Origin of the sequence: Azospirillum cavernae (assembly GCF_003590795.1) — a bacterium.
GTDB classification, from domain to species: domain Bacteria; phylum Pseudomonadota; class Alphaproteobacteria; order Azospirillales; family Azospirillaceae; genus Azospirillum; species Azospirillum cavernae.
Map to the genome: position 1 here is coordinate 841,163 of NZ_QYUL01000002.1, position 113,581 is coordinate 954,743.

Below are 113,581 nucleotides of genomic sequence, written 5' to 3' on the forward strand. Positions count from 1 at the left end.
TCTGAAACGGCCCATGAGCCTACGCAATGTCTCGTTCGCACGCTCTTCGTATCCGACGACGGAGCCACGCCCCGCAAAACGCGGGTGCGGCCGTCCTTGGGTCGCGTGCGAACGCCAAAGGCCACAGCGGGACCTGATCCCCACGGCCACCGGCGACGGCGCGACCCGCAGCAGAAGACCATTCTTCCCGCCGGGAGCCATCGCATGATTATTACGGTTGAACAGCCCAAGCACGCCTGCGTCATCGAAGCCCTGCTCGACGCCTCCTTTGGGCCTGACCGTTTCAAAAAAACCGCCTATCGGCTGCGGGACGGCATCGACTCGATCCCCGAGTTGAACCTCGTCGCCATCGACCATGACGAGCATGGTCATGAAGTCCTGCGGGGCACCATCCGCTATTGGCCGATCATGGTCGGCGCCACCCCGTCGATCATGCTTGGCCCCATCGCCGTGTCGGGCGATCTCCAGGGCGGCGGTTTGGGCAGCAAGATGATCCGCATGAGCCTGAACAAGGCGGTGGCCTTGGGCTACAAATCGGTGATCCTGGTCGGCGACGCCCCTTATTACGAGCGGTTCGGCTTCACGCGGGCGCTGACCATGGGCATGCAGATGCCCGGCCCGGTGGACATGAACCGGCTGTTGGGTCTGGAACTGGTCGACGGCGCGCTGGACGGCGTGGCGGGCATGATTGGTCGGGTCCCGCCGCAGGGCGTCACGCTGGTTCCCGAGATTGAAGAGGCGGCCCCGCTGTCTTTTCTCTTCTCCCGGACCTGGCGGGATCGGATGTGGTCGGACGCCGCCAGCGCGGCGTGAGGTTGTCGGCCCTGACCGGGACGGCGCAGGCTGATCCTGTTGGGACGGAAGAGTGTTGGGCCGAAGAACGCGGGGCGGACGGGCATTGACTCGCTTTGCCCCGCCCGTGCTACCATCTTGCTTCACAGCGACGCCGATTGAACGGCGACTCGCGCGCCACGCCATGCCGCGTGGCGCGCTGTTTGTTTTTGCGCCGGGCGTTTCGACGCCGGCTTTTGTGCGGAAGGGTGCGGGTTGAGCAAGAAGCTGTTCATCAAGACGTGGGGCTGCCAGATGAATGTCTACGACTCCGCCCGGATGGCGGATGTCCTGGCGCCGCTGGGTTATCGTCCGGTCGATGAGCCGGACGGCGCCGACATGGTGATCCTCAACACCTGCCACATCCGCGAAAAGGCGGCGGACAAGGTCTTTTCGGAATTGGGACGCTTGCGCATCCTAAAGGATGAAAAGGCCAGCGCCGACGATGGCAAGATGATCCTCGCCGTCGCCGGTTGCGTCGCCCAGGCCGAGGGTGAGGAAATCGTCGCCCGCGCGCCTTATGTGGACATGGTGTTCGGCCCGCAGACCTACCACACCCTGCCGGAAATGGTCGCCAAGGCCAGCCGCGCGGCGGGCAGCGTGCTGAACACGGATTTCCCGGCGGAGTCGAAGTTCGATTTCCTGCCGGAAGAGGCGACCAGCCAGGGCGTTTCCGCCTTTCTGGCGGTGCAGGAAGGGTGCGACAAGTTCTGCACCTTCTGCGTCGTGCCCTACACGCGCGGCTCCGAATTCTCCCGCCCGGCGGACCAGATTTTGGTCGAGGCCAAGCGGCTGGTGGCAAGCGGCACGCGGGAAATCAGCCTGCTTGGCCAGAACGTCAACGCCTGGCACGGCGACGGTCCCGACGGATCGACCTGGGGGCTGGGCCGTTTGATCCGCTCCTTGGCGGAGATCGACGGGCTGGCGCGCATCCGCTACACCACCTCGCACCCGCGCGACATGGACGACGAGCTGATCCGCGCCCACGCCGACGTGCCGCAACTGATGCCTTACCTGCATCTGCCGGTTCAGTCTGGGTCGGACCGCATTCTGGCGGCGATGAACCGCAAGCACAGCGCCGACGATTACCGCCGTCTGGTGGACCGGCTGCGCGGGGTCAACCCGGATCTGGCGCTGTCCAGCGACTTCATCGTCGGCTTCCCCGGCGAAAGCGACGCCGATTTCGCGGCGACGCTGAAGCTGGTGACGGAGGTCGGCTACGCTCAATCCTATTGCTTCAAATACAGCCCGCGTCCGGGAACCCCGGCGGCGCTGGAAAGCGCGCAGGTGCCCGAAGACGTGAAGGAGGCCCGCTTGCAGGCTCTCCAACAGCTCATCGGCGCGCAGCAGGTCGCCTTCAACCAGGGCTTCGTCGGGCGGACCATGCCGATTCTGTTCGACCGCAAGGGCCGCCGTCCCGGCCAATTGCTGGGCCGCAGCCCATGGATGCAGTCGGTCCACGCCGAGGCGAACGAGCGGCTGCTCAACAGCATCGTCGAGGTGCGGATCGACGACGCCCGGCCCAACAGTCTGGCGGGCAGCGTCGTCACCGGCGATTACGCCTCGACCGCGCACAACCCTGTCCATGCTCTGGAGGCACGCGCTTGAACGGCCAGCCTGATCGGCGGATCGACGTTCAGTTTGACGACAACCGGCTGCTGCCGATGCTGTACGGGGAGCATGACCGCCACCTCGCGCGGATCGAGGCGCTGTTGGGGGTGTCGCTGACCTCGCGCGGCAACACGCTGATCGTCTCCGGCCCGTCCGACGCCGCCGACGCGGCGCGCTCGGCCCTGAACGCGCTGTACGCCCGGCTGAGCCGGGGGTTGCCGGTGGGGGCCGGGGAAATCGACGCCGCCGTCCGCATGGCGACCTCCGACACCGATGAGGAAACCCGCTTGCAGACCTTGGCGACGGTGGCCTCGACCGAAATCACCCTGCGCACCCGGCGGCGCGGCTCGATCACCGCGCGCTCGCCGATGCAGGCGGCCTATCTCCAGGCGCTGGCGGAAAGCGAGCTGGTGTTTGGGTTGGGACCGGCGGGCACCGGCAAGACCTATCTGGCGGTGGCGCAGGCGGTGGCCCTGCTGACCACGGGTCAGGTGGACCGCATCATCCTGTCGCGCCCGGCGGTGGAGGCTGGGGAGCGGTTGGGCTTCCTGCCCGGCGATCTGAAGGACAAGGTCGATCCCTATCTGCGCCCGCTCTACGACGCGCTGCACGACATGCTGCCCACCGAACAGGTGAAGAAGCGGCTGGAATCGGGCGAGATCGAAATCGCTCCGCTGGCCTTCATGCGCGGGCGGACGCTGGGCAACGCCTTCGTCATTCTGGACGAGGCGCAGAACACCACGCCGATGCAGATGAAGATGTTCCTGACCCGTCTGGGCGAGGGCGGGCGGATGGCCGTGACCGGCGACATCACCCAGATCGACTTGCCCACCGGGGCCAGATCGGGCCTGCGCGACGCCATGGAGATCCTGAAGGGGGTCGAGGGCGTGCGCTTCGTCCAATTCACCGACGCCGACGTGGTCCGTCACCCGATGGTGGCGCGCATCATCCGCGCCTATGACCGGGCCGACGCGCAGCGCGCGACGACGGCGGCCCCCCGCGCCTGGGAGAACGCGCGATGACCGAGGCTGAGAACGGCATGGACACTCCTGACACGGCTGCCCCTGAGCTTGAGGTGTGCGTTTCACGTGAAGCGGGCGCCTGGCCGGACGGCGCCGAGGCGCTGGCCGAACGCGTCGCCTACGCCACGCTGGCCGCCAGCTACCCGCCCGACGACGGCCCCGCCGAATTGTCGGTGGTGCTGGCCGACGACGCGCTGGTCCAGCAGCTGAACCGCGACTATCGCGGCAAGGACAAGCCGACCAACGTGCTGTCCTTCGCCCTGACCGAAGCCGAAGAGCCGGAGCTGGAGGAGGGCGCGCCCGTCCTGCTGGGCGACGTCATTCTGGCCTATGAGACGGTTCAGCGCGAAGCCGCCGAGCAAAACAAAAACCCAGACGATCATTTGACCCATCTTGTCGTGCATGGTGTTTTGCATCTTCTGGGGTACGATCACGAAACGGACGACGAGGCCGAAGAGATGGAGGCGCTGGAAACCCGGTTGCTCGCCACCCTTGGCATCGCCGACCCCTACGCCGTCAACCATGAACCGCCGGACCAATGAGCGAAATTTCCGACAGTCGCACGCCCCGTGACGACGGGGCCGAAGACCATCATTCCCTGGGCCATCTGTTCAAGGGATGGCTCCGCACGGTCATGGGGGGGCGCGGCGATTCCTCGCTGCGCGCCACCATTGAGGAATTGATCGACGATTCCGACAGCGCGGAAGAATCCGTGGGGGCGGGCGAACGCGCGCTGCTCACCAACATTTTGAAGCTGCGCGGGCGCACGGTCGCCGACGTCATGGTGCCGCGCGCCGACATCGTCGCGCTCGACATTGAGACGCCCTTTCCCGCGCTGATTCAGAAGATCGCCGAAGAAGGCCATTCGCGGCTGCCGGTGTTCCGCGAGACGCTCGACGACGTGATCGGCGTCATCCACATCAAGGATGTGCTGACGATCATGGCGCGCCAAGCGCTGGGCGAAGGCGCCGACGCCGATTTGCAAAGCATCGTCCGCGAGGTGAAGATCGTCGCCCCGTCGATGCGGGTGCTCGACCTGCTGGTCGAGATGCGGCAGAGCCGCAGTCATCTGGCTCTGGTGGTGGACGAGTTTGGCGGCATCGACGGGCTTGTCACCATCGAGGATCTGGTCGAGGAAATCGTCGGCGAGATCGAGGACGAGCATGACGAGGCCGCCGCCCCCCGGCTGGACGAACGGCCCGACGGCAGCCTGATCGTCGACGCCCGCCTGCCCATCGAGGATTTCGAGGAGCGCGTCGGCCCGGTTCTGACCGACGAGGAGCGCGAGGACATCGACACGCTGGGCGGCTTGGTCGTCTCGCTGGCGGGCCGCGTGCCAGCCCGGGGCGAATTGCTGACCCATCCGTCGGGTCTGGAGTTCGAGATCATCGACGCGGATTCCCGGCGTCTGAAGCGGTTGCGCGTGCGCAACGCCCCGGCGAACATGTCGGCGCTGGCTGAAACCGCCTGACGATCCCGTTTTTGTCACACCCCCGCGCCGTCCATCCCGACCAGGATTTGACGGAGCGGGGTTGTGTTTGTCATGAGCGGCGCCATTTATGGACCGCATCGCATCCGCCGTTCCCGGAGTTCTTGTTGTGACCGTCCTTGATACGGCGCCCAATCCGTCGTGGCTGGGCCGCGCGCGCGCGTTCCTGCTGTCCTTGAGCGGATGGCGGCGCTGGGCGATGGCCGCCGCGCTGGGTGGGCTGGCGACCTTCGCTTTGCCCCCGGCCTACGCGCTGCCCGTTCTGTTGATCGCCTTTCCCGGCTTGATCTGGCTGCTGGACGGGGCGACGTCCGGTCGCCGGGCCTTCGCGGTCGGCTGGTTCTTTGGCTTTGGCCATCACCTGTTGGGGCTGTATTGGATCAGCGCGGCGCTGTTCACCGACATCGACCAATTCTGGTGGGCCTTGCCCTTTTCGGCGGTTGGGCTGCCGGTGCTGCTGGGGCTGTTCACCGGGACGGCGGGCTGGCTGTTTCACGTCTTGCGCGCGCGCGGCTGCGGCGGTGGGCTGGCCGGGCCGCTGCTGTTCGCCGGGTGCTGGGCGCTGCTGGAATGGCTGCGCGGCCATGTGTTCACCGGCTTTCCATGGAACCTAATCGGCTATGGCTGGGTTGACGTCTTGCCGGTTCTGCAAAGCGTGTCGCTGGTCGGAATTTACGGGCTGTCGCTGCTGACGGTGTTGGCGGCGTCCCTGCCCGCCGCGCTGGCCGATCCGACGGTAAGACCGACGCGGGCCTGGGCGGCGTTCGCCGCCGGGTTGGCGCTGTTCGTCGCGCTGGGCGGTTGGGGAAGCTGGCGGTTGGCCACGGCGTCCGACGCGGTGGTTCCGGGCGTGCGGCTGCGGCTGGTCCAGGCGGCCATCGACCAGAAGCTGAAATGGGCCAATGGCCAACGTGAAAAGAATGTTCAGGAGAATCTCGATCTTTCCGCCCTGCCCGCGTCCGAGCCGATCACCCACATCATCTGGCCGGAAACCACGGTTCCCTTCTTCATCGAGCGCGACGCCCGGATCCGGCAGGTGTTGGGATCGGTGACGCCGTCCGGCGGCTTGCTCATCACCGGGGCGCCGCGTTCGGAAACCGGCGCGGACGGGCAATGGCGCTATTACAACAGCTTGATCGCGGTGGACGGCAGCGGCGCCGTGGCGGGAAGCTACGACAAGGCCCATCTGGTGCCGTTTGGCGAATACATGCCGCTGCGGCGTTGGATGCCGGTCGGCGCCATCGCGGGCAACGGCGCCGAATTCTCGCCCGGTCCCGGCCCGAAGACGCTGCGCTTGGCCGGGTTGCCGCCCGTCAGCCCGCTGATCTGTTACGAGGGGATCTTCCCCGGCGCCGTCACCGACCCGACCGACCGGCCGCAATGGCTGCTGAATCTCACCAACGACGCTTGGTACGGCCACACCGCCGGTCCTCATCAGCATTTCGCCATCAATCAGGTGCGCGCCGTGGAAGAGGGTTTGCCGCTGGTTCGCGTCGCCAATACGGGTATTTCCGGGCTGGTGGACGCCTATGGCCGTGTGAGACAGTCACTCGGGTTGGGGGAACGCGGGATCATCGATACCACGTTGCCGAAAGCGCCGGACGGAACCACTCTTTATAGCCGTGCTGGGGATTGTCTCTTCGGCTTCGGGCTTGCCGCGTGTTTTCTTGTTTCCGCTTTCGCCCGACGCGATCCACGAGGCGCAGATCTGAGCAAATTTTCTCCTTTGACATAAGGGAAAGGGAGCGGTGGGCTTGACTGCATACGTGGATATGCCATATCAAAGTTGCACAACTGTTACAGGGATTAGCCAGATGCAAGCAGCAACAGGGGCGCCACGCGGGCGCCGTGCGGGTGCGGGTCGTCCGAAGACCGGAAAGCCGAACCCGATCGACGTTCATGTCGGATCGCGCGTCCGGTTGCGCCGGACTCTGCTGGGCATGAGCCAGGAAAAGCTGGGCGAGGCCATTGGCCTGACCTTCCAGCAGGTGCAGAAGTACGAACGCGGCGCCAACCGCATCGGCGCGTCGCGTCTGTTCGACCTCAGCCGCGTGCTGGATGTGCCGGTGTCTTTCTTCTTCGACGACATGCCGGCCGAAGCGGCTGCGGCGCGCATCGACGATGACGAGGACGCGGCGGGCGGCGAAGAGCGGGCGACCGGCGGTTACGAACCCGATCCGATGGCCAAGCGTGAAACGCTGGAGCTGGTGCGCGCCTATTACAAGATCAACGATCCGTCGGTGCGCAAGCGCCTGTTCGAGTTGACCAAGGCCGTCGCCAACGCCGCCGTCGCCGAAGCGGCGGAATAACGTCGGATCATGCCGATCATCGAAGGGGAATGCGATTTTTAGCCGCATTCCCCATTCGATGATGAAAAACAGCGTTCGCCGTCATTATTGACGACGTAAGTATGTTGATCGGGGAGATTGCTTGACCCCGGGGAAAATCCTTGTCAAATACGAAATTGGGTCGGTGTCCTGCGGGCGCTGTACCGATCTGTCGTATCGACTTGTGAAATAGCGCGCCGCCAAAAGCCGAGGTTCCCCGTGGCTAAGCTGAACTACGTCTTCACCAGCGAATCCGTGTCGGAAGGTCATCCCGACAAGGTCTGCGACCGCATTTCCGACGCCATCGTCGATCTCTATCTGTCGCACGACCCGCAGGCCCGCGTCGCCGTTGAGACTCTCGCCACCACCAACCAGGTCGTTCTGGCCGGTGAAGTCCGTGGGCCGGACAGCATCAAGGCCGACCATCTGGTCGAAGTCGCCCGCGCGGCGGTGAAGGACATCGGTTACGAGCAGGACGGTTTCCATTGGGAAAAGATGGACGTCAAGTGTCTGGTCCATTCCCAGTCCGCCGACATCGCCGTCGGCGTTGACGCCGCTGGCAACAAGGACGAAGGCGCCGGCGACCAGGGGATCATGTTCGGTTACGCCTGCCGCGAAACCCCGGCGCTGATGCCCGCGCCGATCTATTACTCCCACGCCATTCTCAAATCCTTGGCCGAGGCCCGTCATTCGGGCGCGGCCCCGCAGCTCGGTCCCGACGCCAAGAGCCAGGTGACGCTGCGTTACGTCGACGGCAAGCCGGTCGGCGCCACCGCCATCGTGCTCTCGACCCAGCACGCCGAAGGGCTGGATCAAGAGGCCGTGCGCGAGATCGTTCGCCCGCACATCCTCAACTGCCTGCCGGACGGTTGGATGTGCGACGAGGCGAGCCTGTACGTCAACCCGACCGGCCGCTTCGTCATCGGCGGCCCGGACGGCGACGCCGGTCTGACTGGCCGCAAGATCATCGTCGACACCTACGGCGGCGCCGCCCCGCACGGCGGCGGCGCTTTCTCGGGCAAGGATCCGACGAAGGTTGACCGTTCCGCCGCCTACGCCGCCCGCTACCTCGCCAAGAACGTCGTCGCGGCGGAATTGGCGGAGAAGTGCACGATCCAGGTCTCCTACGCCATCGGCGTGTCGAAGCCGTTGTCGGTCTATGTCGACACCCACGGCACCGGCGTGGTGGACGAGGATCGCCTGTCGCAGGTGTTGCAGCAGCTTGTCGATCTCAGCCCGCGCGGCATCCGCACGCATCTGGGTCTGAACAAGCCGATCTACGCCCGCACCTCCGCTTACGGTCATTTCGGGCGCAGCCCGGACGCCGATGGCGGCTTCTCGTGGGAAAAGACCGATCTGGTTGGCGATCTGCGCAGCGCGCTGCTCTAACGCGCGTCGCCCGTCATCGGATGTGACGAAACAGCAGGGGCCGTTCGCGGCCCCTGCCGTGTTTTTGAAGCCTGGATTTTTTGAAAAGCGTTCCGCCCCGCCATGACCGACTCGACCCTTTCCACCGACGCCGCCGCCGATTCCGAGACTGAGACCACGTCCGGCGATGTGAAAAACCGCGTGTATGGGCGCCGCAAGGGGCGGCCCCTGCACAAGCGCAAGACCAGCCTGTTGACCAGTTTGTTGCCGACGCTGGAAATCCCCACGCCCGCGCCCGGCGACCGACTCGATCCCCATGCTGTGTTCGGCGCGCCGGTCGAGGATGTCTGGCTGGAGGTGGGCTTTGGCGGCGGGCATCATCTGGCCCAGGTCGCGACCGACAACCCGACGGTTGGCGTGATTGGGGCGGAACCCTTCATCAACGGCGTGGCCAGCCTGCTGGCTCTGGTCGAGGATGCCGGGCTGGACAAACGGGTGCGGATTCTGCCTGACGACGCCCGTCCGCTCATCAACGCCCTGCCCGACGCATCGGTCGGTCGCGCCTTTGTTTTGTTCGCGGATCCCTGGCCGAAGACCCGCCATCACAGCCGCCGCTTCATCGGGCCGGAAAATCTCGCCCGCCTGTCGCGCGTGCTGAAGGACGGGGCCGAACTGCGCGTCGCCAGCGACGACATGGGGCTGGTCCGCTGGAGTCTGGAGCATCTGGTCAAGCACCCGGATTTCACCTGGACGGCGCGGGTCCCGTCGGACTGGCGCGTCCGCCCGTCCGATTGGCCGCCCACCCGTTACGAGGAAAAGGCCATCGAAGCCGGGCGCAAGCCGGTCTTCCTGCGCTTCGTCCGCAACCCGCGCGACTCCGCTTAAGTTTGGATCGGACTGGGCGCCGTCACCACTGGCTCGGCGAAATGCTCGACCAGCGGGAACGGGTCATAAAAATGGTGCAAAAGCGCCTTCCACCGCGCGTAACGGTCGGAGCCGCGAAAGCCCTCCGTGTGGTCCTCCAGCCGCTCCCACTGGACAAGCAGAAGGTAACGGTTGGCGACCTCCAGACAAGGCCGCAGCTCCAGACCACGAAAACCGGGCGTGGCGGCGATCAAGGGGCGGGCGTCCGACATCGCCCGTTCGAAATCCTGCTCCTGTCCTGGTCGGACCATCAACAAAGCCGCTTCCAAAATCATCGTCGCGCTCCCGCAAAATCATGACCCGACCCCAGCCTTGCTTGCCGCGCGGGACAAGGCGAGGGAAAAAGCTTGCGGGATCGAACGGAATGACTATAGTCAGCCTTCATGAACCCATACGGATCGGCGGCCCGGGAAACTGGACCGGCGAGACGCTTTGCGGGTGGGCCTTGGCCCACTTATTTTTTTATCAGCGTGCGGCGACGCACGGGTGAAACCTGGATCGGTTCAATCCCGGTCACAGGCTGTAGGTTGGTGGATATGGACGCATCAGGTCGCATCGAACAGATCATCACGCCGTCGGTCGAGGCCATGGGCTACGAGATCGTGCGTGTTCAGATTTCGGGCGGCCAGCGGTCGATCCTTCAGATCATGGCGGAACGCGCCGATGGCGCGGCCATGACGGTCGAAGATTGCGCCGACATCAGCCGTTCCGTGTCCGCCCTGCTGGATGTCGAAGATCCGATCCGCGAAGCCTACACGTTGGAAGTCAGCTCACCCGGCATCGACCGGCCATTGACCCGTTTGAAAGATTTCGCCCGGTTCGCCGGTTTCGAGGCCAAGCTGGACACCCGTCTGGCCTCAAGCGACGGACGCAAGCGCTTCCGAGGCATATTGAAGGGCGTCGAAGACGACCTCGTGTGCATCGACACCGAACAGGGAGCCGCCCGGCTGGAGTTCGACAACATCCTGCGCGCGAAGCTGGTTTTGACGGACGAATTGATCCGCGCCAGCCAAGAGCAGCAGGGTTGATCCCTCTGCCGCCTCACCCCTAAGACCACACGCCGACCCAGGAAGTGTAACGGATGGAACTGCTGCAAGTCGCTGACGCCGTCGCTCGCGAAAAGAACATCGACCGGGATGAAGTCCTGGAGGCGATGGAGCAGGCGATTCAGAAGGCCGGTCGGTCCAAATATGGCCACGAGCACGACATCCGCGCGCGCATCGACCGCAAGAGCGGCGACATCCATCTGACCCGCCATCTCGAGGTCGTCGAGGCGGTGGAGAATGAGGCGACGCAGATCACGCTCGCCTACGCCCAGCGTCGCAAGGCGGGCGCCAAGGTTGGCGACTTCCTGGTCGATCCGCTGCCGCCCATCGATTTTGGCCGCATCGCCGCGCAGACCGCCAAGCAGGTCATCGTGCAGAAGGTGCGCGACGCGGAACGCAAGCGCCAGTTCAACGAGTACAAGGACCGCAACGGCGAGATCGTCAACGGTCTGGTCAAGCGCGTCGAATACGGCAACGTCACCGTCGATCTGGGTCGCGCCGAAGCGATCCTGCGCCGCGACGAACTGCTGCCGCGCGAGCATTTCAAGAACGGCGACCGTGTGCGCGCCTACATCTACGACGTGCGCGAAGAGCCGCGCGGTCCGCAGATCTTCCTGTCGCGCACCCATCCGATGTTCATGGCGAAGCTGTTCGCCCAGGAAGTGCCGGAGATCTACGACAACATCATCGAGATCAAGGCGGTCGCCCGCGATCCCGGTTCGCGCGCCAAGATCGCCGTTCTCAGCCACGACAGCTCGATCGATCCGGTCGGCGCCTGCGTCGGCATGCGCGGCAGCCGCGTTCAGGCGGTGGTCGGCGAGCTTCAGGGCGAGAAGATCGACATCATTCCGTGGGCGAGCGAGGCGGCGACCTTCGTCGTCAACGCGCTGGCTCCGGCGGAAGTCGTCAAGGTCGTGCTGGACGATGAGAATCGCCGCATCGAGGTGGTGGTGTCGGATGACCAGCTTTCGCTGGCCATCGGTCGCCGTGGCCAGAATGTGCGTTTGGCCTCGATGCTGACCGGCTGGGACATCGACATTCTGACCGAGCAGGAAGAATCGGACCGTCGTTCCGACGAGATCCAGAACCGCTCGGGCGTCTTCATGCAGGCGTTGGACGTTGACGACGTCATCGCCCATCTGCTGGTCGCCGAAGGCTTCTCCTCGGTCGAGGAAATCGCCTATGTCGAGACCGACGAGCTGGCGGAAATCCAAGGCTTCGACGAGTCGGTCGCCGACGAGCTGAAGCAGCGCGCGCTGGCCTTCCTGGATGAGCAAGACAGCCAGGCGAACGAGCGCCGTTTGGAGCTGGGCGTCGAAGACGTCGTGGCCGAACTGACGGGCTGCACCGCCGCGCAACTGGTCAAGCTGGGTGAGAACGGCGTGAAGACGCTGGACGATCTGGCCGATCTGGCGGGCGACGAGCTGGTCGAGATTCTCGGCAAGGACGGCCCCTCGGAAGAGGAAGCCAACGAGATCATCATGGCGGCGCGCGCTCACTGGTTTGAGGGCGAAGGCGCGGCGGCTGGCGGCGACGCTGGCGAGCAGGGTCAGGGCGCGTCGGCCTGATTGGCTGGATGCGACGGACAGGCGTTGAGTTTTGAGGACCGCGAAAGGCGGATGACGAGCGGATGACCGAGCGGGAAGACCCACAGGCGCCGAACGCCACCGACGACGCGGCCCTGGAGGTGGTGGACCACCAACCGGCGGACGACGAGAAGGGGCCTTTGCGCCGCTGCATCGCGTCGGGAACGGTTGGGCCGAAGGATGGGATGATCCGTTTCGTGATCGCCCCCGACGGCGAGGTGGTTCCCGACCTGGAGGAATCGTTGCCCGGTCGTGGCCTGTGGGTCACGGCGGATCGGGCGGCTCTGGCGAAGGCCATGGGGAAGTCCGTCTTCGCCAAGGCCGCGCGTCGAGCGGTGAAGGTGCCGCCGGATCTGGCCGAAAGGCTGGAACGGCTGCTGGAACGGCGTTGCTTGAACGGTTTGGGCCTGGCCCGCCGGGCGGGCCACGTTCTGGCCGGGTATGAGAAGGTGCGTGAGGCGTTGAAGGTCAACCAGGTTGGTCGCGCGGGTCCCCCGCCGGCTCTTCTGGTCGAGGCCGTCGACGGCTCGCTCGACCAACGCGGCAAGGTGACGGCGCTCGCGCCGACGCTTCCCGTGATCGATCTCTTCGAGTCGGCCGCTCTGGCCGCCGCGTTGGGACGCGAACACGCGGTGCACGCGGTGGTGGCGCGCGGCAGGCTGGCCAAGGGGCTGGCGCGCGATGCGGCCCGCCTTAAGGGGCTTAGGGGGCAGGTGCCCCCGGTGTGTGATAAGGGCTTGGGAGTCGGCGATGGCGCCGACCGGCCTGCGATGTAACGTCTGACCATTCGGGAACCGATGACCGACAGCAACGACCAGGACCAGAAGAAAGTCTTGCACCTCTCCGGCTCCGGCAAAGGGAAGCTGGAGTCGAAGAAGCCGGTCGAGACCCAGGTCCGGCAGAGCTTCTCCCATGGCCGGTCTAAAGCGGTGACCGTGGAGGTCAAGCGCAAGCGTCACGTAGAAAAGGGCGCGGTCCCCGGCATCGCCGATGGCGGCGCCGCCGCTCGTCAGGCCGCTCAGGGCTTGCCCATCCGTGGCGCGGCCGGTCAACGACCGCGTGGCGGCGCCCCCACGGGCGGCCGCAAACTGACCAGCGAGGAGTTGGAATCCCGCATGCGCGCCCTGCGTGGCGCCGTGCAGGAGGAAGAGCAGCGCCGCATCGACGCCGAGGACGAAGCCGTCCGCGCCGAAGTGGCCGCCGCCGAAGCCGTTGAAGCGGCCGCCGCCGCCGAAGCCGCTCCGCCGCCCGCTCCTCCCGTCGAAGAAATTGCCCCGGTCATTCGGGACGCCGAAACCCTCCGCCAGCGCGAGCTGGAAGAGATGCGGGCGATCCAGGAAGACGAGCGCAAGGTCGCCGAGGAGGCCGAGCGCCGCCGCAAGGAAGAAGAAACCCGCCGCAAGGAAGCCGAAGAGGCCAAACGCCGCGAGGCCGAACCGGCCCCGCGCCGCGAAGCCGCTGGCGGTCGTGATGGTCGTGACGGCGGTGGCCGTGATGGCGGCGCGGGCGCTCGCCCCGCCGGTGTCGGTCCGTCCCGTTCGGGCGGCGACGCTCGTCCCGGTTCGTCCGCCGCTCCGGCCCGTCCCGGCGGCGCCGACAACGCCCGTCCCGCGCCCGGCGCGTCCGCCGTTCCGGTTCGCGCCGAGGAAGAGGACGACAACCGCCGCAAGGGTGGCCGCAGTGGTCCTGGTGGTCCGGCGAAGGCCGCGCCCGCCCGCCCCGCCGCGAAGGCTCCGGTCGGCGGCGACCGCCGCAAGGGGTCGAAGATGACCGTGTCGCAGGCGCTCAGCGACGATGGCAGCGACCGCACCCGGTCGCTGGCCGCCGTCCGCCGCGCCCGTGAACGCGAGCGTCTGCGTCTGATGAGCCGCCAGGAGACGGCGAAGGTGACGCGCGACGTCGTGTTGCCGGAAGTCATCACCGTGCAGGAACTCGCCAACCGTATGGCCGAGCGTGGCGCCGACGTCATCAAGGCGCTGATGCGCATGGGCGTCATGGCCACGATCAACCAGCCGATCGACGCGGACACCGCCGAACTGCTCATCACCGAATTCGGCCACCGTGTGCGCCGCGTGTCGGAATCGGACGTCGAAATCGGTCTGCGCGCCGACGAGGAGGCCGATGCCGTTCTGGTGTCGCGTCCCCCGGTCGTCACGATCATGGGTCACGTCGACCACGGCAAGACCTCGTTGCTCGACGCGCTGCGTCAGACCGACGTGGTGTCGGGCGAGGCCGGCGGCATCACCCAGCACATCGGCGCCTATCAGGTGACGTTGGAGTCGGGCGCCAAGATCACCTTCATCGACACCCCCGGTCACGCCGCCTTCACCGAGATGCGCGCCCGTGGCGCCAACGTCACGGACGTGGTGGTGCTGGTGGTGGCCGCGAACGACGGCGTCATGCCGCAGACCATCGAAGCCATCCGTCACGCCAAGGCGGCCAAGGTTCCGATCATCGTCGCCATCAACAAGTGCGATCTGCCCGACGCCAAGCCGGAACGGGTCCGTCAGGAGCTGCTCCAGCATGAGCTGGTGGTGGAAGAGATGGGCGGCGACGTGCTCGACGTCGAGGTCTCGGCCAAGGCCAAGCGGAACCTGAACAAGCTGGAAGAGGCGATCCTTCTTCAGGCTGAAATTCTGGAACTGCGCGCCAACGCCAACCGCAGCGCCGAAGGCGTCGTCATCGAGGCGAAGCTGGAGCGTGGCCGTGGTTCGGTCGCCACCGTGCTGGTTCAGCGCGGCACGCTGAAGGTCGGCGACGTGTTCGTGACCGGCGCCGAATGGGGCCGCGTCCGCGCCCTCATCAACGACCGTGGCCAGAACGTCGCCGAGGCCGGCCCCGCCGTCCCGGTCGAGGTGCTGGGCCTGAACGGCACGCCGATGGCGGGCGACGACTTCTCGGTCGTCGAAACCGAAGCCCGCGCCCGTGAAATCGCCGAATTCCGTCAGCGCAAGAAGCGTGACGCGGCGGTGGCGGCGACGGCGCGCGGCTCGTTGCAGGACATGTTCAGCCGCATCCAGGCGGGTGAAGCCAAGGAACTGCCGGTCGTCATCAAGGGCGACGTGCAGGGGTCGATCGAAGCCATCGCCAGCTCGCTGGAGAAGCTCACGGCCGAAAACACCGAGGTCAAGGTCCGCGTTCTGCACAACTCGGTCGGCGCGATCAACGAATCCGACATCACGCTCGCCAACGCGTCGAACGCGATGATCATCGGCTTCAACGTCCGCGCCAATCCGCAGGCCCGTGACATGGCCAAGCGGGATGGGGTGGAAATCCGCTACTACTCGATCATCTACAACGTGATCGACGATGTGAAGGCGGCGCTGACCGGCCTGTTGTCGCCGACGCTGCGGGAACGCTTCATCGGTTACGCGACGATCCGCGAGGTCTTCAACATCACCAAGGTCGGCAAGGTCGCCGGTTGTATGGTCACGCAAGGCACCGTCAAGCGCGGCGCCGGTGTCCGACTGCTGCGCGACAACGTCGTCATCCACGAAGGCACGCTCAAGACGCTCAAGCGTTTCAAGGACGAAGTCAAAGACGTCCGCGAGGGTTACGAGTGCGGCATGGCCTTCGAGAATTACGACAACATCTTGCCGGGCGATCAGATCGAAGCCTTCGAGATCGAGGAAATCGCCCGCGAGCTGTAAAGCCAAGCGGGTTTGGATCGCCCGCCCGCCCCTGGTTGTCTCAACCAGGAGCGGGCGGGTTTTCCGCATCCTTATCGGAAGGGCGTGACGCATGGACCGGGTGCCGCTGTCGGAAGCCGATGGCCACATGGCCGAGCTGGTCGGACGGGTGGAGAATGGCGAGGAAATCGTCATCCTGCGCGACGGCAAACCGGCGGCGCGGTTGGTTCCCATTGGTCAGGCGGGTGGCGACGTCGATGCGCCTCGTTCTCGGCGGCTTGGTCTTGCCAAGGGGAAAATCTGGGTCGCGGATGACTTTGACGAGACGCCGGACTGGATGATCGACGCGTTCCACGGAATTGACGCCGATCAGCCCTTTCCCGAACCCGAAGCCCATGACGTCGAGGCGATCAAGGCCCATCGGGCGAAGACAGGATCGTGAGGCTTCTTCTCGATTCCCATGTCCTGCTCTGGGCGCTGAATGATCCGGGTCGGTTGCCGCCCAGGGTGTCGGCGCTGCTGGTCGATCCGGCCCTTGCGGTTTTCGTCAGCATCGCCAGCCTGTGGGAATTGCGCATCAAGGCGGCCTCCGGGAAGCTGGATTTGCCCCCGAATCTGCCGGATTTGATACGAGCCAGCGGATTCGATTTTTTACCCATCGACCTTCGCCACATCGACCGTTTGAGCGGGTTGGCGACTCACCACCGGGATCCCTTCGACCGGATGTTGATCGCTCAGGCTCTGGCGGATGACCTGACCCTGGTCAGCGCCGACCGAATGGTCACACTTTATGACGCGCCGGTTCTCTGGTCCTGAACTCCGGTTCCGGTTCCGCGACCCACAGCCGTCCGACACGACACGACAGCGACGAAAGACGAACACCCCATGGCGAGCAAGAAGCGCAGCGCGGTCAACGCCGGAAAACCCCCGTCCCAGCGGCAATTGCGCGTCGGCGAAGAACTGCGCCACGCGTTGGCCGATCTGTTCCGCCGTGGGGATTTCTACGATCCGGAACTGTCCTCCTTCAACATCACCATCACCGAAGTGCGAATCAGCCCGGATCTGAGCAACGCCACGGTGTTTTTCGCCACGCTGGGCGGCGGTCAGATGGAAGAGGCGTCGGTGGCCCTGCGCCGGGCGGCGGCCTTCCTGCGCGGGCAAGTCGCCCGCATGGTCAATCTGCGCCACGCCCCGACCCTGTCCTTTGAGGGCGACACCTCGTTCGACTACGCCCACCACATCGACACCATCCTGCACAGCCCGGCGGTCGCCCGTGATCTGAGCCGCGTCAACGGCGACGATGACCACGACGACGAGGATGACGACGAGTCGTGGGATGACGAGGAGGAGGACGACGAGTCCCCCGACGCGGAGGAGGACGACCTCGACCGCGAGGGCGACGAAGACGCCGCCGCGCTGGACGACGAGGACAAGAGCGGCAAGGGCGAGCGTCGTGGCTCGTAAGCGCAAGGGCGAGCCGATCCATGGCTGGATCGTGCTCGACAAGCCCGAAGGCATCAGCTCGACTCAGGCGTTGTCCAAGGTGCGGCGCCTGTTGAACGCGGAAAAGGCCGGTCACGGCGGCACGCTCGACCCGCTGGCCACCGGCATTCTGCCCATCGCGCTGGGCGAGGCGACCAAAACCGTCTCCTACGCGATGGACGGGGCCAAGACCTACCGCTTTTCCGTGCGCTGGGGCGAACGCACCAGCACCGACGACCGCGAAGGCGAGGTGATCGACCGTTCGACCCTGCGCCCGACCGTCGCGGCGATCAACGCCGCCCTGCCCGCCTTTTTGGGCGAGATCGACCAGGTGCCGCCGCAATATTGCGCCATCAAGATCGACGGCGAGCGCGCCTATGACATCGCGCGCGAGGGCGACGTGGTGGATTTGGCGTCGCGCCGGGTGCGCATCGACCGCTTCGTTCTGGTCGAGATCATCGACGACGACCACGCGCTGTTCGAGGTCGATTGCGGCAAGGGCACCTATGTGCGCTCGCTGGCCCGCGATCTGGCCGAAGCCTTGGGCACGGTCGGCCATGTGGCGCTGTTGCGCCGTTTGCGCGTCGGCCCCTTCACCCTGGACAACGCGATTTCCCTGGACGAATTGGCGGGCTTGGAGCAAGGTGCCGCCGTCGAACGACTTCTGTTGCCGATCGAGACCGCGCTGGACGACATCCCGGCGCTGGCCCTGACCGAAGCGGAAGCGCACCGACTGAGACACGGCCAGACGGTGGCTCTCCTCACCCGACAAGACCGCGAACGCCTTGAGGCGCTTCGCGGGGCTGTTGGTGGGGATGGCGTCGTCATTGCGCTTTTCGGCGGAAAGCCGGTGGCGTTGGCGCGGGTCGAGGGGGCGGAGGTCCGTCCGGTGCGCGTGCTCAACCTCTGAAAATTTAGGAGACCCCGATGTCGATTACGCCCGAGCGCAAGCAAGAGCTGATCAAGGAATATTCGCGCGGTGAAGCCGACACCGGCTCGCCCGAGGTCCAGGTTTCGATCCTGACCGAGCGGATCAGCAACCTGACCGAACATTTGAAGGGCCACAAGAAGGACTTCCACTCCCGCCGTGGTCTTCTGGTGATGGTTGGTCAGCGTCGTCGTCTTCTTGATTATCTCAAGAAGAAGGACCAATCCCGTTACGCCACGCTCATCGAGCGTCTGGGCCTGCGTCGCTGATCGACGCGCCGTCCAGCCTGTGACCGGATACGACGCCCTGACCAGCCATCGCCTCGCCGCGCCTTCGGGTTCCGGCGGGCGCGGTGCGCCGGTTGGGGCGTCGCGCGTTTTGGGAAGCGTGCATTTTTTTGTGTCATTGGTGTTTAGAGCTTTGTGAGGAACAGGCCGGCCCGATGCCTCGGGAACCGGCCTTTTTCACGCCAATTCTCTGATGTTTCGACGATAATTTCTCTGCGGGGCCTTACGACTGGCGGCCCTGGCTCTGGGCGGCAATCCGGCCGTCTCGGGTGTCGGATGGAAGGAAAGACTCAATGTTTACTGTGCATCGTAAAGAAATCGAATGGGGCGGCCGCAAGCTGGTCATGGAGACGGGCAAGATCGCTCGTCAGGCCAATGGCGCCGTGCTGGTGACGTATGGCGACACCACCGTCCTGTGCACCGCCGTCGCCGCCAAGGCGCCGAAGCCGGGCATCGATTTCTTCCCGCTGACGGTCAATTATCAGGAAAAGGCGTTTGCCGCTGGCAAGATCCCCGGTGGGTTCTTCAAGCGCGAAGGCCGTCCGACGGAAAAGGAAACGCTGGTCAGCCGTCTGATCGACCGGCCGATTCGTCCGCTGTTCGCCGAGGGTTTCCGCAACGAAACCCAGGTGGTTTGCACCGTTCTCAGCCATGATCTGGAAAATGATCCCGACATCGTCGCGATGGTCGGCGCGTCCGCCGCGCTGACGATTTCGGGCATTCCGTTCCTCGGCCCGATTGGCGCGGCGCGCGTTGGTTACAAGAATGGCCAGTACATTCTGAACCCGACCGCCGACGAGATCGCCGACACCGACCTGAACCTCGTCGTCGCCGGCACCACCGAAGGCGTGCTGATGGTCGAGTCGGAAGCCAAGGAGCTGACCGAAGAGGTCATGCTCGGCGCCGTCATGTTCGGCCACAGCCATTTCCAGCCGATCATCGAGGCGATCATCGACCTCGCCGAGTTGGCGGCGAAGGAGCCGTGGGATCTGCCCGCGTCGGCCTATGACCGCAAGGCGCTGAAAGCCCGTCTGCGCGACACCGTCGGCGCCGCCGTCGAGGCCGCCTACACGGAAACGGTCAAGCAGTCGCGCTATGAAAAGGTCGGCGCCGCCAAGGCGAAGGCCCTGGAGACGCTGGCGGGCGAGTATGAAGCCCAGCAGATCGGCGTCGAGTTCAAGGAGCTTGAGGCCGACATCCTGCGCGGCGCGGTTCTGAAGACCGGCCGCCGCATCGATGGCCGCGACACCAAGACCGTCCGCCCGATCGTCTCGGAAGTCGGCGTTCTGCCGCGCGCCCATGGCTCGGCCCTGTTCACCCGTGGCGAAACCCAGGCGCTGGTCGTGACCACGCTCGGCACCAGCCAGGACGAGCAGATCATCGACGCGCTGGAAGGCGAATACCGCGAACATTTCATGCTGCACTACAACTTCCCTCCGTATTCGGTGGGTGAAGCGGGCCGCATGGGATCGCCGGGTCGTCGTGAAATCGGTCACGGCAAGCTGGCGTGGCGCGCCATCCATCCCCTGCTGCCGAAGAAGGAAGATTTCCCCTACACCCTGCGTGTGGTGTCGGAAGTCACCGAGTCGAACGGCTCCTCCTCGATGGCCACCGTTTGCGGCACCTCGCTGTCGCTGATGGACGCGGGCGCGCCGCTGCTGCGTCCGGTGGCGGGCATCGCCATGGGCCTCATCAAGGAAGACCACGCCTTCGCGGTTCTGTCGGACATTCTGGGTGACGAAGATCACCTGGGCGACATGGACTTCAAGGTGGCGGGCACCGAGGTCGGCATCACCGCGTTGCAGATGGACATCAAGATCACCTCGATCACCGAGGAGATCATGAAGATCGCTCTGGGGCAGGCCAAGGACGGCCGCCTGCACATTCTCGACGAAATGTCCAAGGCGCTGACCGGCGCCCGCGACGGCGTCAACGAGAACGCCCCGCGCATCACCGTCATCAACATCCCCAAGGAAAAGATCCGCGACGTGATCGGTTCCGGCGGCAAGGTGATCCGCGAGATCGTCGAGCAGACCGGCGCCAAGATCGACATCGACGATGACGGCACCGTCAAGGTGTCGGCGGTTGACCAGAAGAAGGCCGAAGCGGCCATCGAATGGATCAAGGGCATCGTCGCTGAGCCGGAAATGAACGTCGTCTACATCGGCAAGGTCGTGAAGGTCGTCGATTTCGGCGCCTTCGTGAACTTCCTGGGTTCGCGCGACGGCCTCGTCCACATCTCGGAACTGTCGCCGCAGCGCGTCGCCAAGGTGTCGGACGTCGTGTCGCAGGGCGACGCGGTGAAGGTCAAGGTCATCGGCTTCGACGATCGCGGCAAGGTCAAGCTGTCGATGAAGCAGGTCGATCAAGTCACCGGCGAAGACCTGACCAAGAAGGCGGAGTGATCCGCTGACGGGTCTGGGCCTGGGGGCTTCGGCCCCCGCGCTCACGGGTTTTGGAAAGGGCGCCTCCCTCGCGGGAGGCGCCCTTTTCCGTTTGGCCGCTTGGCGTTAATCAGTGTTTCACAGTGCCGAACATAGATTTGACTGGGTGTTTCGGCGCCATGTGATCGGGGTATTTTTTCGGGGCGGGCGGGCTGATGATGATCCGAATCCTGGTGATCCTGCTGCTGTCCCTGTGCGTGGTGACAAGCGGCTCCGCCGGAACGCTGGACCGGGTGCGTCAGGCGGGCGTCTTGCGCTGTGGCGTGGCGTCCAGCGGCTTGGGCTTGTCGACGATGGACGAGTCTGGGGTGTGGCGGGGCTTTTTCCCCGACATGTGCCGCGCCGTGGCCGTCGCCACGCTGGGCAAGGCCGAGGCCGTGGCCTTTGTCGAGGTTGGCGCGGAGAATCGCTTCGCAGTCTTGCGCGACCTTGCCGTCGATGTGGTGATGGACGCGACCACCTGGACCCAGGAACGCGAGCGCGGCCAGGGAGTCGCCTTTCCCGTCGTCTATCTGTTCGATGGTCAGGCCCTGATGGTTCACCGCTCGCTGAAAATCGCGACGCTGGCCCAAGCCGGGGCGGCGAGCGTGTGCGTGGTCGATGGGACCATGGCGGCGAGCAGCCTGGAAAGCTGGATCAGCCGCAACGGCGCCCGGCTGGTCGTCAAGCGGGCGCGCTCCACCGAAGGGGCGCTGGGCGCCTTCTTCAACCATCATTGCGACCTTTACAGCGGCCATCGCCTCGCCCTGCACGGCCAGCGGGCGCAAAACGCGCCGAACGCCGGGGATTACCTGATTTTGCCCGACGTCATCGCGCGGGAACCGCTGGCCCCCATGGTGCGGAGCGATGATCCGGGATGGGAGGGCGTCGTGCGCTGGACGGTTCTGGCGCTGCTGGTGGCCGAGGAAAAGGGCGTCACCAGCGCCAACGCCGCCGCCCAAAAAAGCATTGGCGACGCCGAAACCCGCCGTCTGTTGGGAAGCAGCCCGGGATTCGGTCAGGATCTTGGGCTGGACAATGATTGGGCGCTGCGGGTGATTGGAAAAATCGGCAATTACGGCGAGATTTTCGAGCAGAATTTGGGCCGCCGCTCGGGGCTGCGGATCGAGCGCGGGGCCAACGCCCTGTGGAACGCCGGTGGCCTGCTCTACGCGCCGCCATTGGGTGGGTGAAAGTTGGGTGGATGAATTGGGCGGCTGACGCGCCGCCCGCCGCCCCGGTTCACGCCGTCCTGGTTCAGGCGATTCCCGTGGAGCCGAACCCGCCGACGCCGCGTTCGGTTGCGTCAAGTGTGGCCACCTCGACCAGCCGCGCCTGGGGCGCGCGGGCGATCACGCCCTGGGCGACGCGGTCGCCATGGGCGATGGCGAAGGCTTCGTGTCCCAGATTGACCAGACAGACGCCGACCGGGCCGCGATAGTCGCTGTCCACCGTGCCGGGGCTGTTCAGCACGGTGACGCCGTTCTTCACCGCCAGCCCGGAGCGCGGGCGGATCTGCATCTCCCACCCCGGCGGAACGGCGACGGCGAAGCCGGTCTGCACCAAAAGCCGCTGACCGGGATCCAGCCGCAGGCTTTCCCCCGGCGGCACGGCGGCCCGCAGATCGAACCCCGCCGCCCCGGCGGTGGCGTAGGCGGGGACGGGCAGATCGTCGTTGCCGGGAAGGCGCAGGAAGGCGATCACAGGAGTGTCGGCGGTCATTGGCGAAAGGTCTCCAGTCAGGGCGCGGCGGATCAGGGCGTGGGTGTTTGAAAATGGGCGGCGATGGCTTCGGCCAGACGGGCGCCGACGGCGTCCTTGCCCATGGTCGGCCACGCCTCCGCCCCGTCGGCGCGAATGACGTGGACCGTGTTGTCGGCCCCGCCAAAGGTGGTGGTGCCGAGCGAGACGTCGTTGGCGACGATCCAGTCGCAGCCCTTGCGGGCGCGCTTGGCCGTGGCGTAAGCGACGACGTCGCCGGTTTCCGCCGCGAAGCCGATCACCAGCGCCGGGCGGCGCGGCCCGGCTTGCGACAGGGTGGCGAGGATGTCGGGATTTTCGGTCAGGGACAGGCTGGGCGGGCCGCCGCCGTCCTTTTTCAGTTTGCGGTCGGACGTCCCGGCGACCCGCCAATCGGCGACCGCCGCCGCGCAGACGGCGATGTCCACCGGCAGGGCGGCCTCGCAGGCGGCCAGCATCTCGCGCGCTGTTTCGATGGCGACCACGGCGCAGCCCGGCGGGTCGGGCAGCCGGGTCGGGCCACTGACCAGGGTGACGGCGGCCCCCAGCCGGGCCAGCGCCTCGGCGATGGCGTGGCCCTGTTTGCCGGACGAGCGGTTGGCGATGTAGCGCACCGGGTCGATGGGTTCATGCGTCGGGCCGCTCGTCACCAGGGCGCGCTTGCCCGACAATGGCGTGTGGGCTTGGGGCTTGTCCGCTTGGGGCTTGTGCGCGGCTTCGGCGAAATGGGCGGCGATGGCGTCGATGATTTCCATCGGTTCGGCCATGCGGCCCGGCCCGAACTCGTTGCAGGCCATCACCCCGTCGTTGGGACCGACGCGCCGGACGCCGCGACGCTCCAGCCGGGTCATGTTGTCCTGCGTCGCCGGGTGTTCCCACATGCGGACGTTCATCGCCGGGGCGACCAACACCGGCTTGTCGGTGGCGAGCAGGACGGTTGCGGCCAGATCGTCGGCCATGCCCGCCGCCATGCGGGCCAGCAGATTGGCGGTGGCGGGGGCGACGACGATCAGGTCGGCCTCGCGCGACAGGCGGATGTGGCCCATCTCCGACTCGTCGGTCAGCGACCACAGATCGCGGTAAACGGTGTCCTCGGTCAACGCCTGGACCGACAGCGGGGTGACGAAGCGGGCGCCCGCCTCCGTCAACACCGCGCGGACGCGGACGCCGCGCTCGCGCAGGCGGCGGATCAGGTCGAGCGACTTGTAGGCGGCGATGCCGCCCGCGATCACCAGCAGGACGCGCTTGCCGGACAGACTGGCGTGATCGACCATGGCCCTACCCCATCTTCCCTGTTGGTTCGCGGGCTGCCCCGACCCGTTGCAGATATTCCATCGCGCCGACCACGACAAGCGCCCTGCGGCGTTGACTCCCTTCCGCGCCATTTCCCATAGGTCAACCCGGCGCAGCAATCTTGCCGATCACGATTGCGTCTGTTTCATCAGCGTTGGCGATTGTGCAGGGTGGGTTTTCGCAAAAGATCTGCTAGACATAGAACGCGAACCATTTCCCCCTCCACCACCGCGTGCCGATTCCGCATGCCCATTGGCTCCATTCCCGTCCTGCTCATCGAAGACACGCCGTCGCTGGCGCGTGTCTACGCGGAATTCCTGAAGAAGGAAGCCTACACCGTCGTCGCGGTGGAAACGGGCGCCGCCGCCATCGACCAACTGGCCGATGGCGCGCCGAAGGTGGTTCTGCTCGACCTTCAGCTTCCCGACATGAACGGGATGGAGGTGCTGAAGCGGATCAACGCCCAGGCCCTGCCCTGCGCCGTCATCGTCATCACCGCCCATGGGTCGGTGAACGCGGCGGTCGAGGCGATGCGGTACGGCGCCTATGACTTCCTGGTCAAACCCTTCTCGGCGGATCGGCTGGTCGTCACCGTGCGCAACGCGGTGGAGCGGCTGCGGCTGGCCCAGATCGTCGACACTTTTGAACAGGATCTCGGGCGGGCGCGTTATCACGGCTTCATCGGCTCGTCGCTGGCGATGCAGGCGGTCTATCGGATCGTCGACAGCGCCGCCTCCTCGCGCGCCACCGTCTTCATCACCGGCGAATCGGGCACCGGCAAAGAGGTCTGCGCCGAAGCCATCCACCGGCAGAGCCAGCGGTCGGGCCGCCCCTTCATCGCCATCAATTGCGGCGCGATCCCCAAAGATCTCATGGAAAGCGAGATCTTCGGCCATGTGAAAGGCTCCTTCACCGGGGCGGTGGCCGACCGCGAAGGCGCGGCGGCGCGGGCCGACGGCGGCACCCTGTTCCTGGACGAAATCTGCGAACTGGCGCCGGACCTGCAAACCAAGCTGCTGCGCTTCATCCAGACCGGCACCTACACCCCGGTTGGCGGGTCGCGCTTGGAAAAGGTCGATCTGCGCATCGTCTGCGCCACCAACCGCGACCCCCTGCACGAGGTCGAGGAAGGCCGCTTCCGCGAGGATCTCTATTACCGCCTGCACGTCATCCCGATCCACCTGCCGCCCCTGCGCGAGCGGGAGGACGACGTGCTGGAGATCGCCCGCCATTATCTGGCCGAATTCACGGCGGAAGAGAAAAAGGGCTTCACCCATTTCTCGCCGGAAACCGAACAGGCGCTGCGCCATTACCATTGGCCGGGCAATGTCCGGCAGTTGCAGAACGTCGTGCGCATCGTCTCCGTTTTGCACGATGGCGACACGGTTCTGCCGCAGATGCTGCCCGCGCCGCTGGGCGCGCCGGGGCTGATTCCGCTGACGCCGATGCCGCCGACCGCGTTCGAGGCGGCCGCCGCCCCGGTTCCGCGCGCGCCGCAGCCCTTGACGCCCGACGCGATCAAGCCGCTGTGGGAGGTCGAAAAGGACGCCATCGAGGACGCGATCACCGCGTGCGACGGCAACATCCCGCGAGCCGCCGCGCTGCTGCAAATCAGCGCGTCCACCATCTACCGCAAGCGTCTGGCCTGGCAGGCCGAAGGCAAGCTGTAAGGGCTTCGCCGGGGCTGTCCGTCGCCGTTTCCGCTGCGCTTGCCCCCTCCCCGACCCTCCCCCGCTTATGCGGGAGAGGGAGCCTGGAACCTTGTCGACGCGCGGCGGAGTTCCCTCTCCCGCCAAAGGCGGGGGAGGGTTAGGGAGGGGGAAAACCGTGTCGATGGTGGCGCTGGCGACCGCTCAGGGCAGGTAGCCGGCGGCGCGGTAGGCGGCGATGGCCTCCTCGGCCAAGCGGGGGATGTCGAAGCGCAGCGCCCGCACCTCGGCTTCGGCCTTGGCGTGGCAGGACATTTCCAGGGCGCGGGCGGCGACGCACAGCGCGTGCGCGCCAAAGGTTCCCGCCGTGCTTTTCAGCGTGTGCGCCTCGCGCGTCAGGGCGTTGAGGTCGGGTTCCTGGATGATGCGGACGATGCGGTCCTGCGTTTCGGCCAGAAACTGTTGCAGCACTTCGGCCAGAACATCCTCGTCCAGATCCTCGGCCAACTGGCGCAGCACGTCGAGATCCAGAACCGCGTCGGCGGTTCGGTCCAGGGCGGGCGCGCAGGGGGCCGACGGGCCGCGCTGGTCCGCCGGTCGCAGCCAGCAGGCGACGACGCTCAACAGTTGGGCGCGCTCAACCGGCTTGGCGACATGGTCGTTCATCCCGGCCTCCCGGCAGCGCAGCCGGTCGGCCTCGTCGGTGTCGGCGGTCATGGCGATCACCGGCACCTGTCCGGCGGGTCCGGGCAAATCGCGCAGCAGCCGGGTGGCGGTCAAGCCGTCCATCTCCGGCATCGACAGATCCATCAGGATCAGATCGAAGCCGCCGGCCTGCGCCGCCATCACCGCCTCAAGCCCGTTGTTGGCCATCTCCACTCGATAGCCGACGGAGGTCAGAACCGCGTTGACGATCATTTGGTTCAGCGGGCTGTCCTCCACCACCAGGATGCGGCGCGGCGCGGTCGGTTCCGGTTCCGTGGGGGAGAGGGGGACAGGCATGGGCGGCGCTCTCCGAAAACAACCGTGGGCGTGGGGAAACACTGTAAGCGCCCGGCCCATGGGCGGCAACGCCGCTTGTCGAGACCGTGCGCCGCTCCATCTCCTGATGCGGCGCCGCGCAACGGTCTGATTTGCGGGATTGATTTCCCCGATGATTGGCCGGACGCTTCAAATCGGCGCGCGTCACCGCTATGGTGACGCCTTTGACGGCGCGTCAACCTCGCTTCAGGCAGTTCCCCAGACGATGACCAGACCCAACACCTACCGCTCCGGTCCCGATGAACAGGGGCATTTCGGCATTTATGGCGGGCGCTACGTCGCCGAAACGCTGATGCCGTTGATCCTCGACGTGGAAAAGGCCTACCGCGAGGCCCGCGCCGACCCCGCCTTTGAAGGCGAGATGCGCCAACAGCTCAAACAGTATGTCGGGCGCCCCAACCCGCTCTATTACGCGGAACGCCTGACGGAGATGCTCGGCGGCGCCAAGATCTATTTCAAGCGCGAGGAGCTGAACCACACCGGCGCGCACAAGATCAACAACTGCATCGGGCAAATCCTGTTGGCCCGGCGCATGGGCAAGACCCGCATCATCGCCGAAACCGGGGCCGGTCAGCACGGCGTGGCGACGGCGACCGTCTGCGCGCTCTACAACATGCCCTGCGTCATCTACATGGGCGAAACCGACATCGCCCGTCAGGCGCCGAACGTCTTCCGCATGAAGCTGTTGGGGGCGGAGGTTCGCGCCGTCACCTCCGGCGCGAAGACGCTGAAGGACGCGATGAACGAGGCGCTGCGCGATTGGGTGACGAACGTCGCCGACACCTTCTACATCATCGGCACCGCCGCCGGTCCCCACCCCTACCCCAGCATCGTCCGCGATTTCCAATCGGTCATCGGCGACGAGGTGAAGACCCAGATGCAGGAGCAGGAAGGCCGCCTGCCCGATTCGCTGATCGCCTGCGTCGGCGGGGGATCGAACGCCATCGGGCTGTTCCACCCCTTCCTTGACGATTCCTCGGTCAAAATGATCGCGGTCGAGGCCGCCGGGCGCGGCATCGAGAAAGGCCCGCTGGACCACGCCGCCTCGATCAACGGCGGGCGTCCGGGCGTGCTGCACGGCAACCGCACCTATCTGTTGCAGGACGAGGACGGCCAGATCCTGGAAGGCCATTCGATTTCCGCCGGTCTGGATTACCCCGGCGTCGGCCCGGAACACGCGTGGCTGCACGATGTTGGCCGCGTGGAATATTCCTCGGCCACCGACGCCGAGGCGTTGGAGGCGTTCCAGCTCTGCGCCAAGACCGAAGGCATCATTCCGGCGCTGGAATCCGCCCACGCCATCGCCGAAATCATCAAGCGCGCCCCGACCCTGCCGAAAGACCATCTGATGGTCCTGTGCCTGTCGGGCCGTGGCGACAAGGACATCTTCTCCGTCGCCCAGCATCTGGGAGTCAGCCTGTGAACGCCGTTGCCGAAAGCCGCCCGCCTGAATCGCGAATCGACCGCCGCTTCCAGGCGCTGAAGGCCGAGGGCCGCGCCGGTCTCATCACCTTCATCACGGCGGGCGACCCCGATCCGGCCTCTTGCCAGGCGTTGCTCGACGGGCTGCCCGCCGCCGGCGCCGATCTGATCGAGCTGGGCGTGCCCTTCACCGACCCGATGGCCGACGGCCCGGCGATTCAGGCGTCGTCCCTGCGGGCGCTGGCCGCCGGGATGAGCGTGCGCAAGACGCTGGAGCTGGTGCGGAATTTCCGCAAAAAGGACGCGGACACCCCGATCATCCTGATGGGCTATTACAACCCGATCTACGCCTATGGCGTGGACCGCTTCCTGGTGGACGCCAAGGCCGACGGGGTGGACGGCCTCATCATCGTCGATCTGCCGCCCGAAGAGGATGGCGAGCTGTGCGTCCCGGCGGTCAAGGCCGGGGTGAACTTCATCCGCCTGACGACGCCGACCACCGATGAGAAGCGCCTGCCCGCCGTTTTGCAAAACAACTCGGGCTTCATCTATTACGTGTCCATCGCCGGAATCACCGGCACGGCCAGCGCCGCCAACACCGCCGTGGACGCGGCGGTGGCCCGGTTGAAGCGTCACACCGATCTGCCCATCGCCGTCGGCTTCGGCATCAAGACGCCCGCCCAAGCCGCCGAGATCGCGCGCGTCGCCGACGCCGCCGTCGTCGGCTCCGCCATCGTCACCCGTCTGGCCGACGGGCTGGACGAGAGCGGGGCTTTGCGTCCCGGCGTGGTCGAGGATGTGCTGGGCTTCGTCCGCGAACTGGCCGCAGGCGTGCGCGGGGCGCGGGGGTAAGATCAAGGCCGCCCGCCGTCCTCCGACGCAGGGGGGACGGCGGGCGCTTTTTTGCGCGGAGCGCGCGGGCCGCCCTTTGGCGGAACGGTTTACAAGCGCGCAAATCCGCATTACCACACCGGCAGCAAAAACCGCTCACGGCAACCATCAGACCGAATCGCTTGATGTGGTCCAGTCGGCTGCCAACATCCAGCGCGTCGCCGTGCCGTTGAAAGGCGTTCCATGAACTGGCTTACCAATTACGTCCGCCCCAAGATCCGCGCCCTCTACGCCCGCAAGGAGGTTCCCGACAACCTCTGGCACAAATGCCCGAGCTGCGAGGCGATGCTGTTCCATCGCGAGCTGGAAGAGAATCTGCATGTCTGCCAGCATTGCGGCTTCCACATGCGGCTCGACCCGATCAAGCGGCTGCAATCGATTTTCGATGACGGCGCTTATGACGGGGTGGAACTGCCCAAGTCGGTCGCCGATCCGCTGAAATTCCGCGATCAAAAGCGCTACACCGACCGCCTGAAAGAGGCGCAGGTCAAGACCGGGCGCACCGACGCCATCGTCGTCGGCAACGGGCTGATCGGCGGGTTGTCCGCCGTGGTCGCCGTGTTTGATTTTGGCTTCATGGGCGGCTCGATGGGCATCGCCGTTGGCGAAGGGCTGCTGACCGCCGCCAAGCTGGCGGTGGCGAAGAAGGCCCCGCTGATCGTCGTCCCGGCCTCGGGCGGGGCGCGGATGCAGGAAGGCATTCTGTCGTTGATGCAGATGCCGCGCACCACCATCGCGGTGGAGATGGTCAAGGAAGCCGGGCTGCCCTACATCGTCGTGCTGACCGACCCGACGACCGGCGGCGTCACCGCGTCTTTCGCCATGCTGGGCGACATCCACATCGCCGAAAAGGGCGCGCAGATCGGTTTCGCCGGCGCACGCGTCATCGAAGGCACGATTCGCGAGACCCTGCCCGAGGGCTTTCAGCGGTCGGAATATCTGCTGGAACACGGCATGGTCGACATGGTCGTCCACCGCCGCGACCTGCGCGACACTCTGGTTCGGGTGATCGACCTGTTGACGCAACCCGTCCGCAGCGAGATCGAGGTGGTGGACGCCGATTTTGAAGAGGCTCCGGTCAGCAACGCCGTGGTTGTGACGACGGCGTCGGCGTCCCAGCCGGGGGCGGGCGACGACTGACAGCGTCCAAAACAGCGGACGCGACGGGCAAGAGGGCGCAAGGGACAGCGGGCGCAAGGGACAGGCGGCGATGACCGACACACACCGTTCCGATCCGGTTCTGGATCGTTTGAAGGGGCTTCATCCGAAGGTCATCGACCTGTCGTTGGACCGGGTGCACCGGCTGCTGGCGGCGTTGGACCATCCCGAGCGGCGTTTGCCGCCGGTGGTCCATGTCGCCGGAACCAACGGCAAGGGATCGACCGTCGCCTTCCTGCGCGCCATCCTGGAAGCCGCCGGTTATCGGGTCCATGTCTACACCTCGCCCCATCTGGTGCGCTTTCACGAGCGCATTCGGTTGGCGGGAACCTTGATCGACGACGACCACCTCGCCGCCCTGCTGCAAGAGTGCGAGACGGCGAACGCGGGCGGCCCGATCACCTTTTTCGAGGTGACGACGGTCGCCGCCTTCCTCGCCTTTTCCCGCGTTCCGGCGGACGTCGTGCTGCTGGAAACCGGCTTGGGGGGGCGGCTGGACGCCACCAACGTCATCGACCAGCCCGCCGTGACGGCGATCACCCGCATTTCTTACGATCACCGCCAGTTTCTGGGCGACTCGCTGATGGAAATCGCCAGCGAGAAGGCCGGAATCTTCAAGCCCGGCGTTCCGGTGGTGATGGCTGAGCAACCGGCGGCGGACGCGCGCAAGGCGCTGAGCCTGCGCGCCAACGCCATCCACGCGCCGATCCACGCCTGGACCGCCACGCCGCAGCCGGGCGGCTTCCGCTTTGACAGCGCGGCGCGGACGCTCGACCTGCCGATGCCCGGCCTGCCCGGCGCGCACCAGATCGGCAACGCCGGTCTGGCGCTGGCCTGTCTGGATCATCTGCCGCTGGCGGTGGACGAGGCGGCGATTCGTCGGGGGCTGGCCTCGGTCGAATGGCCCGCCCGGCTGCAACGGCTGACGCGCGGTCCGTTGGCCGAGTCCCTGCCGTCGGGGTGGGAACTGTGGCTGGACGGCGGCCACAATGATTCGGCGGGCGAGGTGTTGGCCCGGCAGGCGGTGGATTGGTCGGAAGCGGATGGCGCCGGTCCTGACGGCGCCCGCCCGCTGCTGCTGATCTACGGCATGTTGGCCAGCAAGGATCCCTACGAGTTCCTGGCCCCGCTGGCCCCCTTCGCCCACGCCATGCGCACTGTGGTGATTCCCGGCGAGGAAGCCTCGCTGACCGCCGAGGAATCGGCGGAGGCCGGTCGGACTTGCGGCATCGCCGACACGGCGGCAACGGAGAGCGTGGCGACGGCGCTGGCCGCGTTGGTCGCCGGGCGCGACGACCCGGCCCGCGTGCTGATTTGCGGCTCGCTCTATCTGGCCGGGTCGGTTTTGGCGGAGAATGGCTGACCGGCGACGCCGTCAGCGCTTTTTCCGCCCGTCCAATTCCAGCATCCCGCGCAAGGTCGCGATGGTCTTGCTGAGCGGGCTGCCGTCCTTGGTCGGCTGAGGCGGCGGCGGAGGTTTGGCGCTGGGCGGCTCGTCGTCCATGGCGCGCCGGGATGGCGCGCGCGCTGGCGGAGCGTCGTCGTCCTCATCCCATGCAGGCCGCCGGGGGGCCTTCGCGGATTCGCGCGGCGGGGCGGCGCTTTCGGGCGGGACGTCGTCCTCGTCCTCATCCTCGACCAGATCGCGCAGGGCCTTCATCGCCTCTTCAATCTCGCGCTCCTGGGCCGATTGCTTGGCGTTGCCGCCCTTGCTGGCCGACGGCTTGCCAACGGGTTTGCGCGGCGGCGGAGGCGCGTCGTCATCCGCGATGGCGAAGGGCGGGGCGGACCCGTCGTCCGAATCACCCTCGTCCACCACCGGCGGCGGGGCCGCTTTGGCTTTGCGGCGCGGCGCGGCCTTCGGCTCGGTCGCCGCGTCTTCGATCATCGAGCGCAGGGCCGCGATGGTCTTGTCGAGTCCGCCATCCTCCTCGCCGTTGGCCGCGCTGGCGGCGGCGCGCTTGGCCGGGCGTTCGGCCTTGGCCCGAACCGGCGGCGGGGGAGGTGGCGGCGGTGGCGGCGGGGCGGGGGCGAGCTTTTCCGGGTCGCGGATGGCGAAGGCGAGGATCTCCTCGTCCGTCGGCTCCTCATCGTCCAGGATGTCGGCCCAACCGCGCCCGTCCGCTTTGGCCGCGATCTCGTCGTCTGAATCGCCGTCCGCGAAATCCTCCTCGGACAAAGTGTCGTCGTCGTCGATATCCTCGTCGAAATCGCGGCGGACCAGGGCCTTGTGCGAGAAGGCCGACTCCGAATCCTCCGTGGCGCGCGCCCCGTCTTCGGTCGGTTCGGCGTCTGGCGTGGCGTCGCGGTCGTCCATCCACGCGGGCATGGGGCGGGGCTTGGCCGCTGGAGCTGGGGCGTCCTCCTCCTCCTCAAGATCGGCTTGGGCGAAGAAACGGCGCATGGCGTCCAGCGTTTCGTCGGCGGGGACATCGTCGATGGCGGCGGCGCGGGGCGCGGGCTTGCGGGGGGCGGGGGTCCAGTCCTCCGCCACCTCGTCCTCATCCTCAACCACGGGCGGCGGCGCGCCGTGGCGGTCGGCCATCTCGGCCAGCGACACGGGTTCCCACAACGGATCGGCGTCGTCCGCCGGGCCGTCGGCGACCAACTCTTCAAGCGGGCGGGCAGGCGGGGAACGGTCGGGCTTGCGCGGGGGATCCTCGATGCGGTCGGCCAGAGTCCGGCGCCAATCGGCCCAATCGGGCAGACCGTCGGCCTCGTCGTCGTCGGTGTCGGCAAGGCCGCCGCGCGCTGGCGGATGATCGTCCAACGGGTCGGGCGGATCGTCCTCCGGCGGCAGGGCGTCCAGCGGGGCGCTGCTGTCCAGGTTCCAGTCGGGCATCGAGTCGGGCGGCGGGCCGTTCGCCCGTCTCGGCGCGTCCTCCGCCTCATCGGACCCGCGTATCGAGGCCAACAGGCCGTTCAGCGCCGCCAGAGAGGCGTCGAACGACGGATCGGGCGCGTCCTCATGCTCCAGCACCGTTGGCAAAACCAGCGCCGGGCGGCTTTCCGTGTCGCGGGAATCGCAGCGCGAGCAGCGGTAATGCGGCGCGATGGACAGAACCGGATAGCTCTCGCCGAAGCGGCGCACCAGCATGGAACGCGGCAACAGGCCGCTGTGCCCACAGGCGCAGCAACGCAGTTGCACGTCGGAATCGATGTCGCGAAGGAACAGCATGCGGGCCATGATGGCCGCAGTATACGCGCGCGATCCCGGCTTTCCCAACCGTTTCCGACGGTTGGCGGCGCGTGCGTCCGGCTTGCGGCGCGGCGGCGGCTGGCCTCATAGTGCAGAGTCGGAACAACCGAATCAAGACCATGGCCCCACTTCCCGACGACGCGATCCCCGACGACGATCAGCCCGTTCCCTCGCCCTGCGTGCGTCACTGCACGCTGGACAACGCCGACGTCTGTCTGGGCTGTTTCCGCAGCCTGGACGAGATCCGCGATTGGAGCCGGTTGGACGGCGCCGGTCGCCGCGCCGTGCTGGAGAACGCCGAACGTCGGCGGGCGGCCTCGCCAACGCCGTCCTGGTGGCGGTCGAGGGTTACGCGGCGCGGGTGATGGTCAGCCCCAGACGGGTCAGGCTGGCGTTCAGGTCCTGGAACTTGCGCAGGTAACGCTGCTTGTAATCGTTGAAGTCGGCGGCGATGGCGGCGTCGGCGTTCGGCGATTTGGCGAATTCCGTGATGCGGTGCTGGTTTTCCGCCTGATACAGGGCAAAGGCGCCTTGGGTGATGAGATCGTCGGCGGCCATCGGTTGCGTCCTCGAAACGATGAAGGAAAGGGGTCGGCGTCACCGCCGCATCCAACGTTACGCCCCCGGAATGCTGCGGCGCAACACCGACCCGCCTTCATCCATCGCTTATTCCGCCGCCAAACCGCCGCCCAACTCGATCCGCACCTCGACCACGCCCGGCTCGTCCATGTTCTCTTTGCGGACGAAGCCCAGGGCGCGGCACATGCCCAGCATGTTGGTGTTCTCGCGCAGAACCTCGCCATAGACCTCTTTGATGCCGCGCGAGCGGGCGTAATCCAGGATCTTGTTCATCAGGATGTAGCCCAACCCTTGGCCCTTCATGTCCGACCGCACCATCACGGCGTATTCGGCGCGCAGATTGTCGGGGTCGGCGTTGATGCGAACGACGCCGAACATGATGGTGTTGCCGGTGTCGGGATCGGGGCCGATGGCGATCAACCCCATTTCGCGGTCGTAATCAATCTGGGTCAGCCGCGCCGCCGCCTGATGCGACAGCCGTTTCAGCGGAGCGAAGAAGCGCAGGCGCAGATCCTCCGCCGTCTGGTTTTCCACCAGTTGATGCACCAGCGGTTCGTCTTCCGGCAGGATCGGGCGGACGACGAATTGGCGGCCATCCTTGATGGTGATGCGGTCTTCCAGCGCCTTGGGGTAGGGGCGGATCGCCAGCCGCTTGGCCCCCGACAAAGCGGGAACCCCGACCTTGATGCGGGCGTCGAGCGCCAACACGCCCTCGGAATCGGCCAGCAGCGGGTTGATGTCCAACTCGGCGATTTCCGGGAAATCGACGATCAGTTGCGACACCTTGTTCAGCGTCAGCGCCACCGCGTCGAGATCGACGGCGGCGCGCGAGCGGTAGCCCTGCAACTGCTTCCAGATGCGGGTGCGGCTCATCAGATCGCTGGCCAGCCGCATGTTCAGCGGCGGCAGGGCCAGCGCATAATCGTCCACCACCTCCACGCCGATGCCGCCCTCGCCGAACAGCAGGACCGGGCCGAACAGCTCATTCTCGGTCATGCCGACGATCAGCTCATAGGCGTCGGGGCGCACTGCCATTTCCTGAACGGTGAAGCCCTCAATCCGGGCGTCGGGGGCGTGCTCGCGCACCCGCTCCAGCATCGCTTCGGCGGCGGCGCGCACCTCCTCCGGGCTGGTCAGGCCCAGAGCGACGCCGCCGACGTCGGATTTGTGGGTGATGTCGTGCGACAGGATTTTCAGGGCGATGGGGCCGCCGATGATCTTGGCGGCGGTGGCGGCCTCCTCCGGCGTTTCGGCGACGCGGGTGTCCACCACCGGAATGCCGTAGGCGGCCAGCACGCGCTTGGCCTCATACTCGCTGAGCCAATCGCGCTTTTCGGCGATGGCGCGCGAGATCACCCGGTTGACGGCGATGCCGTCGGGCTGGAACTCGTCGGCGACCGAGGGCGGCGTCTGCATCAGCAAATCCTGGCTGCGCCGGTAGCGCACCAGATGCAGGAAGGCGCGCACCGCGTTGGACGGGCCATCATAGGTCGGGATGCGGTTCGCCGAGAACAGCTTGCGGGCGTCCGCCGCCGACCCGTCGCCGATCCAACTGGTCAGCACCGGGTGGCGGCGCGACTTGTTGGCGACGACGGTGTCCGTCACGGCTTGCGCGATGGCGGCGCTGTCGGTCAGGGCGGATGGGCAGTGCAGAACCAGCACCGCGTCGTTGCTGGTGTCCTGCATCAGCGCGTTCAGCGCGTCGGCGTAGCGTTTGGGCGAGGCGTCGGCCCCGACCAACAGCGGGTTGCCGCGTGGGCCGCCGCCGGGAACGGCGCCCAGCGCCGCCGTGATCGCCTCTTGGGCGTCCGATGACAGGCCGGCGAGTCGACCGCCGGCGTGGATCAGCTTGTCGGTCGCCATCACCCCCATGCCGCCGCCGTTGGTCAGGATGGCCAGCCGGTCGCCGGTGATCGGCACGCCGGTGCCCAGCGTCCCGGCGGCGTCGAACAGCTCGGCCAGATCATTCACCCGCAGGATGCCCGCGCGGCGGAACACGGCGTCATAGACGGCGTCTGACACCGCCAGCGCCCCGGTGTGGGAGGCGGCGGCCTCTTGCGCCTCGTCCGACCGTCCGGCCTTGATGACGATGATCGGCTTTTGCCGGGCGGCGGAGCGCGCCGCCGACATGAATTTGCGGGCGTGGCTGATGCTCTCGATGTAAAGCAGGATGGCGCGGACGGTGACGTCCGACGCCAGATAATCCAGCAGATCGCCGAAATCGACGTCGCCCCGGTCGCCCAGCGACACCAGATGCGAAAAGCCGATCCCGCGCGAGGTCGCCCAATCGGCGATCGAGGTCACGACCATCGACGATTGCGCCACCAGGGCCACGTCGCCCTTTTTCGGGGCCACCGGGCCGAAGCTGGCGTTCATGCCGCGTCCGGGAACCATCGCCCCCAGGCTGTTCGGCCCCAGAACCCGCATCAAATAAGGCTTGGCGGCGTCGAGCATCGCCTGGGTTTGTTCAGCGGTCATGCCGCTGGTCATGACGATGGCGGCCTTGGTGCCGCGCTTGCCCAGCGCGTCGATGGTCGCCGCCACGCTGGCGGGGGGCGTGCAGATCACCGCCAGATCGGGGGTGATCGGCAGGCTGTCCACCGTTTTGTAGGTCAGAACGCCTTCGACCGAGCGTTCGGTGGCGTTGACCGGCATCACCGGCCCGTCGAACCCGGCCTGGAACAGGTTGCGGGCGACCACCGCCCCCACCGTGCCCGGCTTGCGGCTGGCCCCGATCAACGCGATGGAGGCGGGCTTGAACAGCTTGTCGAGGTTGCGAACGGTCATGACCGGATCCGGTGCGAGGGTAGCCGCGTCAACGCAGAATACCCCGCGTCGGCGACGGTTTTTGTGACGAACAGCGCAGGCTGGCGATTTCATCCATTTTGCTGCGCCGCAACATTACGGGTTGGTATGACCATTGGACAAGGGGACGTTTCGTCGCGCCCTGCGGAAAGTTCGGTGGTGAAAGATCCGTGGCACGGTGTGTGCGCTTGCGCGCCGCCGCCGTCGGTCGCAGGCTGGGGGCGCAGGCTGGACGGGCGCGCGTCAGAAAAACAGGCATGGGAGGAAGCGGACATGAAGGTTGGCATCGTTGGGGCGGGCTTCGTCGGCAGCACCGCCGCCTTCGCCATGGTGACGACCGGCGCGGCGAGCGAGATCGTCCTGGTGGACGCCAACGCCGCGTTGGCCAAATCCCAGGCGCAGGACATCGCGCACGCGATTCCCTTCACCCACGCGGTCGCCGTCCACGCCGGTCCTTACGCCGCGCTGGAGGGGGCCGGGGTGGTCGTGCTGTCGGCGGGGGTCGGGCAAAAGCCGGGAGAGACTCGACTCGATCTTTTGGAACGCAACGCGCGGGTCTTCGCCGAGGTGATTCCCGCCGTGCTGGCCGCCGCCCCCGACGCGGTGTTGCTGGTCGCCACCAACCCGGTGGACGTGATGACCCAGATCGCCACCCGCATCAGCGGCCTGCCGCCACACCGGGTCATCGGTTCCGGCACGGTCCTGGACACCGCGCGCTTCCGCGCTTTGCTGGGCGCGCGTCTGGGGGTGACGCCGAAATCGGTTCACGCCCACGTCGTTGGCGAGCATGGCGATTCGGAGGTTCTGCTGTGGTCGGGCGCGACCGTCGCTGGGGTTCCAGTCTACCGCGCCGCCGCCCAGCTTGGCCGCCCCCTGACCGCCGAGGACCGCACGGCGATTGACGAGGGGGTGCGCCGCGCCGCCTACCACATCATCGCGGGCAAGGGTCACACCGCGTTCGGCATTGGCGGCGGGTTGGCCCGTCTGGTTGCCGCCATCGCCGGGGATGAAAAGCTGGTGACGACCTGCGCCTTGCTGAACGAGCTGGTGGTCGGCGTCCCCGACGTGGTGCTGTCGCTGCCCCGCGTCATCGGCGCGCGCGGGGTGATCGACACCATCCTGCCCGATTTTGCCCCTGATGAAGAAGCCGCGCTCCGCCACAGCGCCGCCATTTTGAAGGAGGCCGCCGACGGGGTGGAACAGCGCATGGGGTGGGGGGCTTAAGCGGGGAACTCCTTGCCCCCTCCCTAACCCTCCCCCGCTTCGCGGGAGAGGGAACTCCGCTTCAGGTCGACAAGGTTCCTGTCTCCCTCTCCCGCGTGAGCGGGGGAGGGTCGGGGAGGGGGCGAGGCGCCGCCGAACCATCAGGTTGCAACCGACTCAAGCGCCAGCGGGCGGAACCTCCGCCACATAGGCGCTCAACCCCTGGACCAGCCCGTCGAACACGGCGCGGCAGCGGGGGGTTGAGCGCAAATCCTCGTGCATGGCGACCCAGACGCCCATCGACAGCTCCAGCGAGTCGGGCAGCAGCCGGACTAGGCCTGAGTTGCGGCGGGCCAAGGGGATTTGGCAGATGCCGACGCCGAATCCGGCCTCGATGGCGGCGAGCTGGGCCAGATCGCTGTCGGTGCGCAGGGCGAAGGGCGTTTCCAGAAAACCCGGAACCCGTTGGGCCATGGCGCGGATCGCCGGGCTTGGCCGGTCAAAACCGATCACGCTGTGGCGGGCCAGATCGGCCAGTTCCTCCGGCGCGCCCTGGCGCTCCAGATACTCCCGATGGGCGTGCAGCCCCAAGGCGATGGAGCCGATCTTGCGGACGACCAGCGCCTGTTGGTCCGGCTCCACCATGCGGACGGCGACGTCGGCGTCGCGTTGCAGCAGATTGTCCAGGCTGTTGGACAGGACCAGCTCGATCACCAGCTCCGGATGACGGGCGCGCAAGTGGGCGAGGATGGGCGGCAGGACGCGGGCGCCGACGATCTCGCTGGCCGTCACCCGCACCGGGCCGCGCACGGCGTCGCCCAGACCCGAGGCGGTTCGCCACAGCGCCGCCGCCGTGGCCTCCAGCGACTCGGCCTGCGGTTTCAACGCCAGCGCCGCGTCGGTCGGCTCCAACCCGCGCGGGGAGCGGACGAACAGCGCGCCGCCAACCGCCTCTTCCAAGGCGGCGACGTGCCGGGCCAGAGTCGGTTGCGTCAAGCCAAGCGACCGCGCCGCCGCCGACAGCGAGCCGTCGCGCAACACCGCCAGAAAGCTGCGGTAGAGATCCCAACTGGGCGGTTCCGGGTTCATCGATTTCAGTATAGCGACTCCACTCCGTTCGACAATTTCCTTCATCCCCCATCCTGTCATCCTGAGGGCCGATCACAGCACGACAGACGGAGCGGCAGGATGACCACGGATCAAAAGACGGCGCTGGTTTTGGGGGCGAGCGGCGGGATTGGCGGGGAAATGGCGCGGCGGTTGGTTGCGGCGGGCTGGCGGGTGCGCGCCCTGCACCGCGACCCGGCCCGGCAGCGCGCGTCGGACGACGGGTTCACATGGATCAATGGCGACGCCATGCGCGCCGCCGATGTGATCGCCGCCGCAGACGGGGCCTCGCTGATCGTTCACGCGGTCAATCCGCCGGGCTATCGCAACTGGGGGCAACTGGTGTTGCCGATGGTGGAGTCCAGCATCGCCGCCGCTACGGCGCAGGGCGCGCGGATTGTCCTGCCCGGCACCGTCTACAATTACGGCCCCGACGCCTTTCCGCTGGTGGGGGAGGACGCGCCGCAAAACCCCGTCACCCGCAAGGGCGCGATCCGGGTGGAGATGGAACGCCGCCTGCGCAAGGCGGTGGAGCGGGGGGCCAAGCTGTTGATCCTGCGCGCGGGCGATTTCTTCGGCCCACGCTCCGGCAACACCTGGTTTGCGCAAGGGCTGGTCACGCCGGGCCGTCCGGTCCGGCGCGTGGTCAATCCAGGCCGTCCCGGCATCGGCCATCAATGGGCCTATCTGCCCGACGTGGCGGAGACGGCGGTCCGCTTGTTGGAGCGGGCCGATCAATTGGACGACGCGGCCACCTTCCATTTTCAAGGCTTTTGGGACGCCGATGGCGCCGCCATGGCGGCGGCCATCGCGCGGGCGGTCGGCGACTCGGCGCTGCCGATTCGGCGTTTTCCCTGGCCGCTGCTGCGGCTGGCCGCGCCCTTTGTGCCGCTGTTCCGCGAATTGGCGGAGATGCGCTATCTGTGGGAACAGCCGGTGCGGTTGGACAACCGCCGACTGGTCGCGTTTCTCGGCGAAGAACCCCACACCGGGCTGGACGAGGCGGTGCGGCGGACCCTGGTCGGGCTGGGCTGTCTGCCGGGCGCGTGAGGCTGGGCGTTACGAGCCGGGGCGCCGCCAGGGAAACAGGGTCGGCGCGGCGGTCGGTTCCTTGGGCTTCGGCAGGGCCGACATGGGCAGCCGCCCGGTCGCGACCATCGCCAACAGCAACGCGGGGTGGATGGTGGCGGCGGATTCTTCGGTCGCGGGGGTGTCCGCGTCGGCGTTCAACGCCTCATTGATGCGGGCGAACGCCTCGATGTCTTTGATGTGCAGCATGATCCGGTCCCTCGGCTCGACATTGTGCGTCGCAGCAAACGCGAAGGTAACAGCGTTGGACCGGAAAATCTCTCAGTTTGCGGCGTTCTGACGCGGCAGGGCCGGTTCACGCACCCTCAGCATAAGCCCGAAACCGATGACAAAGAAAGCGAGAACGGTGCCCATGCCCGCGCGCTGGCTGGCGAAGGCCTCCGTCGCCAGCCCGAACAGCAGCGGGCCGAAGAAGCCGACAAAGCGCCCGGTCAACCCATAGAGGCCGAACATCTCGCCGGTCATGCCGGGCGGCGACAGCCGCGCCATCATCGACCGCCCCGCCGCCTGGGCCGGGCCGAAAAAGGCCCCAAGCCCCAGCGCCAACAGCCAAAACCACAGCTTGTCCGACACCAGCAGCAGCGGCAGGCCAAACAGAAGCATCCCCGCCAGCGCGGCGAGAATCACCGGCTTGGCCCCCGCCCGGTCGTCCATCCAGGCGAATCCGATGGCCCCGAATCCGGCCACGACGTTCAAAGCGATGGCGAAGAGGACGATTTCCTCAAAGCTCATGCCGAAGGTTCCGGCGGCGAACAGCCCGCCAAAGGCGGTGATGGTGTTGATGCCGTCGCGGTAAAAGGCGCTGGCGATCAGGAAGCGCACCGCCTGCCGGTGTTGTCCGGCGTGTCGCAGAGTGCGGCCCAGCATCGCCACCCCCTCCCGCGTCGCCTGGGCCAGAGAGCGGCCATTCGGCGGCTCGTCGGGAACCCACAGGAAATAGGGCAGGGCGAACAGCCCGTACCACAGGGCGACCAGCAGCGCCGTGGCGCGGATGTTGGCCTGCGGCCCCCATTGCTCCCAACTCAGCCCAAACAATCCAAACAGCGGCGCTTCGGCCTTCACGAAGCCGAACAGCGCGACGACCAGACAGACCAGCCCGCCGAAATAGCCGACGCCCCAGCCCCAGCCCGACACCCGCCCCAACAGGCGCGGCGGGACCAGAGCGGGCAGGCTGGCGTTGTAGAAGACGTTCGCCAGTTCAAAAGACACGGTGGCGACGACGACGCAGACCAGGGCGAACAGCGCGTCCGCCGGATCGGGCCGCACCCACCACAGCGCGGCGCTGAGCGCCACGGTGATCCCGGTGAACAGCGCCATCCAGGGCTTGCGCCGCCCATGCCGGTCGGCGATGGCCCCCAACAGCGGGCTGAGCAGGGCGATGGCGATCCCGGCGATGGTCATCGCCGCGCTCCACCGCGCGGTTCCGGCGACCGGATCGCCAACCACGCCACGGGCGAAATAGACGGAAAAGACGAAGGTGGTGATGATGGTGTTGTAGGCGGAGTTCGCCCAATCATACAGGCACCAGGACGCGACGGCGCGGCGGTCCACCGCCGTCGGGTGGGACGGCTGGGGCGTGGGCGGCGTCATTCCGCCGCAGGCGGAACCGCAGCGATCCGGGTGGGGATCAGGGCGTTGATGGTGGCCCGCTGCTCGTCCATCCGCCCGTCGATGCGGGCCATGAGTTGTTGGATTTGGGACATCACGCCTTTGACCTCGGCCATGCTTTGCTTCAACCCGCCGACATCGTTTTTCAGACCGGAGACGTCGGTTTTCAGCGCGGCGATGTCATGCTCCATGCGGTCGAGGCGGGAATCGATGCCCATTTTGAACACTCCAGAATGCATTCGACCACTCTACTCAAATCCAGCGCCGAATCCAATCACAGGATGTGGACGTGCGGGGGTTCGGCGCCCGCCGTGCTCAGCCCCCGATGCCGAACGAAATCTGGTTGTTGTCGTAACGGGCGATCACGGTCAGACGGTCGCCGGGGCGGACCTTGATCGGCGATTCCAGGAAGGTCATCGCCTGTTTCCAGTGGTTGGTCCGCGCCAGGCTTTCCGATTTGTAGACCACCTCCTCGTCCATGACGAGGTCGAACCAGAAGGCGACGCCGTGGCAGGTTCCCTCCTTCGTCACCGTGACTTCGATCTCCCGCTCGCCCTCTTCGGGCATGTTGCGGGTGAAGTCGAAATCCAGCGCGGTGAAGGAGTCCGACAGCGCGCTGTGCGCGTCGGCGGCCAGATCAAGCTGTTGATAGCCGGGGGAGCGGAAGACGTCGAAGCTGGACATGTCGAAACCGTCGATCCGGTTCACCGGGTTGATGCGGGCCAACTCCGGCGTTTCGATCAGCATGGCGTAAACGGTGGAGGCGCGCGGGATGATGGCCCCGCCCGGCTTCACCAGATGGGTGCGGGCGTGTTGCAGCACCGACAGCATGCGCGGGGCCAGCATGCCGATGTTGATGAGTTCCGACACGAAGACGTCGGCCTTTTCCGGCAAATCGCCGCCCTCGCCCACCGTCAATTGCGTGGACAGGAGGGGCACCACGGTGACGCGGTCGGCGTAGCCGTTGTTGGCGACGGTTTCCTTGGCGACGCGGGCCAGGATCGGGTTGACCTCGCAGGTGACGACCTGTTTGGCCCCGGCGCGGGCGGCCATCATGGCGACGATGCCCGATCCGGTGCCGATCTCCAACACCAGCGAGTCGGGCTTCACCGCGCGTTCCAGCGATTGTTTGTAGGCGTCGTTGCGCTCAAAATCATTGATCATCGGCAGATGCCAGCCCGGCACCGCGCTCGAATAGATCAGGCGGCGGGTGAACTGGATCATCGGATGATCGGGGGCCTGTTCCCGCGCCGCCTCGATGGCGTCGATGGCCTCCGACGCGCGATCCAGGCTTTGCAGCGCGTGGGCCAGACCGACCTGGGCCGGGACGAAGCGCGGCGCGGCGGCCAGCACGGTGCGGAAGGAGGCTTCGGCCTTTTCCAGCCGCCCTTGGGTGGAGAGCAGTTCGGCCAGGCTGTAATGCACGTCCAGATAATCGGGGGCGAGTTCCAGCGCCTTGCCGAAATGCTCCTCCGCCGCCTCCAACTGGCCCAGTTCGCGCAGGGCGATGGCCAGGAAATGATGCATTTCCGGGGCGTTGTCCTTCAGCGCCAGCGCGGCGCGGAAACTCTCCACCGCCTCCTCCAGCCGCCCCAGGACTTTCAGCGCGTTGCCAAGATTGCCATGCAGTTCCGGGTGTTTGGCGTTGACCGCCAACCCGGCGCGAAAGGATTCCTCGGCTTCCGCCGTCCGGCCAAGCTGAAACAGCAGGCTGCCCCGGCTGTTGTGGAACGAGGCGTCGCTGTCCAACTCGGCGATGGCCTCGCCAAACAGGACCAGCGCGTCGTCCGGGTGGCCAGTGTGGGCGGCGACCAGCCCCAGCAGATGCACGGCTTGCGCGTTGTGCGGGTCGATGGCGAGCAGCGCGCGGCACATCGCCTCGGCGCCCGGCAGGTCGTTGGCCCGAAACAGGCGGGCCGCGTCGAGCAGGGTGGGGGCGGGCGTGTCGGTCATCGCGGCGGCTCCGGTCGTCGGGAACACGAAAAGATGACGGCACCATAGCGGGAAACGCGTGGTCGCTACAGTGTTTCGATGCAACCCGCCGCAACCGTCAAGCCCTTGGTATTTTGCACAATTGCCGTCGATTCGCGGTCGCCGATTGCGTCAGGGCGATTATGTGGGTCAGGATTCGCGCAATGGATGATTGCGGGAGGACAAACCCATGACACGCGTGTTTTCGACGCTGGCCGCTCCGGCGCTGGCGGCGTTGCTGTTGGCTGGTTGCGCCACGATGGCGCCCGGCCCCACCACCGGCCCCACCACCGGCGCTGTCGGCGACGCTCAGCCCGCCGTCGCCGCCGACTCGGCGGCGGCCCGGCGGTTCGAGGCGGTGCGCAACAGCCCGCCGGAGCTGCGCGCCTTCCTGTACCGGATGCCCAAGGGGGCCGATCTGCACAGCCACCTGACCGGGGCGGTCTATGCGGAAACCTATCTGCGGTTGGCCCAGGCGGCGAATCTGTGCTTTGACCGCGCCGCCAAGGCGCTGGTCGCCCCGACCACGAACAAGCCCTGCGGCACGACCAAGGACAGCCCGCAGCCGGCGGCCAGCGTGGTCATCGCCGACAGCGTTCTCTACCCCGTCGCGCTGGACGCGCTGTCCACCCGCGACGCGCTGCCGATCTCCGGCTACAGCCTGCACGATCAGTTTTTCGCCACCTTCGGGCGTTTCAGCCCGGCGACCGGCTCGACCGGCGATCTGTTGGCCGAGGTGGTGGACCGCGCCGGACGCCAGGGCGAACAGCATGTCGAACTGATGGTCTCCTTCCAGACCTGGGCCGCCGCCAACATCGGTAAGGCGACGCCCTGGACCGGCGACCTGCCCCAGATGGCCGAAAGGCTGACCGCCGCCGGTCTGCCCGCCCTGATTCCGCAGGCGAAAAAGGACATCGACGCGGCGGAAGCGCGGATGCGCGCGCTGCTGGGCTGCGGCACGTCGGCGGCCAAACCCGGCTGCGGCGTGTCGGTGCGCTACCTCCAGCAGGTGTCCCGCACGCAGGCGCCAAGCCCGGCCTTCGCCGTCACCCTGTTCAACGCCATGCTGGCGGCGCAGGAGCCGCGCGTCGTCGGCCTGAATTTCGTCGCGCCGGAGGACAACCCGGTGGCGCTGGCCGATTACGACCTGCACATGCGGATGATCGCCGAAACGCGCCGCCGCTTCCCCGACACCAACGTCGCCCTGCACGCGGGCGAGCTGACGCTGGGTCTGGTGCCGCCGGAAGAGCTGCGCAACCACATCCGCAAGGCGGTCGAGGTCGCCGGGGCCAAACGCATTGGCCATGGCGTCGATCTGATGTTTGAGGATGACCCGCAGGGCCTGCTGCGCCAGATGGCGGCGCGCAAGGTGGCGGTGGAAATCAACCTGACCAGCAACGACGTGATTCTGGGCGTGGTGGGCAAGAACCACCCCTTCCCGATCTACCGCGCGGCGGGCGTGCCGACGGTGATCTCAACCGACGACGAGGGCGTGAGCCGCATCGACCTGACCAACGAGCTGGAACGCGGCGTGACCGAGTTCGGTCTGGGCTATGGCGATCTGGTGCGTTTGGCCCGCGCCAGCCTGGAGCACAGCTTCCTGCCCGGCGACAGCCTGTGGACGGCGAACGGCTGCGTGGTCGGGGAAAGCGCGTCGGCGGCGTGCCAGACGCTGTTGGACCGCAGCGAAAAGGCGCGGCTGCAATGGAGGCTGGAAGACGCCTTCCGGCGTTTCGACCGCGAGGTCGCGGACGGAAAACTCTAAAACTCTGACGCGGAGAACCGGGGGCCACGAGTTGTGGCCCCCTGTTCCATCACATGGCCAGGATCAAACGATGACGCCCGGCTTGCCCTTGTTGGCTTCGGCGGCGCGGGCCAAGCCATCTTCGATCTTCTTGGCGGCGGCTTCGGCGTCGCCCCAGCCCAGAATCTTCACCCACTTGTTCTTTTCGAGATCCTTGTAATGCTCGAAGAAGTGGGCGATCTGCTCGGTGAGGATCGACGGCAGGTCGGTGTAGTTCTTCACGTCGGTGTAGAATGGGTGCAGCTTGTCGACCGGAACGGCCAACAGCTTCTCGTCCTCGCCGCCCTCGTCTTCCATGTACAGGACGCCGATGGGGCGCGAACGCAGGATCGCGCCGGGGATGACCGGAACGCGGCCAACGACGCAGACGTCCACGGGATCGCCGTCGCCCGACAGGGTGTGCGGGATGAAGCCGTAGTTGCAGGGGTAATACATCGCGGTGTGCAGGAAACGGTCGACGAACATCGCGCCCGATTCCTTGTCGACCTCGTACTTCACCGGATCACCGCCGACGGGAATTTCGATGACGACGTTGACATCCCAGGGCGGGTTCTTGCCCACGGCAACCTTGCTCAGATCCATCTTCTCTCGTCCTTCGACTGGCGTAACAGGGCACGTTTTTATTGGGCGCCGATGCTGCACCGACGCCGCCGGGGGCGGAGTTTAGGCGCAAGCGCGCCCAAGGCCAAGGCACTCTTGCGCGGGTGCGGCAAAGGGGCAACCCTGTCGGCATGATTCGCCCCCTCCTCATCGCGCTGGCCCTGCTGGTCGGTCCAATGGCCCAGGCGCAGACCCTTCCGGCTCCGCCCGATACGGCGACCCACGGCGTCGCCATGCACGGCGATTTGCGGCTGCCGCCGGATTTCTCCGCGCTGCCCTACGTCAACCCTGACGCGCCCAAGGGCGGGACCATTCGGCAGGCCGTGACCGGCAGTTTCGACACGCTGAACCCGCACATCGTCAAGGGCGTTCCGGCCCAAGGGTTGGGATACACGTTCGAGACGCTGCTGACCCGCTCGTGGGACGAACCCTTTTCGCTCTATGGCCTGCTGGCGGATCGGCTGGCGGTGGCGGCGGACCGTTCCGCCGTGACCTTCCACATCAACTCAGCAGCGCGCTGGCACGACGGATCCCCGGTGACGGCGGACGACGTCTTGTTTTCGCTGGAGACCCAGCGCGTCCACGGCACGCCCAACCGGCGGCTGTTCTACGCCAAAGTGACCAAGGCCGAGGCGTTGGACCCGCGCAGTGTTCGCTTCGCCTTCGCGCCCAACGCGGATGGCGGGATCGACCGGGAAATGCCGCTGCTGATGGGGCTGATGCCGATCCACAGCAAGGCGTGGTGGGCCGACAAACCGTTCGACCGCACGACTTTGGAGCCGATCCTGGGCAGCGGCCCCTACCGGGTGGCGAGCGTCGACGCGGGCCGCCGAGTCACGTACGAGCGCGTTCCCGATTATTGGGGCCGGGATTTGCCGATTCGCCGGGGCCTATTCAACGCGGATCGGCTGGATTTCGTCTATTACCGCGACGATTCGGTGGCGTTGGAGGCGTTCAAGGCCGGGGACGGCGACGTGCGCCGCGAAAGCGACCCGGCGAAATGGGCGACCGGCTATGACAGCCCGGCCCTGCGCGACGGACGGATCGAGCGGGAGGAGTTGGCGCACCAGCGCCCCGACGCGGCGCGCGGCCTGATCTTCAACACCCGCCGCCCGCTGTTCGCCGACGTCCGGGTGCGGCAGGCTCTGGGCATGGCCACCGATTTCGTCTGGATCGGGCGAACCCTGTTCCACGGCGCGCTGACCCGCACCGCCAGCTATTACCCCAATTCCGAACTGGCCGCCCAAGGGCTGCCGCAGGGGGCGGAGTTGGCCGCGCTGGCCCCCTTCCGCGACCGGCTGCCGCCCGCCCTCTTCACCCAGCCCTTCGCCTTGCCCGTGACCGACGGCAACGGCCCGGCGGGCGGGCGGGCCAACCGGCGCGCCGCGCTGGGCCTGCTGGCCGAGGCCGGATGGACGATCCGCGACGGCCGTTTAACCGACGCGGCGGGCCGGCCCTTCGCCTTTGAAATTCTGTTGGCCGATCCGGCGGAGGAGCGGGTGGCGCTGGAGTTCGCCCGCTCGCTCGACGGGTTGGGAATCGCCGCCCGCGTCCGCGCGGTGGACAGCGCCCAATTTCAGGCCCGGTTGGACCGTTTCGATTTCGACATGGTGATGCGCTGGTGGGCGTCCAGCCTGTCGCCGGGCAACGAGCAGCTTTATTATTACGGATCCGATGCGGCGGAGCAGGAGGGCAGCCGCAATCTGGCGGGCATCCGCGATCCGGTGGTGGATTCCATCGCCCATTCCATCGCCGAAGCGACGACGCGCGCCGATTTGGTGGCGCGGGCGCGGGCGCTCGACCGGGTGCTGCTGTGGGGGCACTATATGGTCCCGCTGTTTTACAGCCCGGTGGACCGTCTGGCCCATTGGTCCCGCCTGCGCCGCCCCGCCGTCACCCCGCTCTACGGCCCATTGATCGAAAGCTGGTGGGTTGTGGATCCGCGTTAGGGTTTGGGGGGCGGCGCAGGGCGGCGAAATAAGGTTAGTGTGGCAGCATCTCAAGACCGCAAAATGATATCCAACACGGATAAACACGGATGCCGACTGCGTCGGCTCACGGATGAACACGGATCAAGTAAATTTTTTTATCCGTGTTCATCCGTGGGTATTCGTGTTCATCCGTGTTTCAAATTTGTCTTCCACGTCAGTAACGTTAGGTTAGCCTAGCTTCGTTGCCCTGGGAGGGGGCAAAGCCTCACGCCGGGCGCAGCGTCACCTTGACGTCGGCGGGCGGGCCGAAGAAGGGGGCGGACGTCACCAGCAAGCGGCATCCGGCGGCGGCGTAGGCGGCGGCGTTGGCTTCGGTGACGCCGCCCGCCGGGGCGACCATCGGCGGAGGGGTCAAGGCGCGGGTGGCGGCGATCACGGCGGCGGCGGCCTCGGGCGGCAGCTTTTCCAACTGGATGACGTCGGCCCCGGCCTTGGCCAGCGCGACGGCCTCCTCGACCGATCCGGCCTCCACCACGATCTTCTTTTCCGGGGCCTTGCGGCGCAGGGCGGCGATCCAATCCTCGGGCGGGCCGGGCAGGAAGGCGCGGTGTTCGGGGAAGACCAGCAGGGTTTCCGACAGGCCCAGCCGGTGCATCACCGCGCCCCCGGCGATCACCGCCTTGACGCTGAGATCCTTGGCGCCGGGGAAATTCTTGCGGGTGCAGGCCACGGTCACGCCGGGGGCGGCGTCCACGATCCGCCGGGCGCGGCTGGCGATGCCCGACGCGTATTCGGTCAGCGTCTGCGCCACCTTCCACGCCCGGTGCAAGGCGCCGGCGGGGCCGTCGGCCTCCAGAAAGACAGCCCCAGCCTCCAGACGGGTTCCGCTGGGGCTGACCCGCGTCACCCGCCCGCCCGCCTTTTCCACCAGACGGGCGGCTTCCTCGCTCCCCGCCAGCACCATGGCGGCGCGCGCGGCGAAACTCATCCGGGCGGGTTGATCGGCGATTCCCAGGGAGTCGGTGGTGAGGTCGCCGTAAGGAACATCCTGGGCCAGCAGCGCGTCGAGCGCGGAATCGGACAGGACGATCATCGGCGGTTTCCTTTTCAGAGTCGGCGAAATCCCGTCACAGCCAGCCGCGCCGCCGGAAATACCAAAGCGGCACCACCGCCGACAGAACCATCAGCAGAATGGCCATGGGATAGCCATAGTCCCAATTCAATTCCGGCATGTGTTTGAAATTCATGCCATAGGCCGACGCGATCAGCGTCGGCGGCATCAGGGCCACGGCGACGACCGAGAAAATCTTGATGATGGCGTTCTGTTCGATGTTGATGAGGCCCAGCGTGGCGTCGAGCAGGAAATTCGCCTCATGCGCCAGAAACCCGGCGTGCTCGTTCAGCGAACGCAAATCGCGGGTCATCGTTTTCAGCGCGGTTTTCTGCTCTTTGGTCAAACGCCCGCCGCTGACCGAGGTCAAAAACACCACCAGACGGTCCAGACCGGCCAGACTGTCGCGCACCTTGTGGGTCAGATCGCCCGCCCGCCCGATGCCGCGCAGCACGTCCTGCAACTCGTCGGGCTTCTTGGCCGCCTTGCCGAAGCCGCCGCTGTCCAGAGAATCGTCGAAAATCCGGGCCGACAATTCGTCGATGCGCCCGCCGACCAGCTCCAGCACGTCGGCCACCCGGTCGATCACGGCGTCGAGCAGGCCGAACAGCGCGGTTTCGCCGGTGGTCAGCAATTCGGGCTGGCGCACGCAGCGGGCGGCGAAGGTGATGACCGGCAGCGGTTCGGTGTAGCGCAGGGTGATGAGGTGGCGCGGCGTCAGGACGAAGGTCAACTCGCCCTGTTCGGGGTGCGGCGAGGTGGCGCGCGAGATGATCGAGGAGGTCATGTAGACGCCCTCGCCCTCGGTGTAGAGCTGGCTCGACGCCTCGATCTCTTTCATCTCGGCGCGGGTCGGCAGGTCGCAGCCGGTCAGCGCGCCGACATGGGCGCGCTCCGCCTCGTCCGGGCGCAGCAGGTCGATCCACACCGCGTCGGGGGGCAGCGGTTCGTCCAGCGCCAAAGGCTGGCGGACGACGCGGCCCTCGACGCGGGCGTGGACGGTTATCACAGCGCCGCCTCGGCGGGGATTGGGGCGCCCGCCGCGCGGCAGGCGGCGGCCAGCGTGTTCAGCATCAGGCAGGCGATGGTCATCGGCCCGACGCCGCCCGGCACCGGGGTGATGGCGCCCGCGACCTTCACCGCTTCGGCGAAAGCGACGTCGCCGACCAGCCGGGTCTTGCCCGGCCCGGCGGCGGGATCGGCGGCGGGAACCCGGTTGATGCCGACGTCGATGACGGTGGCGCCCGGCTTGATCCAATCGCCGCGCACCATTTCGGGCCGCCCGACGGCGGCGACCAGAATGTCGGCGCGGCGGCATTCCTCGGCCAGATCGACGGTGCGCGAATGGGCCAGAGTGACCGTGCAGTCGGCCTGAAGCAGCAGATGCGCCATCGGCTTGCCGACGATGTTGGACCGGCCCAGCACCAGCGCCCGCTTGCCCTTCAGGTCGTGGCCCAGCGTGTCGCGGATCAGCAGCAGGCTGCCCAGCGGCGTGCAGGGCACGATGGCCCCCGGCTGCCCGGTGGCGAGCAGACCGGCGTTGACGACGTGGAAGCCGTCGGCGTCCTTTTCCGGGGCGATGCGGGCCAGAATCTTTTGCGTGTCGATGTGCTTGGGCAGCGGCAGTTGCACCAGAATCCCATGCACCGCCGGATCGGCGTTCAGCCGGTCGATCAGGGCCAGCAGGTCGGCTTCGGCCATGTCGGCGGCTTCGTGATGGTCGAAGGAGTTCATCCCCAGCTCGACCAGCGCCCGTTCCTTGGACTTCACATAGACCTGGCTGGCGGGATCCTCGCCGACCAGCACCACGGCCAGACCGGGGGTGACGCCGTGGCTGGCCTTCAGCGCGGCGACGCCGTCGGCCACCCGCGCCCTGAGACCGGCCGCGAAAGCCTTGCCGTCGATGATCTTTGCGTCCGCCATGGTCGCCTCCACACTCACTCTGAAACGCTGTCAATCAAGGCCGTCAGGCGGGGCGTCAACGCCGCCGGATCGCCGGCCACATGGATGATCTTGTTGCGGTCGGTCGCCCCGGCCACCACCGTCAGGCTGGTTTTCGGCAGTTTCCACGCCTTGGCCAGCAGCTTGACGACCGCCTCGTTCGCCTTGCCGTTTTCCGGCACGGTCGTGACCGTCACCTTCAAAACGCGCCCGCCGTCGGCGACGTCAACCAGCCCGACGATGGCGTTGCGGGACGCTTTGGGCGTCACCCGCAAGGTCAAACGCAGGCCGTCGGCCACCGGCTCCAGCGGGCCAGCCATCAGAAGCGCGGCCAGTATTGCGCCATCAGGTTCTGAACGAAGGAAATCCCCAGCAGAACGACGATGGGCGACAGATCCAACCCGCCCATGTTGGGCAGAACGTTGCGGATCGGGCGCAGCACCGGCTCGGTCACGCGGTAGAGGAAATCGCCGATGACGTAGACCGCGCGGTTGCGGGTGTTGATGACGTTGAACGTCACCAGCCAGCTCAGCACCGCCGAGAGGATCAGGACCCAGAAGAAGAGGTCGAGGATGGTGTTGATGAGCACATACAGCGCGATCATGCCCGGCCTGCTCCGTATCGGTTTTTCGGGCGGCGGTCCCAACGCGGGCGCCAACGTTTGGCCGCACCCTAACCACGGGGCGCAAAGCTGTCCAGCGCCATGCCCACGCCGGGCCTGGACGAACGCGATTGGTCATAGGCCGCCGCCAGGGCGCGACATTTTTCTTGAATCAATCGCTTGACAGCCCCCCCCGGAATGGACAATAACCGCGCCACGCCGGACGCAAGACAGCGTTCGTGCCGTGTGTGGGGCCGTAGCTCAGCTGGGAGAGCGACGCGTTCGCAATGCGTAGGTCGGGAGTTCGATCCTCCTCGGCTCCACCAATTTTCCCTCAGAACATGTCTGGTTCGGAACGCAGCGCCCTTTTGGGCGCTTTTTGCGTTTCAGCGGCCTTGCGCCCCCATCGCCCCGCCCGTCTTACACCTCCTGCGGGATGACGAGAGTCACGCTGGTTCCGGCGCCGGGGCGGCTGTCGATGGACAGGCGGCCACCCATCGGGCCGGTGACGGTGTTGAACACCACGGCCAGACCCAGCCCCTTGTGGCCGCGCCCGCGCGCGGTGGTGAAAAAGGCGTCGGTCAGCACCGGCAGATGCGGCGCGGCGACGCCAACCCCCTCGTCGCGCAGGATCAGGCGCCAAGCCGCCTTGCCGTCCAGCAGGGCGGGGGCGAGCGTGATCGACGCGTCCGCCGCCGCTGTTGCCGTCGCGTCGGCGGGGTAGGCGTGGGCGCGGACATTGTCGAGCAGAAGGTGCAGCACGCGTTCCAGATGCGCGGCGTGGCCAAGCCAGGGGCAGGGCGGGCCGGGGGTGATTTGAACCGACGGCGCGGTCTGTGGATGCTGCGCGGCGTAGAGGGCGACGGCCTGTTCGGCGACCTCGCGGGCGTCCAGCGCCTCCAACGGCCCGGTGTGCTGGCAGGCGGCGATCGCGGTGAAGGCCTCCACCAGATCGACGGCGCGGGCGAGGTTCGATTGCAGCAGCGCCGCCGGTTCCTGCACATCCTCGATTCCCTGACCGGCCAAATCCTGAAGATGGCTGGCGGCGGTGACGCAGACGCCCAAGGGGGTGTTCAGTTCATGCGCCAGCCCGGTGACGGCCTGGGTGATGGCGCGGTGGCGGGCCAGCGCGGATTCGGCGATGCGGGCGCGGCGCTCCAGATCCTCGCGCACCACCCGCTCCGACACGTCGCGGATCATCCGGCTCAATTCGCGCAGCAGCTTGGCCAACAGATCGGGCGAGGGCGAAATCAGGGACAGGAACAGATCCCGTTCCAACTCGAACACCGTCACCGGCGTGGCGGCGATGATCGAGGCCGAGCGCGTGCCGCCATCGACCAGGGCCATTTCGCCGAAACACTCCCCAGCCTGCCGGAATCCGACCTCCACCTGACCGCCCATGCCGTCGTTGCGCACCACGCGGACGGTTCCCGACAGCAGGACATAGAGGGATTGCGCCTCCGTCCCCTCGCTCATCAGCGCGTGGCCTTGGGGGGCGTCGAACACCCGGCCCTGGGCTTCGACCGCCGCGCGTTCGTCGCGCGTGAAGGAATCGAAGAGGGCTATCCCGTCGAGAACGCCGTTGGCGGTGGGCATGATCGTCGAAGGCTCCGGGGGCTGAATCCTTTCTTTATAAACCATTGGCGGGGGCGGCGGCGAGACGCTATCGGTCCCAGCCGATCAATGAAAGTTACCGATCCGGGCGAACGCGGGCCAGCAGCCCGGCGGCCCCCTGTTCGCACAGGTCGAAAACCCGCTCGAATCCGCGCGCGTCCCCGTAATAGGGGTCGGGCGTCTCGCGGACGCCGACGTCCGGCGCGTCGTCCAGAAACAGCGTGACCGCCGCCCGGGCGTCCGCCGGGGCCATGCGCCGCAGATGCGCCAGATGGCCGTCGTCCATCGCCAGGATGTGGTCGAACTCGTAAAAATCCTCCGGCGTCACCTTGCGGGCGCGCAAGCCCGACAGATCGACGCCGCGCGCCTTGGCGGCCTGCTGGCTGCGCGGGTCGGGCGGCTCGCCGATGTGGTAGCCGTGGGTTCCGGCGGAATCGACGCCGATCCGCCCGTCCAACCCGGCTTGGACGACCCGATGGCGGAACACCCCCTCGGCGGTGGGCGAACGGCAGATGTTGCCGGTGCAGACGAACAGAACCTTCACCATCGCCAACGGCCTCCGCCTGTCGAACCAGGGCGCAAGGCTAAAGCGGATCGCGCAAAAGCGGAATCGGTTTGACGGGCGAATCCGCTCGACACAGCAAGGCTTGGCGTCGTGGGCGTTTGGCGACAGGCAGGCCACGCCCGGCGTCTCCGGTTTCCCAGAGACGCGAGCGCGGCTCTGCGGCGACGTCAGCTTTCCGTGAGGCGGTCGGCGGACAGGCGCTGGCGACGGAATTCGGCGACGGGCAGACCGCCGACGCCCCAATCCTCAAGCGCCACCTCGTCGATGACGACGAAGGTGGTCGCCGGATCCTTGTTCAGAACCTCGACCAGCAGATCGGTGACGCCCCGGATCAGCGCGGCCTTTTGATCGGGCGTGGCGTCTTCACGGGTGATCTTGATGTTCACATAGGGCATGGCGGCGTGTCCTCATCCAATCGACGGGGCGTCGACCGGCTCGCTGTGGAAAATTTTGGCGATGATTTGCCAACGCCCGTCGAGGAAGACGAGGGTCAGCAGATCGGTGAAGCGCTTTGGCCCGATGGCGCAAGCGACGCGGGCGAAGCCGGTGACGGGTCCGGCGAACTCGATCGCCAAAATTCGGTCGGCCCGCTCCTCGTTCCGGCTGGCGGGCGACGGGCGTTGATCGACGACGGGGAAATACTCCTCCATCGTCCGGTGCAGCAAAACGCCGTCGCTGGCGGTGGCGTAGATCGCCTGGGGATGGAACACGGCGCGCAGCCGCTGGGTGTCGCTGTGGTGCAGACCGTCGAAATACTGCCCCAGCAGGGCGATCACCGCGCCAAAACGCGGGTCGCCCGCAAACGCCGCCGCGCTCACGCCGCCAACCCTTCGGCCCGCAGCGCCGCCTGAACGGCGGGCCGCTCCGCCACCCGCGCCGCCAAGGCCGACAGCTTCGGCCAACGCTTCAGGTCAACGCCGGTCGGGCCGGTCCAGGTCGTCATGACGAAAAAGTAAGCGTCGGCCGCCGAAAAGCCGTCGCCCAGCAGATGCGGGCGGCCATCGGCCAGCGCGCCTTCCAGAAAATCCAGGCGGACGCCAACCTTCGCCCGCGCCGCCTCTTTCGCCTCCGCCGTGCTTGACGGGGTGAACAGCGGAACGAACGCCTTGTGAAGTTCGGAGGACAGGTAGTTCAGCAGCTCTTGCAAGCGGACGCGGGCGCGCGTGCCGTTGGCCGGAGCCAACCCGGAATCGGGATGCTGGTCAGCGATGAACTGGACGATGGCGACGCCTTCGGTCAGCAGGTCGCCATCGTCGAGCCGCAGGGCCGGGACATAGCCTTTGGGGTTGACGCTGTAATAATCGACGCCGGTCTCCGTGCGGTGGGTCGCGGTGTCGACCCGCTCCAGGGTGAAGGCGGCCCCCGCCTCGCGCAGGCAGATGTGGGGCGACAGCGAGCAGGCTCCGGGGGCGTAATAGAGCTTCATGGGATGATCTCCGGTGCGTGTTGGGATGACGCGCCGACGTTAACCAGAGGAGTTACCTTTGTATATCTGGTAACTTTCCGTTATCTTCTTTCCCAGTAACCGGGCCGTAACCGGAATGTTCGCATCCTCCTGACATGGCGGTGTTTATGGTCTTGAAAGTGCGGAAAAGCCGAGCCGAGCGTCTGCCGCCGACCTGCGAGGTGGGCGAATGCATGGGCCTGTTGGGCGGAGCCTGGACCCCCAACGTGATCTGGCATCTCAGCGGCGGCCCCCGGCGCTTTGGCGAGTTGCGGATCGACATGCCGGGGATTTCCGCCAAGATGCTGAGCGCCCGGTTGAAGGATTTGGAGGAAAAAGGCGTGATACGGCGCACGGTGGCCGCCACCTCTCCCCCGTCGGTCGAATACGCGCTGTCCGATCTGGGGCGGGAACTCGTTCCCGCCATCACCGCGATCGCCGCCGTCGGGGCGCGGTTGAAGGCCCGACGCTTGGCGGTCGCGGCTGCCGACGCGCCGACGGGTCAAGAAGCCACGGTTCAACACAAGGATGAAGACTGATGCCCGCGCTGGATTCCGTGCGCCTGAACCCGACCGATTCCATCGTCATTCTGACTGGGGCCGGGATTTCCCAGGAATCCGGGCTGGACACCTTCCGCTGCGCCGGGGGCATCTGGTCGAAGGTTGATCTGGAGGATGTGGCGACGCCGCAGGGCTTCGCCCGCGATCCCGATCTGGTCCACCGTTTTTACAACGACCGCCGTCGCGGCCTGCTGGATCCGGCGATCCAGCCCAACGCGGCGCACGCGGCCTTGGCGGCGTTGGAGCGGGGTTGGCGCGGCAATCTCCTGCTGGTGACGCAGAACATCGACGATCTGCACGAGCGCGCCGGATCCACGGCGCCGCTGCACATGCATGGCGAGCTTTTGAAGGCGGTGTGTCTGCGTTGCGGGACGGTGTCCGACTGCCGCGACGATCTGTCGGTCCATGATCTGTGCCTGAGCTGCGGGCGCAAGGGCGGGATGCGGCCCGACGTCGTGTGGTTCGGCGAAATGCCCCACCATATGGACCGCATCCAGGCGGCGCTGGAGGATTGCGACCTGTTCCTGTCGATCGGCACCTCGGGCCACGTCTACCCCGCCGCCGGTTTCGTGGCCGAGGCGCGGGCGGGCGGCGCCCACACGGTGGAGCTGAATTTGGAGCCGTCGGAGGGCGTCAGCCGTTTCGACGCGGCGATCCACGGCCCGGCGACCGCGCTGGTCCCCGCCTTCGTCGCCGAATTGCTGGCGCTTTGAGAAACTTTCGGGTGAGCGGCGCGTCATGAGTGATTTGGCCGCCCTGTTCGCCGAGGTCCGCGCCTGCGCGCGTTGCGCCGGGGCGTTGCCGCATGGTTGCCGCCCGGTGCTGCGCGGCGCGGCGTCGGCCCGGCTGCTGATCGTCGGGCAAGCGCCGGGCGCGCGGGTTCACGCCAGCGGGATTCCGTGGAACGACCCGTCGGGCGACCGGCTGCGCGCGTGGCTGGCGCTGGGGCGCGAGGGTTTTTACGACGAATCGCGGATCGCCATCGTGCCGATGGGGCTTTGCTATCCCGGAACCTCTCCCAAAGGCGGCGACTATCCGCCGCGCCCGGAATGCGCGCCGCTGTGGCACCCGCCGCTGTTGGCGGCCTTGACCGGGGTTCGGTTGACGCTGCTGGTCGGGCAATACGCCCAGGCGCGCTATCTGGGCGCCCGGCGCAAGGCGACGATGACCGACACGGTGGCGGCGTGGCGCGACTATGGCCCGGAGTTTTTGCCCCTGCCGCACCCGAGTTGGCGCAACAGCGGTTGGCTGGCGAAAAACCCGTGGTTCGAGGCCGAACTGGTCCCCGTCCTGCGCGCGCGGGTGGCGGCGGTGCTGGAGGGGGCTGGTTGACCGCCCCTCACTCCATCGCTTCGATCCGCTCCATGTCCTCGTCGGAATGGCCGAAATGGTGGCCGATCTCGTGGATCAGCACATGGCGGACGATGGCCGCCAAATCCTCCCCCGTCTCGCACCAGTAATCAAGGATCGGGCGGCGGTAGAGAAAGATCATGTCCGGCCCGCCGCGTACGTCGGCGACGCTCTGCCGGGTCAGATCCACCCCGCGATACAGCCCTAGCAGGTCGAAGGGGCTTTCCAGCTCCATCTCCTGCTCCGTCTCCTCGTCGGGGAAATCCTCGACATGGATCACGAGGTTGCTGATTGGGGCCAGCAGTTCCGCCGGGATGGTGTCGAGGGCGGCTTCGGCCATGCGCTCCAGGTCTGCGACCGAGGGCGGGACCGTGTGGGGGATGGGGCGTGTCATCGCCTGTAGATAGGGGAAGTCCCGCCCCGCGCCAAGCCCGACGGTTCAATGCGGAGGCTGTTCTGGAGCTGAGGGACGGTCATTTTTTTGAAACAAATCATCGCAATGTTGCGCTGTTGAAACATCAGAATTTTCGGATTCTCGGTTGCGGAACGACAAAAGATTGCATAAAATCGAACTCAACATACGGATAATAACAATTCAATACAACGCGATCTCTTATGCGTGTTGACTATATTGGAGTATGCATCTCTTCGTAAGCGTACGATCAAGTTTCACCCACCGGCCATGGAGATTGTGCGTCTGACGCGCCGTCCTGCGACGCCCCGCCCCTCGAACGTTGTTCGACGCCGGGCTGGGCGCGCGCGGGCGTCGTCGGCCTCACGACTCCTTTCGCGATCATCACCCCACCGTTCAACCGTTCGGCGTGGCTGTTCTGGGGATCGGCGATGTTTCACATCGGATCGACCGTTCCAGCGGCTTGCGCGACGGACCCAACGGGGGAACCCACCCACCAAGGACGATTCGATGCGCATTCCGTTCCAAACCGCCTCCCTGAAGAGCGTCCCTCTCTCGCTCGCCGTCGGCGTGGCCTCGCTCGCCGCTCTGTCTTCTGTCGCTCTGCCTTCGGCGGCGCTGGCCGACCCGCTGCGGGTGGCGGTGATCGAAAGCCTGTCGGGCATGCAGGCGTCCACCGGGCGCCCCTATCTGATCGCCGCGCATTATGTGCTGGACGCGCTGAACGCCAAGGGCGGCTTCAACGGCGAGAAGGTTATCCTCACCGAATACAATTCGGGCGGCAAACCGTCGGGCGCGTCGGAAAAATTCCTGCAAGCCGCCGCCGAGGGCGCGAACATCGTGATTCAGGGATCCTCCTCCCTGATCGCCGCGCAATTGTCCGACGACATCCGGGAGTACAACAAGAAGAACCCCGGCAAGGAGGTCATCTACTTCAACGTCGGCGCCGAGGCGATGGAGCTGACCGGCGAGAAATGCCACTTCCACGCCTTCCGCTACACCGCGACCGCGCCGATGCGCATCGGCGCGCTGGTCAGCGTGATGAAGCAGGAAGGGGTGCTGGGCAAGCGCGTCTATTCGATCAACCAGAACTATTCCTGGGGCCAGGACGTCGAGGCCAGCATCAAGGCCAACGCCGCGCCGGGCGGGTATGAGGTGGTGGAAAGCGTCCTGCACGACGTCGCCCGCATTCAGGATTTCTCGCCCTTCATCGCCAAAATCAAGGCCGCGAATCCCGACACCGTGCTGACCGGCAATTGGTCGAACGACCTGCTGCTGCTGATGAAGGCGGCGGGCGACGCCGGGTTGAAGGTCCGGTTCGGCACCACCTTCCTCGATCAGGTCGGCAACATCAGCAACGCGGGCGAGGGGGCGTTGGGCCATTACGTCGCCCACCCCTTCAACATCGAACTGACCGATGGAGCCTTCGCCCAGGATTACCTGAAGGTGACGGGGCATCTGCCGGTTTATGTCGAGCCGAACGCGGTCAACGCCCTGAAGGGGCTGGTCAAGGCGCTGGAAACGATCAAGCCCAGCGGCGGGGCGATCAAGGGCAACGACATCGCCCTGGCGCTGGAAAACACCACGATCCAGACGGACATCGGCCCCATCGCCATGCGCAAAGAGGACCATCAGGCCTTGCTGCCCATCGTGGTGTCGCGCGTTGAAAAGGGCGTGAAATACCCGGTGGACGGCACCGACATCGGTTTCAAGCCGGTCAAGGTCATCGCCCCGGACGCGGTGGTTTATCCGGTCCAGGCCAAATGCGTCATGCAGCGCCCCTGATCCAAGCGACGGCGGGGCGCCCGGCGTGACCGGGCGCTCCGCATCCGGGGGCTGAGGAACATGTGGAATCCAATGTGATGATGAGCCGAATTGCAAACGGCGCGAGAAGCCTGACCGGCAAGCTCATTCTGTGGGTCGTGGTCATGCTCGCGATCATTTTCGCCGGTGGCGTGGCCGCGCTGTCGACCGTCAACAGCGGCGTCATCGGCGATCTCGCGCTCAAGCACAGCAGCGAGGTGGGGGAACACCACGCCGCCGGGGTGCAGGGGGATTTGAACCGCGCGATGGCGACGGTGGAGGCTCTGGCCAACGCCTTTGGCATGATGCGCCGCAGTTGGGTGACGGACCGCACCGCCTACAACGAAGTCATGCGGGCGATGTTCGAAAGCGATCCCGACCTGTTCAGCCTGTGGGCCGGGTTCGAACCGAACGCCATCGATCCCGACGCCGACCATCTGGACGACATCGGCTGCAACGGCAAGGGCCGCTTCCTGGCCCAATGGTTCCGCGAAAACGGCCAACTCGACGTCCGCGCCTTCGACGAGCCGAAGGCGGGGGATCCGGGTTCGGCTTTCTATTTCCGGCCCAAGGATTTGCGCAAACCCGTCGTCACCGAACCCTATGAGTACATGGTCGGCAGCCGCAAGGTGCAGATGGTCTCCCTGGTCGCCCCGGTGATCGTGGACCGCCGGGTCATCGGCGTGGTCGGCCTCAGCCTGCCGCTCGACCGCTTTTCCGAATCCTTGGGGCGGGTGCGCCCCTTTGAAACCGGACGAATCAGCCTTGTTTCGTACCAGGGGAGCTGGGCGGCCTATCACCAGCCCGACGCGCTGGGCAAGCCGGTGACGGCGTCCGACCCGGAATTGGCGGGCATCCTTGACGCGGTGAAGGAGGGGCGGCGCAGCGACTTCATCACCCAGGATCCGGTGATCGGCGGGCCGGTGCAGAATTTCCTGATTCCGATCACCATCGGCGCCACCGGCACCCCGTGGGGGATGCTGACCACCATTCCGTTGGACAAGGTCAACGAACCCGCCCGGATGATCCAGAACTGGACGTTGGCGGGCAGCGTGGTGACGCTGGTCATTCTCGCCTCGATCCTCAGCCTGGTCGGCATGATGGTGATCGGGCGGCCTTTGGCTCGCACCGTCGCCGTCATCGGGCGGCTGGCGGGCGGCGAATACGCCTTCGCGATCAGCGGGGTGGAGCGCAAGGACGAGATCGGGCAGGTCAATCGGGCGCTTCAGATCTTCCAGAAAAACATCGTCCGCGTCGCCGAGATGGAAAAGGAGCGGCGCGATCAGGAAGAGCGCGCCGTGGCCGTCCGCGCCGAGGAGATGGGGCGGTTGGCCGACAGCTTTGAAGCGGCGCTGTCGGGCATCGCCGGGGCGGTGTCGTCGGGCGCCGGCGAGCTGGAGGAGAGCGCGGTCTCCCTGACCGGCATCGCCGAGGAAACCAGCCGCCAGAGCATCGCCGTGGCCGCCGCCTCGGAACAGGCGACGACCAACGTGCAGACGGTGGCGGGGGCGGCGGACGAGCTGGTTTTCTCCATCAACGAGATCACCCGGCAAATCACCCTGTCCGCCGACACCGCTCGGGCGGCGGTCGGCCACATCGACCGCACCAACGAAACGGTGGAGGGGCTGGTCGCCGCCGCCCAGCGGATCGGCGACGTCACCGGCTTCATTCAGCAGATCGCCAGCCAAACCAATTTGCTGGCGCTGAACGCCACCATCGAGGCGGCGCGGGCGGGCGAAGCGGGCAAGGGCTTCGTCGTCGTGGCGTCGGAGGTCAAGAATCTGGCCAACCAGACCGCCAAGGCGACCGACGACATCCGCGTGCAGATCCAGCAGATGCAGGAAGTCACCGGCGCGGCGGTGGAGGCGATCCGCGAGATCGCGCGGATGATAACCACCGTCAACGACAATATTTTGGCCGTCACCAGCACGGCGGAGCGGCAAGGCGCCGTGACCGCCGAAATTTCCGAAAACATCCGTCAGGCCGCCGACGGCACCCGCGACGTCACCACCAACATTGGCGGCGTCACGATGGCGTCGGGCGAAACCGGGCGGATGGCGCAAAATGTCCTGGACGCGTCGCGCAGCTTGACCGAGCAGTCGGTCCATCTGCGCAATGAAGTCCAGGCCTTCGTGGCTAAAATCCGCGCCGCCTGATCGCGGCGGCGGTCCTTGATTGGACCGCCGCCCATCCCACACACAGTCTTGCCATGGGGCCGATGCGTGGCGACGCTGAGGTGTGGACGCCCAGCGTCACCACAGCGTGGGTCAATCCAAGACGCGATTGCCGGTTCCGCTGTTGATGAAGGGGGAAGCGCACTGCGCATAGGCATTTGGGCCTAGGACGATTTTGCTGGTGTTGTTCTGAAGCCAAATTCCGGTGTTCTTGATTTTTTCCACGGTGTTTCCAAGAATCGTCATGCCGCGATCCGCGTTGTTCGCGTTTTGAATGACGATGCCATTTTCATACGACGAGGTGGCCGCAGACCCGCAACCACGAATGATGTTTCCGGTGATGGTGGTTGAGCCGGTGCGGTTCATGTCGATGGCGATCCAATCCTCCGAACCATTGCTGTTCCCGGCTGTGCTGTTGAAGTTGTAGAACAGAGAGTTCGAGATGCTGCTGTCATAAACGCCCCGGGTGAGGATGTTGCGGACGGCGGCGTTGATGTGGCAGTTGTTCATGGCCAACAGGCTTTCGGCGCCATTTTCACCGCAATCCCAATAGACCCCATATTTCACACCAACAATTGAACAATTTGTCATGTAGATGCCTTCGCAGTACTGCGTCGCCAACACAGCCGTATGGCCATAGACAAAATTGCAGGCTGTGATGGTGTGGTCCGTGGCGTCTTTCCCACTGGCGCTGGTCCAATAGACGATGGATCGACCTTTGAATTTACCCTCCCCGCAGACAATGAACTCGCAATCTGTGACGTGACTGTTCGACGCGTCCTGGATGACAAGGCCGGTCCACCACCCCTCCTCCATCGTGGTGGCGCCACGGAAGGCGACTCGGGAAATGGTCGGCGACGGCATCGGTCGTCCGACAAGACTGCCGCCGTCGAACCACAGGGCATGCCGGGTGTTGCTGGTCGATGTGGTGGACAAGGTCAGATCGGACGCATGAAACGCGGCGAATTGCTGACCGCCAGCGCGCAGCCAGTAATTGCCAGCCCCGGCGGTCGCCTTGAAACCGTCCACGTCGGTGAAACGGATTTCAGAAACCTCCATGCCATCGCCTTTGATCGACACCGCCTTTTGGCCGGTCATGTCGATCGTGATGCTCTGGCTCAGGATGTAGATGCCCGCCGGAAAATACAGAACGCCGCCGCCAGCGGCCACCAGCGCGTTCCGCGCCGCGTTCACAGCGCCGGTGTCATCGGTCGAACCATTTCCCGTGGCGCCATAGGATTTGACGTTGAAGACATCCATGTGAGTGCTCCGTCGTTTGGTGAGAACGGGGAGAATGTAAATTTAAGGAATTTAAACCTCAATAGAAAAAGAAAAATATCCTATTTCACGACAGTCAGCCTACGCCAGGCGCCTTGGCGGCGCGACGCCGCTCGGAGCGTCCAAGATGGCGGTCGCCGTCCGATGACGCTATCCTAACCGCCCATTGGCGAAGCGAGCGATGAATGAGGGGATCAAGGGCTAAAGAAGCGCCTAAGGAGATCCTTCCTCCGTTCAGCCTTCAGGTGGATCCGAACGCCATCGTCGAACAGGATCACGACCAAGCTTTCATGGACTACAAAGCGGGTCAGACGCTGTCGCCCCTGCTGCTGCTGGGCGACGCCAAGGAGGTGCTGCGGGCGCTGCCCGACGATTGCCTCGATTGCGTCATGACCTCGCCGCCCTATTGGGGCAAGCGGGAGTATGAGGCGGGCGGCCTGGGGCTGGAGGCCGATCATCGGGAGTATGTGACGGCGCTGGCCGCGATCATCGCCGAGGTGAAACGGGCGCTCAAGCCCGAGGGATCCTTCTGGCTTAATTTGGGCGACAGCTACCAGGGCAAGGGGCTGGTCGGCGTGCCGTGGCGCGTCGCCTTCACCTTGATCGACCATCAAGGCTGGATTCTGCGCAACGAGGTGGTGTGGAACAAGCTGAAGGGCGGGATGGACACCAGCAAGGACCGTCTGGCCAACCTGCACGAAAGCCTGTTCCACTTCGTCAAACAGCCAAAGGGCTATTACTACGACGCCGACGCCATCCGCTCGAAACCGCGCACGGCCAAGATCGTCAACGGCGCGGTGGTGTCGGCCACGGGCGTGTCCGGGGTTCGCTACAAAAGACAGATCGAACTGTCGACATCGCTTCAGCCCTTGGAAAAAGAGGCGGCCTTTGCGGCCCTGGAGACAATCTTGACCGATGTGGCGGAAGGGCGGCTGTCCGATTTCCGCATGGTCATCCGTGGGCAGCAGCGGACAACCCACTCCGACAACGTCAAGCTCTCCGGCCGCGCCAAGGAACTGCTCGACAAAGGATTCTACCTCCTCAAATACCACCCAAAAGGCAGCAAGCCGGGCGACGTTTGGGACATCATCCCCGAGGACACGCAGGGCCGCGCGGCGCATTTCGCCGCCTACCCCATCGACCTGTGCCGCCTCCCGCTGCTGGCGACCTGCCCGCCGGGCGGAATCGTCCTGGATCCCTTCTGCGGAACCGGCACCACCCTGGTCGCCGCGCGCTTGCTGGGTCGGAAGTCGGTCGGCGTCGATCTGTCCCGACGCTACCTGGAACTCACGCAGGAACGGCTGCGCGCCACCCGGTGAACGTCGGCGTCCGCCGCTACAAACGGATCAGCACGACGCCCACAATCAGAGACGCGGCGCCGACCAACCGGGTGAGGCTCAACGGGTGGTGGGAAAGCCCGAACAGGCCGAAATGCTCGAAGGCGAGCGAGCCGACCATCTGGCCGACGACGATCAAGGCGAGAACCGTCGCCGGACCAAGGCGAGGGACCATCAGAATGGCGACGCTGATGAACAGCGCGCCGAAAAGCCCCCCGCTCCAGGACGGCCAGGACGTGGATCCCACGAGCGGGATGGACAATGGCGGCCCTGGGGCGGTCAGCGCCACCGCCAACATCGCCAGCATGCCGACGCAATAACTCACGAAGCCCGCCCACCAGGGCGACCCCAGTTCCGTGCGCAGATTTGCGTTCAAGACCTGTTGCAACGCGACGCTCGCCCCGGCGCCGACCACCAAAAGATAGGAAAACACCGACACAGCGGACGTCATGCCGCGATCTCCCCAGCTACGCGCCGATTCGCAGCGGAACCATTCCCTGCGGCGCTTCTGGGCGGATGGATAGCAAGCTTGGGCGATGGCGGTCTGGAACGGATGTGACCTACCCCGCCCGATACCGCCCCGGGGTCACGCCGAAGGCGCGTCGAAAGCAGCGGCCCAGATGGCTTTGGTCGGCGAAGCCGGTTTCGGCGGCGACCCCGGCGATGGAGTCCCCCGCCCGGAGCAGCCGACGCGCGTCGTTCAGTTTCTCCAACAGCCAGAAGGCGTGCGGCGGCAGGCCGCAATCCCGTTTGAAGCGACGGGTGTAGCCCTCGCGGCTCAGGCCGACCCGTTGCGCCGCTTGCCGGACGCTTTCCCAGGCCTCGCCGCCCAGCCGTTCGGTCGTTGTGCGTTCGGTCGTCGGGCGCGGGCTGCGCGCCGCAACACACCGATGGTCTTCGACCATGGCTCTCAGATCGCGCCAGTCGAAACGCCCCTTGCCGCGCCAATGACGAGCCATGCTGTCCATCAAATCCGGCGCGGCGTGCGCGCCCGGCGGCAGATACAGATTGACGCAAGCGACGTCGTACGGTTCGGACAGCGAGCGGTGGGGCGTTCCCGCAGGGATGCGCGCGCCCTGACCGGAAGACAGCGTGACCACCTCATCGCGGATGACAAAGCGGCGGCGTCCCGACAAGACGAACGTCACCTGATCGTCGTCATGAAAGTGGGGCGGCAAGGCCACATCGCAGCCGCGCACCGTTCCAAACTCGACGATGTCGCTGCCCGTTTGGCGCGAATACTCCCAGGTTCCGTTTCGATTTTGAACGGGTCTTGGGATCGTCGAAAGCAGAAGCGACGGCATCGCGGCAGTCCCCCGTCTCGGCTGGCGCCCTGTCGCGCCAACGTCTGTGCGAAAGAGTTTTCAACCCGCCCATTGGACGGGGAGCCGCCAACGCCCACAATGCTTTTTGATGTTTGGCGTCACCCAATCGCCGACACTGTGCCAAAACTGTGACAAACAGCGTGATTCGGACGATTTCGGGACGGTCGCGGCACTCTTCACTGCGGGACAAACGACTGATTTTGCAGCGGTGCGCGCGTTGGAGCGGGTGAAGGGAATCGAACCCTCGTCGTAAGCTTGGGAAGCTTCTGCTCTACCATTGAGCTACACCCGCGCGCCCGGTGTTTATAGGCGAGCGTCGCGCCGGATTCAAGCGTTCCTGCAACGGAAACGCAACGCCGCCGCACAATCGCCGCCGCACAATCGCCGCCGCACATTCAGGGCGCGACGGGGGCCGGGGTGGTTGCGGCGGCGGCGGCGGTGGGGGCCGGGCGGCCCGACACGGCGCGGGCGACGCCTTCGGAGATCACCCGTTGGCAATGCTCGGCCAGCGCCTTGCGGCTGGAGAAGTCGTCGATGGTGACGGGCGGGTGAAAGTCTATTTCCACCGTCATGCCGCCCAACTGGAAGACCTGCCACAGGTGCGGGGCGAGGTCCATGTCGCCGTACCAAGCGTAAAAGGGGCGGAAGGCGATGCCCATCGGGATGCCGTCCAGCCGCGTCGGCGTGACGCTGACCGGCTGCACGGTCAAGGGCCGGTCGCCGATCCGGCGGGCGGCGACGGCGAACAAGGCGGTCTTGAAGGGCAGGGTGCGGTTGCCGTCGCTCGACGTGCCTTCGGGGAACAGGATCAGGCTGTCGCCCGCGTCCAGGCGGGCGCCGATGTCGTCGCGCTGCTTGCCAACCTCCGACCGCGCCTTGCGCTCGACGAAGACGGTGCGTTGCAGCTTGGCCAGCAGCCCGAAAAAGGGCCAGCCCGCCACCTCGGTCTTGGCGATGAAGGAGCCGGGGATCAGCGCGCCCAGCACGGTGATGTCGAGGTAGGAGGAATGGTTGGAGACGAACAGCACCGGCCCTGCCGCCGCTCCCGCCGCCTGTTGGCCGCGCACCACCAGATCCAGACCCAGCAGACGGGCGCATTGGCGGTGGTAGAAGACCGGCAGGCGATGGCGCAACGGCCAGCGCAGGGCCACCGCCAACGCCTGAACCGGAATCAGCAACAGCGTCCACAAAAGATAAACCGTCAGACGGAGCGCGCCGCGCCCGACCGATCCCAACGCGCGTGCGGTGTCCGTCATGGTTCCTGTCAGCCGGGTTGGCTGTCGCGGCTGCGACGCTCGTAATGTTTGAAATATTTGTCGGTGATGAGGTCGGTCTTCACCACGATGCAGACGTCGGTGGTGTTGAACTGGTGGTCGATCACCACCCCGTCGCCGATGAAACCACCCAGCCGCAGATAACCCTTGATGAGCGGCGGCAGCACGTTCAGGGCGCGGCGCGGGTCGATCTGATCCTTCTCCATCAAATTCATCGAGACGTAACGGTCGGGCAGCGCGGTGGCGCGAAGCTCCGGCGGGGCCAGATGATGGTGATGGAGATAGGCCAGCGGCTCGGCCAGCGCGGCGGGGTCGGTGCCGGGCAGGCTGGCGCAGCCGAACATCAGGGCGATGTTGTGCTGGAACACATAGGCGGCGATGCCGCGCCACAGCAATTGCATGCTGCCGCGCGTGCGGTATCCGGCGTCCACGCAGGAGCGCCCCAACTCCAGGACTTCGCCGGGGTAGTTGAGCAGCGGGCTGATGTCGTATTCGTCGCTGGAATAGAAGCAACCGGCCTTTTCGGCGACGGGGCGGCGGATCAGCCGGTAGGTGCCGACCACCATGTCGGGGCCGTTGCCGCGCGCGTGGTCGATCACCAGCAAATGGTCGCACAGCGCGTCGAAAGCGTCGAAGTCGCGCAACTGCGCCTTCATCGCGTCCGTCGGGATGGCCGCCATTTCATCGTAAAAGACCCGGTAACGCAGCGCCTGCGCCCAGTCGATCTCAGCGGCGGTCTCGGCCAGCCGCACTTCCAGGGATCCCATCCGAAGCTCGGACGACTCGCCCTGGTCCACGCTCGTATCAGCCATATCGAGGGTTCGCTGCCGTGGTTCGCGACGATGCCGCGCGCCGCAACCCACCGTCACCGGGAGCAAGAGACCGGATGCGAGGGGCAGAGCGCGCACGCATCGCAAGGCATAACACAGAGCGACGGGCGACGGTCAACCGACATTGTCCAAAACGGCAGCGTCGATGTGACCGTCGAGGCCCATCAGGTCCCAGTGGGACAGGCTCAGACCGCGCCGCGACGGGCGCGCGTGCCCAAACCGATCTGCTTGGCCAGCGAGCTGCGCTGGCGGGCGTAGTTCGGCGCGACCATCGGGTAATCGGCCGGCAAACCCCAGCGGTCGCGGTATTCTTCCGGCGACATGTTGTAGGCGGTCTTCAGATGGCGCTTGAGCATTTTCAGCTTCTTGCCGTCTTCCAGACACACGATGTAATCGGGCGTCACCGACTTCTTGATGGGAACGGCGGGCTGCGGGCGCTCTTCCGTCACCACCGGCTCGTTGCCGACGTTGGCCAGCGACTTGTAGACCTGTTCGATCAAGGTCGGAAGATCGCTCAGAGCCACTGTATTGTTGGAGACATGCGCCGCAACGATCTCTGTGGTCAGAGACAACAGCGCGTTGGAAGGGGACCCGGTGGTCATGTAAGCTTGCTCCACAGCATTCGTTCCTCTCCATATAAAGAGGTTTTTCCCAAGGTGCAATATCCATCCTTTGCTCATAAAGAGGAAGCAGTGAGCCAAAAAATCTCCACCGACTTGTTTATCGACATCACCAGCGAGGTCTGTCCATTGACCTTCGTCAAAACCAAGTTGATGGTGGAGCGGATGGCGGTTGGCCAGACCCTTGAAGTCCGCCTGAACGCTGGCGAACCCTTGGAAAATGTTCCCCGTTCCTTGGCGGAACTGGGGCACAGCATTCTGTCTCTGGATTTGGAGCCGACGGAGGGTGACGGGAGCGTTCACCGTCTGCGGGTGCGCAAAAATTAGCCATTACACCTTGCGGATGGTGTGGCGCAGGACCAGCGCGGCGACCGGGCCGCTTGGTCTTTTGTAGTAGCCGGGGCGTCGGCCAACCGAAAAAAAGTCGTTGGCCATGTAGAGAGTCCGCGCCGCCCCGTTGTCTTCGGCGACTTCAAGAAACAACGCCTCGGCGTCGAGTTGTCGCGCGTGGGCCAACGTCGCTTCGACCAGCCGTCGGCCAACGCCCGAACGCCGTTCGGCGGGCAGCACGCCGATGACCAGAATCTCCCCCTCGCCCGCCGCCGCGCGGGCCAGGACGAAGCCGACCGGCTCGTCCCCGCGCAGGGCCAGCAGGGCGAAGCCCTCCGGCGGGGCGCACAGGCTGGCGATGGACCCGGCGTCCCACGGCTCTTCGGGGAAGCAGGCGCTTTGCAGGGCGGCGAGAATTTCGGCGTCCAGAGGGCCGGCGGTTTGCAGATGGACACCGCCGCGTTCCTCGCCGGGCCTCTCGTCGCGGTCCGACGCGGTCACGCTTTGGCCTTCGGCAGGCTGACGTCGGGGGGACGCAGGTAAAAGGGATCGACCGGGCCGCCCACCGGGCGCGTCGCCCCCAGCCGGGCGACCACGGCGGCGTCGGGGATGCCGTCGCCGTTGGCGAAGGTCAGATCCGCCCGTCGGTCCAGCGGCGCGCGCAGCAGCCCAGCCCCGTCGCCCGCGACCAGCAGCGGGCCGGAGGGCCACAGACCATCCAGCCAAGCCGCGATCGCGGTCGGTTCCAGCATCGCCGGATCGCCGATGGGCGTCAGATCGGGGGCGAAGAGCTGCAAAAAGGGTTCGGCCCGACGGCTGTCCACCGCGACCAGCACGGCCCGCCCGGCGCGCTCCGCCTCGGGCAGGCCGTGGGCGATGGCCTCGAAGCTGGTGACGCCGACCACCGGCGTGTCATGGGCCAGGGCGAAGCCGCGCGCCGCCGCCAGCGCGATGCGCAGGCCGGTGAAAGCCCCCGGCCCGACCGTCACCGCGATCCGGTCCAACGCGGCGAAGGCGACGCCCGCCTCGGCCAGCACCGCTTGCGCCATTGGCGCCAGAACCTCGGCCTGACCGCGCGCCATGGGCGCGCTGCGTTGGACGATCACGCGCCCGCCCGGCACGCCGTCATCCCGCGTGTCGTCATCCCACAGCGCCGCTGAGCAGCCCGACGTCGCCGTGTCCAGTCCCAGAATCTTCATCGCCGGGCCACGCCCGTGCTAGACAGCACTCTTCCGCCCTCCCATTCGCACTCAAACGGTTTTACGCACCATGCTGATCGAGATCGCGCCACCGGCGTACGACGTCGACTTGGACCTTCTTTACGCCACGGCGGACAATTTGTCCGGCGCGCCGATCTACCGCGCCCCGGTGTGCCTGCTGCACCCCGACGCCGCCGCCCGTTTGCGCCCCGCCATCGCGCTGGCGCGCGGCGTCGGCTGCCGGTTCCGGGTCTACGATGCCTTCCGCCCCGCCGAGGCGCAATGGCGGCTTTGGCACGCCTTTCCCGATCCCGCCTACATCGCCGATCCCCGGTTGGGATCCAACCACACGCGCGGCGTCGCCATCGATCTGACGCTGGTGGATTCGTCGGGCCAGCCGCTGGACATGGGGACCGGCTTCGACGCGATGACCGAACGCTCCCACCATGGCCGCACCGATCTGACCACCGACCAGCAGCGCAACCGCGCCCTGCTGTTGGGGGTGATGAGCGCGGCGGGCTGGGACCATTACGCCACGGAATGGTGGCATTACCAGTTGCCAGACCCGGAACGCTACCCGCTGCTGACCGACGCCGCCATCGGCGGTCGGATGATGTGAGGCGCTGGGGACCGAGGATTTGGATTGGGGTGAAGCGCGGACGGATTGTTGCACGCGCGCATCGCAATCCAGCCCTTTGCGGGAAACCGCCGTTGTTAACTTGTTTGGACGGCGGGGATTATGGCACATCTCTTGCCTTGATCCGGGCTTCAATCCGGGCGTCCTCTGCCATGGGCCGTCATGCCGTTCCGCCGCGCCGTTCGGGTGCTCGTCACCGCCGCCTTGACCGTTTGGGCCTCTGTGGTCCCGACGTCGCGCATGGCTGCGGCGGCGGAGGCGCCGACCGGCAACAGCGCGGTGGTCTTCGCCTATGACCGCTTCGGCGAGGATCAAAACCCGTCGCTCAGCATCCGCCTCGACCAGTTCGAGTCGCACCTCGACGAGTTGACCGACGGCGATTACGAGGTTCTGCCGCTTCCCCGGATTTTGGAGGCGCTGCGCACCGGCAAGCCATTGCCCGACCGCGCCGTCGCCATCACCATCGACGAGGCCAGCCGCTCCGCCTACACCGAAGCGTGGCCCCGGCTGAAGGCCGCCGGTCTGCCCTTCACCCTGTTCGTCGCCACCGACGCGGTGGATCGCGGGTCGCCCGCCCACATGACCTGGTCGGAAATCCGCCAGATGGCGGCGGCGGGCGTCACCATCGGCGGTCTGGGCGGCTCCACCCAATCGCTGGTGCCGCGCACGGCGGCGGAGGTCGCGGCGGAGCTGCGCCGCATGTCCGACCGTTTCCAGGCCGAATTGGGCCAGCGCCCAACCATCTTGGCCTACCCGCAGGGGGAATATTCGCTGGCGGTGCGCAAGGTGGTGGCCGAACAGGGCTTCGTCGCCGCTTTCGGCCAGCAATCGGGCGTGCTGCACCCCCAGGCCGACCCGTTTGGCCTGCCGCGTTTCCTGATGAACGAGACCTATGGCAGCGTTGACCGCTTCCAATTGGCGGCGAACGCGCTGCCGTTGCCGGTGTCGGATCTGACGCCGGACGATCCGCTGTTGACCGTCAACCCGCCGCCCTTGGGCTTCACCATCAGCGACAGCGTCGGCGACAGCAGCAAGCTGGCCTGTTTCGCGGCGGGCCAGGGCCGCACCGCGTTGGAGCGGATTTCCGACGACCGGGTCGAGGTCCGCATCAAGGACGCCTTCCCGCCGGGCCGCGCGCGGGTCAATTGCACGCTGCCCGCCCCGGATGGGCGCTGGCGCTGGTTGGGCGTGCAGTTCCTGATTCCAGAATAAGGTCGAACCAGGGACGCGACGCCGCGCCCCCAGTTCCGGCGACGGTCCTTACTGAACCGCGCGAACCTCGAGCACCTCGGGGATGTAGTGGCGCAGCATGTTTTCGATGCCGTGCTTCAGCGTCGCGGTCGAGCTGGGGCAGCCGGAGCAGGATCCCTTCATCGCCAGATAGACCACGCCCTTCTCGAACCCCTGGAAGGTGATGTCGCCGCCATCCTGCGCCACCGACGGGCGGACGCGGGTGTCGAGCAACTCCTTGATCTGTTCGACGATCTCGTCGTCGTCGCCGTTGGCGCTGGCGGCGTGGCCGTCCCCGGCGTCGCTCAGAAGAACCGGGCGGTCGGCGGTAAAATGCTCCATGATGACGCCGAGGATCGACGGCTTCAGCAGGAACCATTCCTTGGCGTCGGTCTTGGTGATGGTGACGAAATCGGCGCCCAGGAAGATGCCGACCACGCCGTCGATCTCGAACAGGCGCTGGGCCAGCGGCGACCGGGCGGCGTCCGCCGCGTCGGTGAAATCGGCGGTGCCGCGTCCGAGCACGTCACGCCCCGGCAGAAACTTGAGAGTCGCCGGGTTGGGCGTCTGCTCGGTTTGAATGAACATGGTGCTATCCTCCATCGACGCCGAACTGGACCTAGCGGCGTTTCCGAAATTTGGGCAGAATCCCCGCCGGGATCAAGCACCAGATTGGTCCGATTTCGTCTTTGTCGCTCTGACCGCCCGTGGTGCCGATGACTTTCGACCAAGCGCTCCCCCCCGCCGCCTTGCCGAACGCTCCCGTTGCGGAGACGCACAACTGCGGGGCGGTGGTCGATTGGCTGTTGCAGGAGGGGCGTCAAGCCCCCGACGCCGAAACGCTGGTCGATGAGTTCGGGCGCCGCTTGAACGCCATCGGCTTGCCGCTGGCGCGCAGCGTGCTGGTTCTGCAACTGCTGCACCCGCAAATCCGCTCGATGATCTATTTTTGGCGCGACAACGGCGACCCGGTGCGGACGGTGATCGCCAACCATGGCGACGAGCAGAGCGAAACCTATTTGAAAAGCCCCTTCGCCACGCTGGTCGAGGATGGCGCGCAAGGGCTGCGCTATCGGCTGGAACGGATGAGCGCGCCGTGGCCCTATCCGGTTCTGGGTGATTTGGCCCGGCAGGGGGCCACCGATTACGCGGCGATGGCGGTGCTGTTCGCTGGCGGGCGGCGCAACGCCATCAGCTTTTCCACCGAACGGCGGGGCGGTTTTTCCGTCGCCGATCTGGCGCTGCTCGACGGGTTGCTGCCCGCCTTGGGCGCGGTTCTGGAAACGCTGGCGCTGCGGCGGCTGGCGGCGACCGTGCTCGACACCTATGTCGGGCGCAAGACCGGGGAGCGGATTTTGTCGGGCGACATCCGGCGCGGCACCGGGGAGAACGTCCGCGCCGTGCTGTGGTACTGCGACCTGCGCGGCTTCACCCCGCTGGCCGACCGTCTGCCGCGCGAGGAGTTGATCGCCCTGCTGAACGGCTATTTCGAGTCGATGGGCGACGCGGTGGAGCGCCATGGCGGCGAAATCTTGAAATTCATCGGCGACGCCATGCTGGCGATCTTCCCGCTGACGCCGGAGGATGAAACCGGGTCCGCCGCCGCGATCAAGGCGCTGTCGGCGGCGACCGACGCCCTGACGACGATGAGCGGTCAGAACGCCGAGCGCGCCGCCTGGGGGCAGCCGACCCTGCGTTGCGGCGTCGCCCTGCACATTGGCGAGGTGATGTACGGCAACATCGGCTCGACCGAGCGGCTGGACTTCACCGTGATCGGCCCGGCGGTCAATCTGGTCAGTCGGATCGAGGGGTTGTGCGGGCGGCTTGACCGCACCGTGTTGACCTCCGCCGACTTCGCGGCGCTGGTTCCCCCCGGCGGGCGTCACCGGCTGGACAGCATCGGCCCGCATGTGGTCAAGGGGCTGGTCGAGCCGCTGGAGGTCTTTGAGCTTCAGCTCCGCCCGCCGACCGCCGCCGCCGCGCCGATCCTTACGTGATCGCGTCCAGCGCCTCGCTGCTCAGGCCGCCGGGCACGATGGTCAGCGGGATGCGCAGGCGCGACAGGCCGCGCCCGGTGTAATAGGAGATCAACGGCCCCGGCCCTTCCGGGTCGGTGTCGGCGGCCAGCACCAGGATGGAGATGCTCGGCTCCTCGGCGATCAGGGCCAGCACCTCTTCGTGGCGGTTGCCCTCGCGGACGTAGAGCGCGGGCAGGGAGCCGGTCAGTTGGATGACCTCGCGCGCCAGCTTTTGGAGCTTGCGTTCCGCCTCGTCGCGCTTTTCCTCACGGATCAGGTTTTCCACCGCCAGCCAATGCTGCATCTCTTCCTTTTCAATGACGGTCAGCAGGGCGACCTTGCCGCCCGATTTGCGGGCGCGCAGGCAGGCGTAACGCAGGGCCACCTTCAATTCCGGGCTGTCGTCGGCGACGACCAGGAAGATGCGCACCGGCTTGGCGGCGGCGTCCGGCGGCGTGGATTCGGTTGCTTCGGTCATCGGTTCTCTCCTCCCTGGCAGCCTGTTCTACACCCGGCGGAAGGCGGCGCCCGCCGCCCAACCCGCCGCCACCGCGCCCAGCACCGCCAGCACGCCATAGGTGATCGGGCGGTAGCGGGCCATGTCGTAGACCTCGGCGCTGAAGCCGACCTTCGACACCACCAGCGGCGTGGTTTGGGCGCTGACCACCTCGCCGTCGCGGATCAGCAGCGCTTCGACATTGTACAGCCCGGTCGGGACGTTGGCCGGGAAATAAATGTTGGTGCGGAACAGCCGCTCGCCCAGAAAAGACACGGCGCCGACGTTGGTCCCATACAGCCCCGCCCGCTGCTTGTTGCGGATCAGCGCGGCGCGGAACGCCGCCAACTCCTGCGGATCCAGATTTTCCTGCGGGTCAAGCTGAAGCTGCGGCGCGCCGATCTGCTGGCGCTCCAACGCCGTCTTGGCGACGATCTGGTCGAGCGGGCGGCTGGCGGCCACGCTGTGATAGCTGGGGGCTTGGGAAAACCGGACGCTGTCCGTGTTCATCCACATGCCGAGCACCCGCTCCTTGCGGCGGACGATGGCGGGCAGGCGTGGGCCGTTGACGATGATGGCGACGTCGCCCACCCCATCGGTGGCGCCGAACAGCACGACCTCGGTGCCGGTGAAGCCGGTGGTGATGGCGATCAAATGGCTCGACAGGTCGGCGACCATCTGTTGCGCCCAGACCGTCGCCGCGAAGGTCACGCCCAACCCCAGCCCGGCCAACGCCGCCAGCCCCTGGACGACGCCCCGGACGACGCCCCTGCGCGTTGGCCAACGCATCAGGCGATTCCCATGCTGAGGGTGTAGATGTCCAGCGGCGGGGCGAACAAATCCCAGGCCAGCTTCAGCGCCACCCCGACGACGATGGTGGCCAGCATCAGGCGGGCCTGTTCGCCGGGAATGCGGCTGCCGACCTTGGTGCCGAACTGCGCGCCGACGACCCCGCCGACCAGCAGCAGCAGCGCCAGCATGGCGTCCACCGTGTGGTTGGTCGCCGCTTGCAGCAGCGTGGCCGCCGCCGTGGTGAAGATGATTTGGAACAGCGAGGTTCCGGCGACCAGACCGGCGGGCATGTTCAGCAGATAGATCATCGCCGGGACCAGCAGAAAGCCGCCGCCGATGCCCATGATCGCCACCAGAATCCCGCCGACCACCCCGATGCCCGCCGGAAGCAGGGCGGAGATGTAAAGTTTTGAGCGATGGAACCGCATCTTGAAGGGCAGGCCGTGCAGCCAGATGTGGCGGTGCAGCTTGCCGCGTTTGGCGGTGGGGGAGCGGCGGCGGATGATGGCCCGGCTGCTTTCCAGCATCATCATCCCGCCGATGGTGCCCAGGAAAAACACGTAGGACAGGGTGATGGCGATGTCGATCTGGCCCAAGCGCTGAAGAACGCCGAAGATCCACACGCCGATGCCGGTGCCGATGACGCCGCCAATCAGCATCACCACCCCCAGCTTCACGTCGACGTTGCCGCGCCGCCAATGGGCCAGAACGCCCGACAGGCTGGCGGCGACCAACTGATTGGCCTGGGTGCCGACGGCGACGGCGGGGGGAACGCCGATGAAAATCAGCAACGGCGTCATCAGAAAACCGCCGCCCACCCCGAACATGCCGGACAGAAAGCCGATCAGCCCCCCCATGCCCAGCACAAGGAGCGCGTTGACCGACATTTCGGCGATCGGCAGATACACTTGCATGGTGGGGAGCGACCGCGACGGAGGGAAGGCCAGCTTACCCGACCCGCTCCACCGGCGAAAGGCTTGGTCGTCGCCAAACGGCTCAGTGAACGGCGGCGGCGCGAACCGTGCCCGTCGACAGGCTGCGGGTGTAGCCGGCCTTTTCCGGGAAAACCCGCTCCACCTCGCGCCGGGCGGAATCGATGTCGGAGGCGTAGACCACCAGTTGGTTGGCGTAGTGCCAGGCCGGGCTGACCGCCCGCCCGGCGGCGCGGGCGGCCAGACTGTCGAACATCACCTCGCCATGGAAGGGGCGCACGCTGGAGCCGGGTTGGCCCAGCGTGTGGACGAAGATCGGCGGGGTCCGTTCCAACTTGGAGATGTCGCGCCCGATCTGCACCAGCCGGTCGTCCAGCACGCCGATTTGGTGGTGCGTCTCTTCGATTCGACCGCGCAAATCCTTGTAGATTTCGTTTTCCGCGACCCACTGGTCGTGCAGCGGCGTCAGGTCCCGGCGCAGGCGGTTGATGCCGATCAGGCCGGTCCAACCGCGCCGCACGCCCCAAAAAGCCAGTTGCGCCACCACGCCCAACGCGGCGGCGGCGGGCAGAAACGACGTCAATGCGGTGGTCATCCCGAGCCTCCTTGTTCTGAGCCTTCGTGTCCGAAGCGATGCGCCCTCCTGGCACAGCGCTTGCTGTGTTTCTGGAAAGCCAGGAAAGAGCAGCAAGGATCATGCCGACCGCGATCCTGAAAGAGGCCCTCGCCGTTGTCGGCGGGGCCGATGAAATGTTGGAGGAGCCGTTGCACGGCGCGGCGCTGGATTTCGGCGCGCTGCCGCCGTTGACCCGTGGCGAGCGCTGGTCGCTGGGGCTGATGCGGTTTGGCCTGTCGCGGGGCAACCCGCTGTTGCAGGAAAAGCTGCGCGTGCGCCGGAGTCTGGCGGAACTGCCGACCCGTTTCGGCGCGGAGGGGCCGGGTTTGACCCATCCCAGCCAACTCGCCCCGTATCTGGAGCGTCTCACCGATCTGCCCGACGCGCTGTCGGATGAGGAGATCATGCTGGAATCGGCGCTGGCCGCCCTGCTGATTGAATATCGTTTCAAGCATTCCGTCCAGCGCGGTCTGATGTGCTATTATTCGAAACTGGCAAAAAGCGCATTTTCCGAAGGTTACAAGAAGCAAAAAATCGTTGGTAAAATCGACAGCGCCGATGAAATGGCGCAAATTCTCGGCGGAATACGGGAAAAATACCTGCTTTTCATCCGGGATTATCTCTACGCGATTTTGACGCGGGAGGATGTTCTAAAAGGAAAGCCTTTGTTCACAGATCTTTTGACCGCCGTTTTGTTTCTCAGCCGCATCGGCGAGGGCGGCGTTTTGGGCAAGGAGCCGGACGAGCGTCGCTTGCCCGGGCGGTCCAGCCTGCTGTTCGTCGCCCTGCGCGATCCGGTCCTGCTGAAGGCGGCGCAGGACAGCGGGTTTCAACGGAGCTTGTCCCGATCAATCAAGGAATTTCCAATCAAGGAGGTGGTGGCGTGATGACGGGCTTCTCAGGAGGCGCGAACGCGGCGAACGAGGTGATGGCGTTGGGCGTGGTCGGCGTGTTGCTGCTGGCCTGCCTGATGTGGATCGGCGCGTCGGTTTTGCGCGCCGCCCGCCATATTTTGGGGGTGCGGCGGCGCTATTCCTGGCTGATCAAGAAGCACGCGACCCTGGAACGCGATCTGACCACCGTCCGCCACTCGATTCGCCAGGAGGAAATCGCGCTGAGCAAGGCTGAAGAGGTTCTGCGCGCCCGGCGGGAGGAGATCGCGGCGGCGGAGGAGCGGTTGCGGACCACCCGAACCACCTGCGTCCGGGTCTATGACGTGCTGATCGAACGTTACGCCGACAAGGATCGGCTGTGGCTGCTGGCGGACGGGAAAAACGGAGCGACGGGCCGCTGGGCGGTGGCCGCGCCCGACGTCAAAACCGCGACGGAGATGGTGATGAAAAAGAACTCCGGCGTCGGAAAGCTGGCGCAGGAAGGCCAGATGTGACCGACGGGCCGGGCGCCGACGGGGCGTCGGCCTGTGTCAAAATGCAAAGACCCGGCGGGCGCGTTGCATTTTGACACGCAAGACGCATGGGCGCGCCCACTGGCGGGCTTTTGCATCTTTTTGGAAGAGGAAAACAACGAGGTGGTGTCCGCGGCGGGATTCGAACCCACGGCCCCAGGATTCATCCCACTTCGGCTTTCGCCGCCGCCCTTGTGGGGCGTTCGTGGTCTGGACTGTCCCTTCGCCCTAGGCCCGAAGGCCCGTAGGCGCCGCCCGTCCAGTCTCTACACCTTCCCCCTCGCAGGGGCTTGGCTCGGGATCGGCATGACGCAAGCGCGCCGCAGCGTTCCCCGACTTTGAGCGGATCCACTGCGTCGTTTCCGAACGCAGCGCCCAATTCATACTTAGGAATCCTGTGCTCTATCCTGCTGAGCTACGCGGACCTAACCTCGTTGTTCCCCACTCTCTACCCTGAACCGGATGATCCGGCAACACCCGTCGCCACAGAAAGCGGGGCGAGGCGCGTCAATCGGAGTAGCGTTCCTCGGTCCAAGGGTCGGCGTGGTTGTGATAGCCGCGAACCTCCCAAAAGCCGGGATGGTCGTCGGCCAGCAGCTCAACGCGCTTCACCCATTTGGCGCTTTTCCAGAAATACAGCTTGGGCAGGACGATGCGCACCGGCCCGCCATGGTCGAGGCTGATCGGTTGGCCCTGCCAATGGGTGGCCAGAAGCACGCCGTCCTCGGCGAAATCGGCCAGCGCCACGTTGGTGGTGTAACCGTCGAAGGAGTGGAAGACGACGAAGCGCGCCTCGGGCCGTGGCCGGGCCAGAGCCAGCAGATCGCGGGCGCTCACCCCCCGCCATTGGTTGTCGTAGCGTGACCAGGTGGTGACGCAATGAATGTCCGATTGGGCGGTGGTCTGCGGCTGCGCCTGGAGATCGGCCCAGCGCCAGGACAGCGGCTGTTCGACCAGCCCATCGACGGCCAGCGACCAATTGTCCGCGCTGACCTTGGGCGTGATGCCGAGGTCGAGCACCGGCCAATCCTCCACCAGCCGTTGGCCGGGGGGCAGGCGGTCGCGCGGGGTTGTCTCGCTTGAGGCGCCGGTCAGCCCGCGCCCGTCGCGCGCCCATTGCTCCTTGGTCGCGATCAGCTTGGGGCGGATGGCCCCGTCCTGCTCCAGGTCGGGGGCGTCGTCGGGCGTGTCGGCCATGGCGTGTCCTTAAGACAAAGGGGCGCGGGGACAAAGATGCGGCGGGCGATCTGAAAAGCGATTGGATCATAAAAAGGATCCGCCCGGCGGGTTGGCAAGCGGGAACAGGGCGACTACCTTCGGCGGATTCCGTTTTGGCAGTTTTGAGTGATGGTTTGATGGATCGGTTCGCAACGCCCGCAACGTGTCGGCGCGGGTTGGCCCGCCTGTTCGGCGCGCTGGCTTTTCTGACGCTGGCTTTGGCTGGCCCCGTCACCGCCGCCGCTCCGGCGGCGGGCGGCGGCGCTGCGGTGGCCCCGGTCCCGGCGGCTCCCGCCGCGACCGCCCCCGCTGGCGCGGTCGCGGCGGGGGAGCCGACGATCCAACAGTTGGAGGCGATGGCCTCCACCCTGGAAAACCCCGAGGCGCGGGCCAAGCTGGTCGAGCAGCTCCGCGCCCTGGTCGCCGCGCAAAAGGGCCTGACCCCGGCCAAGCCGCCGGAACCGGAAGCCTCGCTGCCGCAAACGCTGGGCGCCCGCGCGTTGGGCTTTCTGGCCGATCATATGGATGTGGTCAGCCGCCAACTGGTCCAGGTGGGCGACATCTTCGCCGATCTGCCGGGCACGGTCGCCTGGATCAACCGGCAGATGGAGGATTCCTCGGCCCGTGACCGCTGGTCGCAGATCGGCTATGAGCTGCTGCTGATCCTTGGCGTCGGCGGGACGACGGCCTGGGGGATCTGGTGGCTGCTGGGTCGTCCGCATCGGGCGCTGGCGGCGCGGGTCGTGCCCTCGCCGTTGATGCGGATTCCAAGGCTGTTGGCGCGGGCCGCGCTGGAGCTGGTTCCCATCGTCGCCTTCATCGTCATCGCCTACACCGTGCTGTCGGTGACGGAGCCGGGGACGCGGGTGCGGCTGGTGGTGCTGGCCGTCATCAACGCCTCGGTCATCGTGCAGGCGCTGTTGATCGTGGTTGGCATGCTGGTGGCGCCGGGCGCGCCGCATCTGCGGTTGATCCGCGCGGGCGAGGCGGGCGCGCGCCGGGCCTATGTCTGGATCCGCCGTCTGATCGCCGCCGCCGTCTATGGCTATTTCCTCGCCGAAGGGGCCTATGTGCTGGGGCTGCCGCTGGGCGCTTATGGCGCGTTGCTGAAGCTGTTGGGCGTCTTGATCGCCGGGATGTTGATCGTCCTGATCCTGCAAAACCGCGCCAGCGTCGCCGCCTGGATGCACGGCAACCCGCTGTCGGGCGACGGCGACCCCGACGCGACGGCGGAGCGCGAGTCCGAGGGGCAGGGCGCGGTCCTGCGTTCCGCCCGGCGGCGCTTCGCCGACATTTGGCATGTGCTGGCCATCGCCTATGTCAGCGTGACGTTGGGCGTCTGGGTGCTGAACGTCTATGGCGGGTTCGAGTATCTGGCCCGCGCCACCGCCATCACCATTGTGTCGGTGGTCGCCGCCCGTCTGTTGGTGACGGCGCTGAACCGGGGGCTGCGCCGCAGCCTGACCGCCAACCGCGACCTGCGCGGCAGCCTGCCGCAGCTTTACGAACGCACCTTTTTCTACCTGCCGATCCTGCAACGGGTTGGCAAGACGCTGATCTGGCTGGTGGCGTTGGGCGTGGTGCTGGATGGCTGGGGCATTGATTCGCTGGCCTGGACCGAGTCGGCGCTGGGCCGCCACATCGTCGGCAGCGTGCTGTCCATCAGCCTGCTGCTGTCCGGCGCGGTCGTGGCGTGGGAGGTGGTCAGCGCCTTGATCGAGCATTTCCTGACCTCCACCGACCATGACGGCACGCGCATCGAACGCAGCGCGCGGGTGCGCACCCTGCTGCCGCTGCTGCGCAACGCCTTCCTGATCCTGCTGGTGACGATGGTGTCGCTCATCACCCTGTCGGAGTTGGGCGTCAACATCGCGCCGCTGCTGGCCGGCGCCGGCGTCGTCGGCTTGGCCATCGGTTTTGGCTCGCAAAGTCTGGTCAAGGACATCATCACCGGCCTGTTCATTCTGTTTGAAGACACGGTGTCGGTCGGCGATTCGGTGGATGTCGGCGGCGGTCATTCCGGGACGGTGGAGGCCATCTCCATCCGCTCGATCCGGCTGCGCGACGGCGCCGGGGCGGTGCATTCCGTGCCCTTCAGCGCCGTCACCACGGTGAAGAACATGAGCAAGGATTTCTCCATCGCTCTCTTCAACGTGTCGGTGTCCAACCGCGAGGATCCCGACCGCGTCATCGCCGTGCTGAAGGAGGTGGGGGCCGAGGTTCAGGAGGACCGGAGGTTGGGTATGGACATCCTGACCCCGCTGGAGGTGATGGGGGTGGACAAGCTGTCCGACACCGGCATCAACATTCTGGCCCAATTCAAAACCCGCCCGACCAAGCAGGCCGGGGTGGCCCGCGCCTTCAATCTGAGCATGAAGAAGCGGTTCGACGAGCTGGGCATCGCCATGCCGAGCCAGTCGATGCAGTTGGTCGTCGGCCAAGGCGCCCACGACCGCGCGATGGCCGAGGCGTTGAGCCAAGGCTCGTAACGGCGGGTCAGGCGGGCGGCGGCGGTTCTGTCATCGCCGCCGCCCGTTCCCGCTTCCCCTGCTCCCAGGCCAGCAGGGCGCGTTTGCAGGGAACGCCGTAGCGGTAGCGGTGGATGATCCCCGATTTCTGGATCGCCCGATGGCAGGGAACCAGCAGACACAGCGGATTCCGCCCGCCCGCCGCTCCCACCGCCCGCAGCGCTGCCGGGTTGCCGACCGCTTGGGCGAGCGACTCGTAGGACGCCACCGCCCCGATGGGGATGCGCATCAGCGCCCGCCACACCGCGATCTGAAAATCGGTTCCCTTCAGCAACAGGCGGATCGGTTCGTTGGCGCTTTGGACAGCGTTTTTCCCCCTCCCTAGCCCTCCCCCGCTGGCGCGGGAGAGGGAACGGTTTTCGCGCGTTACCAAAGATCCTGTCTCCCTCTCCCGCGCAGCGGGGGAGGGGCGGGGAGGGGGCCGGAGCGCTCCCTCCTCCGGCAGCGGGGTGAGGCCGAACACCCGATCCGCCAACGGGCGGGTGGCCCCATCGTCGGCGACCCGTTGGGCGTCGGGCCAGAAGGCCGCCAACTCGGCCAAGCCGTCGCGGCCATCCTCCGCCGTGGCGAAGCCCAGCCAGCACAGGCCGCGCTCGCTCGTCGCCAGCAGGGCGCGGCCAAAGGGGCTGTCGTGCCACCCCCAGCGGATGACCAATCGCTCCCCCAGCGCCTTCGCGTCGGCGGGGGAAAGCGTCTCCACGACCGGCGGATCGGGGGCGTCTGGCGCGGGGATGGCCAGTTGCCGGGCGATGTGGTCGGGCGCCAGAAAGGCGACGAAGCGCTCCGGCTCAACCCCGGCCCAGTGGGTGAACCGGCGCCGCAATTCCTCCAGAGCCAGCCCCGCCGAGTCGGCGAGCCGGTCGAGCGCCGCGTCGTCCACCCCGCGCTCTTGCAGGATGCGCAGCGTGTCGGCCAACAGGCGGGCGCGTTGCGCGGAGTCCAGGGCGGGCATCGACGGCTTATCCGGCAGGGGCGGGCGGGCAGGGCGGGCGGCGCCACGCCCGCAGCGCGTCGTCCAGCGCCAGGGCGAAGGCCGCGCGCTCCTCCGGCGACAGGAAGGATCCGACGCCCACCGATCGCCCGTGCGAGGACAGCGTGACCTGCGGGCCGTGCGCGGATTGATCGTCCTGGCGAACGCGCAGCCAATAGGGATGAAAGCGGGTCAGCCGTTCCCGCGCCCGTTCGTCCACCCGCCGCACGGTCAGATCGGCGTCGGTCAGACGAACCTGCTCATAGCGCCGGGCGGCGCGGGCGTTGACGCGGAAGGCCAGCCACAGCAGGAGAACATCCAGGCCGCAAAAGGGGGCGACCGGCCAAGCGCCAATGGCCCAGGCTCCCCCGGCGATCAACAGATTGAGCGTGATGACGACGCCCATCAGGGCGCGAACGCCGCCACGCCCCAGACTGCGGTGCGGGTGGAGGATGGCGTCGAAAAACACACGGGACGCGCCGCCTGTGGATCCGTCGCTGGGCATCGGAGCAGAGTAACGGAGAAGGCCGGGCGGGAGAACGGCGAAGATCCCGCCCGATCCGCCCACCCCATTCGCCCACCCCATCCGATTGGCTGGCCTTAGGCGGCCATAGACACCAGCGGAACGACGCCGCCATGCAGAACCCAGGGCATGGCGATTTCGCAACCTTCATCGGCCCAATCGGGCAGGACGAAGATGCGGACCTGATCGGTGGCCCCGGCGGCGATCATCGCGTCGGCCAAGGCGGAGGCCCATTGCCAATCGGTCAGCACGATGGCGCTGCGCAGATGCCCGCAGGATCGGGCCAGACGCATCAGTTCGACCACCCGTTCGGGCCGGAAATTGTCGGCCTGGAAATGGTCAAACTCGATCAAGCTGGTCCAGGCGCGTTCCCGCAAGCTCAGACAGCACTCTTTGATTTGAGCGATGGCGGCGTCGCGCTGCGCCATCGACAGATCCCCTTGCATCCGGACATGCAAGCCCCAACTGGTCGGGGCAACGGCGTAAGAGCCTGTCATGCTTTCTCCACCTCGCTTCCGAAACAGACGCTGCGTCTGGTTCCGGTTGGGCCAACTCCGCCATCGGTTGTTCCGATGGAAAGATTTTTTCACCAAAGCCATTCAATGAAATACGCTCGTCTGCTTTATCAATACCAAATCAATGCAGATGATGGAAGACTTAACTGTTAAGAAAATCTGACAAATTCATTCCTATATTGCGATTTGATTTCCAATTTGCAAAAGAGACTCTCAAATTGCGACGAATTCTGACGAAACCAGGGGGCAGGTCGCCCCGCCGACTCTGATTGGCGACGCGCAACCAGGGGCTGGCCCGGTTGGCGGGATTGCGGTTATGCTGCCCCCCATGAAACCCGCCGCCGTTCAGGAATTCTTCCGCCGCCTGTCCGCCGCCAACCCGGAACCCCGGAGCGAGCTGGAGTATGTCAACCCTTACACGCTGCTGGTCGCCGTCGTGCTGTCGGCGCAGGCGACCGACATTGGGGTGAACAAGGCCACCGGGCCGCTGTTCGCGCAGGTGGACACCCCCCAGGCGATGGTCGATCTGGGCGAGGAGCGTTTGCGCGGCTTCATCAAGACCATCGGCCTGTTCAACACCAAGGCCAAGAACGTCATCCGCCTGTCGGAACTGCTGATCGAGCGGCATGGCGGGGAAGTGCCGCGCGACCGCGCCGCGCTGGAGGAGCTTCCCGGCGTCGGGCGCAAGACCGCCAACGTGGTGTTGAACGTGGCGTTCGGCGAGGAAACCATCGCGGTGGACACCCACATCTTCCGCATCGGCAACCGCACCGGGCTTGCGCCTGGCAAAACGCCGGACGCGGTGGAGGCCAAGCTGTTGAAGGTCGTGCCAAAGCTCTACCGGCGGCACGCCCATCATTGGCTGATCCTGCACGGGCGCTACGTCTGCAAGGCGCGCAAGCCGGATTGCCCGGTCTGTTCGGTCGCCGATCTCTGCGGCTTCAAAGACAAGATCATCGCCTGACCGGACACGCAAAAAAGCCCGGCGCGGGGGTTCCGCGCCGGGCTTTTGCGTTGAACGACGCGCGAAACGGCGCTTAGAACGCGTCCGGCTTGGTGGTCGCCGCGTACATCTGGATGTCGCCCGACAATTGACCGCCAGCCTCGACCGAAATCTCGCCATACTTGATCGAGCCGGTGATCCGCCCGGTCGAACGCACGGTCAGACGGCCGCGCACGGCGATGTCGCCCTCGAACCGGCCGCCGATGTCGGCCTCGTCAATTTCGACCGATCCCTTGAACAGGCCGCCGTTGGCGACCTCGATCGAACGGCCCTCGCGCAGCTTGGCTTCCACCGTGCCTTCGACGATCAAGACGTCGCAGGAGCCGATTTCACCCGAGAGCGAGATGTCGCGCCCGACCGTCAAACGGCGCTGTTCCGGCAGGGCCGGGGTCAAGGGGGCCAAAGGCGCGGCGGGGGCGGCGCCCAGCGGCGCGGAGGGCAGGCCAAGGCCGCTGGGCTGGCGCGGGGAAATGCCGGGGGTGTCGAGGACGCGGCGCGGCACGTCGGTCTTGTAACCGGCGCCCGGCAGGGAGGGAGCGGTCGGGGGCTTCGGGCTGCTGGTGTTCATCTCGGTTCCCTTGGAGGAAGGCGTCGGATCGAAAGAGGCCGGACGGGCGGCGGCGCCGGGCGCCGCGTAGGGAGCCGGACCGGATGGAGCGTGACCGGACGGGGCGTCCGCCGCTGCGGTCAGCGAGGCCAGGGGGGACAGGGTGGTGGCCGCGTCGTCGGGCTTGGCGAGCGAAGCCGGACTCGGGGCCGTGGCCGGAGCGGCGCTGTCGGTTTTGGGTGCGGCGGGCGGAGTCTTGCGTCCGAACAGCATGAACGATGATCCCCAATCAGGAAACGCGGGTGGGCAGAACGGCGACGCTGGGCCGGGACGGGCGGCGCGCCGACGGATCGTCCGGGGACCGGACGCGACCGCGCCGCTTGCGGCGTAACACGGTCATCCGACCCGCCGCAAGGGGCCTGTCATGGATTGGAACACATGAACCATGAAGGCGCTGGCGACCACGGGAACCAGCAGATTGACGATGGGGATTGTCGAAAGAAAGGCAATGACGACGCCAGCGGCGAAGGGCTTGAACGGACGCGCCCGCCGCAGCAGCCGGGTTTCGCGCCAATCCATCCGGCGGTTGGCCACCATCTCGAAATACTCCCGCCCCAGCAGATAGCCGTTCAGCGTGTAGAAGACGAGGATGTTGAGGCCGGGCAACGCCAGATACAGCGGCAACACCAACAGGTTGGCGGCGATCACGACGCCCAGGAAACGCAGCGCCGTCGCCAGTTCCACCGTCCAGCGCGACCGGCGGGGCGGCGGCAGATGGGGGTAATGCCGGGCCTCGACCCGGTTCACCACCTCGTCCAGAAACAGGCTGGACACCGTGCCGACGGTGGCGGGGAACAGCATCCACGCCAGCAGCAGCACGACCAGCCCGCCCAGCAGGTCCAGCACGCCGTCAACCCAGTCGTAGCCGGTCAGCGGCGTGTGGTAGAGCGCCCACCACAGGGCGACGCTCAGCAGGCCATAGGCGCAGACGGCGCCGAACACGCCGATCCACACCACCTTGCGCGTGCGCGGATCGGACAATTGACCAAAGGCCAGGGACAGGGCGTGGATCATGCGGGGGCCTGATGGGCTGGGGTCGTCAAAGCGGCAAAACGCCTGAGAGGTTGGTGGCGCGCGCCTTCTGTCAAGGGGGCGTCGACAGGATGCCATGAGGCGGCGGTCCTGGAGTAACGTTCATGGGGCAGCGTGTGGCGTGTGGAGCCAAGACCAAAGGGTTGTCGATCTCCGCGCCCAATCGCGCGTTGCGGGTGAATTGCGCGCCAGGGCCGGGCTGTGTTATGCCAGCAGGACCGAATCGCCGGGCGATGGACGGAGGGGCAGGGACGGCATGCGGGTTCCCCGGCGAAGCGTGGCCTTCCGCATTCTGGCGGGGTTGACGGTGATTGGCGGCCTCGCCGCCGCGACCAGCGTCGTCGCCGTGTCGTTGTTTTCCCGGTTTCATCAGGGGTTTGAGCAGATCGCCACGGCCAAGGTGCCGGGGTTGGTCGCCTCCTCGCAATTGGCTCAGCAGAGCGGCACGGTGGCCGCCATCGCTCCGGCCCTGGTCGCGGTGCAGGATCAGGCGGCGCGCGAAGCGGTGATGGCCCGGCTGGGCGACCAGATCGTCCTGTTGGAAGAGTTGATGGCCCATCTTCTGGCCAGCGGCCAGGGCGAGGGCGTGACCGATCTGAACGAGCTGGAGCGCCGCAAGAACGAGCTGGTCGCCAATCTTCTGAATCTCAACGCGCAGGTCGGCGCCCAATTGGCGCAGACCGCCGACAGCAACGCGCGCGCCCTTGGGCTGTTGGAGCTGTCCGCCCGCCTGCGCGCGGCGGAGGTCGAGGAAAGCGCGCGCGCCGATTCACCGGCGGAGCTGGAGGCGATCCGCCGCTGGGACCGCGATTCGGGCGAGGCGGTGACGATCCTGCTGGCGGCGCTGCGGGCCGATCATGAAACGCGGCTCGACCGTCTGCGCGCCGACATCCGTCAGGCGCTGGACCGCGCCGGGGCGGCTCTGGACGGGGTGTCGGCGGATCGGAAAACGCGGCTGGCCGCGCTGCACGCCGAATTGTCCGCCGCCGCCTTTGGCCGCTCCACCATCTTCGCCGCGCGGGCCAATGAGCTGGCCTTGCAGCGCGCCATCAAGGGGGCGACCGCCCACAATCAGACGGTGTCGGATCGGCTGGTCGCCACGGTGTCCGATTATTTCCTGATGGTCGAGCGCGACATCGCCCGCCGCTCCGACGAGTTTGAACGGGTGATCGGCGACGGTGAACGCGCCGTCATCGCCATGGCGGTGCTGTCGATTTTGGGGGCGGCGGCGATCTTCTTCTACATCCACCGCAACGTCGTGCGGCGGTTGCGGGCGCTTCAGGCGGCGATGATGGCCTATGAATCCGGCTCCGCCGTCGTCATGCCGGTCCAGGGCGATGACGAGATCGGCGAGATGGCCCGCGCGCTCACCTATTTCGTCGGCACGATCAGCGCGCGGGAAAGCGCGCTCAGCGACAGCGAGCGGCGTTTGCGGGCGATCCTGGAGCAAAGCCCGGTGGGCGTGTCGATTGGTCGGAGCGATGGCCGCGTCGCCTTCGCCAACGCGCGCGCCGCTGAACTGGCCGGGATGGCGCCGGAGGAGTTCATCGGCAGTCAGAACACATTGGCGCTGCCCGGCGTCACCGTCCACCGCCGCCGTTCGGGGCGGACCGCTCCGAACGTTGAGCCTGTTTCGGGCGATGACGGCCCCAGTGGAGATGGCCCCAGTGGAGATGGCGACGTGGTCGCCCGCGACGTCGAGGTGGCGGTGGACCGGCCCGACGGCACCCGCGTCTGGGCGTTGCAGACGCTGCAACGCACCGCCTTCGAAGGGCAACCGGCGGTGCTGGCCTGGAGCTATGACATCACCGAGCGCAAGCGGGCCGAAGAGGCGCTGCGCGCCGCCAAGGAGCAGGCCGAGGTCGCCGCCCGCTCCAAATCCGAATTTCTGGCGACGATGAGCCACGAGATCCGCACGCCGATGAATGGCGTGTTGGGGATGTTGGAGCTGACGGCGCTGACCCCGCTGGACGCCGAACAGCGCACGCTGGTCACGACGATGCGCGACAGCGCCACCTCGCTGCTGCGGATCATCGACGACATTCTGGATCTGTCGAAGATCGAGGCCGGAAAGCTTGATCTGGAGGATCAGGATCTCCAACCGGCGGAGTTGCTGGAGGGGGTGGCCGATCTGTTGGCCCCGCAGGCCCATCAAAAGGCGCTGGCGCTGATTTGCGACATTGACGCGTCGGCGCCGCCGCTGGTGCGCGGCGACTCGGGCCGTCTGCGGCAAATTCTGTTCAACTTGACCGGAAACGCCATCAAATTCACCGACCGGGGCCGGGTGATCCTGCGGGTGAGCGCCAGCCCGCTGGACACGGCGGAGGGGGACGAGGCCCCACGGGTTTGTCTGCGTTTCGCGGTCGAGGACAGCGGCATCGGCATCGGGCCGGATGGGCAGGCGCGGCTGTTCCAACCCTTCAGCCAGGCCGACAGCTCCACCACCCGGCGCTTTGGCGGCACCGGCCTTGGTCTGGCGATTTGCGCCCGTCTGGTCGAGATGATGGGGGGGAAAATCGGCGTCGAGTCGGCGCCGGGCCAGGGATCGACCTTCTGGTTCACGGTCGCGTTGCCGACCGTCCCGGCGGCGGTGGCGGCGGACGCCGCGCCTTTGCGCGGCCTGTCCGTTCTGGTGGTGGACACCGACCCCGTTCAGCGTGGCGTTCTGGCCCGCTATCTGGCCCACAGCGGCGCCGAGGTCGCGGAGGCTGATTCGGCGCCCGACGCGGCGGGGCGGCTGGTCCGGCCCGGGCTGGATTTGCTGGTGACGACGGTGTCGTTGATCGAGCGCATCGGTCCGATGACCGGCGTTCGTGGCCCAGCCCTGCCGCGTTTGCTGGTCGGCGACGCGTCCGTGTCCGCAGCCTCGGCCAATGGTTCGGCCAACGGTTGGGCGACGTCGGGCGGTGGTTTGACTCAGCCGGTCCACCGCGCCGCCCTGATTCAGACGGCCTTGGCGCTGACCGGACGGGGCGGGACGTCGTCATCGTTGGCGGCGGCGGCGGCGGCGCTGCGCTCGTCCGCCCCATTGGGCGCCATGCCGATGGACGCGGCGTCCGGCGCGCTGGCGGGCGAAGGGGTGATTTTGGTGGCCGAGGATCATCCGACCAACCAGCAGGTCGTGTTGCGTCAACTGCGCCGTCTGGGCTTCCAGGCGGAATTGGCCGAGGATGGGGTGGAGGCGTTGGCGGCGTGGCGGCGCGGCGCCTTCCGGTTGCTCATCACCGATTGCCACATGCCGCGCATGGACGGGTATGAGTTGGCGCGCAGCATCCGCGCCGCCGAGGCGGCGGCGGGCGGCGGGCGACGCTTGCCCATCGTGGCGATGACCGCCAACGCCCTGTCCGGCGAAATGGAGCGCTGCGTCGCCGCCGGAATGGACGATTACCTCGCCAAGCCCGTCACCTTGACGCAACTGGCGTCGGCGCTGAACCGCTGGCTGGTCGCCGCCCCGCCGCCCGCTGAACCGGCTGGGACGGAACCGCCCGCTGTTGAGCCGCCGCCGCCGGTTCCGCCCATTCCGCCGGATGTGCTGGTGCTGGATCTGGACCATCTGCGCGAAACCTTTGGTTCGCTGGATGGCGGGACGCTCGACATGATGGATTATTTCCTGGAAACCACCCGCCCCACGCTGGATCAGGCGCTGGCCGCTCTGGCGTCGGGCCAGATGGAGGACGCCCGCGCCGCCGCCCACTCGGTCGCCGGGGCGGCGCGGACGGCGGGGGCAAAGCGCCTGGCCATTCATTGCACCGCGATGGAGCGCGCCGTCATCGAGGAACGGCTGAGCGACGCGCGGACTCACGCGGCGGCCATGGCGCAGGCCTTCCCCGAGGTCGAGGCCGCCATCCGCGCCTTGCGTCAACTGGCGGCGCCGACGCCGTAATCCGCGCGCCCGCCTTGTTCGCGTCCGGGGGGTGAACTAGTCTCGGTCGGTCGGAAACGCGGGCGGGGATGGCGGACGTGGCGGGTTTGGGCGGCTGGTTCTGGAACAGAGCGAACCGGCGGCGCGCCGCCGAACAAGACGCCATGGCGCGGGACGCGGCGGCGCGTCTGGCGGCTGATCACGCCGGGCAATTGGCCGCCGCGCAACTGGAAGCCTCGCCCTGGCCCTGGTGCGCCTGGAGCGCGGCGGGGGAGGGGCGCCTGTCCGCCGAGGCGGGCGCCCTGTTGGGAATCGACCACGCCGACGCGCTGACCCAGACGTTGAACGCCCCGGACCTGCCCGACGCGCTGGTGGCGCTGCGCCGCGACGGAACCCCGTTCCGCTGCGTGGCGCAGACGACGGATGGCCGCTCGCTGGCGCTGACCGGGCGGCGGGGCGGGGCGGACGCAGCGTCTTGGAGCGTTGTGTGGATCGAGGACGTCACCGCCACCGCCGCCGCCACGAACGCCGCGCGGGAGCAGGACGCCGCCCGCGCCGCCGCCGAAACCGCCTTGGCCGATCTGCGCGCCGCCGTTGACGCGTTGCCGATTCCGGTTTGGCTGCGCGACGGGGCGCTGAACCTGTCCTGGTGCAACCGGGCCTACGCCCGCGCGGTGGACGCCTCCCCCGCCGCCGCCTTGGCCGAACGAAGCGAACTGGCCCCCGGCGGGGCTGGGCGGGCGCTGGCCGAACGGGCGCGCGGCGGCGGCTTTGCCCAGTCGGCGCGTTTTCCGATCGTCATCGGCACCGAGCGCCGGTTGCTGGACGTCACCGAAGCGCCGCTGTCCGCCTCCCACCCGGCGGCGGCGGGCGGGGGAGTCCAACTGGTCGGCTACGCGCTGGACCAGACGCCGTTGGAGGAGGCGCGGGACGAACTCAGCCGCCATCTTGCCGCCCACGCCGAGGTGCTGGAACGGCTGGGCAGCGCCATCGCCATTTTTGGGGCCGACACCCGCCTGAAATTCTTCAACCAGGCCTACGCCCGCCTGTGGAATCTGGATGAAGGGTGGTTGCGCGGCGAACCGACCAACGCCGAAGTGCTGGAGGAGCTGCGCAGCCGCCGCCGCCTGCCGGAATACGCCGATTACCAGACCTTCAAGCGCGAACGGCTGACCCGCTACACCCATTTGATCGAGCCGGTGGAAGAGCTTCTCCATCTGCCCGACGGCACGACGCTGCGCCACATGGCGGCCCCGCATCCGCTGGGCGGACTCATCACCATTCTGGAGGACGTCACCAACACGCTGGCGCTGGAATCCTCCTACAACACCCTGATGGCCGTGCAGCGGGAGACGCTGGACAATCTGGCGGAGGGCATCGCCGTGTTTGGCGGCGATGGCCGCTTGAAGCTGTTCAACCCGGCCTTCGCCCGCGTCTGGGATCTGCATGACGAGGATTTGCAGGGGGAACCGCACATCGCCGACGTGATCGAGCGGATGCGCCCGCTTTTGCACGCGGCGTCCTCGGATGATCGTGATCCGGCTTTGGCGGATGGGCCGGATGGATCGGATTCTGCGCTGGATGGGGCGGCGGATGAGGATTGGGAAGCGCTGAAGGACGAGTTGATCGGCGCGACGCTGGAACGCGCCGTCCGCTCCGGCCGGGTGGAGCGCAGCGACGGTTCTGTGGTGGAGTTCTCCACCCTGCCGTTGCCCGACGGCGCGGTGTTGAACAGCTATCTGGACGTCACCGACGGGGCGCGGCTGGAACAGGCGCTGCGCGCCTCCAACGCCGCGCTGGAGGCCGCCGACCAGTTGAAGGGGGAGTTCGTCGCCAGCGTCTCCCACCATCTGCGCGCGCCGCTGACCGGCATCGTCGGGCTGGCGGAAAGCTTGACCGCGCCCGCATCCGGCGGGTTGAGCGCGGCGCAGGCCGCCTGCGTCCAGGGCGTGCTGGACACCGCAAAGCGGGCGTTGGACCTGATCGGCGACGCCGCCGGGCTGACCAGCCTGGGGGTGGGCGTCACCACGCTGGAGCGCGGCACGGTCGACATCGCCGAGTTGCTGGACGGGGTGGCCGGGCTGACGCGGGAATGGGCGCGTCGCGCCGGTTTGCGGCTGGAATTGCACGCCCCGGCCCGGCTGGGCAGCGTCGAGGGCGACGGCAAGCGGCTGAAACAGGCGCTGTTCACCCTGGTGGTCGCCGCCATCCGCCACCCGCCGCCTGACCGCCGCATCCGCCTGTCCGGCCAGCGCGCCGACGACCGGGTGATCCTGGCGGTGAGCGCCGCCGCCCAACCACCGGGCGACGCCGCCCCGGCGGCGACGGTGGTGTCGGCGCTGTCGCTGGCCCGCAACGTCGCCGAACTGCACGGTGGGCGGCTGGAGTCGGGGGACGGCGGCGGGCGCGGCGCGCTGGTCCGCTGCGTCCTGCCGCTGCGGGCAGCGGTGAACGGCGCGCGCGGGTAGGCCGATGCAAGGGCGGGCGCGCGCATTTGGAAACAAGGCCGTCGCTTGAGGAGAAAGACCAGCGCAAACAGCGCCATGCAGGGTTGATGTGTTGAAAAAATTGCCGTGTGATGGTGTTGTAAGAGATGAACAATACGCGACAGAGCGCTTCTCAAGCGCAGGTGATCGGTTGGCGCGCAACGCCAAAGGGGTGTCGGCAGCCAGATGCAAGAGGTCACGGTCCGTCTGCGAAATCTGATGGAACACCGCGAGGCCGCCAGAACAGCCGCCACTGCAAGATATAGGTTGTATGATGTCGATCTATAGGAAAAAACCGTCCTTGACGCGTGCGTTGCGTCTTCTTTTGGCTTTTTTTATCGCTCCATCTTTATCTTCGGCACCTTTTTTCCTTATTCATTTTATTCCAGGTATTGTAACATTAATGTATGGTTTGTTTGTAAGCGTATTTTTTGGCTTCCCTGCGTACACAATCATGAAATCGAAGAAAATTGTAAATCTTAGATCTTATGTATTAGTGGGGGGATTTGTTGGTTCAATTCCAGTACTTTCATTGTCTATATCTGCGCTTTTTTCTGGTCATGGAATTGAACCATTCCTTAATATTTTCGCTATTTGTGTCCCGGTGGCCGGCTTCAGCTCCATCGGAGGGTTGCTCTTCTGGCTGATTGCGCGGCCCGACCTCACATAAAGGCGCAGGGGGCGTACCCTCTTTGTTTTTGGCGCTTCATCGTTGTGAAAGGAGCGAATGCCAAGATGGCCCATCCCCCAATGCCCGTGATGCACGCGCCACCTCCGGCTTGGGTGGCGGGCGTAGGGACGGGTGGGGATCAGCGCGGCAGCGTCACCGTCACCCGCAAGCCGCCCTCCGCCCGGTTTTCGAGCGCGATGTCGCCGCCATGGCCGCGAATGATGGTGCGCGCGGTGGACAGCCCCAACCCAACCCCGCCGGTGTCGCGGGAGCGCGAGCGCTCCAGCCGGTAGAAGGGGGCGAAGACCTTCTCGAACTCGTCCACCGGGATGCCGGGGCCGTTGTCGTCGATGGCGACGCGGGCGTGGCCGTCCTCCAGCGTCAGACGGATGGTGAAGCCGCCGCCATAGGCGATGGCGTTGTCCATCAGATTGGCGAAGGCGCGGCGCAGCGCCACCGGGCGGCCCTCCGCCACCGCGTGGGCCGGACCGTCATAGACGGCGTCATGGCCGGAATCGACGCGGTCGTCGCACAGGCTTTGCAGCAGATCAGCCAGATCCAGCCGCCCGCGCGGCTCGCGCTTGGCGTCGTCACGGGCGAAGGCCATGGTGGCGGCGATCATCGCTTCCATTTCGTCCAGATCGGCCAGCATCCGGCGCTGCATCTCCGGGTCGTCCACCAGCTCGGCGCGCAGGCGCAGGCGGGTCAACGGCGTGCGCAAATCATGGCTGATCGCCGCCAGCATTTGCGTGCGGTCGGCGACGAAGCGGGCCAGCCGCCCTTGCATCCGGTTGAAGGCGCGGGTGGCGGCGCGCAGCTCGCGCGGGCCGGTTTCGGGCAGCGGTTCGCTCCCCTCTCCCACGCCCAGCCGTTCGGCGGCGCTGGCGAATCCGGCCAGCGGCGCGGTGAAGCGTCGGGCCGCGAGCAGCGACAGCGCCATAATCACCGCCACCACCCCGCCCATCCACAAGGCGAAGCGCAGCAGCCGGAACGGCCCGTCCAGCGGATCGCCGCCGGAAAAACTCAGCCATGAGCCGTCGGTCAACTGCACCGACAGCCGGACATGCGGCCCCCAGCGCCGTTCGTCAGACTCGCCGGGAAAGGGCGGCGGGCCGAAGGGGCGGCGCAGGTCGGGCGGCGGGCCGTCGCCGGGCGGCGGTCCATCGGGGCGGCGCGTTCCATCGGGGCCGCCGCGCCGCTCAACCTCGACCAGAATGGCGCGGGCGGGCGACCCCAGCGATTCGCGCAGATGCCGCCGCAGCCCGTCCCACCGCCCGCCGCCCATGTCCTGCCGGACGGGTGGGCGTTCGCGCGCCCATTCGACCCGCAACACCGGATCGTCGAGCGCCCCGACCAGACGGTCGCGGTCGGTCTGCGGGGTGCTTTCCACCAGTTGGACAATCGCGGTGACGCGTTGAATCAGCACGCCGGGGCCATGGATCGGCGGGCCTTCGCTGCGGTCGGTCAGATAGATCAGGGCGCTGACCGCCTGGGTCAGCAGCAGGGCCAGCACGACGGTCAAGGCCATGCGGGCGGCGATGCTGTCGGGAAAGGCGAAGCGGCGCAGGGCCTTGGCGGTCATAGTCAAGCGCCCGCGCTGACGGTCGGGGTGAACAGATAACCGCCGCCGCGCACCGTCTTGATGAGGGTCGGTTCCGCCGGGTCGGGTTCGATTTTGCGGCGCAGGCGGCTGACCTGGACATCGACCGAACGGTCGAACGGAACCGCCGACCGCCCGCGCGCCAGATCCAGAAGCTGGTCGCGGTTCAGCACCCGTTGGGGATGTTCGACAAAGGCGACGAGCAGGTCGTATTCCCCGGCGGACAGTTGCACCAGCACACCGTCGGCGGAGCGTAGCTCGCGCTTGGTGATGTCCAGCGACCAGCCTTCAAAGCGCATCACCGTGCCGGCCCCCCCGCCCCCGCCGCCCGCCACCGGCGGGGCCGAGGCCCGGCGCAGCACCGCCTTGATCCGGGCCAGCAATTCGCGCGGGCTGAAGGGTTTGGCCAGATAATCGTCGGCCCCCATCTCCAGCCCGACGATGCGGTCGGTTTCCTCGCCCATCGCCGTCAGCATGATGACCGGGGTTTGCGCCGTGGCGGGCACGGCGCGCAGGCGGCGGCAGAGCGACAGCCCATCCTCCCCCGGCATCATCAGATCCAGAACGATGAGATCGACGCGCGCGCTGTCCAGCGTGCGCAGCATCTCCGCCCCATCCTTGACCCCGGTGACACGGAAGCCGTGCTTGGTCAGGAACTGGGCGACGAGCGAGCGGATTTCGCGGTCGTCATCGACGACCAGAAGGTGGGGGATGCGGTCCATGCCGACCATGATCGGGCGGCGCGTGGCGCAGGTGAAGGGAAAATGTGTAACGCTCGGTTACGGGAACTCCTGCGGTTACACAGCGTTACCAAATGACCGGCTTGCGGACATCGTTCGGCAACGTCGGGGGCGCATCGTCTGGTCATCGGGAACGCGGCGCCTCACAGGCTTTTCTCTCCGCCGCTCCCTCCGACATCGCCTTTTCATTCGTGCTCTTAAGGAGTCTCCACCATGAAACGCGCCCTTCTGACCTCCGCCGTGCTGATCGCTGGCCTCGGCCTGGCTCTGCCGGTCTTCGCCCAGCCCGACCGCGCGCCGGGCATGGGCGGGCCGGGCCAGGGACCGGATCGCCACTTCGGTCGGATGTGCGAGGACCAGGACGCCCATCTGGCGGGCAAGCTGGCCTTCGCCGAAAAGAAGCTGCGGATCACCGACGCGCAGCGCCCGGCCTGGACCAAATTCGCCGACGCCGCCCGCGCCAGCCTGAAGCCGACGCAGGATCTGTGCGCCAAGATGAAGGACCAGCCGATGCCGACCGCGCTGCCGCAGCGGCTTGAGCGGATGGAAACCATGATGCAGACCCACCTGCAACAGATCCAAGGCGTCCGCCCGGCCTTGATCGACCTGTACGCCCAACTGACGCCCGATCAGCAGAAGACCGCCGACAGCCTCCTGCCCCATCGCGGCGGGCCGGGCATGGGCGGAATGGGCGGCGGCATGGGGCATGGCCCCCGCCATGACGGCGAGCGTGGCCCCGGCCCCGGCGGCAAGCCGCAGGACGTCAAGTAAAGCGCAGGAGTTGCGCCCAGACCACCGTATCAACCCGTGCAACCAAGGAGACCTGATCCACGCTTCCCCCCTGAGCGACGGCTGATCCCCAGCCCCCCAAGCAGCCGCCGCCAAGACGCAGGCCGCCGGATCCCCCATCCGGCGGCCTGTCTTGTTTTGGTCTGCCTTGTTTGGCGGGTCGGCTTGCCTTCGCCGCCGCGTCAGTCCGGCCAGAAATCGGCGTCGATGACGCGCTCGAACGGCCAGGGGCAGAGCGTCGGGAAGGTCGCCTCAGGAAGGCCGGTTTCCCGTTCGGCCCCAATCAGGGCGTCGCTGTAAGCGTCGGCGATGGTTTCGTCGAGCATCGCTTGCAGGCTGGGATTTTTGCGCAGATGGCGGGCGATCCGGTTGCGCTGTTCCTTGATGGTCAAACGCCAACTGTTGCCACGCAGATTGGGTTGAAAGCGCCATTTCAGCAGGTGCAGGAGCAGAACGGTCAGCCGGTTTTCCAATTGCTGCTGTTCGCTGCGCCCCATGCTTTCGATCTCCTCGGCGATGTGCGCGACGTCGGCGGAGGACAATCGACCCGAGCGCAACAACGCCGCCTGTTCGGTTGTCCAGGCGTAGAAATCACGGTCGTAGAGGCTGGCGCTCATGGCGTGTGCTCCCGATGTCGTTCGCCGCCGTCGCGTCGGGGAACCGGGACGCCGGGCGGGCGTCGCCAGTTTACGCCCGGAGTCCCTGTTGGGCCAATGGAGTTGGCTCAGGCGCCCGGCACGCCCTTGGAGGTCGAATATTCGAAATGCAGGGCTTCGCCCGGATGGACCATCGGGTGGATGGCGTGGGCGGCCTGGGCCGCTTCGGAGAAGCCGCACAGGATCAGCTTCAGCTTGCCGGGGTAGGTGGCGATGTCGCCGATGGCGAAGATGCCGGGCGCGCTGGTGGCGCAGCCGGGCAGCGACACGGCGATGTGGCTGCGCTCCAGATCCAGGCCCCAATCGGCGATCGGCCCCAGATTCATCGACAGGCCGAAGAAGGCCAGCATGGCGTCGGCGGGAACCGCCTTTTCCTCGCCGTCCAGGGTGGCGACGCGCACGGCGGTCAGTTGACCGTCGGATCCCTCCAGCCCGGCCAATTGATAGGGAACCACCATCTCGATCTTGCCCTCGCGCGCCAGCGCGTCCAGCCGGGCGACGCTTTCGGGCGCGGCGCGGAATTTGGCGCGGCGGTGGACCAGCGACACCTTGTCCGCGACCTCGGCCAGCGACAGCGCCCAATCGACCGCCGAATCGCCGCCCCCGGCGATGACGACGCGCTTACCGGCGAAATCCTGGCGGCGGCGCACCATGTAGAAGACCGACGTTCCTTCAAACGACTCCAACCCGTCGAGCGGCGGGCGATTCGGGCCGAAGGCGCCGCAACCGGCGGCGATGATGACCGCCTGGGCGTCGATCCGAACGCCCTTGTTGGTTTCGACCAGCCAACGCCCCTCGTCGCTGCGGGTCAGTTTTTCGACCTGCTGGCCCAGATGATAGGTGGGGGCGAAGGGCGCGGCCTGCTCGGCCAGACGGTCGATCAGGGCGGCGGCCTCGATGGCCGGGTGGGCGGGGATGTCGTAGATCGGCTTTTCGGGGTACAGCGCCGTGCATTGGCCGCCGACCATGTCGAGCGCGTCCACGACGTGGCAGCGCATTTTCAACATGCCGCATTCAAACACGGCGAACAGCCCGACGGGACCGGCGCCAACAATGACGACATCGGTGCGGTGGACACTCTGCGACATGAAAGCCAGTTCCTTGACATCGGATAGGGGGAGACAAAGCTCATCCATTGTCCGATTTTCCGGCGCGGTCAACCCCCGCCGACAGCGCAGCGCCGCCTGGCTTGGCGCGCGCGGCCTAGGGACAACCCTGATTGGGCGGGTTTGGGGGAATTTGACGGAATTCGTCGGTTGCGCGGGGCCGTTTCCCGCCGGAGAATGTGAAGGGAGCCGCCGCAATCCGGCCCCGTCGTGCTGGAGGCCATGAATGAGAGAGCTGCGTTGTCTGGTCTTCACCGAGCAAGAGGTGGTCAAGGCGATTTTTGATCGCCGCCGCCGGATGAACGAGCCGACGCCGACCGGCACGGTGGACAAGGTCGTTTATAAGGATGGCGACAGCGTCGACACCGAACTGTCCATTGTTCACGACGACGGAACGCGGGAAAGCCTGACCCTGCCGGAAACGGAGGTGGCCGCCGCCCTGGTCGGCCATTGCATGAACCGGCGCATTCCCCTGCCGGTGGCGTCGGACAAGATGCTCTACATCATCAACGGCGCGCTGACGTTGATGATTACAATGAACTTCAACAAGGCGCCGCGTCTGGTGGTGACGCCGACTGCCGCCGCCGACGACAGCGGGCCGGGATTCCGCCCGGCAGCCCGGCGCCGCCGGATCGGCGGCTGACGCAAACCGTCTGATCCGACCGCCGGACGTCGCGTTTCCCGCTTTCCGGCTTGCGGGCGGATGGGCGCTTCGCACAGTATCCGGCCCATGCTGGACTCCGATTTTCTCCTGTCCCTGACCCTGCCCGACGAAACGGCGACCGAGCGTTTGGCCGGGCGCCTTGGCGCGTTGCTGCGTCCGGGCGATCTGGTCGCCTTGCGCGGCGATCTGGGGGCTGGGAAATCCGCCTTTTCCCGCGCGTTGATCCGCAGCGTGACCACGCCGGACGCCGAAGTGCCGTCACCCACCTTCACCCTGGTGCAGACCTACGACACCGACGTCGGGCCGCTGTGGCATTTCGACCTTTACCGCCTGTCCGGTCCCGACGAGGTGATTGAGCTGGGGTGGGACGACGCGCGGGCCGAGGCTGTGGCGCTGGTCGAATGGCCGGATCGGCTGGGGCCGCTGCTGCCCGCCGACCGGGTCGAACTGGCCTTGAGCTTTGACGGGCCGACCGCGCGCCGCGCGTCCTTGAGCGGGCATGGCGCGCTGGCCGCAAGGCTGGCCGCCGCCGATTGGGCGCTGTGATGAGCGACGACCTGTCCGCGCGCGCGGCTGAGATCGCCGCCTTCCTCGCCGCCCACGGTTTGGCCGACGCCGCCCGCGCGCCCCTAACCGGCGACGCCTCCGCCCGCCGGTACGAGCGGCTGACGCGCCCCGATGGCCGCAGCCTGATTCTGGTCGACACCCCGGTCCCCGCCGAGGATCTGGTCCCCTTCATCGCCATCGGCGCTGTGCTGGACCGCGTCGGCCTGTCGGTTCCCGTCATCCACGCGGCGGATTGCGCGCTTGGTCTGGCGGTGCAGGATGATTTTGGAAACGAAACATTCCTCCGCCTGTTGGTCGAAGGCGCGCAGGCCGAACCGCTCTACGCCCTGGCGACCGACGCGCTGATCGCCCTGCACCGCTCTTGGCCGGAGGGGGAGGGCGAAAGGCTGGGCCTGCCGCTCTACGACGCCGACCGCTTCATCGAGCAAACCCTGTTGTTCGCCGACATCTATTGCCCGGCGGCGCTGGGGCGTCCCTTGAGCGCACAGGATCGTTCCGATTTCGCAACGGCGTGGCGCGTGGTGCTGGAGCCGGTCTGCGCCGGGCCGCGCTCGTTGCTGCTGCGCGATTATCACGTCGAAAATCTGATGCGGCTGCCGCGTCCGGGCGTGCGCGCGGCGGGGCTGATCGACTTTCAGGGGGCCGGGCTTGGTCCGACCGCCTATGATCTGGCCTCGCTGTTGGAGGACGCCCGCCGCGACGTTCCCGCCGATTTGGCGGACGCGATGACCGCCCGCTATCTCGCCGCCTTCCCGGCGCTGGATCCGGCGGAGTTCCGCCGCGCGCTGGCGGTTCTGGCGGCGGCGCGCCACACCCGGATCATCGCCATCTTCGTTCGTCTGGCGCTGGCCCAGGGCCGCCGCGCCTATCTGTCCCACCTGCCGCGCGTCTGGCGTTTGCTGGAAAACCATCTGGCGAAGCCGGAGTTGGCTCCGGTCGCCGCCTGGTTCGCCCGCCGCCTGCCGCCGGGAACCCGCGCTGATTTTGTCGTTCCGGAGACGACCTGACATGACCACCCCCGTTTCGAGTCCGCAAACCGCCATTCCCCAAACCGCCGTCCCGCAAACCGCCATGGTGCTGGCCGCCGGTCTTGGCCTGCGCATGCGCCCGCTGACTCTGGACCGGCCCAAGCCGCTGATCCCGATTTTGGGCAAGCCGCTGCTCGACCACGCGCTCGACCGGCTGGCCGCCTCGGGCGTCACGACAGCGGTGGTGAACAACCATTATCTGGGCGGCATGATCGTCGATCATCTGGCCGACCGCCGCGCGCCGACCATCGTCGCCTCGCCGGAAAAGCGGATTTTGGAAACCGGCGGCGGAATCAAACACGCCCTGCCGCTGTTGGGCGACGCGCCGATTCTGACGGTGAACGCCGATATCCTGTGGCTGGACGGCCCGACTCCGGCCTTGCAACGCTTGGCCGCCTTCTGGGATCCCCAGACGATGGACGCGCTGCTGCTGATGATGGCGACGACCAAATCGGCGGGCTATGAGGGGCCAGGCGACTACCACATGGATCCGCTGGGCCGTCTGATCCGGCGCGGCGAGAGCGAGCTGTCGCCCTTCGTCTTCGCCGGGGTGCAGATCGTCAAGCCGGAGCTGTTCGCGCAAGACACCCCCGACGGCGCCTTTTCCACCAACCTGATCTGGGACCGCGCGCAAGAGGCCGGGCGGCTGTACGGCATCGCCCATGACGGCTTGTGGTTCCACATCGGCACGCCGGACGGCCTGACGGAGTGCGAGGAGTTGCTCGCCATCGGCGGCGTCCGCGCCGTCGCCCACTGATTCTGTTCTCAGCCCCGAAGGCCCCCCGATGACCGCCGCCGCGCCCAAGGTCTACAGCATCCCGTCCGGCGCGCCCTTCGTCGATCTGTTGGCCGAGGGCATCGTGGCGCGGGTGGGGGATGACCCGCTGGCGCTGGCGGAGGCGACGGTCCTGCTGCCGACCCGCCGCGCCTGCCGCTCCTTGCAGCAGGCCTTTCTGCGGCGGTCGGGCGGGCAGCCGACGCTGCTGCCGCGCCTCAGCCCGCTGGGAGAGTTGGACGCGGGCGATCTCAGCCTGACCGACGAGGAGTTGCCCGGCGTCCCGCTCGACCTGCCGGGGGCGATGTCGGCGCTGAACCGGCAAATGACTCTGGCCCGCCTGATCCTGAGCGCGGAGGGCATGTCGGCGACGACGGCGCAGGCGGTGCGGCTGGGGGCCGATCTGGGGCGGTTGATCGACGCGGTGTGGACCGAGCGGATCGGCTTTGACCGGCTCGACGCCCTGGTCCCCGCCGATTACGCCGAGCATTGGCAAACCACGCTGAAATTCCTGACCATCGTCACCGAGGTCTGGCCCGCCATCCTGGGCGCGACCAACGAATGCGATCCGGCCCGCCGCCGCAATCTGGCGCTGGAAACCCAAGCGGCGCTGTGGCGCGCGGCCCCGCCCCGTGGGCTGGTCATCGCCGCCGGGTCCACCGGCTCGATCCCCGCCGCCACCGATCTGTTGGACGTCATCGCCCGGCTGCCGCAAGGCGCGGTGGTGCTGCCCGGCCTGGACCAGCGCGCCGACGACGCCGTTTGGCAAGCCATCGAGGGGGACGAGGCCCACCCCCAGCACGGCCTGTCCCATCTGATCCGTACCCTGGGCGTCGCGCGGGAGGAGGTCCGCCCCTGGACCGACGCGCCGGAACCGCGCGGCGCCCGCGCCCGGTTGATCGCCGAAGCGCTGCGCCCCGCCGCGACGACCGACGGTTGGCGTCAGCTCGACGCGTCCGCCGACCAGCCGGAGCCTTCCGAGTCGGGTTTCGACGCGGACGCGCTGGACGGCCTGACCCGCATCGACGCCGCCACGTCGGAGGAGGAGGCGCAGGCCATCGCCCTGCTGATGCGCCAAGCGCTGGAGACCCCGCAAAAGACGGCGGCGCTCATCACGCTGGACCGCAATCTGGCCCGGCGGGTCGCCATGGCGCTCAGCCGTTGGGGAATCGCGGTCAACGACTCCGGCGGGCAACCGCTGGCCCACACCGCCGTCGGCACCTATCTGCGAATGACGGCGGAGTTGGCGGCGACCCGCGTCCACCCGCTGGCCCTGCTGGCGCTGGCCAAGCACCCGATGGCGGCGGGCGGGCGCGACTCGGCGGATTTCCGCGCCGCCGCCCGCGCGTTGGAGCGGGTGGCCCTGCGCGGCCCCCGCCCGGCGGAGGGATTCGCCGGGGTGCGCGCCGCGCTCGACCAGGCGGTTCGCTTCGACCATGACGAGCAACCGGCGATCCTGCGCGACTGGCTGGACGATCTGGAACGGCGCGCCGCCCCGTTTCTGGCGGCGATGCGCGGCGAAACGCCCCTGGCCGACCTGCTGCGCGCCCACATCGCCTTCGCCGAAACGCTGGCCGCCGACCATGAATCCGAAGGGCCGCAACGGCTGTGGCGGCAGGAGGATGGGGAGGAGGCCGCCCGCTTCGTCCATGATCTGCTCGACGCCGCCGAAGGCTTTCCCGCCTTGCCCGCCAGCGATTACCCGGCCCTGCTCGACGCGCTGATGAGCGCGCGGGCGGTGCGTCCGCGCTTCGGCCTGCACCCGCGCCTGTTCATCCTGGGTCCGATGGAGGCGCGGCTCCAGCATCTCGACCTGACCATTCTGGGCGGCTTGAACGAGGGAACGTGGCCGCCCAACCCGGCGGCGGATCCCTGGATGTCGCGCCCGATGCGCCGCGATTTCGGCCTGCCCAGCCCGGAACGGCTGGTCGGCATGTCGGCCCACGATTTCGCCCACGCCTGCGGCGCGCCGGAGGTGGTGTTGACCCGCGCCGCGCGGGTGGACGGCACGCCGACCGTGCCGTCGCGCTGGCTGCTGCGGCTGGAAACCGTCTTGAAGGCGCTGAAGCTCAGCGGGCGGATCGAGGATCAAGGCGCCTGCTGGCTGACCTGGGCGCGGCGGTTGGACGAGCCGGACCGCGTGCAGGCCGTCGCCCCGCCCGAACCCCGCCCGCCGCTCGCCGCCCGCCCGCGCCGCCTGTCGGTGACGGCGGTGGAAACCTGGATGCGCGATCCTTACGCGATCTACGCCCGCTATGTGCTGGGGCTGAGCAAGCTGGATCCCATCGCCGCCGATCCCGGCGCGGCGGATCGCGGCCAGATCATCCACGCCGCGCTCGATTCCTTCGTCCGCGCCTTCCCCGACGCGCTGCCGCCCGACGCGCTGTCCCGCCTGCTCGACATCGGGACGGAAGCCTTTGGCCCGCTGCTGCGCAGCCACCCCGACGTCTGGGCCTTTTGGTGGCCGCGTTTCGAGCGGGTCGCCGCCTGGTTCATCGCGCTGGAGCGCGAGCGCCGCCCGCAGTGGCGGACGCTGGCGACCGAGGTGACGGGAAGCCTGATCCTGCAAGGGCCGGGCGGCCCCTTCACCCTGACCGCCAAGGCCGACCGGATTGATCGCGGCCCCGACGGGCTGGTGGTGATCGACTACAAGACCGGAACGCCGCCCTCGACGCGCGAGATCGCCCTGGGCTTCGCCCCGCAATTGCCGCTGGAAGCCGCGATGGCCGAAGCGGGCGGCTTCCGCGACATCGCGGCGGGCGCGGTGGCGGAGCTGGCCTTCTGGCGTCTGGCGGGCGGCGACCCGCCGGGCGAGGTCAAGCCGGTCAAGGGCGACCCCGCCACGCTGGCCGCCGAGGCCCGCGCCGGTCTGGAAGAGCTGATCCGCCAGTTCGACGACCCCGCCACCCCCTACCGCTCCCGCCCCCGCCCGGCGATGGCCCCCCGCTACACCGACTACGCCCACCTCGCCCGCGTTCAGGAATGGTCGCTGGGCGGCGATGGGGACGGGGAATGATGAGCGCCGACGATTCGATGATGGACGACGCGATGGCCGACCCCGCGATGACGAACAGCGGGCTGACCGACCCCGCCCCCCGCGTTCTTCCCCCCGATCCCAACGTCGCGCAGCGGCGGGCGTCGAATCCGGCGGCGTCGGTGTGGGTGGGGGCGTCGGCCGGGTCGGGGAAGACCAAGGTTCTGACCGACCGGGTGCTGCGCCAGATGCTGGCCGGAACGCCGCCCGCCCGCATCCTGTGCCTGACCTTCACCAAGGCGGCGGCGGCGGAGATGGCCAACCGGGTCAACCGCACGCTGGGCGATTGGGCGACGCTGCCCGACGGCGCGCTGGAGGACCAGCTCGCGGCGCTGTGCGGTGAGCGGCCCAGCCGGGAAACCCGGATCAACGCCCGCCGCCTGTTCGCCCAGGTGGTCGATTGCCCCGGCGGCATGAAGATCCAGACCATCCACGCCTTTTGCCAATCGCTGCTGCGCCGCTTCCCGCTGGAGGCCAAGCTTGCCCCGCATTTCGAGGTGATGGACGACCGCACCGCCGCCGGTCTGCTGACCGAGGCGCGCGACCAGGTGCTGCACGCCGGGCGGATGGCCCCCGACAGCCCGCTGGGCCGGGCGATGGCGCGGCTGACCGCCGATCTGAACGCGGAGGATTTCGCCAGCCTGCTCGCCACCTTGACCAGCGAGCGCGGGCAGTTGCAACGGCTGTCCGGGGCCTTCGCCGGGTTGGACGGCTTGATCGACGCCGTCCACCGCACGCTCGCCGTCGCCCCCGGCACGACGGAGTTGTCGGTGCTGGCGGCGGCCTGCGCCGACGACGCGGCGGACGTCCCGGCCTTGCGCGCCGCCTGCGCCGCGCTGGCGACCGGCAGCGCCGCCGATCAAGAGCGCGGGATCGCGATCCAACGCTGGCTCGACGCTGACGAGTCCCGCCGGATCGCCGGATTCGCCGCCTATCAGCGCCAGTATCTGACGGTGGAGGGAACGCCGCGCAAAACCCTCATCACCAAGAAAGCGGCGAGCGCCGCGCCGCTGGCCCCGGCGGATCTGCTGGAGGAGGCCGAACGGCTGGTCGGCGTCGCCGAACGGATCAAGGCGGCGGGCGTCGCCGCCTCCACCGCCGCGCTGCTGACGCTGGCCGAAGCGATGCTGGACGCCTACCGGGCGCGCAAGACCGGGCGGGCGCTGCTGGATTACGACGATCTGATCCTGTCGGCCAACCGGCTGCTGCACGGCGACAACGGCGTTCGGGCGACGCCCTGGGTGCTCTACAAGCTCGACGGCGGCCTCGACCACATCCTGATCGACGAGGCGCAGGACACCAACCCCGAGCAGTGGAAGATCGTCGAGGCGCTGGCCGAGGAGTTCTTCGCCGGGCTGGACGCGCGCGGGGAGGATGGGACGGTGCGCACCGTCTTCGCCGTGGGCGACGAAAAACAGTCGATCTTCAGCTTTCAACGCGCCGACCCCGCCGAATTCGCCCGGATGCGCCGCCATTTCCAGGAGCAGGCGGAGGCGGCGGATCGGCTGTGGGCGGCGGTTGATCTCGACATTTCCTTTCGCTCCACCGCCGCCGTGTTGGAGGCGGTGGACGCGGTGTTCGCCCTGGAGTCGGCGCGCGACGGCGTGGCGTCGGACGCCAGCCCGGTCATCCGTCACCGCGCCTTTCGCCAGGGGCAGGGCGGGCGGGTGGAGCTGTGGCCGCCGGTGAAACCCGTCGAGGCGGTGGACAGCCCGGCCTGGGCGCCGCCGGTGGCGCGCGAGGCCGCCGATTCGCCGTCGGCCCGGCTGGCCGCCGTGCTGGCCGGAACCGTCGCCGACTGGCTGGCGCGCGGCGAGCCGCTGGAGGCCAAGGGCCGCCCGATCCGCCCCGGCGACATCATGGTTCTGGTCCGCCGCCGCACCGATTTCGTCACCGAACTGGTCCGCGCGCTGAAGGAGCGCGGCGTGCCGGTGGCGGGCGTCGACCGCATGGTGCTGACCGAACAATTGGCCGTCATGGATCTGATGGCGCTGGCCGATTTCCTGCTGCTGCCCGACGACGATCTAACGCTGGCCACCCTGCTGAAAGGCCCGCTGATCGGCCTGACGGAGGAGGAGCTGTTCGCTCTTTCCCACGGTCGGCGCGGCACGCTGTGGCGGGCGCTGGTGGCGCGGGCGGAGCAGGACGCGGCCTTCCGCCCGGCCCGGCGTTATCTGGGCGATCTGCTGGCGCGCACCGACTTTTCCGCCCCCTATGAGCTGTTCGCCGGGCTGCTGAACCGGCCTTGCCCCGCCGACACCCGGTCGGGCCGCCGCGCCATCCTGAAACGGCTGGGGCCGGACGCGCAGGATCCGTTGGACGAGTTCCTCGCCACCTGTCTGGCGTTCGAGCGCACCGAACCGCCCTCCCTGCAAAATTTCCTGGCCTGGATGGCGGCCAGCGAGGCGGAGATCAAGCGCGAGCTGGAGCAGGGCGGCGGCATGGTGCGGATCATGACCGTGCATGGCTCCAAAGGCTTGCAGGCCCCCATCGTCTTCCTGCCCGACACCATGGGCAGCCCGACGCAAAGCCCGGCGATCCTGTGGCCGGACGCGCATTGCCCGGTGCCGCTCTTCGCCGCCCGCCGGTCGCAGGAGGATGGCCTGAGCGCGCAGGCCCGCGCGCGGGCCAACCAGCGGCGCGACCAGGAATACCGCCGCCTGCTCTACGTCGCCCTGACCCGCGCGGAGGATCGCCTCTATGTCTGCGGCTATCAGGGCCGCCGCGAGCCGTCGGAGAGCTGCTGGTATCGCTTGACCGAAGCGGCGTTGCGGACGGTCGGCCAACCGCTGGCCTTCGACGCCACCGATCTGGACCCGCAGGGCTGGAGCGGCGAGGGCTGGCGGCTCGACGGGCCGCAGACCCAGCCGCCGCCCCCGCCGACCGCCGAGGCGGACGCCGCCGCCGATCCCGGTTCCCCCCCCTGGCTGACCGCCCCCGCGCCGACCGAGCCGGAGCCGTCGCGCCCGCTCACCCCCTCGCGCCCCGACGGCGAGGAACCGGCGGTGCGCTCCCCCCTGGGCGACGACGACGGCCAGCGCTTCAAACGCGGCCTGCTGGTCCATCGGCTGTTGCAAACCCTGCCGGAGCTGGAGGAGAGCGCCCGCCCCGCCGCCTGCCATCGCTTCCTGGAGCGCCCGGCCCACAAGCTGGACCCGGCGCAGCGCGCGGCCATCGCGGCGGAGACGTTGGCGGTGCTGAGCCATGCGGACTTCGCGCATCTGTTCGGCGCGGGATCGAAGGCGGAGGTCCCCCTGGTCGGCGTCGTCGGCGGGCGGGCGCTGGCCGGGCGGATCGACCGTTTGGCGGTGCGCGGCGACGCCGTGTGGATCGTCGATTACAAGACCAACCGCCCGCCGCCGCGCGTTTTGGATGATGTTCCATCGGTTTACCGCCGCCAGATGGCCGCCTACCGCGCCGCGCTGCGGGCGGTCTATCCGGGCAAGGACGTGCGTTGCGCCCTGTTGTGGACCGATGGTCCGTTCATCATGGAACTGCCGCCCGACCTGCTGGACGCGGTGGAATTCGGCCCCGGCGCGGCGGCGTGACCGCCCGGCCCCGGTGTGACAAAATGGGGTCACTTGACCGGCGTGGCCGGTACGCCCTACATTTTGCTCAATTCCACAGACAGGGGTGGAGTCGCCCGCCCGCGCCTGCGGGATCGCGGCGCCCCTGAATTCAGGCACGAGGTCACATGAGCAGCACCATCAAGGTTACGGACGACAGCTTCGAGCAGGACGTCCTGAAGGCGTCGGGTCCGGTCCTGGTCGATTTCTGGGCGGAATGGTGCGGTCCCTGCAAGATGATCGCCCCGGCGCTGGACGAGCTGGCCGCCGAGAAGCAGGGCGCCGTGACCGTCGTGAAGCTGAACATCGACGAGAACCCCAACACCCCGACCAAATACGGCGTGCGCGGCATCCCGACCCTGATGCTGTTCAAGGACGGCAACGTCGCCGCCACCAAGATCGGCGCGCTGCCCAAGGGCGCGCTGTTCCAGTGGGTCGAAGCCTCGCTGTAACGCGCGTTCCGCATCCCTGCGGGTCAAACAACCCCGTCGCCCCCCGCGACGGGGTTTTTGTTTGCCCGCGCGCCGCGACGCTTTTCCTCTCCAATCCGCCGCAATCCCCTGCTACGCTTCCACTCCTACGGGAACAACGCGCAAGGGAAACGCCAGGATGGACGCCGTCACAATCGCCGCTCAAACCACAGCCCTGCTGTCGCCGCTGTTGCCGATGATCGTGGAAGGCGGCGCGAACGAGGTTGGCAAGCTCATCCTCGGCGACACGCTCACCAAGGCGAAAGCGGTGTGGGGCCTGCTGACCAGCGCGCCCAAAGGCGACACGGTCCTGGCGAAAGCCAAACAGCTTGCCGCGACCCCCGACGACGAAGACGCGCGCAACGAACTCGACGACGCCATCACCGGCCTGCTGAAACGAAACGCCGATTTGCTGGAAAAGGTCGCCGCCGCGTTGGCCGACGGCAAGGGCGGCAACACGGCCATCGCCTCGGGGGCGGGAGCTGTGGCGATTGGCGGCAACGCTAACAACGCGCGAATCAACACCGCCCTGGAGAAAAAATGACATCCCCCGGGAACTGGGTGGAGGCCGGTGGTCAAGGGGCCGTTGGCATCGGTGGAGACGCCAACAACGCAATCATCAACCCAACAATCAACCTGCCCACGCCACCCGCCCCGCCCAGCGCGCTTCATCAATTGGCGCGGGAGTTGTCGGACTTCATCGGGCGGAAGGCGGATTTGGACACGCTGGAAGGGGCGCTGAACCGAGACGATGGCGCGACGGTGGCGATCACCGCCTTGCACGGGATGGGCGGGGTGGGCAAGACCACGTTGGCCCAGCACGCCGCCCGGCGCGTGATCCATCGTTACCCCGACGCGCAGATCGTCGTTGATCTCAACGGGCATGGCGAGGGCGCGCCCACCGCGCCGCTGGACGCGATGCTGCGGGTGATCCGCGCCTTTCATCCCAACCTGCCGCCGCTGGACGACCCCGCCCAGGCCCGCGCCATCTACCACTCCACGCTGTCCGGCAAGCGGGCCTTGATCCTGCTGGACAACGCCGCCAGCGCCGACCAAATCCGCGATTTGATCCCGCCGCCCCACTGCGGCGCCATCATCACCGCGCGGGCGTTGGTGCAACCGCCGGACTGCAAGGTGCTGAAGCTCGATCTGCTGTCGCCGGACGAATCGGCAGCCCTGCTGCGTCGGCTCGCCCCGAACGCGCCGGGGACGGACGACGACTGGACCCGCTTGGCCGACCTCTGCGGACGGTTGCCGCTGGCCCTGCGCGTCGCCGGATCGACGCTGGCCGTCACCGACGATCTAACCCTGCCCGACTACCTCGCCGAATTGGCGGACGAGGCCAGCCGCCCGCACCGCCTGACCATCGACGGCGACGCCAGCGCCAACGTCGCCGCCGTGCTGAGCCACAGCCTGCGCCGCCTGATCGACCAGGATCCCACCCTGGCCGCGCGCTGGCAGGTGTTGAGCGTCTTCCCCGCCGATTTCGACCGCGCGGCGGCGGCGGCGCTGTGGGAAATCGCGGACGCCGCGCCACCGCTGCGCGCCCTGCGCGCCCGCTCCCTCCTGCTGTTCGACGAGGCGACGCGCCGCTACCGCCTGCACGATCTGATGCGCCCGCTGGCCAGCAGCCTGTTCGCCCCCGATCCCACCCAAGACCCGGCGCCGGGAACCGCCGACCGCCTCGCGACGGCGGAGGGCCGCTTTGCGCTGCATTTTATTGGGGTGTTGGAGGAGGCAAAGGAACTTTACAAACGCGGCCATGACGGGGTGGTCGCCGGGCTGGCCCGCTACGACGCCGACACCCGCAACATCGCCGCCGCCGCCGCCTGGGCCATCGCCCACGCCGACCACGACCCAACGGCGCAACAGGTCGCCGCTTGGTTGCCCAACGCCGGGGTGTATGTCCTGGATCTGCGCCTGCACCAACGGGAGTTGATCGACTGGCTGACCGCCGCTGCCGCCGCCGCGCGCCGGATGGGCAACCCCGGCCTCGCCGCCAACCACCTCGGCAATCTGGGCAACGCCCACGCCGATTTGGGCGAGACACGGCGCGCCATCGAGTTTCATGAACAGGCCCTCGCCATTTCGCAGGAGATCGGGGATCGGCGTGGCGAGGGACAGGACCTCGGCAATCTGGGCAACGCCCACGCCGCTTTGGGCGAGACACGGCGCGCCATCGAGTTTCACCAACAGGCTCTCGTCATTTCGCGGGAGATCGGGGATCAGCGCGGTGAGGGAGGCCACCTCGGCAATCTGGGCCTCGCCCACGCCGCTTTGGGCGAGACACGGCGCGCCATCGAGTTTCATCAACAGGCTCTCGTCATTTCGCGGGAGATCGGGGATCGTCACGGCGAGGGAAGCCACCTCGGCAATCTGGGCCTCGCCCACGCCGCTTTGGGCGAGACACGGCGCGCCATCGAGTTTCATCAACAGGCTCTCGTCATTTCGCGGGAGATCGGGGATCGTCGCGGCGATGGACAGAGCCTCGGCAATCTGGGCAACGCCCACGCCGCTTTGGGCGAGACACGGCGCGCCATCGAGTTTTATGAACAGGCCCTCGCCATCGGGCGGGAGATCGGGGATCGTCGCGGCGAGGGAATCCGCCTCGGCAATCTGGGCAGCGCTCACGCCGCTTTGGGCGAGGCACGGCGCGCCATCGCGTTTCACCAACAGGCCCTCGCCATCGCGCGGGAGATCGGGGATCGGCGGGGCGAGGGACAGGAACTCGGCAATCTGGGCAACTGCTATGCTGAATTGGGCGAGACACGGCGCGCCATCGACTTTTACGAACAGGCCCTCGCCATCGCGCTGGAGATCGGGGATCGGCAGGGCGAGGGAAGCTGGCTTTACAACCTTGCGGACGAACTCGCCAAACTGGGTGATGTCCCCACCGCGATCAGCATGACCGAACAAGCGCTGGCGATCTTGGTCGCCATCGAAAGCCCGAATGCGGAAAAAGCGCGTCAGCGACTTGCCCGCCTGCGCGGGGAGGCGGCGGGCGGCTGAGGGACGGCGCGTTCCACCCCGTCTTCGCTTCCTCTCCTTCTGGGAGAGGGCAGGGAGCCGACGGCCAAAGGCCGGACGAGCGCCGAGGGTGGTCGTCGGGGCAAGGCCGTCGCGAGACTGTGATCGCCACCGCCGACGTCCGGCAGGGCGATCCTCATTCTGACCGGAAGGACGCCACAGCATGACGGCGACGATCCCGTTTGACGACATCCTCGCCGCGATGCCCAAGGACGAGCGCGCCGCTGTGGACGCGCGGGCGTCCGACATGCTGGCCGACATCGACGGGCTGGCGGAACCCCAGCCCCCCACCGATGTTCACCGCGCCGTTGCCGGAGGTCGCGCAGCGGGCTAGGAATGATAGCCCAATTCCTCACGGTTTCCCCATGCCCCACGCCCCCAACCCGCCCACTGTTCCAAGGCTGGCCGCACTTGGCGATCATCGCCCTCTCCCTCTGGGAGAGGGAGGGGACCCACGACGTGGGGAGGGTGAGGGGTTGCCCGAAAGGCCAGAACCGCGTGGCTTCTTGGATAACCCCTCACCCTTCCCACCGCTTCGCAGCGGGTCCCTTCCCTCTCCCAGAGGGAGAGGGCGGTTCGACGCCAAAGGCGATGGCCTGGATTGAACAGTTGAACAGGGTCGGGAAAACTGTTTCACAGCGTTTCAAACGTTCCATTCGCCCGCCGCAGCGCCCCGGCTCCAATCACACAAGAATACACACAAACCATTGCAATCATTGCGGAAAACGCCGTTCGTCGCCGGATGGGCGGTCGCGACGCCGCCGACCGCTCCTGTTTCATCCGTCGCGCGCCCTGTTTCATCGGGGGCGGGCCGCCCGCGCGCCGACTTGCGCTTGGTCCCGCTGCGCCGCATCATCGCGGCAACGAACAAACGGGGGAGTGGCGCCATGATGATGAACCGCGCGCGGAGTTTTGCCGTGGCCACGGGGGTTTTCGCGCTGGCCCTGGTCGGCGGGGCCGCCGCCTGGGCGCAGGCCCGCACGGATCTGGTGATCGGCATGTCGTTGGAGCCGCCGCACCTCGACCCCACCGCCGGGGCCGCCGCCGCCATCAAGGAAGTCACCTACGCCAATCTGTTCGAATCGTTGGTCCGCGTCGATTCCAGCGGCGCGCTGGTCCCTGGTCTGGCCGAAGGCTGGACGGTGGCGGACGACGGCAAGACCTACCGCTTCACCCTGCGGCCCAACGCCAAATTCCACGATGGCGCGCCGGGCGACGCGGCGGCGGTGAAATTCTCGCTGGACCGGGCGCGCGGGGCGGAGTCGGTCAACGGGCAGAAGGGCTATTTCGCCTCCATCGCCTCGGTCGAAACGCCCGATCCGCGCAGCGTGGTCGTCACCCTGTCGCGGCCCGACGGGCTGTTCCTGTTCCACATGGCCGCAGGCGACGCCGCCATCGTCTCGCCGACCAGCGCGGCGACCAACAAGCAAAAGCCGATTGGCACCGGCCCCTTCACATTCGACCGCTGGGCGGCGGGCGACCGCGTCGTGCTGACCCGCAACCCGGAGTATGACGGGCCGAAACCGGCGCTGGAGCGGGTGTCCTTCCGCTTCATCAGCGACGCGGCGGCGCAAATCGCCTCGCTGAAGGCCGGGGACGTGGACGCCTTCGTCCAGTTCAACGCGTTCGAGGCGCTGCCCGAATTCCGCAACGACCCGAAATTCGCCGTCACCGTCGGCACGACGGAGGGCGAAACCCTGCTCTCCACCAACAACGCCCGCAAACCCTTCGACGATGTGCGGGTGCGCCGCGCCATGGCCCACGCCATCGACCGCAAGACGCTGATCGACGGGGTTCTCTACGGCAACGGCGTTCCCATCGGCAGCCATTTCCCGCCGCACCGCGCTGGTTACGTCGATCTGACCGGCCTGTACCCCTATGACCCGGCCAAGGCGAAGGCGCTGCTGGCGGAGGCCGGCTATCCGAACGGCTTCGACGCCACGCTGCGCCTGCCGCCGCCGCCCTACGCCCGGCGCGGCGGCGAACTGGTCGCCGCGCTGCTGGCCGAGGTCGGCATCCGTTTGACCATCGAGCCGATGGAATGGGCGTCCTGGTTGGACAAAGTCTTCAAGGGCAAGGATTACGACCTGACCATGATCGCCCACACCGAGCCGCTGGACATCGACGTCTACGCCCGGGACTCCTATTATTTCAACTACCGCAGCGCCGCGTTCGTCCGGCTGGAGGAGGAGCTGAACCGCACCCAGG

Annotated in this window: 106 protein-coding genes and 2 tRNA genes (1 of these 108 only partly in view); 60 read left to right on the forward strand and 48 right to left on the reverse strand. The window is 67.2% G+C overall.

Going from position 1 to position 113,581, the window contains the following annotated elements; translation table 11 throughout:
- The first annotated feature begins 204 nt into the window (after positions 1-204).
- From D3877_RS15230 to trmB, 9 genes are all read left to right on the forward strand, one after another.
- Positions 205-813 (forward strand): GNAT family N-acetyltransferase, encoded by a 609-nt coding sequence (locus D3877_RS15230; RefSeq protein WP_119831595.1) that lies wholly within the window; start codon positions 205-207, stop codon positions 811-813.
- 234 nt (positions 814-1,047) lie between these two features.
- Positions 1,048-2,439 carry a tRNA (N6-isopentenyl adenosine(37)-C2)-methylthiotransferase MiaB gene (gene miaB, locus D3877_RS15235; protein ID WP_119831596.1) on the forward strand — a complete coding sequence of 464 codons (1,392 nt, stop codon included), beginning with the start codon at positions 1,048-1,050 and terminating at the stop codon, positions 2,437-2,439.
- Positions 2,436-3,464: a PhoH family protein gene (locus D3877_RS15240; RefSeq protein ID WP_238474901.1), complete on the forward strand. Its 1,029-nt coding sequence runs from the start codon at positions 2,436-2,438 to the stop codon at positions 3,462-3,464. The genes miaB and D3877_RS15240 overlap by 4 nt, the downstream gene beginning before the upstream one ends.
- Positions 3,465-3,481: 17 nt before the next feature.
- Entirely contained in the window at positions 3,482-4,006 is a 525-nt protein-coding gene (gene ybeY / locus D3877_RS15245) for an rRNA maturation RNase YbeY (RefSeq protein WP_119832475.1), read from the forward strand.
- On the forward strand, positions 4,003-4,935 hold the full coding sequence (locus D3877_RS15250) for a hemolysin family protein (protein WP_119831597.1): 933 nt from the start codon (positions 4,003-4,005) through the stop codon (positions 4,933-4,935). Before ybeY ends, D3877_RS15250 begins: the two co-directional genes overlap by 4 nt.
- Before the next feature lie 127 nt (positions 4,936-5,062).
- A complete protein-coding gene (gene lnt / locus D3877_RS15255; protein ID WP_238474903.1) occupies positions 5,063-6,688 on the forward strand; it encodes an apolipoprotein N-acyltransferase in 1,626 nt (541 codons plus the stop codon).
- Positions 6,689-6,767: 79 nt separating this feature from the next.
- Positions 6,768-7,262 (forward strand): helix-turn-helix domain-containing protein, encoded by a 495-nt coding sequence (locus tag D3877_RS15260; RefSeq protein ID WP_119831599.1) that lies wholly within the window; start codon positions 6,768-6,770, stop codon positions 7,260-7,262.
- A 237-nt stretch (positions 7,263-7,499) separates the two neighbouring features.
- Positions 7,500-8,669: a methionine adenosyltransferase gene (gene metK, locus D3877_RS15265; RefSeq protein WP_119831600.1), complete on the forward strand. Its 1,170-nt coding sequence runs from the start codon at positions 7,500-7,502 to the stop codon at positions 8,667-8,669.
- 102 nt (positions 8,670-8,771) lie between these two features.
- Positions 8,772-9,533: a tRNA (guanine(46)-N(7))-methyltransferase TrmB gene (gene trmB, locus D3877_RS15270; protein WP_119831601.1), complete on the forward strand. Its 762-nt coding sequence runs from the start codon at positions 8,772-8,774 to the stop codon at positions 9,531-9,533.
- Here the strand turns inward: trmB and D3877_RS15275 are convergent.
- On the reverse strand, positions 9,530-9,847 hold the full coding sequence (locus D3877_RS15275) for an antibiotic biosynthesis monooxygenase family protein (RefSeq protein ID WP_119831602.1): 318 nt from the start codon (positions 9,845-9,847) through the stop codon (positions 9,530-9,532). The two genes, trmB and D3877_RS15275, sit on opposite strands and share 4 nt — an antisense overlap.
- A 261-nt stretch (positions 9,848-10,108) precedes the next feature.
- Between D3877_RS15275 and rimP the strand changes: the two genes are divergently transcribed.
- From rimP to D3877_RS15330, 11 genes are all read left to right on the forward strand, one after another.
- Complete coding sequence (rimP, locus tag D3877_RS15280; protein WP_119831603.1) at positions 10,109-10,600, forward strand: ribosome maturation factor RimP; 492 nt, start codon at positions 10,109-10,111, stop codon at positions 10,598-10,600.
- 53 nt (positions 10,601-10,653) lie between these two features.
- Positions 10,654-12,186 carry a transcription termination factor NusA gene (nusA, locus tag D3877_RS15285; protein WP_119831604.1) on the forward strand — a complete coding sequence of 511 codons (1,533 nt, stop codon included), beginning with the start codon at positions 10,654-10,656 and terminating at the stop codon, positions 12,184-12,186.
- 62 nt (positions 12,187-12,248) lie between these two features.
- Complete coding sequence (locus tag D3877_RS15290; protein ID WP_119831605.1) at positions 12,249-12,980, forward strand: RNA-binding protein; 732 nt, start codon at positions 12,249-12,251, stop codon at positions 12,978-12,980.
- A 21-nt stretch (positions 12,981-13,001) separates the two neighbouring features.
- Entirely contained in the window at positions 13,002-15,854 is a 2,853-nt protein-coding gene (gene infB, locus D3877_RS15295) for a translation initiation factor IF-2 (protein ID WP_119831606.1), read from the forward strand.
- A gap of 91 nt (positions 15,855-15,945) precedes the next feature.
- Positions 15,946-16,275 (forward strand): type II toxin-antitoxin system Phd/YefM family antitoxin, encoded by a 330-nt coding sequence (locus D3877_RS15300; protein ID WP_119831607.1) that lies wholly within the window; start codon positions 15,946-15,948, stop codon positions 16,273-16,275.
- Positions 16,272-16,649 (forward strand): type II toxin-antitoxin system VapC family toxin, encoded by a 378-nt coding sequence (locus D3877_RS15305; RefSeq protein WP_119831608.1) that lies wholly within the window; start codon positions 16,272-16,274, stop codon positions 16,647-16,649. The genes D3877_RS15300 and D3877_RS15305 overlap by 4 nt, the downstream gene beginning before the upstream one ends.
- 69 nt (positions 16,650-16,718) lie before the next feature.
- The gene (gene rbfA, locus D3877_RS15310) at positions 16,719-17,297 is read left to right on the forward strand and encodes a 30S ribosome-binding factor RbfA (RefSeq protein WP_119831609.1); all 579 of its coding nucleotides are present in this window, start codon (positions 16,719-16,721) and stop codon (positions 17,295-17,297) included.
- Entirely contained in the window at positions 17,287-18,225 is a 939-nt protein-coding gene (gene truB / locus D3877_RS15315) for a tRNA pseudouridine(55) synthase TruB (RefSeq protein ID WP_119831610.1), read from the forward strand. Before rbfA ends, truB begins: the two co-directional genes overlap by 11 nt.
- A gap of 17 nt (positions 18,226-18,242) precedes the next feature.
- Entirely contained in the window at positions 18,243-18,512 is a 270-nt protein-coding gene (gene rpsO, locus D3877_RS15320; protein ID WP_119831611.1) for a 30S ribosomal protein S15, read from the forward strand.
- 311 nt (positions 18,513-18,823) lie between these two features.
- The gene (gene pnp / locus D3877_RS15325) at positions 18,824-20,935 is read left to right on the forward strand and encodes a polyribonucleotide nucleotidyltransferase (protein WP_119831612.1); all 2,112 of its coding nucleotides are present in this window, start codon (positions 18,824-18,826) and stop codon (positions 20,933-20,935) included.
- 194 nt (positions 20,936-21,129) lie between these two features.
- Positions 21,130-22,146: an amino acid ABC transporter substrate-binding protein gene (locus D3877_RS15330; protein WP_119831613.1), complete on the forward strand. Its 1,017-nt coding sequence runs from the start codon at positions 21,130-21,132 to the stop codon at positions 22,144-22,146.
- Between the two features lie 64 nt (positions 22,147-22,210).
- On the opposite strand, the gene dut is transcribed toward D3877_RS15330, so the two are convergent.
- Both dut and coaBC read right to left on the reverse strand, forming a co-directional pair.
- Complete coding sequence (dut, locus tag D3877_RS15335; RefSeq protein WP_119831614.1) at positions 22,211-22,675, reverse strand: dUTP diphosphatase; 465 nt, start codon at positions 22,673-22,675, stop codon at positions 22,211-22,213.
- A gap of 32 nt (positions 22,676-22,707) precedes the next feature.
- Positions 22,708-23,967, reverse strand: a complete 1,260-nt coding sequence (coaBC, locus tag D3877_RS15340) for a bifunctional phosphopantothenoylcysteine decarboxylase/phosphopantothenate--cysteine ligase CoaBC (RefSeq protein WP_119831615.1) — start codon at positions 23,965-23,967, stop codon at positions 22,708-22,710.
- 264 nt (positions 23,968-24,231) lie between these two features.
- On the opposite strand from coaBC, the gene D3877_RS15345 reads away from it, so the two are divergent.
- Positions 24,232-25,656, forward strand: a complete 1,425-nt coding sequence (locus tag D3877_RS15345) for a sigma-54-dependent transcriptional regulator (RefSeq protein WP_119831616.1) — start codon at positions 24,232-24,234, stop codon at positions 25,654-25,656.
- Positions 25,657-25,839: 183 nt separating this feature from the next.
- On the opposite strand, the gene D3877_RS15350 is transcribed toward D3877_RS15345, so the two are convergent.
- Positions 25,840-26,637: a response regulator gene (locus tag D3877_RS15350; protein WP_119831617.1), complete on the reverse strand. Its 798-nt coding sequence runs from the start codon at positions 26,635-26,637 to the stop codon at positions 25,840-25,842.
- A 244-nt stretch (positions 26,638-26,881) separates the two neighbouring features.
- On the opposite strand from D3877_RS15350, the gene trpB reads away from it, so the two are divergent.
- From trpB to D3877_RS15370, 4 genes are all read left to right on the forward strand, one after another.
- Positions 26,882-28,099, forward strand: a complete 1,218-nt coding sequence (trpB, locus tag D3877_RS15355) for a tryptophan synthase subunit beta (protein WP_119832476.1) — start codon at positions 26,882-26,884, stop codon at positions 28,097-28,099.
- Positions 28,096-28,950 carry a tryptophan synthase subunit alpha gene (gene trpA / locus D3877_RS15360; protein WP_119831618.1) on the forward strand — a complete coding sequence of 285 codons (855 nt, stop codon included), beginning with the start codon at positions 28,096-28,098 and terminating at the stop codon, positions 28,948-28,950. Before trpB ends, trpA begins: the two co-directional genes overlap by 4 nt.
- A 222-nt stretch (positions 28,951-29,172) precedes the next feature.
- Positions 29,173-30,129, forward strand: a complete 957-nt coding sequence (gene accD / locus D3877_RS15365) for an acetyl-CoA carboxylase, carboxyltransferase subunit beta (RefSeq protein ID WP_238474904.1) — start codon at positions 29,173-29,175, stop codon at positions 30,127-30,129.
- Positions 30,130-30,199: 70 nt separating this feature from the next.
- Positions 30,200-31,510, forward strand: coding sequence for a bifunctional folylpolyglutamate synthase/dihydrofolate synthase (locus D3877_RS15370; protein WP_119831619.1), 1,311 nt, complete (start codon positions 30,200-30,202; stop codon positions 31,508-31,510).
- 12 nt (positions 31,511-31,522) lie between these two features.
- On the opposite strand, the gene D3877_RS15375 is transcribed toward D3877_RS15370, so the two are convergent.
- A complete protein-coding gene (locus D3877_RS15375; protein WP_119831620.1) occupies positions 31,523-33,334 on the reverse strand; it encodes a hypothetical protein in 1,812 nt (603 codons plus the stop codon).
- Between the two features lie 131 nt (positions 33,335-33,465).
- Between D3877_RS15375 and D3877_RS15380 the strand changes: the two genes are divergently transcribed.
- Entirely contained in the window at positions 33,466-33,711 is a 246-nt protein-coding gene (locus D3877_RS15380; protein WP_119831621.1) for a DUF1289 domain-containing protein, read from the forward strand.
- Here D3877_RS15380 and D3877_RS15385 read toward each other — a convergent pair.
- Complete coding sequence (locus tag D3877_RS15385) at positions 33,695-33,904, reverse strand: hypothetical protein (protein ID WP_119831622.1); 210 nt, start codon at positions 33,902-33,904, stop codon at positions 33,695-33,697. The genes D3877_RS15380 and D3877_RS15385 overlap by 17 nt on opposite strands.
- Positions 33,905-34,012: 108 nt before the next feature.
- Complete coding sequence (locus tag D3877_RS15390; protein WP_119831623.1) at positions 34,013-36,712, reverse strand: bifunctional acetate--CoA ligase family protein/GNAT family N-acetyltransferase; 2,700 nt, start codon at positions 36,710-36,712, stop codon at positions 34,013-34,015.
- 291 nt (positions 36,713-37,003) lie between these two features.
- Between D3877_RS15390 and D3877_RS15395 the strand changes: the two genes are divergently transcribed.
- Entirely contained in the window at positions 37,004-37,954 is a 951-nt protein-coding gene (locus D3877_RS15395; RefSeq protein ID WP_119831624.1) for an L-lactate dehydrogenase, read from the forward strand.
- Positions 37,955-38,110: 156 nt separating this feature from the next.
- Here the strand turns inward: D3877_RS15395 and D3877_RS15400 are convergent, their stop codons facing one another.
- The gene (locus D3877_RS15400) at positions 38,111-39,067 is read right to left on the reverse strand and encodes a LysR family transcriptional regulator (protein ID WP_238474905.1); all 957 of its coding nucleotides are present in this window, start codon (positions 39,065-39,067) and stop codon (positions 38,111-38,113) included.
- Positions 39,068-39,121: 54 nt separating this feature from the next.
- Between D3877_RS15400 and D3877_RS15405 the strand changes: the two genes are divergently transcribed.
- The gene (locus D3877_RS15405) at positions 39,122-40,090 is read left to right on the forward strand and encodes an NAD-dependent epimerase/dehydratase family protein (RefSeq protein WP_119831626.1); all 969 of its coding nucleotides are present in this window, start codon (positions 39,122-39,124) and stop codon (positions 40,088-40,090) included.
- 9 nt (positions 40,091-40,099) lie between these two features.
- On the opposite strand, the gene D3877_RS15410 is transcribed toward D3877_RS15405, so the two are convergent.
- The 4 genes from D3877_RS15410 to D3877_RS15425 all read right to left on the reverse strand — a co-directional run bounded on the left by D3877_RS15410 (position 40,100) and on the right by D3877_RS15425 (position 43,690).
- A complete protein-coding gene (locus D3877_RS15410; RefSeq protein WP_119831627.1) occupies positions 40,100-40,318 on the reverse strand; it encodes a hypothetical protein in 219 nt (72 codons plus the stop codon).
- Positions 40,319-40,390: 72 nt separating this feature from the next.
- On the reverse strand, positions 40,391-41,719 hold the full coding sequence (locus D3877_RS15415; RefSeq protein WP_119831628.1) for an MFS transporter: 1,329 nt from the start codon (positions 41,717-41,719) through the stop codon (positions 40,391-40,393).
- On the reverse strand, positions 41,716-41,955 hold the full coding sequence (locus tag D3877_RS15420; protein ID WP_147395197.1) for a hypothetical protein: 240 nt from the start codon (positions 41,953-41,955) through the stop codon (positions 41,716-41,718). The genes D3877_RS15415 and D3877_RS15420 overlap by 4 nt, the downstream gene beginning before the upstream one ends.
- A 97-nt stretch (positions 41,956-42,052) precedes the next feature.
- A complete protein-coding gene (locus D3877_RS15425) occupies positions 42,053-43,690 on the reverse strand; it encodes a tetratricopeptide repeat protein (RefSeq protein ID WP_119831630.1) in 1,638 nt (545 codons plus the stop codon).
- A 208-nt stretch (positions 43,691-43,898) separates the two neighbouring features.
- Here D3877_RS15425 and D3877_RS15430 point away from each other — a divergent pair, with 208 nt between their 5' ends.
- A complete protein-coding gene (locus D3877_RS15430; protein ID WP_199720817.1) occupies positions 43,899-45,473 on the forward strand; it encodes an adenosine deaminase family protein in 1,575 nt (524 codons plus the stop codon).
- 63 nt (positions 45,474-45,536) lie between these two features.
- Here the strand turns inward: D3877_RS15430 and ppa are convergent, their stop codons facing one another.
- Positions 45,537-46,094: an inorganic diphosphatase gene (gene ppa, locus D3877_RS15435; protein WP_119831631.1), complete on the reverse strand. Its 558-nt coding sequence runs from the start codon at positions 46,092-46,094 to the stop codon at positions 45,537-45,539.
- 149 nt (positions 46,095-46,243) lie between these two features.
- On the opposite strand from ppa, the gene D3877_RS15440 reads away from it, so the two are divergent.
- Complete coding sequence (locus tag D3877_RS15440) at positions 46,244-48,061, forward strand: extracellular solute-binding protein (protein ID WP_119831632.1); 1,818 nt, start codon at positions 46,244-46,246, stop codon at positions 48,059-48,061.
- 247 nt (positions 48,062-48,308) lie between these two features.
- On the opposite strand, the gene modD is transcribed toward D3877_RS15440, so the two are convergent.
- The 5 genes from modD to D3877_RS15465 are packed head-to-tail and all read right to left on the reverse strand — an operon-like array spanning position 48,309 to position 51,699.
- A complete protein-coding gene (modD, locus tag D3877_RS15445) occupies positions 48,309-49,136 on the reverse strand; it encodes a ModD protein (RefSeq protein WP_119831633.1) in 828 nt (275 codons plus the stop codon).
- A gap of 34 nt (positions 49,137-49,170) precedes the next feature.
- On the reverse strand, positions 49,171-50,163 hold the full coding sequence (locus D3877_RS15450) for a magnesium transporter CorA family protein (RefSeq protein ID WP_119831634.1): 993 nt from the start codon (positions 50,161-50,163) through the stop codon (positions 49,171-49,173).
- Entirely contained in the window at positions 50,160-51,077 is a 918-nt protein-coding gene (folD, locus tag D3877_RS15455; RefSeq protein ID WP_119832478.1) for a bifunctional methylenetetrahydrofolate dehydrogenase/methenyltetrahydrofolate cyclohydrolase FolD, read from the reverse strand. The genes D3877_RS15450 and folD overlap by 4 nt, the downstream gene beginning before the upstream one ends.
- Before the next feature lie 14 nt (positions 51,078-51,091).
- On the reverse strand, positions 51,092-51,415 hold the full coding sequence (locus D3877_RS15460; RefSeq protein ID WP_119831635.1) for a DUF167 family protein: 324 nt from the start codon (positions 51,413-51,415) through the stop codon (positions 51,092-51,094).
- Entirely contained in the window at positions 51,415-51,699 is a 285-nt protein-coding gene (locus tag D3877_RS15465; protein WP_119831636.1) for a YggT family protein, read from the reverse strand. The genes D3877_RS15460 and D3877_RS15465 overlap by 1 nt, the downstream gene beginning before the upstream one ends.
- Before the next feature lie 247 nt (positions 51,700-51,946).
- Here D3877_RS15465 and D3877_RS15470 point away from each other — a divergent pair.
- Positions 51,947-52,022: transfer RNA gene (locus D3877_RS15470), tRNA-Ala, on the forward strand.
- A 94-nt stretch (positions 52,023-52,116) separates the two neighbouring features.
- Here D3877_RS15470 and D3877_RS15475 read toward each other — a convergent pair.
- The 5 genes from D3877_RS15475 to gstA form a co-directional block, all read right to left on the reverse strand.
- Positions 52,117-53,292, reverse strand: coding sequence for a sensor histidine kinase (locus D3877_RS15475; protein WP_238474906.1), 1,176 nt, complete (start codon positions 53,290-53,292; stop codon positions 52,117-52,119).
- 94 nt (positions 53,293-53,386) lie between these two features.
- Positions 53,387-53,857 carry a low molecular weight protein-tyrosine-phosphatase gene (locus tag D3877_RS15480; RefSeq protein WP_119831638.1) on the reverse strand — a complete coding sequence of 157 codons (471 nt, stop codon included), beginning with the start codon at positions 53,855-53,857 and terminating at the stop codon, positions 53,387-53,389.
- 185 nt (positions 53,858-54,042) lie between these two features.
- Positions 54,043-54,270 carry a tautomerase family protein gene (locus tag D3877_RS15485; protein WP_119831639.1) on the reverse strand — a complete coding sequence of 76 codons (228 nt, stop codon included), beginning with the start codon at positions 54,268-54,270 and terminating at the stop codon, positions 54,043-54,045.
- 12 nt (positions 54,271-54,282) lie between these two features.
- Complete coding sequence (locus D3877_RS15490) at positions 54,283-54,693, reverse strand: nuclear transport factor 2 family protein (protein ID WP_119831640.1); 411 nt, start codon at positions 54,691-54,693, stop codon at positions 54,283-54,285.
- A complete protein-coding gene (gstA, locus tag D3877_RS15495; RefSeq protein ID WP_119831641.1) occupies positions 54,690-55,301 on the reverse strand; it encodes a glutathione transferase GstA in 612 nt (203 codons plus the stop codon). Before gstA ends, D3877_RS15490 begins: the two co-directional genes overlap by 4 nt.
- 158 nt (positions 55,302-55,459) lie before the next feature.
- Here gstA and D3877_RS15500 point away from each other — a divergent pair, with 158 nt between their 5' ends.
- The 3 genes from D3877_RS15500 to D3877_RS15510 are packed head-to-tail and all read left to right on the forward strand — an operon-like array spanning position 55,460 to position 57,211.
- Positions 55,460-55,858, forward strand: coding sequence for a winged helix-turn-helix transcriptional regulator (locus D3877_RS15500; protein WP_238474907.1), 399 nt, complete (start codon positions 55,460-55,462; stop codon positions 55,856-55,858).
- Positions 55,858-56,592 carry a Sir2 family NAD+-dependent deacetylase gene (cobB, locus tag D3877_RS15505; protein WP_119831643.1) on the forward strand — a complete coding sequence of 245 codons (735 nt, stop codon included), beginning with the start codon at positions 55,858-55,860 and terminating at the stop codon, positions 56,590-56,592. The genes D3877_RS15500 and cobB overlap by 1 nt, the downstream gene beginning before the upstream one ends.
- 25 nt (positions 56,593-56,617) lie before the next feature.
- On the forward strand, positions 56,618-57,211 hold the full coding sequence (locus D3877_RS15510; protein ID WP_119831644.1) for a uracil-DNA glycosylase family protein: 594 nt from the start codon (positions 56,618-56,620) through the stop codon (positions 57,209-57,211).
- 7 nt (positions 57,212-57,218) lie between these two features.
- Here D3877_RS15510 and D3877_RS15515 read toward each other — a convergent pair whose 3' ends face one another.
- Positions 57,219-57,569 (reverse strand): metallopeptidase family protein, encoded by a 351-nt coding sequence (locus tag D3877_RS15515; protein WP_119831645.1) that lies wholly within the window; start codon positions 57,567-57,569, stop codon positions 57,219-57,221.
- Positions 57,570-58,151: 582 nt separating this feature from the next.
- Between D3877_RS15515 and D3877_RS15520 the strand changes: the two genes are divergently transcribed.
- Positions 58,152-59,426 (forward strand): branched-chain amino acid ABC transporter substrate-binding protein, encoded by a 1,275-nt coding sequence (locus D3877_RS15520; RefSeq protein ID WP_119831646.1) that lies wholly within the window; start codon positions 58,152-58,154, stop codon positions 59,424-59,426.
- Between the two features lie 143 nt (positions 59,427-59,569).
- The gene (locus D3877_RS15525; RefSeq protein WP_158599925.1) at positions 59,570-61,600 is read left to right on the forward strand and encodes a methyl-accepting chemotaxis protein; all 2,031 of its coding nucleotides are present in this window, start codon (positions 59,570-59,572) and stop codon (positions 61,598-61,600) included.
- A 111-nt stretch (positions 61,601-61,711) separates the two neighbouring features.
- On the opposite strand, the gene D3877_RS15530 is transcribed toward D3877_RS15525, so the two are convergent.
- Positions 61,712-62,878 carry a right-handed parallel beta-helix repeat-containing protein gene (locus tag D3877_RS15530; RefSeq protein WP_119831648.1) on the reverse strand — a complete coding sequence of 389 codons (1,167 nt, stop codon included), beginning with the start codon at positions 62,876-62,878 and terminating at the stop codon, positions 61,712-61,714.
- A 308-nt stretch (positions 62,879-63,186) separates the two neighbouring features.
- Between D3877_RS15530 and D3877_RS15535 the strand changes: the two genes are divergently transcribed.
- Positions 63,187-64,215, forward strand: a complete 1,029-nt coding sequence (locus D3877_RS15535; protein WP_199720818.1) for a DNA-methyltransferase — start codon at positions 63,187-63,189, stop codon at positions 64,213-64,215.
- A 16-nt stretch (positions 64,216-64,231) separates the two neighbouring features.
- Here D3877_RS15535 and D3877_RS15540 read toward each other — a convergent pair whose 3' ends face one another.
- From D3877_RS15540 to D3877_RS15565, 6 genes are all read right to left on the reverse strand, one after another.
- Positions 64,232-64,684, reverse strand: coding sequence for a DMT family transporter (locus tag D3877_RS15540; protein WP_119831650.1), 453 nt, complete (start codon positions 64,682-64,684; stop codon positions 64,232-64,234).
- Positions 64,685-64,793: 109 nt separating this feature from the next.
- Positions 64,794-65,537 (reverse strand): helix-turn-helix domain-containing protein, encoded by a 744-nt coding sequence (locus D3877_RS15545; protein ID WP_119831651.1) that lies wholly within the window; start codon positions 65,535-65,537, stop codon positions 64,794-64,796.
- A 239-nt stretch (positions 65,538-65,776) separates the two neighbouring features.
- Positions 65,777-65,850: transfer RNA gene (locus D3877_RS15550), tRNA-Gly, on the reverse strand.
- Positions 65,851-65,953: 103 nt separating this feature from the next.
- Positions 65,954-66,814 carry a lysophospholipid acyltransferase family protein gene (locus D3877_RS15555; protein WP_119831652.1) on the reverse strand — a complete coding sequence of 287 codons (861 nt, stop codon included), beginning with the start codon at positions 66,812-66,814 and terminating at the stop codon, positions 65,954-65,956.
- Positions 66,815-66,822: 8 nt separating this feature from the next.
- On the reverse strand, positions 66,823-67,644 hold the full coding sequence (locus tag D3877_RS15560) for a GNAT family N-acetyltransferase (RefSeq protein ID WP_119831653.1): 822 nt from the start codon (positions 67,642-67,644) through the stop codon (positions 66,823-66,825).
- 203 nt (positions 67,645-67,847) lie between these two features.
- Positions 67,848-68,264 (reverse strand): Ros/MucR family transcriptional regulator, encoded by a 417-nt coding sequence (locus tag D3877_RS15565; RefSeq protein WP_119831654.1) that lies wholly within the window; start codon positions 68,262-68,264, stop codon positions 67,848-67,850.
- A 90-nt stretch (positions 68,265-68,354) separates the two neighbouring features.
- Between D3877_RS15565 and D3877_RS15570 the strand changes: the two genes are divergently transcribed.
- Entirely contained in the window at positions 68,355-68,609 is a 255-nt protein-coding gene (locus D3877_RS15570) for a sulfurtransferase TusA family protein (RefSeq protein ID WP_119831655.1), read from the forward strand.
- A 3-nt stretch (positions 68,610-68,612) separates the two neighbouring features.
- On the opposite strand, the gene D3877_RS15575 is transcribed toward D3877_RS15570, so the two are convergent.
- Positions 68,613-69,113, reverse strand: coding sequence for a GNAT family N-acetyltransferase (locus D3877_RS15575; RefSeq protein ID WP_238474908.1), 501 nt, complete (start codon positions 69,111-69,113; stop codon positions 68,613-68,615).
- The gene (gene tsaB / locus D3877_RS15580) at positions 69,110-69,811 is read right to left on the reverse strand and encodes a tRNA (adenosine(37)-N6)-threonylcarbamoyltransferase complex dimerization subunit type 1 TsaB (protein WP_119831656.1); all 702 of its coding nucleotides are present in this window, start codon (positions 69,809-69,811) and stop codon (positions 69,110-69,112) included. The genes D3877_RS15575 and tsaB overlap by 4 nt, the downstream gene beginning before the upstream one ends.
- A gap of 70 nt (positions 69,812-69,881) precedes the next feature.
- Between tsaB and ddpX the strand changes: the two genes are divergently transcribed.
- Positions 69,882-70,430, forward strand: coding sequence for a D-alanyl-D-alanine dipeptidase (gene ddpX / locus D3877_RS15585; RefSeq protein WP_119831657.1), 549 nt, complete (start codon positions 69,882-69,884; stop codon positions 70,428-70,430).
- 180 nt (positions 70,431-70,610) lie between these two features.
- Positions 70,611-71,660 carry a polysaccharide deacetylase family protein gene (locus tag D3877_RS15590; RefSeq protein WP_119831658.1) on the forward strand — a complete coding sequence of 350 codons (1,050 nt, stop codon included), beginning with the start codon at positions 70,611-70,613 and terminating at the stop codon, positions 71,658-71,660.
- A gap of 48 nt (positions 71,661-71,708) precedes the next feature.
- Here the strand turns inward: D3877_RS15590 and D3877_RS15595 are convergent, their stop codons facing one another.
- Positions 71,709-72,266: a NifU family protein gene (locus D3877_RS15595; RefSeq protein WP_119831659.1), complete on the reverse strand. Its 558-nt coding sequence runs from the start codon at positions 72,264-72,266 to the stop codon at positions 71,709-71,711.
- 128 nt (positions 72,267-72,394) lie between these two features.
- On the opposite strand from D3877_RS15595, the gene D3877_RS15600 reads away from it, so the two are divergent.
- Entirely contained in the window at positions 72,395-73,675 is a 1,281-nt protein-coding gene (locus D3877_RS15600) for an adenylate/guanylate cyclase domain-containing protein (protein WP_119831660.1), read from the forward strand.
- Here D3877_RS15600 and D3877_RS15605 read toward each other — a convergent pair.
- The 4 genes from D3877_RS15605 to D3877_RS15620 all read right to left on the reverse strand — a co-directional run bounded on the left by D3877_RS15605 (position 73,668) and on the right by D3877_RS15620 (position 76,511).
- Positions 73,668-74,174, reverse strand: a complete 507-nt coding sequence (locus D3877_RS15605; protein WP_119831661.1) for a universal stress protein — start codon at positions 74,172-74,174, stop codon at positions 73,668-73,670. The two genes, D3877_RS15600 and D3877_RS15605, sit on opposite strands and share 8 nt — an antisense overlap.
- Before the next feature lie 27 nt (positions 74,175-74,201).
- Positions 74,202-74,981, reverse strand: a complete 780-nt coding sequence (locus tag D3877_RS15610) for a TIGR02186 family protein (RefSeq protein ID WP_119831662.1) — start codon at positions 74,979-74,981, stop codon at positions 74,202-74,204.
- Positions 74,981-75,898, reverse strand: a complete 918-nt coding sequence (locus D3877_RS15615) for a sulfite exporter TauE/SafE family protein (protein ID WP_119831663.1) — start codon at positions 75,896-75,898, stop codon at positions 74,981-74,983. The genes D3877_RS15610 and D3877_RS15615 overlap by 1 nt, the downstream gene beginning before the upstream one ends.
- Before the next feature lie 82 nt (positions 75,899-75,980).
- Positions 75,981-76,511 carry a hypothetical protein gene (locus tag D3877_RS15620; RefSeq protein WP_119831664.1) on the reverse strand — a complete coding sequence of 177 codons (531 nt, stop codon included), beginning with the start codon at positions 76,509-76,511 and terminating at the stop codon, positions 75,981-75,983.
- Positions 76,512-76,612: 101 nt separating this feature from the next.
- Here D3877_RS15620 and D3877_RS15625 point away from each other — a divergent pair, with 101 nt between their 5' ends.
- Positions 76,613-77,419, forward strand: coding sequence for a hypothetical protein (locus tag D3877_RS15625; protein WP_119831665.1), 807 nt, complete (start codon positions 76,613-76,615; stop codon positions 77,417-77,419).
- Entirely contained in the window at positions 77,419-77,919 is a 501-nt protein-coding gene (locus tag D3877_RS15630) for a hypothetical protein (protein WP_119831666.1), read from the forward strand. The genes D3877_RS15625 and D3877_RS15630 overlap by 1 nt, the downstream gene beginning before the upstream one ends.
- Before the next feature lie 525 nt (positions 77,920-78,444).
- On the opposite strand, the gene D3877_RS15640 is transcribed toward D3877_RS15630, so the two are convergent.
- The gene (locus tag D3877_RS15640) at positions 78,445-79,134 is read right to left on the reverse strand and encodes a sulfite oxidase-like oxidoreductase (protein ID WP_119831668.1); all 690 of its coding nucleotides are present in this window, start codon (positions 79,132-79,134) and stop codon (positions 78,445-78,447) included.
- A 158-nt stretch (positions 79,135-79,292) separates the two neighbouring features.
- On the opposite strand from D3877_RS15640, the gene D3877_RS15645 reads away from it, so the two are divergent.
- Entirely contained in the window at positions 79,293-81,644 is a 2,352-nt protein-coding gene (locus D3877_RS15645; RefSeq protein WP_119831669.1) for a mechanosensitive ion channel domain-containing protein, read from the forward strand.
- 7 nt (positions 81,645-81,651) lie between these two features.
- On the opposite strand, the gene D3877_RS30600 is transcribed toward D3877_RS15645, so the two are convergent.
- The 3 genes from D3877_RS30600 to D3877_RS15660 all read right to left on the reverse strand — a co-directional run bounded on the left by D3877_RS30600 (position 81,652) and on the right by D3877_RS15660 (position 83,673).
- Positions 81,652-82,635, reverse strand: coding sequence for a methylated-DNA--[protein]-cysteine S-methyltransferase (locus tag D3877_RS30600; RefSeq protein WP_238474909.1), 984 nt, complete (start codon positions 82,633-82,635; stop codon positions 81,652-81,654).
- Positions 82,636-82,642: 7 nt separating this feature from the next.
- On the reverse strand, positions 82,643-83,158 hold the full coding sequence (locus D3877_RS15655; protein ID WP_119831670.1) for a DUF2244 domain-containing protein: 516 nt from the start codon (positions 83,156-83,158) through the stop codon (positions 82,643-82,645).
- Positions 83,159-83,253: 95 nt separating this feature from the next.
- Positions 83,254-83,673, reverse strand: coding sequence for a hypothetical protein (locus D3877_RS15660; RefSeq protein ID WP_119831671.1), 420 nt, complete (start codon positions 83,671-83,673; stop codon positions 83,254-83,256).
- Positions 83,674-84,007: 334 nt separating this feature from the next.
- On the opposite strand from D3877_RS15660, the gene nth reads away from it, so the two are divergent.
- On the forward strand, positions 84,008-84,655 hold the full coding sequence (gene nth / locus D3877_RS15665; protein ID WP_238474910.1) for an endonuclease III: 648 nt from the start codon (positions 84,008-84,010) through the stop codon (positions 84,653-84,655).
- Between the two features lie 73 nt (positions 84,656-84,728).
- Here the strand turns inward: nth and D3877_RS15670 are convergent, their stop codons facing one another.
- Together D3877_RS15670 and D3877_RS15675 are read right to left on the reverse strand one after the other, a co-directional pair.
- A complete protein-coding gene (locus tag D3877_RS15670; RefSeq protein ID WP_119831672.1) occupies positions 84,729-85,514 on the reverse strand; it encodes a bactofilin family protein in 786 nt (261 codons plus the stop codon).
- A gap of 123 nt (positions 85,515-85,637) precedes the next feature.
- Positions 85,638-86,315 (reverse strand): EI24 domain-containing protein, encoded by a 678-nt coding sequence (locus tag D3877_RS15675; RefSeq protein WP_119831673.1) that lies wholly within the window; start codon positions 86,313-86,315, stop codon positions 85,638-85,640.
- A 274-nt stretch (positions 86,316-86,589) separates the two neighbouring features.
- Between D3877_RS15675 and D3877_RS15680 the strand changes: the two genes are divergently transcribed.
- From D3877_RS15680 to D3877_RS29440, 3 genes are all read left to right on the forward strand, one after another.
- The gene (locus tag D3877_RS15680; RefSeq protein WP_119831674.1) at positions 86,590-90,216 is read left to right on the forward strand and encodes a response regulator; all 3,627 of its coding nucleotides are present in this window, start codon (positions 86,590-86,592) and stop codon (positions 90,214-90,216) included.
- A gap of 68 nt (positions 90,217-90,284) precedes the next feature.
- Complete coding sequence (locus tag D3877_RS15685) at positions 90,285-92,663, forward strand: PAS domain-containing sensor histidine kinase (RefSeq protein WP_119831675.1); 2,379 nt, start codon at positions 90,285-90,287, stop codon at positions 92,661-92,663.
- A 289-nt stretch (positions 92,664-92,952) separates the two neighbouring features.
- On the forward strand, positions 92,953-93,351 hold the full coding sequence (locus D3877_RS29440) for a hypothetical protein (protein ID WP_147395198.1): 399 nt from the start codon (positions 92,953-92,955) through the stop codon (positions 93,349-93,351).
- 139 nt (positions 93,352-93,490) lie between these two features.
- Here the strand turns inward: D3877_RS29440 and D3877_RS15690 are convergent, their stop codons facing one another.
- Entirely contained in the window at positions 93,491-94,933 is a 1,443-nt protein-coding gene (locus tag D3877_RS15690; protein WP_119831676.1) for an ATP-binding protein, read from the reverse strand.
- A 2-nt stretch (positions 94,934-94,935) separates the two neighbouring features.
- Positions 94,936-95,673 (reverse strand): response regulator, encoded by a 738-nt coding sequence (locus D3877_RS15695; RefSeq protein ID WP_119832482.1) that lies wholly within the window; start codon positions 95,671-95,673, stop codon positions 94,936-94,938.
- A gap of 231 nt (positions 95,674-95,904) precedes the next feature.
- On the opposite strand from D3877_RS15695, the gene D3877_RS15700 reads away from it, so the two are divergent.
- Positions 95,905-96,462, forward strand: coding sequence for a Spy/CpxP family protein refolding chaperone (locus D3877_RS15700; RefSeq protein ID WP_119831677.1), 558 nt, complete (start codon positions 95,905-95,907; stop codon positions 96,460-96,462).
- A 200-nt stretch (positions 96,463-96,662) separates the two neighbouring features.
- On the opposite strand, the gene D3877_RS15705 is transcribed toward D3877_RS15700, so the two are convergent.
- Together D3877_RS15705 and D3877_RS15710 are read right to left on the reverse strand one after the other, a co-directional pair.
- Positions 96,663-97,097 carry a DUF29 domain-containing protein gene (locus tag D3877_RS15705; protein WP_119831678.1) on the reverse strand — a complete coding sequence of 145 codons (435 nt, stop codon included), beginning with the start codon at positions 97,095-97,097 and terminating at the stop codon, positions 96,663-96,665.
- Positions 97,098-97,204: 107 nt separating this feature from the next.
- Positions 97,205-98,224, reverse strand: a complete 1,020-nt coding sequence (locus tag D3877_RS15710) for an NAD(P)/FAD-dependent oxidoreductase (protein ID WP_119831679.1) — start codon at positions 98,222-98,224, stop codon at positions 97,205-97,207.
- Positions 98,225-98,468: 244 nt separating this feature from the next.
- Here D3877_RS15710 and D3877_RS15715 point away from each other — a divergent pair, with 244 nt between their 5' ends.
- From D3877_RS15715 to D3877_RS15765, 11 genes are all read left to right on the forward strand, one after another.
- Positions 98,469-98,885, forward strand: coding sequence for a hypothetical protein (locus D3877_RS15715; RefSeq protein WP_119831680.1), 417 nt, complete (start codon positions 98,469-98,471; stop codon positions 98,883-98,885).
- 87 nt (positions 98,886-98,972) lie between these two features.
- Positions 98,973-99,452, forward strand: coding sequence for a tRNA (adenosine(37)-N6)-threonylcarbamoyltransferase complex ATPase subunit type 1 TsaE (gene tsaE, locus D3877_RS15720; protein WP_119831681.1), 480 nt, complete (start codon positions 98,973-98,975; stop codon positions 99,450-99,452).
- Complete coding sequence (locus tag D3877_RS15725; RefSeq protein ID WP_119831682.1) at positions 99,452-100,480, forward strand: aminoglycoside phosphotransferase family protein; 1,029 nt, start codon at positions 99,452-99,454, stop codon at positions 100,478-100,480. Before tsaE ends, D3877_RS15725 begins: the two co-directional genes overlap by 1 nt.
- A gap of 1 nt (position 100,481) precedes the next feature.
- Positions 100,482-101,258, forward strand: a complete 777-nt coding sequence (locus D3877_RS15730) for a nucleotidyltransferase family protein (protein ID WP_119831683.1) — start codon at positions 100,482-100,484, stop codon at positions 101,256-101,258.
- Between the two features lie 28 nt (positions 101,259-101,286).
- Positions 101,287-104,292 (forward strand): double-strand break repair protein AddB, encoded by a 3,006-nt coding sequence (gene addB / locus D3877_RS15735; protein ID WP_119831684.1) that lies wholly within the window; start codon positions 101,287-101,289, stop codon positions 104,290-104,292.
- A gap of 47 nt (positions 104,293-104,339) precedes the next feature.
- Positions 104,340-107,858, forward strand: a complete 3,519-nt coding sequence (gene addA, locus D3877_RS15740; RefSeq protein WP_119832483.1) for a double-strand break repair helicase AddA — start codon at positions 104,340-104,342, stop codon at positions 107,856-107,858.
- A gap of 146 nt (positions 107,859-108,004) precedes the next feature.
- Positions 108,005-108,328 (forward strand): thioredoxin TrxA, encoded by a 324-nt coding sequence (gene trxA / locus D3877_RS15745; protein ID WP_119831685.1) that lies wholly within the window; start codon positions 108,005-108,007, stop codon positions 108,326-108,328.
- A gap of 157 nt (positions 108,329-108,485) precedes the next feature.
- Positions 108,486-108,890 carry a hypothetical protein gene (locus D3877_RS15750; protein ID WP_119831686.1) on the forward strand — a complete coding sequence of 135 codons (405 nt, stop codon included), beginning with the start codon at positions 108,486-108,488 and terminating at the stop codon, positions 108,888-108,890.
- Complete coding sequence (locus tag D3877_RS15755) at positions 108,887-111,355, forward strand: tetratricopeptide repeat protein (RefSeq protein ID WP_119831687.1); 2,469 nt, start codon at positions 108,887-108,889, stop codon at positions 111,353-111,355. Before D3877_RS15750 ends, D3877_RS15755 begins: the two co-directional genes overlap by 4 nt.
- 181 nt (positions 111,356-111,536) lie before the next feature.
- Positions 111,537-111,707: a hypothetical protein gene (locus D3877_RS15760; protein ID WP_199720819.1), complete on the forward strand. Its 171-nt coding sequence runs from the start codon at positions 111,537-111,539 to the stop codon at positions 111,705-111,707.
- Between the two features lie 553 nt (positions 111,708-112,260).
- Positions 112,261-113,581, forward strand: partial view of an ABC transporter substrate-binding protein gene (locus D3877_RS15765; RefSeq protein WP_238474911.1) — the 5' portion only. Its footprint extends 176 nt past the window's final position; the window shows 1,321 of its 1,497 coding nt (coding positions 1-1,321); it begins with the start codon at positions 112,261-112,263; its stop codon lies off the right edge, out of view.

Coding starts and splice junctions, on each gene's coding strand:
- trxA (WP_119831685.1), top strand. CDS start 108,005: ATGAGCAGCACCATCAAGGTTACGGACGACAGCTTCGAGCAGGACGTC.
- D3877_RS15630 (WP_119831666.1), top strand. CDS start 77,419: ATGACGGGCTTCTCAGGAGGCGCGAACGCGGCGAACGAGGTGATGGCG.
- modD (WP_119831633.1), bottom strand. CDS start 49,136: ATGATCGTCCTGTCCGATTCCGCGCTCGACGCGCTGCTGGCCCAGGAT.
- D3877_RS15390 (WP_119831623.1), bottom strand. CDS start 36,712: ATGACCGTTCGCAACCTCGACAAGCTGTTCAAGCCCGCCTCCATCGCG.
- trmB (WP_119831601.1), top strand. CDS start 8,772: ATGACCGACTCGACCCTTTCCACCGACGCCGCCGCCGATTCCGAGACT.
- D3877_RS15670 (WP_119831672.1), bottom strand. CDS start 85,514: ATGCTGTTCGGACGCAAGACTCCGCCCGCCGCACCCAAAACCGACAGC.
- D3877_RS15565 (WP_119831654.1), bottom strand. CDS start 68,264: ATGACCACCGGGTCCCCTTCCAACGCGCTGTTGTCTCTGACCACAGAG.
- D3877_RS15385 (WP_119831622.1), bottom strand. CDS start 33,904: ATGGCCGCCGACGATCTCATCACCCAAGGCGCCTTTGCCCTGTATCAG.
- D3877_RS15425 (WP_119831630.1), bottom strand. CDS start 43,690: ATGACCGACACGCCCGCCCCCACCCTGCTCGACGCGGCCCGCCTGTTT.
- D3877_RS15645 (WP_119831669.1), top strand. CDS start 79,293: ATGGATCGGTTCGCAACGCCCGCAACGTGTCGGCGCGGGTTGGCCCGC.
- addA (WP_119832483.1), top strand. CDS start 104,340: ATGACGAACAGCGGGCTGACCGACCCCGCCCCCCGCGTTCTTCCCCCC.
- D3877_RS15680 (WP_119831674.1), top strand. CDS start 86,590: ATGCGGGTTCCCCGGCGAAGCGTGGCCTTCCGCATTCTGGCGGGGTTG.
- D3877_RS15475 (WP_238474906.1), bottom strand. CDS start 53,292: ATGCCCACCGCCAACGGCGTTCTCGACGGGATAGCCCTCTTCGATTCC.
- ddpX (WP_119831657.1), top strand. CDS start 69,882: ATGCTGATCGAGATCGCGCCACCGGCGTACGACGTCGACTTGGACCTT.
- pnp (WP_119831612.1), top strand. CDS start 18,824: ATGTTTACTGTGCATCGTAAAGAAATCGAATGGGGCGGCCGCAAGCTG.
- D3877_RS15685 (WP_119831675.1), top strand. CDS start 90,285: ATGGCGGACGTGGCGGGTTTGGGCGGCTGGTTCTGGAACAGAGCGAAC.
- D3877_RS15600 (WP_119831660.1), top strand. CDS start 72,395: ATGACTTTCGACCAAGCGCTCCCCCCCGCCGCCTTGCCGAACGCTCCC.
- D3877_RS15520 (WP_119831646.1), top strand. CDS start 58,152: ATGCGCATTCCGTTCCAAACCGCCTCCCTGAAGAGCGTCCCTCTCTCG.
- D3877_RS15555 (WP_119831652.1), bottom strand. CDS start 66,814: ATGACGGACACCGCACGCGCGTTGGGATCGGTCGGGCGCGGCGCGCTC.
- D3877_RS15535 (WP_199720818.1), top strand. CDS start 63,187: ATGGACTACAAAGCGGGTCAGACGCTGTCGCCCCTGCTGCTGCTGGGC.
- D3877_RS15375 (WP_119831620.1), bottom strand. CDS start 33,334: ATGGCCCGCATGCTGTTCCTTCGCGACATCGATTCCGACGTGCAACTG.
- D3877_RS15300 (WP_119831607.1), top strand. CDS start 15,946: ATGGACCGGGTGCCGCTGTCGGAAGCCGATGGCCACATGGCCGAGCTG.
- D3877_RS15465 (WP_119831636.1), bottom strand. CDS start 51,699: ATGATCGCGCTGTATGTGCTCATCAACACCATCCTCGACCTCTTCTTC.
- D3877_RS15330 (WP_119831613.1), top strand. CDS start 21,130: ATGATGATCCGAATCCTGGTGATCCTGCTGCTGTCCCTGTGCGTGGTG.
- cobB (WP_119831643.1), top strand. CDS start 55,858: ATGCCCGCGCTGGATTCCGTGCGCCTGAACCCGACCGATTCCATCGTC.
- D3877_RS15260 (WP_119831599.1), top strand. CDS start 6,768: ATGCAAGCAGCAACAGGGGCGCCACGCGGGCGCCGTGCGGGTGCGGGT.
- D3877_RS15705 (WP_119831678.1), bottom strand. CDS start 97,097: ATGAGCGCCAGCCTCTACGACCGTGATTTCTACGCCTGGACAACCGAA.
- D3877_RS15430 (WP_199720817.1), top strand. CDS start 43,899: ATGACACGCGTGTTTTCGACGCTGGCCGCTCCGGCGCTGGCGGCGTTG.
- D3877_RS15690 (WP_119831676.1), bottom strand. CDS start 94,933: ATGACCGCCAAGGCCCTGCGCCGCTTCGCCTTTCCCGACAGCATCGCC.
- D3877_RS15440 (WP_119831632.1), top strand. CDS start 46,244: ATGATTCGCCCCCTCCTCATCGCGCTGGCCCTGCTGGTCGGTCCAATG.
- D3877_RS15415 (WP_119831628.1), bottom strand. CDS start 41,719: ATGACGCCGCCCACGCCCCAGCCGTCCCACCCGACGGCGGTGGACCGC.
- addB (WP_119831684.1), top strand. CDS start 101,287: ATGACCGCCGCCGCGCCCAAGGTCTACAGCATCCCGTCCGGCGCGCCC.
- D3877_RS15370 (WP_119831619.1), top strand. CDS start 30,200: ATGACCGACACACACCGTTCCGATCCGGTTCTGGATCGTTTGAAGGGG.
- D3877_RS15525 (WP_158599925.1), top strand. CDS start 59,570: ATGCTCGCGATCATTTTCGCCGGTGGCGTGGCCGCGCTGTCGACCGTC.
- D3877_RS15540 (WP_119831650.1), bottom strand. CDS start 64,684: ATGACGTCCGCTGTGTCGGTGTTTTCCTATCTTTTGGTGGTCGGCGCC.
- D3877_RS15725 (WP_119831682.1), top strand. CDS start 99,452: ATGAGCGACGACCTGTCCGCGCGCGCGGCTGAGATCGCCGCCTTCCTC.
- D3877_RS15405 (WP_119831626.1), top strand. CDS start 39,122: ATGACCACGGATCAAAAGACGGCGCTGGTTTTGGGGGCGAGCGGCGGG.
- gstA (WP_119831641.1), bottom strand. CDS start 55,301: ATGAAGCTCTATTACGCCCCCGGAGCCTGCTCGCTGTCGCCCCACATC.
- D3877_RS15760 (WP_199720819.1), top strand. CDS start 111,537: ATGACGGCGACGATCCCGTTTGACGACATCCTCGCCGCGATGCCCAAG.
- D3877_RS15420 (WP_147395197.1), bottom strand. CDS start 41,955: ATGGGCATCGATTCCCGCCTCGACCGCATGGAGCATGACATCGCCGCG.
- rpsO (WP_119831611.1), top strand. CDS start 18,243: ATGTCGATTACGCCCGAGCGCAAGCAAGAGCTGATCAAGGAATATTCG.
- D3877_RS15675 (WP_119831673.1), bottom strand. CDS start 86,315: ATGATCCACGCCCTGTCCCTGGCCTTTGGTCAATTGTCCGATCCGCGC.
- tsaB (WP_119831656.1), bottom strand. CDS start 69,811: ATGAAGATTCTGGGACTGGACACGGCGACGTCGGGCTGCTCAGCGGCG.
- D3877_RS15380 (WP_119831621.1), top strand. CDS start 33,466: ATGGCCCCACTTCCCGACGACGCGATCCCCGACGACGATCAGCCCGTT.
- D3877_RS15660 (WP_119831671.1), bottom strand. CDS start 83,673: ATGACAGGCTCTTACGCCGTTGCCCCGACCAGTTGGGGCTTGCATGTC.
- folD (WP_119832478.1), bottom strand. CDS start 51,077: ATGGCGGACGCAAAGATCATCGACGGCAAGGCTTTCGCGGCCGGTCTC.
- trpB (WP_119832476.1), top strand. CDS start 26,882: ATGACCAGACCCAACACCTACCGCTCCGGTCCCGATGAACAGGGGCAT.
- nusA (WP_119831604.1), top strand. CDS start 10,654: ATGGAACTGCTGCAAGTCGCTGACGCCGTCGCTCGCGAAAAGAACATC.
- D3877_RS15560 (WP_119831653.1), bottom strand. CDS start 67,644: ATGGCTGATACGAGCGTGGACCAGGGCGAGTCGTCCGAGCTTCGGATG.
- accD (WP_238474904.1), top strand. CDS start 29,173: ATGAACTGGCTTACCAATTACGTCCGCCCCAAGATCCGCGCCCTCTAC.
- dut (WP_119831614.1), bottom strand. CDS start 22,675: ATGACCGCCGACACTCCTGTGATCGCCTTCCTGCGCCTTCCCGGCAAC.
- D3877_RS15480 (WP_119831638.1), bottom strand. CDS start 53,857: ATGGTGAAGGTTCTGTTCGTCTGCACCGGCAACATCTGCCGTTCGCCC.
- ybeY (WP_119832475.1), top strand. CDS start 3,482: ATGGACACTCCTGACACGGCTGCCCCTGAGCTTGAGGTGTGCGTTTCA.
- D3877_RS15755 (WP_119831687.1), top strand. CDS start 108,887: ATGACATCCCCCGGGAACTGGGTGGAGGCCGGTGGTCAAGGGGCCGTT.
- D3877_RS15640 (WP_119831668.1), bottom strand. CDS start 79,134: ATGGCCGACACGCCCGACGACGCCCCCGACCTGGAGCAGGACGGGGCC.
- D3877_RS15510 (WP_119831644.1), top strand. CDS start 56,618: ATGAGTGATTTGGCCGCCCTGTTCGCCGAGGTCCGCGCCTGCGCGCGT.
- D3877_RS15655 (WP_119831670.1), bottom strand. CDS start 83,158: ATGCCCAGCGACGGATCCACAGGCGGCGCGTCCCGTGTGTTTTTCGAC.
- D3877_RS15730 (WP_119831683.1), top strand. CDS start 100,482: ATGACCACCCCCGTTTCGAGTCCGCAAACCGCCATTCCCCAAACCGCC.
- coaBC (WP_119831615.1), bottom strand. CDS start 23,967: ATGGTCGATCACGCCAGTCTGTCCGGCAAGCGCGTCCTGCTGGTGATC.
- D3877_RS15610 (WP_119831662.1), bottom strand. CDS start 74,981: ATGCGTTGGCCAACGCGCAGGGGCGTCGTCCGGGGCGTCGTCCAGGGG.
- D3877_RS15485 (WP_119831639.1), bottom strand. CDS start 54,270: ATGCCCTATGTGAACATCAAGATCACCCGTGAAGACGCCACGCCCGAT.
- D3877_RS30600 (WP_238474909.1), bottom strand. CDS start 82,635: ATGCCCGCCCTGGACTCCGCGCAACGCGCCCGCCTGTTGGCCGACACG.
- D3877_RS29440 (WP_147395198.1), top strand. CDS start 92,953: ATGATGTCGATCTATAGGAAAAAACCGTCCTTGACGCGTGCGTTGCGT.
- D3877_RS15400 (WP_238474905.1), bottom strand. CDS start 39,067: ATGAAGGAAATTGTCGAACGGAGTGGAGTCGCTATACTGAAATCGATG.
- D3877_RS15290 (WP_119831605.1), top strand. CDS start 12,249: ATGACCGAGCGGGAAGACCCACAGGCGCCGAACGCCACCGACGACGCG.
- D3877_RS15345 (WP_119831616.1), top strand. CDS start 24,232: ATGCCCATTGGCTCCATTCCCGTCCTGCTCATCGAAGACACGCCGTCG.
- rbfA (WP_119831609.1), top strand. CDS start 16,719: ATGGCGAGCAAGAAGCGCAGCGCGGTCAACGCCGGAAAACCCCCGTCC.
- D3877_RS15595 (WP_119831659.1), bottom strand. CDS start 72,266: ATGTTCATTCAAACCGAGCAGACGCCCAACCCGGCGACTCTCAAGTTT.
- tsaE (WP_119831681.1), top strand. CDS start 98,973: ATGCTGGACTCCGATTTTCTCCTGTCCCTGACCCTGCCCGACGAAACG.
- D3877_RS15590 (WP_119831658.1), top strand. CDS start 70,611: ATGCCGTTCCGCCGCGCCGTTCGGGTGCTCGTCACCGCCGCCTTGACC.
- D3877_RS15275 (WP_119831602.1), bottom strand. CDS start 9,847: ATGATTTTGGAAGCGGCTTTGTTGATGGTCCGACCAGGACAGGAGCAG.
- D3877_RS15410 (WP_119831627.1), bottom strand. CDS start 40,318: ATGCTGCACATCAAAGACATCGAGGCGTTCGCCCGCATCAATGAGGCG.
- nth (WP_238474910.1), top strand. CDS start 84,008: ATGCTGCCCCCCATGAAACCCGCCGCCGTTCAGGAATTCTTCCGCCGC.
- D3877_RS15350 (WP_119831617.1), bottom strand. CDS start 26,637: ATGCCTGTCCCCCTCTCCCCCACGGAACCGGAACCGACCGCGCCGCGC.
- D3877_RS15545 (WP_119831651.1), bottom strand. CDS start 65,537: ATGCCGTCGCTTCTGCTTTCGACGATCCCAAGACCCGTTCAAAATCGA.
- D3877_RS15395 (WP_119831624.1), top strand. CDS start 37,004: ATGAAGGTTGGCATCGTTGGGGCGGGCTTCGTCGGCAGCACCGCCGCC.
- infB (WP_119831606.1), top strand. CDS start 13,002: ATGACCGACAGCAACGACCAGGACCAGAAGAAAGTCTTGCACCTCTCC.
- D3877_RS15625 (WP_119831665.1), top strand. CDS start 76,613: ATGCCGACCGCGATCCTGAAAGAGGCCCTCGCCGTTGTCGGCGGGGCC.
- ppa (WP_119831631.1), bottom strand. CDS start 46,094: ATGGATCTGAGCAAGGTTGCCGTGGGCAAGAACCCGCCCTGGGATGTC.
- D3877_RS15695 (WP_119832482.1), bottom strand. CDS start 95,673: ATGGACCGCATCCCCCACCTTCTGGTCGTCGATGACGACCGCGAAATC.
- rimP (WP_119831603.1), top strand. CDS start 10,109: ATGGACGCATCAGGTCGCATCGAACAGATCATCACGCCGTCGGTCGAG.
- D3877_RS15605 (WP_119831661.1), bottom strand. CDS start 74,174: ATGACCGAAGCAACCGAATCCACGCCGCCGGACGCCGCCGCCAAGCCG.
- D3877_RS15230 (WP_119831595.1), top strand. CDS start 205: ATGATTATTACGGTTGAACAGCCCAAGCACGCCTGCGTCATCGAAGCC.
- D3877_RS15715 (WP_119831680.1), top strand. CDS start 98,469: ATGAGAGAGCTGCGTTGTCTGGTCTTCACCGAGCAAGAGGTGGTCAAG.
- D3877_RS15460 (WP_119831635.1), bottom strand. CDS start 51,415: ATGGCTGGCCCGCTGGAGCCGGTGGCCGACGGCCTGCGTTTGACCTTG.
- D3877_RS15530 (WP_119831648.1), bottom strand. CDS start 62,878: ATGGATGTCTTCAACGTCAAATCCTATGGCGCCACGGGAAATGGTTCG.
- D3877_RS15250 (WP_119831597.1), top strand. CDS start 4,003: ATGAGCGAAATTTCCGACAGTCGCACGCCCCGTGACGACGGGGCCGAA.
- D3877_RS15700 (WP_119831677.1), top strand. CDS start 95,905: ATGAAACGCGCCCTTCTGACCTCCGCCGTGCTGATCGCTGGCCTCGGC.
- D3877_RS15615 (WP_119831663.1), bottom strand. CDS start 75,898: ATGCAAGTGTATCTGCCGATCGCCGAAATGTCGGTCAACGCGCTCCTT.
- D3877_RS15620 (WP_119831664.1), bottom strand. CDS start 76,511: ATGACCACCGCATTGACGTCGTTTCTGCCCGCCGCCGCCGCGTTGGGC.
- D3877_RS15750 (WP_119831686.1), top strand. CDS start 108,486: ATGGACGCCGTCACAATCGCCGCTCAAACCACAGCCCTGCTGTCGCCG.
- D3877_RS15710 (WP_119831679.1), bottom strand. CDS start 98,224: ATGTCGCAGAGTGTCCACCGCACCGATGTCGTCATTGTTGGCGCCGGT.
- D3877_RS15515 (WP_119831645.1), bottom strand. CDS start 57,569: ATGGCCGAAGCCGCCCTCGACACCATCCCGGCGGAACTGCTGGCCCCA.